At 70.8% G+C, this 113,975-nt stretch carries 99 protein-coding genes, 3 tRNA genes and 1 pseudogene (1 of these 103 only partly in view); 45 read left to right on the plus strand and 58 right to left on the minus strand.

All coding sequences use genetic code 11. The annotated features are described in order from the left end of the window. Window positions 1–65 precede the first annotated feature (65 nt). A complete protein-coding gene (locus ACFC96_RS06645) occupies window positions 66–3,029 on the minus strand; it encodes an SUKH-4 family immunity protein (RefSeq protein WP_376610642.1) in 2,964 nt (987 codons plus the stop codon). A gap of 7 nt (window positions 3,030–3,036) precedes the next feature. Then, window positions 3,037–4,062 (minus strand): SMI1/KNR4 family protein, encoded by a 1,026-nt coding sequence (locus ACFC96_RS06650; RefSeq protein WP_376262288.1) that lies wholly within the window; start codon window positions 4,060–4,062, stop codon window positions 3,037–3,039. A gap of 221 nt (window positions 4,063–4,283) precedes the next feature. Between ACFC96_RS06650 and ACFC96_RS06655 the strand changes: the two genes are divergently transcribed. After that, a complete protein-coding gene (locus ACFC96_RS06655; protein ID WP_376610644.1) occupies window positions 4,284–4,856 on the plus strand; it encodes a YwqJ-related putative deaminase in 573 nt (190 codons plus the stop codon). Between the two features lie 68 nt (window positions 4,857–4,924). After that, on the plus strand, window positions 4,925–5,407 hold the full coding sequence (locus tag ACFC96_RS06660; protein WP_376262282.1) for an SUKH-3 domain-containing protein: 483 nt from the start codon (window positions 4,925–4,927) through the stop codon (window positions 5,405–5,407). Window positions 5,408–5,693: 286 nt separating this feature from the next. On the opposite strand, the gene ACFC96_RS06665 is transcribed toward ACFC96_RS06660, so the two are convergent. Continuing rightward, entirely contained in the window at window positions 5,694–6,998 is a 1,305-nt protein-coding gene (locus tag ACFC96_RS06665; protein WP_376262279.1) for a sensor histidine kinase, read from the minus strand. 166 nt (window positions 6,999–7,164) lie between these two features. Here ACFC96_RS06665 and ACFC96_RS06670 point away from each other — a divergent pair, with 166 nt between their 5' ends. From ACFC96_RS06670 to ACFC96_RS06700, 7 genes are all read left to right on the plus strand, one after another. Beyond that, window positions 7,165–8,037 carry a hypothetical protein gene (locus ACFC96_RS06670; protein WP_376610646.1) on the plus strand — a complete coding sequence of 291 codons (873 nt, stop codon included), beginning with the start codon at window positions 7,165–7,167 and terminating at the stop codon, window positions 8,035–8,037. An 11-nt stretch (window positions 8,038–8,048) separates the two neighbouring features. Next, window positions 8,049–8,119 (plus strand) — tRNA-Gln (locus ACFC96_RS06675). 117 nt (window positions 8,120–8,236) lie between these two features. After that, on the plus strand, window positions 8,237–9,685 hold the full coding sequence (gene glmU / locus ACFC96_RS06680; RefSeq protein WP_376610648.1) for a bifunctional UDP-N-acetylglucosamine diphosphorylase/glucosamine-1-phosphate N-acetyltransferase GlmU: 1,449 nt from the start codon (window positions 8,237–8,239) through the stop codon (window positions 9,683–9,685). A 119-nt stretch (window positions 9,686–9,804) separates the two neighbouring features. Then, window positions 9,805–10,782, plus strand: a complete 978-nt coding sequence (locus ACFC96_RS06685; protein WP_116512553.1) for a ribose-phosphate diphosphokinase — start codon at window positions 9,805–9,807, stop codon at window positions 10,780–10,782. Between the two features lie 181 nt (window positions 10,783–10,963). Then, window positions 10,964–11,554, plus strand: coding sequence for a 50S ribosomal protein L25/general stress protein Ctc (locus ACFC96_RS06690; protein WP_376262270.1), 591 nt, complete (start codon window positions 10,964–10,966; stop codon window positions 11,552–11,554). A 100-nt stretch (window positions 11,555–11,654) separates the two neighbouring features. Beyond that, complete coding sequence (gene pth, locus ACFC96_RS06695) at window positions 11,655–12,251, plus strand: aminoacyl-tRNA hydrolase (RefSeq protein ID WP_376262267.1); 597 nt, start codon at window positions 11,655–11,657, stop codon at window positions 12,249–12,251. A gap of 94 nt (window positions 12,252–12,345) precedes the next feature. Then, window positions 12,346–12,801: a hypothetical protein gene (locus ACFC96_RS06700; protein WP_376262264.1), complete on the plus strand. Its 456-nt coding sequence runs from the start codon at window positions 12,346–12,348 to the stop codon at window positions 12,799–12,801. Window positions 12,802–12,832: 31 nt separating this feature from the next. Here ACFC96_RS06700 and ppc read toward each other — a convergent pair whose 3' ends face one another. Beyond that, a complete protein-coding gene (gene ppc, locus ACFC96_RS06705) occupies window positions 12,833–15,571 on the minus strand; it encodes a phosphoenolpyruvate carboxylase (RefSeq protein ID WP_376262261.1) in 2,739 nt (912 codons plus the stop codon). A 275-nt stretch (window positions 15,572–15,846) separates the two neighbouring features. Between ppc and ACFC96_RS06710 the strand changes: the two genes are divergently transcribed. Beyond that, entirely contained in the window at window positions 15,847–16,842 is a 996-nt protein-coding gene (locus ACFC96_RS06710; RefSeq protein WP_376262258.1) for an acyl-CoA desaturase, read from the plus strand. Further along, window positions 16,839–17,522, plus strand: a complete 684-nt coding sequence (locus ACFC96_RS06715) for a TetR family transcriptional regulator (protein WP_376262255.1) — start codon at window positions 16,839–16,841, stop codon at window positions 17,520–17,522. Before ACFC96_RS06710 ends, ACFC96_RS06715 begins: the two co-directional genes overlap by 4 nt. On the opposite strand, the gene ACFC96_RS06720 is transcribed toward ACFC96_RS06715, so the two are convergent. Both ACFC96_RS06720 and ACFC96_RS06725 read right to left on the minus strand, forming a co-directional pair. Beyond that, a complete protein-coding gene (locus ACFC96_RS06720; RefSeq protein ID WP_376262253.1) occupies window positions 17,519–17,893 on the minus strand; it encodes a VOC family protein in 375 nt (124 codons plus the stop codon). The genes ACFC96_RS06715 and ACFC96_RS06720 overlap by 4 nt on opposite strands. Continuing rightward, window positions 17,893–18,684 (minus strand): trans-aconitate 2-methyltransferase, encoded by a 792-nt coding sequence (locus tag ACFC96_RS06725; RefSeq protein WP_376610650.1) that lies wholly within the window; start codon window positions 18,682–18,684, stop codon window positions 17,893–17,895. Before ACFC96_RS06725 ends, ACFC96_RS06720 begins: the two co-directional genes overlap by 1 nt. Window positions 18,685–18,773: 89 nt before the next feature. On the opposite strand from ACFC96_RS06725, the gene ACFC96_RS06730 reads away from it, so the two are divergent. After that, window positions 18,774–19,271, plus strand: a complete 498-nt coding sequence (locus ACFC96_RS06730) for a MarR family winged helix-turn-helix transcriptional regulator (protein ID WP_376219666.1) — start codon at window positions 18,774–18,776, stop codon at window positions 19,269–19,271. Here ACFC96_RS06730 and ACFC96_RS06735 read toward each other — a convergent pair. Further along, a pseudogene (locus ACFC96_RS06735) lies at window positions 19,233–20,046 on the minus strand (LuxR C-terminal-related transcriptional regulator); the annotation flags it as partial. The gene ACFC96_RS06730 and the pseudogene ACFC96_RS06735 overlap by 39 nt on opposite strands. 265 nt (window positions 20,047–20,311) lie before the next feature. Here ACFC96_RS06735 and ACFC96_RS06740 point away from each other — a divergent pair. Beyond that, the gene (locus tag ACFC96_RS06740) at window positions 20,312–20,767 is read left to right on the plus strand and encodes a GNAT family N-acetyltransferase (RefSeq protein WP_376262247.1); all 456 of its coding nucleotides are present in this window, start codon (window positions 20,312–20,314) and stop codon (window positions 20,765–20,767) included. A gap of 30 nt (window positions 20,768–20,797) precedes the next feature. Here ACFC96_RS06740 and galK read toward each other — a convergent pair whose 3' ends face one another. Genes galK through galT form a run of 3 tightly spaced genes read right to left on the minus strand, consistent with a single transcriptional unit; the run spans window position 20,798 to window position 24,003 of the window. Further along, entirely contained in the window at window positions 20,798–21,976 is a 1,179-nt protein-coding gene (gene galK / locus ACFC96_RS06745) for a galactokinase (protein WP_376262244.1), read from the minus strand. A gap of 3 nt (window positions 21,977–21,979) precedes the next feature. Then, window positions 21,980–22,945, minus strand: a complete 966-nt coding sequence (gene galE / locus ACFC96_RS06750; RefSeq protein WP_266563293.1) for a UDP-glucose 4-epimerase GalE — start codon at window positions 22,943–22,945, stop codon at window positions 21,980–21,982. Further along, window positions 22,942–24,003 carry a galactose-1-phosphate uridylyltransferase gene (galT, locus tag ACFC96_RS06755; protein WP_376262241.1) on the minus strand — a complete coding sequence of 354 codons (1,062 nt, stop codon included), beginning with the start codon at window positions 24,001–24,003 and terminating at the stop codon, window positions 22,942–22,944. The genes galE and galT overlap by 4 nt, the downstream gene beginning before the upstream one ends. A 211-nt stretch (window positions 24,004–24,214) precedes the next feature. Here galT and ACFC96_RS06760 point away from each other — a divergent pair, with 211 nt between their 5' ends. Together ACFC96_RS06760 and ACFC96_RS06765 are read left to right on the plus strand one after the other, a co-directional pair. Continuing rightward, on the plus strand, window positions 24,215–25,897 hold the full coding sequence (locus ACFC96_RS06760) for a sodium:solute symporter family protein (RefSeq protein ID WP_376610652.1): 1,683 nt from the start codon (window positions 24,215–24,217) through the stop codon (window positions 25,895–25,897). An 18-nt stretch (window positions 25,898–25,915) separates the two neighbouring features. After that, complete coding sequence (locus ACFC96_RS06765; RefSeq protein ID WP_376610654.1) at window positions 25,916–26,194, plus strand: hypothetical protein; 279 nt, start codon at window positions 25,916–25,918, stop codon at window positions 26,192–26,194. A 22-nt stretch (window positions 26,195–26,216) separates the two neighbouring features. On the opposite strand, the gene ACFC96_RS06770 is transcribed toward ACFC96_RS06765, so the two are convergent. The 11 genes from ACFC96_RS06770 to rsmI all read right to left on the minus strand — a co-directional run bounded on the left by ACFC96_RS06770 (window position 26,217) and on the right by rsmI (window position 39,205). Continuing rightward, window positions 26,217–26,945, minus strand: coding sequence for a LuxR C-terminal-related transcriptional regulator (locus tag ACFC96_RS06770; protein ID WP_376262233.1), 729 nt, complete (start codon window positions 26,943–26,945; stop codon window positions 26,217–26,219). 246 nt (window positions 26,946–27,191) lie between these two features. Continuing rightward, on the minus strand, window positions 27,192–29,054 hold the full coding sequence (locus ACFC96_RS06775; protein WP_376610655.1) for a PQQ-binding-like beta-propeller repeat protein: 1,863 nt from the start codon (window positions 29,052–29,054) through the stop codon (window positions 27,192–27,194). Window positions 29,055–29,126: 72 nt separating this feature from the next. Next, complete coding sequence (locus ACFC96_RS06780; protein WP_376610657.1) at window positions 29,127–30,947, minus strand: PQQ-binding-like beta-propeller repeat protein; 1,821 nt, start codon at window positions 30,945–30,947, stop codon at window positions 29,127–29,129. Between the two features lie 181 nt (window positions 30,948–31,128). Next, window positions 31,129–32,949 (minus strand): ABC-F family ATP-binding cassette domain-containing protein, encoded by a 1,821-nt coding sequence (locus ACFC96_RS06785; RefSeq protein ID WP_376262225.1) that lies wholly within the window; start codon window positions 32,947–32,949, stop codon window positions 31,129–31,131. Between the two features lie 23 nt (window positions 32,950–32,972). Next, complete coding sequence (locus ACFC96_RS06790) at window positions 32,973–33,341, minus strand: hypothetical protein (protein WP_376610659.1); 369 nt, start codon at window positions 33,339–33,341, stop codon at window positions 32,973–32,975. 78 nt (window positions 33,342–33,419) lie between these two features. Continuing rightward, entirely contained in the window at window positions 33,420–34,319 is a 900-nt protein-coding gene (locus tag ACFC96_RS06795) for a 4-(cytidine 5'-diphospho)-2-C-methyl-D-erythritol kinase (protein ID WP_376610660.1), read from the minus strand. Then, on the minus strand, window positions 34,316–35,179 hold the full coding sequence (rsmA, locus tag ACFC96_RS06800; RefSeq protein WP_376262217.1) for a 16S rRNA (adenine(1518)-N(6)/adenine(1519)-N(6))-dimethyltransferase RsmA: 864 nt from the start codon (window positions 35,177–35,179) through the stop codon (window positions 34,316–34,318). Before rsmA ends, ACFC96_RS06795 begins: the two co-directional genes overlap by 4 nt. A 66-nt stretch (window positions 35,180–35,245) precedes the next feature. Then, entirely contained in the window at window positions 35,246–36,595 is a 1,350-nt protein-coding gene (locus ACFC96_RS06805) for a ubiquitin-like domain-containing protein (protein WP_376262214.1), read from the minus strand. 135 nt (window positions 36,596–36,730) lie between these two features. Continuing rightward, the gene (locus tag ACFC96_RS06810; RefSeq protein ID WP_376262211.1) at window positions 36,731–37,612 is read right to left on the minus strand and encodes a TatD family hydrolase; all 882 of its coding nucleotides are present in this window, start codon (window positions 37,610–37,612) and stop codon (window positions 36,731–36,733) included. Between the two features lie 76 nt (window positions 37,613–37,688). After that, window positions 37,689–38,114 (minus strand): hypothetical protein, encoded by a 426-nt coding sequence (locus ACFC96_RS06815; RefSeq protein WP_376262208.1) that lies wholly within the window; start codon window positions 38,112–38,114, stop codon window positions 37,689–37,691. Window positions 38,115–38,308: 194 nt separating this feature from the next. Then, window positions 38,309–39,205, minus strand: coding sequence for a 16S rRNA (cytidine(1402)-2'-O)-methyltransferase (gene rsmI, locus ACFC96_RS06820; protein WP_376262205.1), 897 nt, complete (start codon window positions 39,203–39,205; stop codon window positions 38,309–38,311). A 110-nt stretch (window positions 39,206–39,315) separates the two neighbouring features. Between rsmI and ACFC96_RS06825 the strand changes: the two genes are divergently transcribed. From ACFC96_RS06825 to ACFC96_RS06845, 5 genes are all read left to right on the plus strand, one after another. Then, window positions 39,316–41,079: a dolichyl-phosphate-mannose--protein mannosyltransferase gene (locus ACFC96_RS06825; protein WP_376610662.1), complete on the plus strand. Its 1,764-nt coding sequence runs from the start codon at window positions 39,316–39,318 to the stop codon at window positions 41,077–41,079. Window positions 41,080–41,209: 130 nt separating this feature from the next. After that, on the plus strand, window positions 41,210–42,847 hold the full coding sequence (locus ACFC96_RS06830) for a penicillin-binding transpeptidase domain-containing protein (RefSeq protein WP_376610664.1): 1,638 nt from the start codon (window positions 41,210–41,212) through the stop codon (window positions 42,845–42,847). 91 nt (window positions 42,848–42,938) lie between these two features. Beyond that, window positions 42,939–44,603, plus strand: a complete 1,665-nt coding sequence (locus ACFC96_RS06835; RefSeq protein WP_376262196.1) for a penicillin-binding transpeptidase domain-containing protein — start codon at window positions 42,939–42,941, stop codon at window positions 44,601–44,603. 55 nt (window positions 44,604–44,658) lie between these two features. Continuing rightward, on the plus strand, window positions 44,659–45,174 hold the full coding sequence (locus ACFC96_RS06840; RefSeq protein ID WP_376262193.1) for a YbaK/EbsC family protein: 516 nt from the start codon (window positions 44,659–44,661) through the stop codon (window positions 45,172–45,174). Then, on the plus strand, window positions 45,171–46,025 hold the full coding sequence (locus ACFC96_RS06845; RefSeq protein ID WP_376610666.1) for an EamA family transporter: 855 nt from the start codon (window positions 45,171–45,173) through the stop codon (window positions 46,023–46,025). The genes ACFC96_RS06840 and ACFC96_RS06845 overlap by 4 nt, the downstream gene beginning before the upstream one ends. An 8-nt stretch (window positions 46,026–46,033) precedes the next feature. Here ACFC96_RS06845 and ACFC96_RS06850 read toward each other — a convergent pair whose 3' ends face one another. From ACFC96_RS06850 to ACFC96_RS06870, 5 genes are read right to left on the minus strand one after another with little or no spacing between them, the layout of a single operon-like run. Continuing rightward, window positions 46,034–46,807, minus strand: coding sequence for an SDR family NAD(P)-dependent oxidoreductase (locus ACFC96_RS06850; RefSeq protein ID WP_376262187.1), 774 nt, complete (start codon window positions 46,805–46,807; stop codon window positions 46,034–46,036). A gap of 39 nt (window positions 46,808–46,846) precedes the next feature. Next, window positions 46,847–48,004, minus strand: a complete 1,158-nt coding sequence (locus ACFC96_RS06855; RefSeq protein WP_376262184.1) for a serine hydrolase domain-containing protein — start codon at window positions 48,002–48,004, stop codon at window positions 46,847–46,849. A gap of 52 nt (window positions 48,005–48,056) precedes the next feature. Then, window positions 48,057–48,833, minus strand: a complete 777-nt coding sequence (locus ACFC96_RS06860; RefSeq protein ID WP_376610668.1) for an energy-coupling factor ABC transporter ATP-binding protein — start codon at window positions 48,831–48,833, stop codon at window positions 48,057–48,059. Then, the gene (cbiQ, locus tag ACFC96_RS06865) at window positions 48,821–49,582 is read right to left on the minus strand and encodes a cobalt ECF transporter T component CbiQ (protein ID WP_376610670.1); all 762 of its coding nucleotides are present in this window, start codon (window positions 49,580–49,582) and stop codon (window positions 48,821–48,823) included. Before cbiQ ends, ACFC96_RS06860 begins: the two co-directional genes overlap by 13 nt. 1 nt (window position 49,583) lies before the next feature. Beyond that, on the minus strand, window positions 49,584–50,636 hold the full coding sequence (locus ACFC96_RS06870) for an energy-coupling factor ABC transporter permease (RefSeq protein WP_376262176.1): 1,053 nt from the start codon (window positions 50,634–50,636) through the stop codon (window positions 49,584–49,586). A 204-nt stretch (window positions 50,637–50,840) separates the two neighbouring features. Between ACFC96_RS06870 and ACFC96_RS06875 the strand changes: the two genes are divergently transcribed. Then, window positions 50,841–51,170: an SsgA family sporulation/cell division regulator gene (locus tag ACFC96_RS06875; protein WP_376610672.1), complete on the plus strand. Its 330-nt coding sequence runs from the start codon at window positions 50,841–50,843 to the stop codon at window positions 51,168–51,170. A 36-nt stretch (window positions 51,171–51,206) separates the two neighbouring features. On the opposite strand, the gene ACFC96_RS06880 is transcribed toward ACFC96_RS06875, so the two are convergent. Both ACFC96_RS06880 and ACFC96_RS06885 read right to left on the minus strand, forming a co-directional pair. Then, the gene (locus ACFC96_RS06880; protein ID WP_376610674.1) at window positions 51,207–53,414 is read right to left on the minus strand and encodes an MMPL family transporter; all 2,208 of its coding nucleotides are present in this window, start codon (window positions 53,412–53,414) and stop codon (window positions 51,207–51,209) included. 105 nt (window positions 53,415–53,519) lie between these two features. Further along, entirely contained in the window at window positions 53,520–54,110 is a 591-nt protein-coding gene (locus ACFC96_RS06885; protein ID WP_227295224.1) for a TetR/AcrR family transcriptional regulator, read from the minus strand. Between the two features lie 176 nt (window positions 54,111–54,286). Here ACFC96_RS06885 and ACFC96_RS06890 point away from each other — a divergent pair, with 176 nt between their 5' ends. Then, window positions 54,287–57,613 (plus strand): S41 family peptidase, encoded by a 3,327-nt coding sequence (locus ACFC96_RS06890; protein ID WP_376610676.1) that lies wholly within the window; start codon window positions 54,287–54,289, stop codon window positions 57,611–57,613. 283 nt (window positions 57,614–57,896) lie between these two features. On the opposite strand, the gene ACFC96_RS06895 is transcribed toward ACFC96_RS06890, so the two are convergent. From ACFC96_RS06895 to ACFC96_RS06910, 4 genes are all read right to left on the minus strand, one after another. Next, window positions 57,897–58,109: a hypothetical protein gene (locus tag ACFC96_RS06895; protein WP_376262166.1), complete on the minus strand. Its 213-nt coding sequence runs from the start codon at window positions 58,107–58,109 to the stop codon at window positions 57,897–57,899. A 135-nt stretch (window positions 58,110–58,244) separates the two neighbouring features. After that, window positions 58,245–59,120, minus strand: coding sequence for an SDR family oxidoreductase (locus tag ACFC96_RS06900; protein WP_376610678.1), 876 nt, complete (start codon window positions 59,118–59,120; stop codon window positions 58,245–58,247). Continuing rightward, complete coding sequence (locus ACFC96_RS06905) at window positions 59,117–60,061, minus strand: alpha/beta fold hydrolase (RefSeq protein WP_376610680.1); 945 nt, start codon at window positions 60,059–60,061, stop codon at window positions 59,117–59,119. The genes ACFC96_RS06900 and ACFC96_RS06905 overlap by 4 nt, the downstream gene beginning before the upstream one ends. After that, the gene (locus ACFC96_RS06910) at window positions 60,058–61,611 is read right to left on the minus strand and encodes a flavin-containing monooxygenase (RefSeq protein ID WP_376262157.1); all 1,554 of its coding nucleotides are present in this window, start codon (window positions 61,609–61,611) and stop codon (window positions 60,058–60,060) included. The genes ACFC96_RS06905 and ACFC96_RS06910 overlap by 4 nt, the downstream gene beginning before the upstream one ends. A 211-nt stretch (window positions 61,612–61,822) precedes the next feature. Here ACFC96_RS06910 and ACFC96_RS06915 point away from each other — a divergent pair, with 211 nt between their 5' ends. Continuing rightward, window positions 61,823–62,449, plus strand: a complete 627-nt coding sequence (locus ACFC96_RS06915) for a MerR family transcriptional regulator (protein ID WP_376262561.1) — start codon at window positions 61,823–61,825, stop codon at window positions 62,447–62,449. A gap of 13 nt (window positions 62,450–62,462) precedes the next feature. Here the strand turns inward: ACFC96_RS06915 and ACFC96_RS06920 are convergent, their stop codons facing one another. Both ACFC96_RS06920 and xth read right to left on the minus strand, forming a co-directional pair. After that, the gene (locus ACFC96_RS06920; protein WP_376610682.1) at window positions 62,463–63,473 is read right to left on the minus strand and encodes a DUF6528 family protein; all 1,011 of its coding nucleotides are present in this window, start codon (window positions 63,471–63,473) and stop codon (window positions 62,463–62,465) included. A 138-nt stretch (window positions 63,474–63,611) separates the two neighbouring features. Beyond that, on the minus strand, window positions 63,612–64,412 hold the full coding sequence (gene xth / locus ACFC96_RS06925; RefSeq protein ID WP_376262151.1) for an exodeoxyribonuclease III: 801 nt from the start codon (window positions 64,410–64,412) through the stop codon (window positions 63,612–63,614). Between the two features lie 67 nt (window positions 64,413–64,479). On the opposite strand from xth, the gene ACFC96_RS06930 reads away from it, so the two are divergent. Beyond that, window positions 64,480–64,977: a GNAT family N-acetyltransferase gene (locus tag ACFC96_RS06930; protein ID WP_376262148.1), complete on the plus strand. Its 498-nt coding sequence runs from the start codon at window positions 64,480–64,482 to the stop codon at window positions 64,975–64,977. Window positions 64,978–65,073: 96 nt separating this feature from the next. Here ACFC96_RS06930 and ACFC96_RS06935 read toward each other — a convergent pair. From ACFC96_RS06935 to galU, 7 genes are all read right to left on the minus strand, one after another. Beyond that, a tRNA-Ala gene (locus tag ACFC96_RS06935) sits at window positions 65,074–65,147 on the minus strand. Window positions 65,148–65,233: 86 nt separating this feature from the next. Then, window positions 65,234–66,592, minus strand: coding sequence for a gephyrin-like molybdotransferase receptor GlpR (glpR, locus tag ACFC96_RS06940; protein ID WP_376610684.1), 1,359 nt, complete (start codon window positions 66,590–66,592; stop codon window positions 65,234–65,236). A 171-nt stretch (window positions 66,593–66,763) separates the two neighbouring features. Continuing rightward, complete coding sequence (locus ACFC96_RS06945; protein ID WP_376262558.1) at window positions 66,764–67,435, minus strand: GNAT family N-acetyltransferase; 672 nt, start codon at window positions 67,433–67,435, stop codon at window positions 66,764–66,766. Continuing rightward, window positions 67,432–67,932: a molybdenum cofactor biosynthesis protein B gene (locus ACFC96_RS06950; RefSeq protein WP_376262143.1), complete on the minus strand. Its 501-nt coding sequence runs from the start codon at window positions 67,930–67,932 to the stop codon at window positions 67,432–67,434. Before ACFC96_RS06950 ends, ACFC96_RS06945 begins: the two co-directional genes overlap by 4 nt. Next, on the minus strand, window positions 67,929–68,423 hold the full coding sequence (gene moaC / locus ACFC96_RS06955; RefSeq protein WP_376262140.1) for a cyclic pyranopterin monophosphate synthase MoaC: 495 nt from the start codon (window positions 68,421–68,423) through the stop codon (window positions 67,929–67,931). Before moaC ends, ACFC96_RS06950 begins: the two co-directional genes overlap by 4 nt. An 85-nt stretch (window positions 68,424–68,508) precedes the next feature. Then, a complete protein-coding gene (gene glp, locus ACFC96_RS06960) occupies window positions 68,509–69,858 on the minus strand; it encodes a gephyrin-like molybdotransferase Glp (protein ID WP_376610686.1) in 1,350 nt (449 codons plus the stop codon). A gap of 4 nt (window positions 69,859–69,862) precedes the next feature. Next, entirely contained in the window at window positions 69,863–70,765 is a 903-nt protein-coding gene (gene galU, locus ACFC96_RS06965) for a UTP--glucose-1-phosphate uridylyltransferase GalU (RefSeq protein ID WP_376262134.1), read from the minus strand. Between the two features lie 90 nt (window positions 70,766–70,855). Between galU and ACFC96_RS06970 the strand changes: the two genes are divergently transcribed. Beyond that, a complete protein-coding gene (locus ACFC96_RS06970; RefSeq protein ID WP_376262131.1) occupies window positions 70,856–71,452 on the plus strand; it encodes a 5-formyltetrahydrofolate cyclo-ligase in 597 nt (198 codons plus the stop codon). A gap of 74 nt (window positions 71,453–71,526) precedes the next feature. Here ACFC96_RS06970 and ACFC96_RS06975 read toward each other — a convergent pair whose 3' ends face one another. Further along, complete coding sequence (locus ACFC96_RS06975) at window positions 71,527–74,331, minus strand: penicillin acylase family protein (protein ID WP_376262128.1); 2,805 nt, start codon at window positions 74,329–74,331, stop codon at window positions 71,527–71,529. A gap of 207 nt (window positions 74,332–74,538) precedes the next feature. Here ACFC96_RS06975 and ACFC96_RS06980 point away from each other — a divergent pair, with 207 nt between their 5' ends. From ACFC96_RS06980 to mscL, 6 genes are all read left to right on the plus strand, one after another. Beyond that, entirely contained in the window at window positions 74,539–76,122 is a 1,584-nt protein-coding gene (locus tag ACFC96_RS06980; protein WP_376262125.1) for a potassium/proton antiporter, read from the plus strand. A 453-nt stretch (window positions 76,123–76,575) separates the two neighbouring features. Next, complete coding sequence (locus tag ACFC96_RS06985) at window positions 76,576–77,862, plus strand: MFS transporter (protein ID WP_376262122.1); 1,287 nt, start codon at window positions 76,576–76,578, stop codon at window positions 77,860–77,862. Between the two features lie 67 nt (window positions 77,863–77,929). Further along, a complete protein-coding gene (locus ACFC96_RS06990; RefSeq protein ID WP_376262119.1) occupies window positions 77,930–78,271 on the plus strand; it encodes an FmdB family zinc ribbon protein in 342 nt (113 codons plus the stop codon). Window positions 78,272–78,364: 93 nt separating this feature from the next. Next, complete coding sequence (locus ACFC96_RS06995; protein WP_376262117.1) at window positions 78,365–79,240, plus strand: S-methyl-5'-thioadenosine phosphorylase; 876 nt, start codon at window positions 78,365–78,367, stop codon at window positions 79,238–79,240. 221 nt (window positions 79,241–79,461) lie between these two features. Continuing rightward, window positions 79,462–80,085 carry an RcpC/CpaB family pilus assembly protein gene (locus ACFC96_RS07000; protein ID WP_376228132.1) on the plus strand — a complete coding sequence of 208 codons (624 nt, stop codon included), beginning with the start codon at window positions 79,462–79,464 and terminating at the stop codon, window positions 80,083–80,085. Window positions 80,086–80,235: 150 nt separating this feature from the next. Then, a complete protein-coding gene (gene mscL / locus ACFC96_RS07005) occupies window positions 80,236–80,694 on the plus strand; it encodes a large conductance mechanosensitive channel protein MscL (protein WP_376262556.1) in 459 nt (152 codons plus the stop codon). Window positions 80,695–80,701: 7 nt separating this feature from the next. On the opposite strand, the gene ACFC96_RS07010 is transcribed toward mscL, so the two are convergent. Continuing rightward, window positions 80,702–80,881 (minus strand): hypothetical protein, encoded by a 180-nt coding sequence (locus tag ACFC96_RS07010; protein WP_376262114.1) that lies wholly within the window; start codon window positions 80,879–80,881, stop codon window positions 80,702–80,704. A gap of 320 nt (window positions 80,882–81,201) precedes the next feature. Here ACFC96_RS07010 and ACFC96_RS07015 point away from each other — a divergent pair, with 320 nt between their 5' ends. The 3 genes from ACFC96_RS07015 to ACFC96_RS07025 all read left to right on the plus strand — a co-directional run bounded on the left by ACFC96_RS07015 (window position 81,202) and on the right by ACFC96_RS07025 (window position 84,689). Then, window positions 81,202–82,293, plus strand: a complete 1,092-nt coding sequence (locus ACFC96_RS07015) for a P1 family peptidase (RefSeq protein ID WP_376262111.1) — start codon at window positions 81,202–81,204, stop codon at window positions 82,291–82,293. Window positions 82,294–82,509: 216 nt separating this feature from the next. Continuing rightward, complete coding sequence (locus tag ACFC96_RS07020) at window positions 82,510–83,793, plus strand: Ig-like domain-containing protein (protein ID WP_376262108.1); 1,284 nt, start codon at window positions 82,510–82,512, stop codon at window positions 83,791–83,793. A 134-nt stretch (window positions 83,794–83,927) separates the two neighbouring features. Then, window positions 83,928–84,689 (plus strand): DUF6227 family protein, encoded by a 762-nt coding sequence (locus tag ACFC96_RS07025; RefSeq protein ID WP_376610687.1) that lies wholly within the window; start codon window positions 83,928–83,930, stop codon window positions 84,687–84,689. Window positions 84,690–84,724: 35 nt separating this feature from the next. On the opposite strand, the gene ACFC96_RS07030 is transcribed toward ACFC96_RS07025, so the two are convergent. Both ACFC96_RS07030 and ACFC96_RS07035 read right to left on the minus strand, forming a co-directional pair. Continuing rightward, entirely contained in the window at window positions 84,725–84,958 is a 234-nt protein-coding gene (locus ACFC96_RS07030; RefSeq protein WP_326712530.1) for a hypothetical protein, read from the minus strand. 1,670 nt (window positions 84,959–86,628) lie between these two features. Next, entirely contained in the window at window positions 86,629–87,486 is an 858-nt protein-coding gene (locus tag ACFC96_RS07035) for a hypothetical protein (RefSeq protein ID WP_376610689.1), read from the minus strand. A 145-nt stretch (window positions 87,487–87,631) separates the two neighbouring features. Here ACFC96_RS07035 and ACFC96_RS07040 point away from each other — a divergent pair, with 145 nt between their 5' ends. Further along, window positions 87,632–88,132 (plus strand): hypothetical protein, encoded by a 501-nt coding sequence (locus ACFC96_RS07040; protein ID WP_376610691.1) that lies wholly within the window; start codon window positions 87,632–87,634, stop codon window positions 88,130–88,132. A 1,498-nt stretch (window positions 88,133–89,630) separates the two neighbouring features. On the opposite strand, the gene ACFC96_RS07045 is transcribed toward ACFC96_RS07040, so the two are convergent. Beyond that, entirely contained in the window at window positions 89,631–90,395 is a 765-nt protein-coding gene (locus ACFC96_RS07045) for an SDR family oxidoreductase (protein WP_376262096.1), read from the minus strand. A gap of 67 nt (window positions 90,396–90,462) precedes the next feature. Beyond that, complete coding sequence (locus ACFC96_RS07050; RefSeq protein WP_376610692.1) at window positions 90,463–91,107, minus strand: TetR family transcriptional regulator; 645 nt, start codon at window positions 91,105–91,107, stop codon at window positions 90,463–90,465. A 71-nt stretch (window positions 91,108–91,178) separates the two neighbouring features. Here ACFC96_RS07050 and ACFC96_RS07055 point away from each other — a divergent pair, with 71 nt between their 5' ends. After that, window positions 91,179–92,438, plus strand: a complete 1,260-nt coding sequence (locus ACFC96_RS07055) for an extracellular solute-binding protein (RefSeq protein WP_376610694.1) — start codon at window positions 91,179–91,181, stop codon at window positions 92,436–92,438. Window positions 92,439–92,596: 158 nt separating this feature from the next. Here ACFC96_RS07055 and ACFC96_RS07060 read toward each other — a convergent pair whose 3' ends face one another. Then, window positions 92,597–94,099: an MFS transporter gene (locus ACFC96_RS07060; protein WP_376610696.1), complete on the minus strand. Its 1,503-nt coding sequence runs from the start codon at window positions 94,097–94,099 to the stop codon at window positions 92,597–92,599. Window positions 94,100–94,252: 153 nt separating this feature from the next. Here ACFC96_RS07060 and ACFC96_RS07065 point away from each other — a divergent pair, with 153 nt between their 5' ends. Continuing rightward, complete coding sequence (locus tag ACFC96_RS07065) at window positions 94,253–95,248, plus strand: helix-turn-helix transcriptional regulator (RefSeq protein WP_376610698.1); 996 nt, start codon at window positions 94,253–94,255, stop codon at window positions 95,246–95,248. 42 nt (window positions 95,249–95,290) lie between these two features. Here ACFC96_RS07065 and ACFC96_RS07070 read toward each other — a convergent pair whose 3' ends face one another. Next, a complete protein-coding gene (locus ACFC96_RS07070; RefSeq protein ID WP_376262083.1) occupies window positions 95,291–96,292 on the minus strand; it encodes an RNA polymerase sigma factor RpoD/SigA in 1,002 nt (333 codons plus the stop codon). 156 nt (window positions 96,293–96,448) lie between these two features. On the opposite strand from ACFC96_RS07070, the gene ACFC96_RS07075 reads away from it, so the two are divergent. Further along, window positions 96,449–97,021 carry a GNAT family N-acetyltransferase gene (locus ACFC96_RS07075; protein ID WP_376610700.1) on the plus strand — a complete coding sequence of 191 codons (573 nt, stop codon included), beginning with the start codon at window positions 96,449–96,451 and terminating at the stop codon, window positions 97,019–97,021. A 46-nt stretch (window positions 97,022–97,067) separates the two neighbouring features. Here the strand turns inward: ACFC96_RS07075 and ACFC96_RS07080 are convergent, their stop codons facing one another. Then, window positions 97,068–97,829 (minus strand): dioxygenase, encoded by a 762-nt coding sequence (locus ACFC96_RS07080; RefSeq protein WP_376262553.1) that lies wholly within the window; start codon window positions 97,827–97,829, stop codon window positions 97,068–97,070. A gap of 114 nt (window positions 97,830–97,943) precedes the next feature. On the opposite strand from ACFC96_RS07080, the gene ACFC96_RS07085 reads away from it, so the two are divergent. Further along, entirely contained in the window at window positions 97,944–98,447 is a 504-nt protein-coding gene (locus tag ACFC96_RS07085) for a MarR family winged helix-turn-helix transcriptional regulator (RefSeq protein ID WP_116513600.1), read from the plus strand. A 21-nt stretch (window positions 98,448–98,468) separates the two neighbouring features. On the opposite strand, the gene ACFC96_RS07090 is transcribed toward ACFC96_RS07085, so the two are convergent. Next, window positions 98,469–99,953 carry an MFS transporter gene (locus tag ACFC96_RS07090; RefSeq protein ID WP_376262077.1) on the minus strand — a complete coding sequence of 495 codons (1,485 nt, stop codon included), beginning with the start codon at window positions 99,951–99,953 and terminating at the stop codon, window positions 98,469–98,471. A 154-nt stretch (window positions 99,954–100,107) separates the two neighbouring features. Then, window positions 100,108–100,779 (minus strand): TetR/AcrR family transcriptional regulator, encoded by a 672-nt coding sequence (locus ACFC96_RS07095; RefSeq protein ID WP_376610954.1) that lies wholly within the window; start codon window positions 100,777–100,779, stop codon window positions 100,108–100,110. A 261-nt stretch (window positions 100,780–101,040) separates the two neighbouring features. On the opposite strand from ACFC96_RS07095, the gene ACFC96_RS07100 reads away from it, so the two are divergent. After that, window positions 101,041–102,318: a M6 family metalloprotease domain-containing protein gene (locus ACFC96_RS07100; protein WP_376610702.1), complete on the plus strand. Its 1,278-nt coding sequence runs from the start codon at window positions 101,041–101,043 to the stop codon at window positions 102,316–102,318. 6 nt (window positions 102,319–102,324) lie between these two features. Here ACFC96_RS07100 and ACFC96_RS07105 read toward each other — a convergent pair whose 3' ends face one another. Further along, window positions 102,325–104,046, minus strand: coding sequence for a class I adenylate-forming enzyme family protein (locus ACFC96_RS07105; protein ID WP_376610704.1), 1,722 nt, complete (start codon window positions 104,044–104,046; stop codon window positions 102,325–102,327). Between the two features lie 228 nt (window positions 104,047–104,274). Here ACFC96_RS07105 and ACFC96_RS07110 point away from each other — a divergent pair. After that, window positions 104,275–104,350: transfer RNA gene (locus tag ACFC96_RS07110), tRNA-Arg, on the plus strand. A gap of 68 nt (window positions 104,351–104,418) precedes the next feature. Here ACFC96_RS07110 and ACFC96_RS07115 read toward each other — a convergent pair. The 3 genes from ACFC96_RS07115 to ACFC96_RS07125 are packed head-to-tail and all read right to left on the minus strand — an operon-like array spanning window position 104,419 to window position 106,768. Then, a complete protein-coding gene (locus ACFC96_RS07115) occupies window positions 104,419–105,573 on the minus strand; it encodes a tyrosine-type recombinase/integrase (RefSeq protein ID WP_376610706.1) in 1,155 nt (384 codons plus the stop codon). Beyond that, the gene (locus ACFC96_RS07120; RefSeq protein WP_376610708.1) at window positions 105,573–105,761 is read right to left on the minus strand and encodes a helix-turn-helix domain-containing protein; all 189 of its coding nucleotides are present in this window, start codon (window positions 105,759–105,761) and stop codon (window positions 105,573–105,575) included. Before ACFC96_RS07120 ends, ACFC96_RS07115 begins: the two co-directional genes overlap by 1 nt. After that, on the minus strand, window positions 105,758–106,768 hold the full coding sequence (locus ACFC96_RS07125) for a replication initiator (protein WP_376610710.1): 1,011 nt from the start codon (window positions 106,766–106,768) through the stop codon (window positions 105,758–105,760). Before ACFC96_RS07125 ends, ACFC96_RS07120 begins: the two co-directional genes overlap by 4 nt. A 146-nt stretch (window positions 106,769–106,914) precedes the next feature. On the opposite strand from ACFC96_RS07125, the gene ACFC96_RS07130 reads away from it, so the two are divergent. Further along, window positions 106,915–107,493 carry a YcxB family protein gene (locus ACFC96_RS07130; RefSeq protein ID WP_376610712.1) on the plus strand — a complete coding sequence of 193 codons (579 nt, stop codon included), beginning with the start codon at window positions 106,915–106,917 and terminating at the stop codon, window positions 107,491–107,493. A 219-nt stretch (window positions 107,494–107,712) separates the two neighbouring features. Here the strand turns inward: ACFC96_RS07130 and ACFC96_RS07135 are convergent, their stop codons facing one another. Next, a complete protein-coding gene (locus ACFC96_RS07135) occupies window positions 107,713–108,024 on the minus strand; it encodes a hypothetical protein (protein ID WP_376610713.1) in 312 nt (103 codons plus the stop codon). 620 nt (window positions 108,025–108,644) lie between these two features. Here ACFC96_RS07135 and ACFC96_RS07140 point away from each other — a divergent pair. Together ACFC96_RS07140 and ACFC96_RS07145 are read left to right on the plus strand one after the other, a co-directional pair. Beyond that, on the plus strand, window positions 108,645–109,229 hold the full coding sequence (locus ACFC96_RS07140) for a hypothetical protein (RefSeq protein ID WP_376610715.1): 585 nt from the start codon (window positions 108,645–108,647) through the stop codon (window positions 109,227–109,229). Between the two features lie 211 nt (window positions 109,230–109,440). Further along, on the plus strand, window positions 109,441–110,289 hold the full coding sequence (locus ACFC96_RS07145; RefSeq protein ID WP_376610717.1) for an alpha/beta fold hydrolase: 849 nt from the start codon (window positions 109,441–109,443) through the stop codon (window positions 110,287–110,289). Between the two features lie 337 nt (window positions 110,290–110,626). Here the strand turns inward: ACFC96_RS07145 and ACFC96_RS07150 are convergent, their stop codons facing one another. Beyond that, window positions 110,627–110,923, minus strand: coding sequence for a hypothetical protein (locus tag ACFC96_RS07150; protein ID WP_376610719.1), 297 nt, complete (start codon window positions 110,921–110,923; stop codon window positions 110,627–110,629). 240 nt (window positions 110,924–111,163) lie between these two features. On the opposite strand from ACFC96_RS07150, the gene ACFC96_RS07155 reads away from it, so the two are divergent. Beyond that, window positions 111,164–113,975, plus strand: the 5' portion of a protein-coding gene (locus ACFC96_RS07155) for a BTAD domain-containing putative transcriptional regulator (RefSeq protein WP_376610721.1). It continues 92 nt past the right edge of the window; only the first 2,812 of its 2,904 coding nucleotides appear in the window; its start codon is at window positions 111,164–111,166; the stop codon falls past the right edge of the window.

Consider the following 113,975-nt stretch of genomic DNA (forward strand, 5'->3'; position numbering starts at 1 on the left):
ACCGAATCGGTCGCGCGCCTCTCCCCTTCTTCTGCCGGCGCTTTCCCCGGCCCTTCCGTCAGCGGTTACAGCAGGCCGTCCCACATCTGCTCGAGCAGCACCGACCACCAGCCCTCCGGCGACGCGAGCGCCGCCGGGTCGACCGCGGCCAGCTGCGCCTGGAAGTCGACGGTCCAGCGGCCCGCCTGCTCCTGGTTGAGCCCGTACCGCAGCGGCCACATCCGGCCGAGCACCGCGAGACTGCGCGCGAACTCGGGCAGGCCCGTGTTCACGAACTGCGGCGGCACCGGCGCACCGCCGGGACCCGCCTCCACCGGCACGGCCACGATGTTCGCCGTTCCGTACTGGACGCAGATCGCCCGCCCGAAGTCACTTCCCATCACGAGATACGAACCCGCGTCCGGCGCGGGCTGCGCCCCCCGCTCCTGCGCCAGCTCGGCAAGCGTCGGCACCGGGCGGCCCGGCTGGGCCTGCGCCCAGAAGAACGGCCCGAAGTCGGCGGGCAGCCCCGCCACGACGAGGGTGTGCGCGACGAGGTCCGGCACACCCTGACGGGACACGGCCCGCTGGTCGAACCGGAACACCCCGGGGCCGAACGCCGCGGCCAGCTCCTGCCCGATCGCCTCCGGCGGAACCGGCGGCATCGGATGCGCGGGCGGCAGCGGCGCACGCACCGGCGCCGGCCGCGCCGGACCGTCCGCCACCTGGTGCAGCTCGCCCTGGTGCGCGATCAGCTGCTGCATGCCCTGCTGGCGCGACGCGTGGTCCCTGCCGTACGGGGCGATGGACGTGATCCGCGCCTGCGGCCACTGCTCACGGATCATGCGGGCGCAGTACGCACCCGGCAGCTCACAGGACTCCAGCTCCGTGTGCAGCTCCAGGACCTGGTCCGGCGGGATGTTCATGCCGCGCAGCTCATGGAAGATCTGCCACTCCGGGTGCGGCGTACCGGGCGCCGAGCGGCGGATGAGCTGCTGCTCGGACCCATCGGGCGCGCGGTAGCGCAGCACGGCCTGATAGCCGGGCCCGACGGTCGGCTGACCCGTGGGCTGCGGATACCCGTACGAGGCCGGGGGCGGACCACCCGGAACCTGCTGTCCGGGCATCGGCGGCGGCATCGGCACACCGCCCGGCGCCTGCGGCGGCCCGGGAGGAGGCATGCCGGGACCGACCTGACCGGGACCGGCCAGCATCGTCGCGGCGTGATGGACACCGCCACCGGGAGCCCCGGGCGTACCGGGCGCACCGGGTGCCGCCGGCGGGGGCGGCGTGCCGAGACCGGCCGGTCCCGGCTGGGCCAGCATGGTCGCGGCGTGGTGCACCCCACCGGGCGGCGTACCGCCGGGCGGACCGGGAGGCTGCGGCGCACCGGGGGCGCCGGGAGCGCCGGGCGGACCCGGAGGCTGCGGCGCACCGGGCGTTCCGGGGGCGCCCGGCGGCTTGGGCGCACCCGCACCGGGCGCGCCGGGCGGACCGGGCGGCTGGGGAGCGCCGGGGCCACCGAGGCTCGGGTCGGCCAGCATCGTCGCGGCGTGGTGCACACCGCCGGGCGGCGTACCACCCGGGGCGGGCGGGGCGTCGGGGCCGAGCTGCGAGACGAGCTGCGTCGGAACGTAGCCGCCCGCCGGGGTACCCGGAGCGCCGGGCCCCGAGGGACGCGCGCCGGGAGTGCCCGGGGCACCGGGCGGCGGCGGAGTCGTCGCGCCACCACCGCGCGCACCGCGGGGCGGCCCCTGCGCCTTGCTGGTCGCGGCGTCGGCGATGTCACCGGCCCCGGGCGCGCCCTGGCCGCCAGGCGGCGGAGTCTGCTGCGCGCCGGCGCCCTGCGGATAGCCGTACGCGTCGGGAGCACCCGGCGGCGGAGTCTGCTGCGCGCCGGGGCCCTGCGGGTACCCGTACGTGGGCGGCGGAGTCTGCGGCGCACCACCACTCCCGGTCGCCTGCGGCACGTTGACCGGGGGCGGAGTGCCAGGACCCTGCGGGTGACCGTGGCTCTGCGGGCCGCCGGGCGGCGGAGTCTGCTGCGCGCCGGGGCCCTGCGGGTACCCGTACGTGGGCGGCGGAGTCTGCGGCGCACCACCCTGCGAACTCCCGGTCGCCTGCGGCACGTTGACCGGGGGCGGAGTGCCAGGACCCTGCGGGTGACCGTGGCCCTGCGGGCCGCCGGGCGGCGGAGTCTGCTGCGCGCCGGCGCCCTGCGGATAGCCGTACGCGTCGGGAGCACCCGGCGGCGGGGTGCCCGGAGCGGCCGGAGCCGGCCCTTCGACCGCCGGGGCCACCGCCGTACGCGGAAGCCGGCTGCCGCCCGACATCAGCGCCGTCTTGGCCTCCGGCGCGGCGGTGGGCGCAGGCGCGTCACCCTCGTCGACCAGCGGCGGCGCGAACACCGTCGCCGGAGGCGCGACCGAGCGGTCCTCCTCCTCGTCCGCGTTCGTGTCCGTACCGGCCCACGGGGTCGCCCCGGAAGGCGTCGCGGGCGAGGCGGGCCACGGCGTCGCACCGCTGCCCGCGTCGGCACTCGCGGACGCGGGCGCGGGGGCGGCCGGCTCAGGCGCGGACGCACCCGAACTCGTACCGGAAGCAGAACCTGTACGAGACGCGGAACCCTCACCGGAAGACGCGCCGGCCGACGACGCATCCCCCCGCCGGTCCGGAATACCCAGCTTGTCCGCCGCCTCCTGGAGCCACTCCGGAGGGCTCAACAGGAACGACGTCTGGTTCAGGTCCACCCGCTCCGGCGGCGCGTCCGCCGGCTCCGGCGAAGCCTCCGGCAGCCCGTACTCCTCCTCGTACCGCCGGATCACCTCACCCACCGGCAGCCCCGGCCACAACGAGGCGTCCCCGCTGTCGCGCGCGATGACGAGCCGCTGCCGCCCGCCACCGGACACCGGACCGCCCTCGCGGTCCTCGGCCCACACCACGAACCCCAGCTCGAACTCCCGCACCCGCACCTCACGGTGCTGATAGGCGGGCACATCACCGTTGATCCACTCTTCGGCGCGCTCCTGCGCCTGCGCGAACGTCACCATCGGACACTCACCCCTCGTCCGGAACAGCCGAAGCAGCCGGCACGGCCACGCCCGAGGCGTCGACCGCACTCGCGAAACCGCCGTCCACCATCAGGTTCGCCACCGTCTCCAGCTCCGGCGGATTGCCCGCGAGCCGGGCCAGGAACGCGTCGAAGTCGTCACCGCACGGCAGCAGCAGACGCTCCACCCGCTCCGCGACCGACCAGCCCGCCGTGTCCCCGCTGTCCCGCGCGTCGTCGTACGCGCAGAACCACACCGAACCCGGCCGATCACCCTTGACCTTCACGGCGAGAATGCCGCCCTGCACGAACCCGACACCCAGATAGTCCTTGGTCAGGTGATCACGCAGGCACTTGTTCACGTACACCAGGTCGTTGACCGCGGCCTCGTCCCGCACCGTGAAGAACGGCTGATCCACCAGAAGCCCCAGCTCGGCGTCGAGCGCCGCGCCCACCGGAGCGCACCCGCCCGCCGCCTTCAGGAACGCCCGGTACGCACCCGGCAACCGGTACCCCAAGTCCTCCTCGACACCGAGGACCTGTTGCTCCGTCACCGCCACCGACGACTTCGGCAGCCCGAAGTGCGCCGGACGCGTCTCCTGCAACGGACGCGTCCCCCGCTTGCCGTGATCCACCGCCGCCGTCGCGAGACCGCCGTGATGCCGCAGCAACGCCTTCACCTCGACCGGGACCAGCTCCATACGACGACTGCCCGGCACGTGATGCCACGTCCAGCCGTGCGGCGTCGCCACCGGCACGATCGTGTCCCACAACTCATGCCCGGCGGCCGCCATCGCCGCGTTCGCCGACACATAGTCCGTCAGCCGCAGCTCATCGACCCCGAACCCCTGCGGGGGCTCGGCGATCTCCGCCGCGGCGCGCGCGTAGGCCGAGAAATCCGGATAGCCGTTCCCGTCGATCCGTACGCCCCTGGGATGGCGCGCCGCACGGACCGGGTCCGGGAAGTGCACGACCTGCCCGGCGTAGGCCGCGTTCGGCGGCGCGGCTTGCTGCCCGAGCCGACCTGTCGTCATGGCGGTTGCCCCCTGCGGCACTGTTATGGATCGCGGATAGCGACAGCCTATGCGGTTGTACGACACCGGTCACCGGCCCTCCGGTTCCATGACCAGCAGTCACCCCACCGTGACGATGAGCCCACGCTCCCGCGTGTCGCCGCGCCCCAGCTTCCGCACCACCGGCCGCATTTGGCAGTCTGTGCACGCAACCCGGGGGTTTGCAGGAGGGGAAGCACCACATGCAGAGCAGCACCGCACCGTCATCCGACACGGCCGTCGCGACCGACTCGGAGCCCGACACCGGGCACCCGGCCACCGCCGACGGCACCTCCGGCGACCCACGCGTCGGCTGGAGCAGCGCCGAGAACGCGCCCGCCCCGGCCCTGCGCCAGCGCCGCGACGGCATCCTGCCCACCGTCGCCGCCGCCCTCTCCGTACGCGGCACCACACTGACCAGCACCGCGGCCCGCGGCGAACACGCCCCCGCCCTGCACCCCCTCGTCCAGGACTTCCTCGACACCCTCACCAGCACCCAGCGCGACCGCTTCACCGGACGCTGTGCCGAAACGATCCTCATCTCCCGCCACCTCACGGCCGCCGACGAGGAACGCTCCAAACGCGCCCGCCGCAAACCCATGACCAACGGCGAAGCCCGCAAAGCACTCAAACACGCCAAACTCACCACCCGCCGCATCCGCGAGGACGGCGACCCCCTGCACGGCGGCTTCGCCCGCCCCTGCCGCGCCTGCGCCGCACTCACCGCCCACTTCGGCGTCAACGTCGTGGACCCGGCCGCCGACACCGCCGACTGACCGCAACCGGTGCACACCGCACCACCGCACCACCGCAGGCAGCAGCAGAACAGGACGAGCCACCCCACATGACCGCCGACCGCACCCGCTTCACCGCCCCCGTCGACGCAGCCCTGCGCGCCGCCGGCTGGCAGCCCGGACGCTGGGACATCAAACAGGCCGAATTCTGGGCCGACGCCCTGCGCACCCACGTGTCCCCCGCCGGCCACCGCCACACCGTCTTCCCCGCCGCCGTCGAGGCCTGGGCCGAATTCGGCGGCCTCCACCTCACCCCGCAGGGCCCCGGCCGCCAGATAGCCCCCGCCCAGCCCCACCTCGACCCGCTCCACGGCCTCCACATGGCCCGCACCCTCGGCGACCTCGGCCGCGCCCTCGACACCGAGGTCTGCCCCCTCGGCGCCGAATCCGGCTCCGAAGCCCTCCTCGCCATCGACACCGAAGGCCGCGTCTACGCCCTCGACCACAGCGGCGACTGGTACCTCGGCCCCGGCATCGACCCCGCCCTGGAAACCCTCGTCAACGGCACCCAGCCGACCCGCCTGACCGCGTAGAACACCCGCGCACAACGACATGCGGCCCCGCCCCCACCGGCCGCCACGCACAGACGAGGCGCGAGGGAGCGTGCCGGAACGCGCGCCGAGCCGCCGGCACCGCACACGGACGCCCCGGCCCGGTGACGACGACCGGCAGCACAGCAAGCCCGGACATCCCGGCGCGTCCCCGCCACACCGACACCCGGCGCGCACCACCACCGGCCCCGCTCCACCACAGACGCCAAGCCCACGCGGCCGAACCCCGAGCGCCGAGCACCCGCGGCCGAACGCCGAACGCCGAACGCTAAGCCGCAGGCAACACAGCCGACACCCGATACCCACCCGCGTCCGTCGGCCCGCACACGAACACCCCGCCCAGGCCCGTCACCCTCTCCTTCATGCCGACGAGCCCGTTCCCCCCACTCGGCAGCCGCACATCCGACGCCGGATCCGCGTCCGGCGGCGGCTCGTTCTCCACCTGCATCGCGATCTCCGACACCCGATGCGCCAACCGCACATACGTCTTCGCGCCCGCCGCATGCTTGTGCACGTTCGTCAGCGCCTCCTGCACCACCCGGTACGCGGTCTGCTCCACCGACGCGACATACGACCGCACATCACCCTCGACGAGCAGCTCCACCACCATGCCCGCGGCCCGCGACTGCCCCACCAGCTCATCGAGATCACCCAGACACGGCCCGTCCTCCTCGTCAACGGCACGCGACGCAGCAGCCGCAGCCGCCACCCCCACCGCCGCCAACGGCACCCCCGCACCCGGCTCACGCCCGCCACCACCGGACCGCATCACACCGAGCATCTCCCGCAACTCGGTCAACGCCTGCCGGCCCATGTCCCCGACCAGCGCAGCGTTCTTCACGGCCTTCTCCGGATCCTTACGGGCCACCGCCTGCAACGCCGCCGCATGCACCACCATCAGACTCACCCGGTGCGCGACCACGTCATGCATCTCCCGGGCGATCCGCGTCCGCTCCTCGCCCCGCGCCCACTCGGCCCGCTCCTCCGCGCGCTCCGCGAGCAACTGAAGCTCCCGCTCCAGCGAATCCGCCCGCTCCCGCAAACTCTCCATGAGCCGCCGCCGCGCACCGACATAGAGCCCCAGCAGCAAAGGCGGAGCGGTCACACCCAACGACGTCGTGACGGCGACGAACGGAACGAACCAGTCCCCCACCCGCACGAGATTCCCGTGCCCCATGTCCTGCTGCGCCCGCACCACCGACACGATCAGCGTCCCGACGAACGACATCCCCGCCAGGGCCCCGATGATCCGCCGCGGCATCTCGGACGCGGCCAGCGTGTAGAGGCCCACCACGCTCAGCAGCACGCCCATCCGGGCCGGAGTCACCGCGACCCCGATCAGCACCACCGCGATCGGCCACCGCCGCCGCAGCACCAGCATGGCCCCGGCAAGCACCCCGAAGACGACACCCACGGCCGCCGGCACCCCGGCGTCCCGCGCGAACCCGACCCCCTCCACCCCACACTCCACCGCCGACGCCACGGCCAGCCCGACATCGAGCGCGGCACTGCGCCACCGCTCCCACCACCACGGCCCCCCGGCCGCCCGGTGCATTTCCCCCGTCGTGGTCATGCCGTCCAGCCTACGGGCGCGGGCTGCCCGATTTCCGGTGAGTTTCCGCGCAGCCCTTCACCACAGACCGCCTTCGAACAGAAGCGAAACCAACCGGTATCCCTCGAACTGTTGGCCCATATGCAAATACGACCCACCCGAACCCGCCCCGGACGAGCCTGTGCCTATGACACAGACCACAGACAAGTACACAGACTTCGAGGGACTGCGGGAGCGGGCGGTCGCGCTGCGGCGGGAGGGGCTGAGCCGCCGCCAGATCCGCGACCGCCTCTTCATCGACAACAACGACATCCTCAACCGCCTCCTGGACGGAGAACCGGCACCGGAGTGGACGAAACGCCCGAACGCAAAGGACGACCTGCGGGACCGGGCACGAGAGCTACGGCTCCAGGGATGGACGTACGACCAGATCCAGGTCGAGCTCGGGTGCTCGAAGAGTTCGATCTCGCTCTGGGTACGGGATCTGCCGAAGCCGGAACGCAAGCGCACCCGCGAGGAAGCTTCGGCGATCGCAAGGCGCGGATGGGAAGCCACCCTCCAGCGCCGGGAGGAGGGGCGCCAGAAGACCAGGCAGGCAGCGACCGAAGAGATCGGCGCCCTGTCCGACCGCGAGCTGTTCCTGGTAGGAGTCGGGCTCTACTGGTCCGAGGGCTCGAAGGCGAAGGCCCATCGCCGCCAGGAACGAGTCGACTTCGTCAACAGCGATCCGGACATGATCCAGGTCTACCTGGAGTGGCTCCGCCTCCTTGGAGTCACCCCTGAGCGACTGAGGTTCCACGTGCAGATCCACGAGACCGCCGACATCGCGGCGGCCGAGATGTTCTGGGCCGCCCTGGTCGGCGCCGACCCCTCGCAGTTCGGCAAGACCTCACTCAAAAAGCACAACCCGAAGACCAACCGCAAGCGCGTGGGTGCGGACTATCACGGCTGCTTGCTCGTGCGCGTTCCCCAGGGGGCCGATCTGTACCGTCGCATTGAAGGCTGGTGGTACGGCATAGTGTTGTCCGCGCGCGGTACGGATCGTCAGATTCGGACCTAGCGGACGAACCATCCCGGGTCGTCTAATGGCAGGACAAATGGTTTTGGTCCATTGAATGAGGGTTCGATTCCTTCCCCGGGAGCACAGGTGAGGCGGGGCCCGACCACCAGGTCGGGCCCCGCCCCCATTTCGCGCCCGCAACGCCCCGGTATCCTGCGGATGTCCACCCCACACAGCATCCGAAGCCGAAGGGCCACCCGTGAGCGCCAATTGCCCGGCCGCCGTCGTCGTTCTTGCAGCGGGTGAGGGCACCCGTATGAAGTCGGCCACACCCAAAGTCCTGCATGAGATCAGCGGGCGCTCGCTCGTCGGGCATGTGCTCGCCGCCGCGCGGGAGTTGAGCCCCGAGAACCTGGTCGTCGTCGTGGGTCACGAGCGGGACCGGGTGCGTGAGCACCTCGCCGGGATCGATCCGGACGCCCGTACCGCCGTGCAGGAGCAGCAGAACGGCACGGGGCACGCCGTGCGCATGGGGCTCGAGGAGCTCGGTGGCGCTGTCGACGGCACGGTGATCGTGGTGTGCGGTGACACTCCGTTGCTGACCGGCGAGACGCTGAAGCACCTGTCGGCGACGCACACGGGTGACGGCAATGCGGTGACGGTCCTGACGGCCGAGGTTCCGGACGCGACCGGTTACGGCCGGATCGTGCGGGACGGTGCGTCGGGTGCGGTGACGGCGATCGTCGAGCACAAGGACGCGAGCGAGTCGCAGCATGCGATTCGTGAGATCAACTCGGGTGTGTTCGCGTTCGACGGTGCGCTGCTGGCGGACGCGCTGGGCAAGGTGCGTACGGACAACAGTCAGGGCGAGGAGTACCTGACGGATGTGCTGGGGATTCTGCGGGAGGCCGGGCACCGTGTGGGTGCTTCGGTGGCGGCGGATCACCGTGAGATCGCGGGTATCAACAACCGTGTGCAGTTGGCGCAGGCGCGTCGGACGCTGAACGATCGGCTGCTGGAGCAGGCGATGCTCGCGGGTGTGACGATCGTGGATCCGGCGTCGACGTGGGTCGATGTGACGGTGGGCTTCGAGCGGGACGCGATCGTGCATCCGGGTACGCAGCTGCTGGGTGAGTCGTGGCTGGGTGAGGGTGCCGAGGTGGGGCCGAACACGCGGCTGAGGGACACGAGGGTCGGTGCGGGGGCGCGGGTCGACAACACGGTGGCGGACGGTGCCGAGGTGGGCGAGGGGGCGTCGGTGGGTCCGTTCGCGTATCTGCGGCCGGGTTCGCGGCTGGGCGTGAGGTCCAAGATCGGTACGTACGTGGAGACGAAGAACTCGACGATCGGTGAGGGTACGAAGGTGCCGCATCTGTCGTATGTGGGGGACGCGACGATCGGTGACTTCACGAACATCGGTGCCGCGAGTGTGTTCGTGAACTACGACGGTGAGAGCAAGCACCACACGACGGTCGGGTCGCATTGCAAGACGGGTTCGGACAACATGTTTGTGGCGCCTGTCACGGTTGGGGACGGTGCGTACACCGCCGCGGGGTCGGTGATCACGAAGGATGTGCCGGCGGGTTCGCTGGCCGTGGCCCGTGGCCAGCAGCGGAATATCGAGGGTTGGGTGGCCCGTAAGCGTCCGGGGAGTGCGGCTGCGAAGGCGGCTGAGGAGGCGTCCCGGGAGGCCGGCGGCGAAGGCTGACCGGAAACAGGTGCGTCCGACACGGCGTACCGTGATAGGTGCACACGATTCGGCTGCCTCGCTGCTAATGGGACGAGCGGGCGCAGCGGCGGAAGAACGCGTCTGAGGAGACAAGTGCTGTGACCGGGATCAAGACGACCGGCGAGAAGAAGCTGATGCTCTTCTCCGGCCGCGCCCACCCCGAGCTTGCCGAGGAGGTCGCGCACCAGCTCGGTGTCGGGATCGTTCCGACCAAGGCCTTCGATTTCGCCAATGGCGAGATCTATGTCCGCTACCAGGAGTCCGCTCGCGGCGCCGACTGCTTTCTGATCCAGAGCCACACGGCTCCGATCAACAAGTGGATCATGGAGCAGCTCATCATGATCGACGCGCTGAAGCGTGCGTCGGCCCGCTCCATCACGGTGATCGTGCCGTTCTACGGTTACGCCCGTCAGGACAAGAAGCACCGTGGACGTGAACCGATTTCGGCGCGTCTGGTGGCGGACCTGATGAAGACGGCGGGTGCGGACCGCATTCTGACGGTGGATCTGCACACGGACCAGATCCAGGGCTTCTTCGACGGCCCGGTGGACCACCTGTTCGCGCTGCCGATCCTGGCGGACTACGTGGGGGCGAAGGTCGACCGCGACAAGCTCACGGTGGTGTCCCCGGACGCCGGCCGTGTGCGGGTGGCGGACCGTTGGTGCGACCGTCTGGGCGCGCCGCTGGCGATCGTGCACAAGCGTCGTGACAAGGACGTGGCGAACCAGGTCACCGTGCACGAGGTCGTCGGTGATGTGAAGGGCCGTGTCTGTGTCCTGGTGGACGACATGATCGACACGGGTGGCACGATCTGTGCCGCGGCGGACGCGTTGTTCGCGCACGGTGCGGAGGACGTCATCGTGACGGCGACGCACGGTGTGCTGTCGGGTCCGGCGGCGGACCGTCTGAAGAACTCGAAGGTGAGTGAGTTCGTGTTCACGGACACGCTGCCGACTCCGGGTGAGCTGGAGCTGGACAAGATCACGGTGCTGTCGATCGCGCCGACGATCGCGCGTGCGGTGCGTGAGGTCTTCGAGGACGGTTCGGTGACGAGCCTGTTCGAGGAGCAGGCGTAGTCGCGCCGAGGCTCTTCTAGATCGATTTTGGGGCGGCCTTCCCGCCGGGTAGACTCACGGAGTTGCTCGGCGAGGGAGGCCGCACTGTCATGTGCGGCGGTCCGTTATCGACGCGCTCTTCGTAGCAGGCCCGATTGTGGCCGGGTGACCACCTTCCCCATTTTTTCTACGAGGAGTGAACATGGCCGAGGTCAAGATCACCGCAGAGTCCCGCACCGAGTTCGGCAAGGGTGCCGCCCGCCGTCTGCGCCGCGAGGACAAGGTTCCCGGTGTTGTCTACGGTCACGGCACCCAGCCGGTCCACATCACGCTGCCGCACCACGACCTGCTGCTCGCGCTGCGTACGCCGAACGTCCTGCTGTCCCTGGACATCGACGGCAAGAACGAGCTGGCGATCCCGAAGGCCGTGCAGCGTGACGCTCTCCGTCAGGGCATCCTCGAGCACGTCGACCTGCTCCTCGTGAACCGTGGCGAGAAGGTCACGGTCGAGGTTGTCGTCGAGACCGAGGGCGACCTGGCGCCGGGCAGCTTCCTCGTCGAGAACGTGCTGAACACGCTCTCCGTCGAGGCCGAGGCCACGCACATCCCGACCTCCGTCACCGTGTCGATCGCGGGCCTGGAGGGCGGCGACGCCATCCACGCGAAGGACGTCACGCTGCCGTCCGGTACGACCCTGGTCACGGACCCCGAGGCCGTCGTCATCCAGATCCTGGCCGCGCAGGCCGAGGAGCCGGCTGCGGAGACCGCCGAGGACGAGGCCGCCGAGGCCTGAGCCGTACGCTCTGCTTGACGGGGTGGCGGGCCACTGCGGCCCGCCACCCCGTTTTTTCATGTTCGTGTCCGTCTGTTGTAGGTGAGGAGACGCGGTCCCTGTGACGACCGATGCCACTGCCCCCTGGCTGATCGTGGGTCTCGGGAACCCCGGGCCCGAGTACGCGATGAACCGGCACAACGTGGGCTTCATGGTGGCCGATCTGCTCGCGGAGCGGATCGGCGGCAAGTTCAAGCGGGCCGGCAAGGCTCAGGCGCAGGTGCTCGAGGGGCGGATCGGTGCGCCGGGTCCGCAGAACCGCCGGGTGATCCTGGCGAAGCCGATGTCGTTCATGAACGTGTCGGGTGGTCCGGTGACGGGTCTGCGGGACTTCTACAAGGTGCCGGTCGGCAACGTCGTGGCGATCCATGACGAGCTGGACATCGACTACGGGACGATGCGGCTGAAGCTGGGCGGTGGCGACAACGGGCACAACGGTCTGAAGTCGATCACGAAGTCGATGGGTGCGGACTATCACCGGGTGCGGTTCGGGATCGGGCGTCCGCCGGGGCGTATGCAGGTCGCGGACTTCGTTCTGAAGGACTTCTCGTCGACGGAGCGCAAGGAGCTGGACTACCTGGTGGACCGGGCGGCGGACTCGGTGGAGTGTCTGGTCACGGAGGGCCTGGAGCGGGCGCAGAGCGCGTACAACTCCTGAGTTCACCGGGCATCTCGACAGGTCACGGGCATCTCGCCCGGGGCCTGTCGGCTTTCCTTGACTCTTCGCGGGGCCATGGCCAAGGATCGCCGCCATGCTCTCGTACACCCGACGGGCCGCGATGGCGGTCGTGACCCTGCTGATCCTGATCGCGGGCGTCCGGGCGTCCTGGGCGTCGGCTCAGCACGTGATGCTCTCCAAGGGCCGTGAGCGCGGCACGATGACGGTGACGCGGTGCACCGAGGACACGTGCACCGGCCCGTACGCGCCCCTGTCGCCGGGTTCGCAGCCCCGCGACCGTGTCGTCATCGACCGGTCGATCGCGGAGAACAAGGGCGCGCGTGTCCCGGTGGTGGTGAAGCCCGGTACGGGCGAGGTGGTGCGCACGGGGGCCGCGGGGTTCTTCCACGCGTGGGTCCCGTTGGGCGGGGCGCTGCTGCTGGCCGCGGTGGTGATCGCGGGCGGGCTGCGTCTGACGCGCTGGGCATGGGTGACGGCAGCCACCGGGGTCGCGTTGCTGAGTGTCGCGTTCGCGACGCTCACCTGGTGAACTGCCGTCATCCTTCGGCCGGTCGGAGTGATCAGCCCGTGTTGCGCAGGCCCGCCGCCACTCCGTTCACGGTGAGCAGGAGCGCCCGCCCGAGCAGCGGGTCCGGCTCGGCGCCGGCGGCCGCGTCGTCACGCTGGCGCTTGAGCAGGGCCACCTGGAGGTACGAGATCGGGTCCAGGTAGGCGTCGCGGATCGAGAAGGTCTGCTGGAGCACCGGCTGCGTGTCCAGGAGTTCCTGGCCGCCGGTGATGCGCAGTACCTCTCGTACGGTCAGCTCGTGCTCGGCCTCGATGTCGGCGAAGACGTGCTTGAGCTCGTCGGGGACGAGCGTGTCGACGTAGTGCCGGGCGATCCGCAGGTCGGTCTTGGCGAGGGTCATCTCGACGTTCGACAGGAAGTTGCGGAAGAAGTGCCAGTGCTCGCTCATCTCGTCGAGCACGGTGCCGAGGCCCGCTTCGCGCAGTGCCTTGAGTCCGGAGCCGACGCCGAACCAGCCCGGCACGATCTGCCGCGACTGGGTCCAGCCGAACACCCACGGGATGGCGCGCAGGCCGTCGAGCGAGACGCCCGAGCCGGGGCGGCGGGAGGGCCGGGAGCCGAGGTGCAGGTCGGCGAGCTGGTCGACCGGCGTGGAGGCGAGGAAGTACGTCGGCAGGTCCGGGTCCTCGACCAGCTTGCGGTACGCGGCGTGCGCGGCGTCGGAGACGACGTCCATGGCCGCGTCCCAGCGGGCGAGGGCCTCGTCGGACTGGCGGGGCGCGGTGTGCAGGGCGGATGCCTGGAGGGTGGCGGCGACGGTCAGTTCGAGGTTCTCGCGGGCCAGGGACGGCACGAGGTACTTGTCGGAGATGACCTCGCCCTGCTCGGTCACCTTGATCTCGCCCTCGAGGGTGCCCCACGGCTGGGCGAGGATCGCGTCGTGCGAGGGGCCGCCGCCGCGGCCGACGGTGCCGCCGCGGCCGTGGAAGAGGCGCAGGCGCACGCCGTAGCGGTGGGCGACGTCGCGCAGCCGGCGCTGGGCGCGGTGGATCTCCCACTGGGAGGTGGTGATGCCGCCGAACTTGGAGGAGTCCGAGTAGCCGAGCATGACTTCTTGGACGTCGCCGCGCAGGGCGACGAGGCGCCGGTAGGACGGGTCGGCGAGCATCTCGTCGAGGATGACGTCGGCGGCGCGCAGCTCGTCGGTGGTCTCCAGGAGCGGCACGATGCCGATCTTGGCCCAGCCGCCGTGCAGGTCGACGAGTCCGGCCTCGCGGGCGAGGACGGCGGCGGCGAACACGTCGTCGGCGCCCTGGCACATCGAGATGATGTACGACTCGATGACTTCGGGTCCGAAGACGTCGAGGGCGCGCTTGACGGTGTGGAAGACGCCGAGGGTCTTCTCGCCGGCGGCGTCGAGGGGTGCGGGCGAGGGCGCGAGGGGCCTGCGGGACCTGAGTTCCTTGGCGAGGAGCTTCTGGCGGTACTCGCGGGGCATGTCGGCGTAGCGCCAGGACTCCTCGCCGAGCCGGTCGAAGAGCTGGCCGAGGGCGTGGTGGTGGGCGTCTGCGTGTTCGCGTACGTCCATGGTGGCGAGCTGGAGGCCGAACGCGGCGAGCGTGCGGATGGTGCGGTTCATCCGGCCGTCGGCGAACAGGGCGCCGCGGTGCTCGCGCAGGGACGTCTGGATGAGCGTGAGGTCCTGGAGGAGTTCGGCGGTGCCGAGGTAGTCGCGGCCGTCCACGTGCGCGGTGCCCCTGGCGAGGCGTTCCTTGGTGTTCTCCAGCTTCTGCCGGATGCAGGTGGCCTTGAGCCGGTAGGGCTCCTCGGCGTTGAGGCGCTTGTAGCGGGGGCTGATCTCCGGGAGGCGCTCCAGGTCGTTCCGGAGGGAGTCGAGGAGTTCCTCGGTGGCGCCTGTGTAGCGGATCGAGTTCGACAGGAAGCCGCGCAGCTCGTCGATGAGCTCCAGGGCGTCGTTGATGCCGTGTTCGTGCTGGAGGATCAGGACGTCCCAGGTGACGGCGGGGGTGACGTTCGGGTTGCCGTCGCGGTCGCCGCCGATCCAGGTGCCGAAGGTGAGGGGGCGGGTGGCGGCGGGCACGGTGACGCCGACGCGCTCCAGCTCGGCGGTGAGGTCCTCGAGGACGTCGCCGACGGCGCCGGCGTGCAGTTCGTCGAGGTAGTAGATCGCGTTGCGTGCCTCGTCGGTGGGCTCGGGCCGCACGACGCGCAGTTCGTCGGTCTGCCACACCAGGTCGATGTTCTCGGCGAGGCGGGTGTCGTAACGGCGGCGGTCGGCCTCGATGACGGGGGTCTCGAGGAGCTCGGCGACGCGGCGCAGCTTGTTCAGGACGGAGCGCCGGGCGGCCTCGGTCGGGTGGGCGGTGAACACCGGCCGTACGTTCAGGTTCCGGACCGTTTCGCGCAGGTGGTCGGCGTCGGCGTCCTTGAGCCGGTCGGCGGTGCGGGCGAGGAGGCCGCCCTCGGCGGCGCGGCGGGCGCGCAGTTCGCGGCCGCGGTGGACCTGCTCGGTCACGTTCGCCAGATGGAAGTACGTCGAGAAGGCGCGGACCAGCTTGGCCGCGGTCTCCAGTTCCGTCTCGCCGAGCAGGCGGGCGGCGGCCTCGCCGTCCTCCCGGGTCAGGCGGCGGACCTTCTCGACCAGTTCGAGGAGCTCGGGGCCCTCCTGGCGTACGAGCGTCTCGCCGAGGAGGTCGCCGAGTCGGCGGATATCGGCGCGCAGCTCGGCGCTGGAGGTGGCCTCACGGCTCTGGTCGTCGGCACTGCTCACAGGTGCGGCTCCTTGCAGTGTTGAAGCACGTCTGGGAGGGAAATCCCGGGAACCGGGTATGAGTCCCGGGTGGAGATACAGAGCGGACCGCGCTGTCCGACCGTTTCCAAGGATAGGTGTCCGCCCGGGAGGGCCGTTTCCGGGCCTCTTGCCGCTGGCCTGCGCGCTGCCATACTTACGACGCCGTAGGTTACGGACGCGTAGTAAAAGTTCGCGGTATCGCTCCCCGGCACCACATCCCCGTTCTCGACCCTCGACCCCACAGGGGACGCCCCATGACACCAAGCCCCGATCTGATCGACGACGCCCCGAAGGCGCCGTCGAGTGACTCGACCGGCGCTCCGCTGCCCTCCGCCACGCTCGGCGGTGAGCAGAAGCGTTCGCTGGAGCAGCTCGCGCTGCTGCTCTTCATCACCGTTCCGTTCCTGGCGCTGGTCGCGGCGGTGCCGCTGGCCTGGGGCTGGGGCGTGAGCTGGCTCGACCTCGGCCTCATGGTGTTCTTCTACTACCTGGGCTGCCACGGCATCACGATCGGTTTCCACCGGTATTTCACGCACGGTTCCTTCAAGGCCAAGCGACCGCTGCGGATCGCGCTGGCCGTCGCCGGCTCGATGGCGGTCGAGGGTCCTCTCGTGCGCTGGGTGGCGGATCACCGTAAGCACCACAAGTTCTCCGACGCGGAGGGTGACCCGCACTCGCCGTGGCGTTTCGGTGAGACGCTGCCCGCGCTGATGAAGGGTCTGTGGTGGGCGCACATCGGCTGGATGTTCGATGAGGAGCAGACGCCGCAGGAGAAGTACGCACCCGATCTGGTGAACGATCCCGCCATAAGGGCGATCTCGCGTCAGTTCATTTTCTGGACGATGCTCTCGCTGGCCCTGCCGGCGCTGATCGGCGGTCTGGCGACGATGTCGTGGTGGGGCGCGTTCACCGGGTTCTTCTGGGGCTCGCTGGTGCGGGTGGCGCTTCTGCACCACGTCACGTGGTCGATCAACTCGATCTGTCACGCGGTGGGCAAGCGTCCGTTCAAGTCGCGTGACAGGTCCGGCAACGTGTGGTGGCTGGCGGTCCTGTCGTGCGGCGAGTCGTGGCACAACCTGCACCACGCGGACCCGACGTCGGCGCGGCACGGTGTCATGCGCGGCCAGGTGGACTCGTCCGCGCGGCTGATCCGCTGGTTCGAGCAGCTGGGCTGGGCGCATGACGTGCGCTGGCCGTCGAAGGAGCGGATCGCCTCCCGCCGCAAACCGCAGGCCGCCGACGCGGCATGATGGAGCATGTGGCGACCGATCCGAGCAATGCGAGCCGAGCCGGCAACGACAAACCCCGGCGCGCGCGCCGCACCCGGATGACCGGTGCGGAACGCCGCCAGCAACTGCTCGAGATCGGTCGCACCCTCTTCGCCGCCAAGGGCTTCGAGGGCACGTCGGTGGAGGAGATCGCGGCGAAGGCCGGGGTGTCCAAGCCCGTGGTGTACGAGCACTTCGGCGGCAAGGAGGGCCTGTACGCGGTCGTCGTGGACCGTGAGATGCGCCAGCTCCTCGACATGGTGACCGGCTCGCTGACGGCCGGGCATCCGCGGGAACTGTGCGAACAGGCCGCCTTCGCGCTCCTCGACTACATCGAGGAGTACACGGACGGCTTCCGCATCCTGGTCCGCGACTCCCCCATCCCGCAGTCCACGGGCTCGTTCGCCTCGCTGATCTCCGACATCGCGACGCAGGTCGAGGACATCCTGGGCCGCGAGTTCAAGAACCGCGGCTTCGATCCGAAGCTGGCGCCGCTGTACGCGCAGGCGCTGGTCGGCATGGTCGCCCTGACGGGCCAGTGGTGGCTGGACGCCCGTAAGCCGGAGAAGGCAGAGGTCGCGGCGCACCTGGTGAATCTGGCGTGGCACGGCCTGGACGGCATGGAGGCCAACCCGCACCTGATCGGGCGGCGCAAGAACTAGGACGGGCCGGGGGTGAGCGGTTCGAGGAATTCGAGCCGGTTGCCCACCGGGTCGTCGGCGTAGAAGCGGCGGTGGCCCGGCAGGTCCCCGTCCCAGGTGATCCGCACACCGTGCGCCGCGAGCCGCGCCGCGTACGCCTCGATCCCCGTGACCCGCAGCCCCGGGTGGGCCTTGCGGGCCGGCCGGAAGTCCTGCTCGATCCCCAGGTGCAGCCGCACCTGACCCGCTTCGAACCAGCAGCCCCCGCGCGCCGCGAGCGCCGGGGGCTTCGGCGTCCGAGTCATGCCGAGCGCGTCCTCGTAGAACCGGCACAGCGCGTCCTCCGATCCCGCGGGGGCGGCGAGCTGTACGTGGTCCAGGGCCCGGAGCATCAGGCGCCGCCCGGCTTGCGGGCGACCGCGAAGAGGCGGCGGAAGGGGAAGACCGTGCCGTGGGGTGTCGCGGGGTAGGCGGTGCGGAGCAGGGCGCGGTAGGCGGTCAGGAATGCGTCGGTGGCCCCGGGGTCGTCCGCGAGGGCGGTCAGGACGGGGCGCAGGCCCGTGCCCTTGACCCAGTCGAGGACGGGGTCCTCGCCCTGGAGGAGGTGCAGGTACGTCGTCTCCCAGACGTCCGCGCGGCAGCCGAGCGCGGTGAGCTCGTTCAGGTACCGCTCCGGGGTGTGGACGGCGTCCGCGTGGCGCAGTGTGTCGCCGAGCCGGTCCCGCCAGCGCGCCGACTGCGCGAGTTCGCGCATCAGGACGTGGCTGGGGGCGTCGAAGTTGCCGGGGACCTGGAAGGCGAACGTGCCGCCGGGGGTGAGGCCGGCGAGCCACTCGGGGAAGCGGTCCGTGTGGCCGGGGACCCACTGGAGCAGGGCGTTGGAGACGATCAGGTCGAAGGGTTCGCCGGGCGTCCAGGTGGCCGCGTCGGCGGGGGCGAAGTCGAGCAGGTCGGTGGCGTGGGCGGCGGCCTTCTCCAGCATCTGCGGGGAGTTGTCGTAGCCGGTGATCCTGGCCTTCGGACAGCGCTCGGCGAGCAGGGCGGTGACGTTGCCGGCGCCGCAGCCGAGGTCCGCGATCCTCGCCGGGTCGCCCTGGACGCGGGCGAGGAGATCGAGGAAGGGGCGTGTGCGGTGGTCCGCGTGCCGGAGATACTGCTGGGGGTCCCAGGTGGGTGCGTTCATGACGGCCAGGATCCTCCCGGATTTATCTCGATGTCAAGATAGTTGAATTCAAGAGACTTCATGTCGAGGGACCCACTAGACTGATCGTCATGGAGGACGAGGTCGACCGGCTGGTCGCAGCGTGGCGCCGAGAGCGCCCTGACCTCGACGTGGAGCCCCTCGAGGTGCTCAGTCGGGTCAGCAGGCTGGCGCGTCATCTTGACCGGGCCCGGCGCCTGGCGTTCGCCGAGCACCAGCTGGAGCCGTGGGAGTTCGACGTACTGACGTCCCTGCGACGGGCCGGCGCCCCCTATCAGCTCTCCCCCGGACAGCTCCTCACACAGACCCTCGTCACCTCCGGCACGATGACGAACCGCATCGACCGGCTCGCCAAGAAGGGTCTCGTCGAGCGCCTCCCCGACCCGAGTGACCGGCGGGGCGTCCTCGTCCGGCTGACCACCGAGGGACAGGACCGCGCCGACCAGGCACTCGCCGGCCTCCTCGCGCAGGAGCGGGCGATCCTCGCGGAGCTGTCCCGCACCCAGCGCGCCGAACTGGCGGGCCTGCTGCGCCAGTTGACCGCGCCGTTCGACAACATCCCCGGCTAGGCCCCAGCCGTACGGGTTCCCGCTGCTACGACGCCGCTTCCAGGTCCGCGGGCCCGACCCCGGCCCTGCGCGCCAGGGCCACCGCCGCGAGCGTGGAGTGCACCCCGAGCTTGCCCAGCACGTTCTGCATGTGCGTACGGACCGTGTGCGGGGACAGGAAGAGACGCTCGGCGACCGCCTTGCGGCCGAGGCCCGCGACCATGCAGCGCAGCACCTCGCGCTCACGCGGCGTCAGGGACTCCACCAGGCGCTCCGAATCGGTGCGGTGCTTGCGGGCCGCGGTCAGCTCCCGCAGGACGCTCGTGAGCAGGGCGGGCGGCAGATGCGTCTCGTCGCGCAGGACGCCCCGGATGACCGTGAGCAGCCGCGAGAGCGAGCAGTCCTTGGCGACCCAGCCGGAGGCGCCCGCCTGGAGCGCGAGGGCCGCGCGGCGCGGGTCGTCCTTCTCGGCGAGGACCACCGTGCGGACGGTGGGCTGGCCCGAACGCACTCCCGCCACCAGGGAGATGCCGTCGACCAGGCCGTCCTGGCCGGGCGCCGCGTCGGGCACGGCCGTCGCCGGGCGCGGGCCGTGCAGGGCCGCCCCCAGGTCGGCGTCCACAAGGAGGACGTCGAACCGGCGCCCTTCCGCCGCCGCGCGGTCCATGCAGCGCAGCGCGGCGGGGCCGCTGCCGGCCGCGGACACGTCCACGTCGGGCTCGGCGGCGAGAGCCGCGGCGAGCGACTCGGCGAAGATGCGGTGGTCGTCGACGACCAGGACTCGGATGCGAACCACGTGTATAACCCCCTCCCCCGAGCTCCTCGCGGAGCAGGGGATTCCCCAGCGCCGGGAGGCTGTCCGGCGCGGGTACGGCGCCCGAAGAGGGAGGTCGTCACGGTCGCACGGCCGCCGCCGCGCTCGCACCGCTACCCCCACTCCGGGCGCGTACCCGGCTGTCTCGCCCCCTGATCAGCACCGGCCCCCACCGGTGCTGCCCTCAGAGTAGGGCCGCGGGCCGGAAGCGGAAGGCAATTTGCAGAACTGATTGGCCTGCGCGTTTATGGTGAGGCGTATGTTTCGTATGGAGACAGAAGTCGACAAACAACGGCGCGATCTTCTTCACTTCCGGCTGCGGGAGGCGAACACCGCGGCGTCGGCGGAGCTCAGGTCACTGCGCGGAACGCCCGAGGACCGCGACGTTCCGCTCCAGGTCTGGGCGTTGGACGAGAGCGGCGAGGTCGCCGGCGGCCTGGACGGACACACCTGGGCGACCTGGCTCCACGTGAACCTGCTCTGGGTGGACGACCGCCACCGCGCGAAGGGCCTGGGCTCCCGCCTGCTCGCGGAGGCGGAGCGCATCGCCCACGAGGACCGCGCCTGCCGCGGCGCCCGGGTGGAGACCTGGGACTTCCAGGCGCCGGGCTTCTACCGCCAGCACGGCTACGAACTCGTGTGCGTGATCCCCGACTACCCGCCGGGGATCAAGGAGTTCACGCTCACCAAGCGGCTCGGCTGATCCCCGGCCGGCGGCCGGGGATCGGGGAGCTCACGCGGACGAAGCGGCCGGGGTGAGCTTGCGGGCTCCCGCCGACGGGACCGCCGGAAAGACGCGCGGGGCCGTGCGGCCCGCAGCGGCGAACGCCTCCGTGATCGACTTCGCCACCGCGTCCGCGTCCGGCTCCTCCACCAGGACGATCGCCGAGCCGCCGAAGCCGCCGCCGGTCATCCGGGCGCCGAGCGCGCCCGCCGCGTTCGCGGTGTCGACGACCAGGTCCAGCTCGGCGCAGGAGATGCGCAGGTCGTCGCGGAGCGAGACATGGCCCTCCGTGAGGACCGGGCCGATCGCCCGCACGTCGCCGGCGTCGAGGAGTTCGATGACCCGCTCGACGCGGTGGTCGTCGCAGACGATGTGGCGGACATAGCGCACGATCCGCTCGTCGGTGAGGTCCGCCAACTTGGCCAGCGCCTGAGGCAGTTCGGCGTAGGACACATCACGCAGGTGGGAGACGCCGAGCGCGCGGGCGCCCTCTTCGCAGCCCGCGCGGCGCTCCGCGTACGCGCCGTCGCCGAGCTCGTGCTTGACGCGGGTGTCGACGACGAGGAGCTGGAGGCCCTGGGCGGCCAGGTCGAAGGGGACCTGACGGACGGACAGGTCGCGGCAGTCCAGGTGCAGGGCGTGGCCCTCGGTGGCGCACGCCGACGCCATCTGGTCCATGATCCCGCAGGGCACGCGCACGAAGTCGTTCTCCGCGCGCTGCGCGATCCGCGCCAGCTCGGGCCCGGTGAGCCCCAGTTCGAACAGGTCGTTGAGCGCGAGGGCCGTGACGACCTCGAGCGCGGCCGACGAGGACAGGCCCGCGCCGGTCGGCACGGTCGACGCGAGGTGGATGTCGGCGCCGGTGACGGTGTGCCCGGCCTCGCGCAGCGCCCATACGACGCCCGCCAGGTACGCGGCCCAGCCGCCCTGCCCGAACTCGGAGAGCGGCGTCAGCTCGTCGGCCCGCAGTTCGGCGATCGGCGCGTCGATGTCCGCGGAGTGCAGCCGCAGGACGCCGTCGGTGCGGCGCGCGACGGCGGCCACCGCTGTGTGCGGCAGCGCGAGCGGCATCACGAAGCCCTCGTTGAAGTCGGTGTACTCGCCGATGAGGTTCACGCGTCCGGGCGCGGCCCAGACCCCCTCGGGCTCGTATCCGTACAGATCGCTGAACTGCGAGGCGACGGACATGGTTTACCCCTCCTGGCGTGCCTGGGCGAAGGCCCAGGCGTCGGCGACGATTCCCGCGAGGTCCGCGCGGGACGGGTTCCAGCCGAGGCGCTCGCGCGCGGTGGCGGCCGAGGCGACGAGGACGGCGGGGTCGCCGCCGCGACGCGGTGCGGTGACCTCGGGGATCGGGTGGCCGGTCACCTGGCGGACGGTCTCGATGACCTCGCGCACGGAGAAGCCGTTGCCGTTGCCGAGGTTGCAGATGAGGTGCTCGGCGGGGCGGGCGGCGTCCAGGGCGAGCAGGTGGGCCTCGGCGAGGTCGGCGACGTGGATGTAGTCGCGCACGCAGGTGCCGTCGGGCGTCGGGTAGTCGTCGCCGTAGACGGAGATCGCGTCGCGCCGGCCCTGGGCGACCTGGAGGACGAGCGGGATGAGGTGCGACTCGGGGTCGTGGCGCTCGCCGCAGCTGCCGTAGGCGCCCGCCACGTTGAAGTAGCGCAGCGACACGGCGGCCAGTCCGTGCGCGGCCGCCTCCCCGGTGATCATGTGGTCGACGGCGAGCTTGGAGGCGCCGTACGGGGAGGTGGGGGCGGTGGGGTCCGACTCCGTGATGGGGGTGCTGACGGGCTCCCCGTACGTCGCCGCCGTGGAGGAGAAGACGAGCTTGCGGACGTCCGCCGAGCGCATCGCGGCGAGCAGCGCCATGGTGCCGCCGACGTTGTTGTCCCAGTACTTCTCGGGCTTCACGACGGACTCGCCGACCTGGGAGAACGCGGCGAAGTGCAGGACGGCGTCGAAGGACGGGTCGAGCCACTTGGCGGCGTCGCGGATGTCGCCCTCGACGAACGTCACCCCGGCGGGCACGCCCTCACGGAAGCCGGTCGAGAGGTTGTCGAGGACGGTGACGTCGTGCCCCGCCTCGACCAGGTGCTGCGCGACCACGCTGCCCACATATCCCGCGCCACCGGTGACCAGGTACTTCCCGCTCATGTACTCGCTACCTCTCGCAGTCTCTCGGCCGCGGTCTCCGGCGGCACGTCGTTGATGAACACGCTCATGCCGGATTCGGAACCCGCGAGAAACTTCAGCTTGCCGGAAGTGCGGCGGATGGTGAAAAGCTCGAGGTGAAGCGCGAAGTCCTCCCGCTGGACGCCGCAGAAGTCGTCCAGGGTGCCGAACGGCGCCTGGTGCCAGGCGGCGATGTACGGCGTCGGGGACTCCCCCGTTCCGAAGAGCCGGTCGAAGCGCCTCAAGAGTTCCAGATAGACCTGGGGGAACTCTGTGCGCGCGCCGTCGTCGAGGGCGAGCAGGTCGGGCACGCGGCGCTTGGGGTAGAGGTGCACCTCGTAGGGCCAGTGGGCCGCGTACGGGACGAAGGCCACCCAGTGGTCGCCCTCCAGGACGACCCGCTCGCCGGCGCGCTCCTCGGCGAGGACGTCGTCGAAGAGGTTGCGGCCGCCGGTCTGCTCCTTGTGCTCGGCGAGCGAGCGCAGCATGAGGGCGGTGCGCGGGGTGGTGAACGGGTAGCCGTAGATCTGGCCGTGCGGGTGGCCGAGGGTGACGCCGATCTCGGCGCCGCGGTTCTCGAAGCAGAACACCTGCTCCACGGAGTCCAGGTGGGACAGCTCGGCGGTGCGGTCGGTCCAGGCCTCCAGGACGAGCCCGGCCTGTTCCTCGGTGAGGTCGGCGAAGGACGACGTGTGGTCGGAGGTGAAGCAGACGACCTCGCAGCGGCCGGCGTCCCCGGCGAGCGAGGGGAAGCGGTTCTCGAAGACCGCCACGTCGTACGAGGAGTCGGGGATCTCGCTGAGCCGGTCGCCCTCGGACGGGCACAGGGGGCACTCGTCGGCCGGCGGGTGGTAGGTGCGGCCCTGGCGGTGCGAGGCGATCGCGACGCTGTCCCCGAGGAGGGGGTCGCGGCGGATCTGCGAGGAGGAGGCGACGGGGTCCAGCGGACGCCGGTCCACCGCGTCCCGCACGACGTCGTCACGCGAGTCGTAGTAGATGAGCTCGCGACCGTCGGCGAGCCGGGTCGACGTCTTCTTCACGTCCGATGCTCCTCATTCGCATCAACTCAACATAATCAAACATAACAAAGCACGCTTCAACGGGATGGTCAAGGCCGCGGACGCACCCTTCGGTGCGTGGCGTGTCACTCGCATCACAATCAAACAAAGAACCTCAGCAGAAGTGTTCATTTATTGAACATAGACGCGTAGGTTCCGGTCTGATCAGTTCGCGCAACGAAGCGAGTTCTCCATGCTGTCCCCCACACAAACCCTGGCCGCGGGGCTCCGGCTGCCCACCAACGGCCTCGACTACGCGATCCTGGCGATCTACTTCGCCGTGGTCCTCGGCATCGGGTTCGCCGCCCGGCGCTCGGTGAAGACCAGCCTCGACTTCTTCCTCTCGGGCCGCTCCCTGCCCGCCTGGGTGACCGGTCTGGCGTTCGTCGCGGCCAACCTGGGCGCCACCGAGATCCTCGGCATGGCGGCGACCGGCGCGCAGTACGGCGTCTCGGTCGTCCACTGGTACTGGATCGGCGCCATCCCCGCGATGGTCTTCCTGGGCCTCGTGATGATGCCCTTCTACTACCGCTCGAAGGTGCGCTCGGTCCCCGAGTACCTGCTCCAGCGGTTCGACAAGAGCGCGCACCTGCTGAGCTCCATACTCTTCGCCTTCGCGGCGATCCTGATCGCGGGCGTGAACCTGTACGCCCTGTCGATCGTCGTGGAGGCGCTGCTCGGCTGGCCGCAGTGGCTGGCGATCGTCGTCGCCGGTCTGTTCGTGCTCGCGTACATCACCATCGGCGGACTCTCCTCGGCGATCTACAACGAGGTCCTCCAGTTCTTCGTGATCCTCGCCGCGCTCATCCCCCTCTGCATCATCGGCCTCAAGCGGGTCGGCGGCTGGGGCGGCATGACCGACTCCCTGAAGAGCGCGCACGGCGACAACTTCCTCTCCGCCTGGGGCGGTACGGGCATCGGTGAGGCCAACCCGCTCGGCGCGAACTGGCTGACGATCATCCTCGGCCTGGGCTTCGTGCTCTCCTTCGGCTACTGGACGACGAACTTCGCCGAGGTGCAGCGCGCCCTGTCCGCGAAGAACCTCTCCGCCGCCCAGCGCACCCCGCTCATCGCCGCGTTCCCGAAGATCTTCATCGTCTTCCTGGTGATGATCCCGGGCATGGTCGCCGCCGTCCTCGTCCCGAAGATCGGCATGGCCGGCTCGGACCTGACGTACAACGACGCGATCCCCTACCTGATGCAGGAGCTGCTGCCCAACGGCGTGCTCGGCATCGCGGTGACCGGTCTGCTCGCCGCGTTCATGGCGGGCATGGCGGCCAACGTGTCGTCCTTCAACACCGTGTTCACGTACGACATCTGGGCCAAGTACGTGAAGACCGGCAAGCCCGACGCGTACTACCTGAAGTTCGGCCGCCTCATCACGGCCATCGGTGTCCTCGCGTCGATCGGCACGGCGTTCATCGCCTCGTCGTTCTCGAACATCATGGGCTACCTCCAGACGCTGTTCTCCTTCTTCAACGTCCCGATGTTCGTCGTCTTCATCATCGGCATGTTCTGGAAGCGCGCCTCGGTGAAGTCCGGCGTGTGGGGCCTGCTCGCGGGCACCACCGCCGCGATGGTCAACTACTTCTGGATCTACAAGCAGGGCGTCATCGACATCCCGACCGACCAGGGCGCCAACTTCGTGTCCGCGATCGTCGGCTTCGTCGCCGGTGCGGTCGTCATGGTCGTCGTCACCCTGTTCACCGCGCCCAAGCCGGAGGCCGAACTCGCCGGCCTCGTGTACGGGACGACGGCGCCCGGCCTGGAGGAGCCGCCCGCCGAGGGCGACGACGCCTGGTACCGCAAGCCCGCACTGCTCGGCTGGGGCGCGATCGTCCTCGCCGCACTGTGCTACGTCCCCTTCTCCCTCTGATCGGAGGCGCGATCAACCATGTCTGAACTCCACGACGAAGTCACCGAGTTGGAGCGCAAGTCCGCGACCGCGGCGCGGCTCTTCGACATCCGGCGCATCATCGGCGGCCTGTTCGCGGTCTACGGGGTCATCGTCACGATCGCCGGCATCACGGCGTCCGACGCGGACCTGAAGAAGGCCGAGAACATCAACATCAACCTGTGGACGGGCCTCGGCATGCTCGCCCTCGGGCTGTTCTTCCTGGTGTGGCTGAAGCTGCGGCCGACGGCCCCGCCGACGCCCGACGCCGCCGAGTAACCAGTACGCCAGGGGCCGGAGTTCACCGCACAGGTGGCTCCGGCCCCTGCGGCATGTCGGGGTGGCCGGGCCGGCTCGTCACCCGCACCGGCCCCGCCCGGTCGAGGAGCCCCGTGCGCGCGGCCAGAGCCGCCGCCTCCAGCCGCGAGCCGACCCCCAGCTTCATCAGGACCCGCTGCACATGCGTACGGGCCGTGCTCGAGGCGATGCCCATGCCGGCCGCGATCAGCCGGGTGTCCTCGCCGTCAGCGACCCGCACCAGGACCTCGACCTCACGCGGCGTCAGCATCTGCAGGAGCCGCTGCCCCTCGTCGTCGGGCTGCGCGGCCGGATTGAGCAGCTCGCTGAAGGCCCCTTGCAGCAGCTGCGGCGCCACGGCCGCCTCTCCCGCCCGCGCCTTCATCAGGGCGCGCTCGACCCCCTCGATCCGCTCGTCGTGCCGTACGTAGCCGGAGGCGCCGGCCGCGAACGCCGCCGCGATCCCGCGCGGTGACGGCACGGGCCCGAGGACGACCACCGCCACCTGCGGACGCTCCCGCTTGATGCGCACGATCGGGTCGAAGATGCCCGGCTCCGCGGGCGTCGCCGTGCCGATGAGACAGACCTCGGGCGCCCGCGAGATCACCAGCTCGGCCGCTCCCGCGGCGGGCGCCGCCGCCGCGAGCACCCGGTGCCCGCGCAGCTTGAGAGCCGAGGCGAGCGCCTCGGCGAGCAGTCGATGGTCGTCGACCACCATGAGCCGCACACCCATAGAGCAACCCCCCACATACCCCGGGATCCCGTGGGACCCCCAGAACCCCCTCGGTGCGGAAAGCCCCCCGACTCCCCGACCTCCTCCATCTCCCGGAAGCTACACGCTCGTTCGGCGTTGCGCTTCCCCTACTGGTGAGAAGTGACCCGCAATGCCGGATCTCCCGGCGGGCGGCGCACATGCCGACGGCCCCGCACCCTGTCCGGGTGCGGGGCCGTCGCGCGGCCGCGGTGAGCGGCCCAGGCGTCACTTCGCCGCGAAGACCACGGCCTCGTACTCCTTCTCGTCCGCCGAGTACGGCTTGGAGATCAGTTCCTTGCCCATGGCCAGCCTGCCGTTGGTGTAGAGCAGTTCGGACTGGGTGGGGGTCATGCTGCTGATGACGCTGGTCACGGTCTCCGTCGCCGGAGTGACCAGGAGCGTCTTCTGCTTCAGCGTCTTCGGGTCGATCGTGACGATCTCGGCACCCTTGTCGTAGGGGCCGTCCTTGTACGCCAGGATGTTCCCGCCGTCCATGCGGACCGGGAAGAGCGTGTACTCACCGCCGTCGACGCGGTCGCCGGTGAGCCGGCCGTTCGCCAGGGAGTACGAGACGATCTCGTTGGTCTGGCCGGACGTGCCGCCGCCGTCGTGCTCGCGGGTCGGCATGTAGACGCGGTCGTTGCCGACCGTGATGCCACGGCAGCCGTGCATCTCGCCGACCTCGCAGTCGAAGTCGTACCGGTCCTTCTCCAGCGAGACCTTGGCGCGCAGCTGGCCGGTGTCGTCGAGGGAGAACAGGTCCGACATCTCGACCTCCTCACCGGTGGCGATCACGAAGGTGACCGGCTTGGTGGAGACGATGGAGATGACGTTCACGTCGGCCGGGATCTTGTAGGTCCACTTCGGCTTGCCCGTGGCCGGGTCGAGGAGCTGCACCTGGTGCTTCTCGTCGCCGTAGTCACCGCACTTGCGCACGGCGACCAGCTGCTCGCCGCCGCGGTAGCCGACGTCCTCGCAGGAACCGGTCTGCGGCTGCCACAGGATCTTGCCCGACTTGATGTCGAAGGCCGCGCCGCCGTCGTAGCCGCCGCCGACCGCCAGCGTGGAGCCGGTGATCGACAGTTCCTTGAACGGGATGTCACGCCCGCCGCTGCCGACGCTCTTCGTCCACAGCTTCTTGCCCGTGTCGACGTTGAAGACCGTGATCTTGGTGCACGGCTGGTACTCGTAGTCCTTGGGCTTGCGCGGGGCCGCCTCGCTGATGACCGCGCTCAGGCCGTCCTGGGTGACCTCGGGCGCGCCGCCGCACGTCTGGCCGGACAGCGGGAGCGTCCAGGACTTCTTGCCGGTGTCCGCGGCGTAGCCGTTGATCTCGCCCACGCCCGCCTTGGCGTACGTCGTGTCCGTGAGCCAGGAGCCCTTGGTGCTGAACACCTCGTCCTTGGGCACCTCGTGCTGGGGCAGCTGGAAGAGGACCTGGGAGCTGGTGTTCCCCGGGACCTTCTCCTTGCTCTCGCCGCCGGTGGTGGTGCCACCGGAGCCGCCCTTGTCCCCGCCGCCGTCCTTGCCACCGGTGCCGCCGGTCGTGCCCGCGGTGCTGGTGTCGGTCTTGTCGTCACCGGACGACGCCGAGTACCAGACGCCGCCGCCGATGATCAGGGCGACCGCGACGACAGCGCCGATGATGATCATCATCTGGGAGCTGATCTTCTTGCCGGCGCCGCCGCCCGCCGCCTGCATGGGCGTGGTGACCGGCGGCGGGTAGGCGCCGTACTGCGGCGGCTGCTGGCCCGGGTAGCCGTAGCCCTGCGGGGGCGTCGGCGGCTGGCCGTGGGGGGCCTGCGGGTAGCCGTAGTTGGGGGCCGGGGGCTGCGGGTGGCCGTAGCCCCCGGGCTGGCCCTGCGGCGGCGTCGGCGGCTGTGCCGGGGGCGGCGTCTGGGGCGCCTGCGGGTAGCCGTAGCCGGGCTGCTGCGCGGGCGGAGGCGGCGGCGTGGGCGCGCCGAAGCCTCCGGGCGGCGGGTCCTGCGGGGCTCCGAACCCTCCGGGCGGCGGGTCCTGCGGCTTGCCGAAGCCCACCGGCGGCGGGCCCTGCGGCGGCTCGTTGGGCGGCTGGGGCGGCTGCGTCATGACGTCTGTACCTCGGGTGACGGGGAGAAGGAGCGGGCGGCGGTGCGGTGGGCGGTCACTGGGCTGCGGCGGTCACTTGCCGTAGGCCAGCATCAGTTTCTCCTCGCCCTTGGCGGTGCCGGACAGGCGCGTCGTGGAGATGTAGAAGCGCCCGTCGACGTAGTCGATCGCCTTGGAGTAGAAGCCGTTCTCGATCTGCGCGGTTCCCGCCGGGTTCTGCAGCAGGGTCTTCGGCGTGTGCGAGCCCGCCGTCGCGATCGACACGACCCGGCCTCCGGCGTCGTACGAGGCGTTGACGTAGGCGATCACCGCGCCGCTCTCGGTCTTCAGCGGCAGCATGTTCTGCGCCACCGGCGACTTCACGCGCCAGCGCTCCTTGCCGGTCTCCAGGCTGATCGCGACGACCTCGTTGGCGGTGCCGCTGGTGGCCTTGGTCGGCAGGTACAGGGTGTTGGTGTCCGCCGCGACGCCCGTGCAGCCCTGGAGGTCACGGTCGAGGATCGCCCAGCCGCACTCGGGGGCGAAGTCCTCGTCGACCGAGACCTCGGAACGCACCGCGCTGCTGCCGTTCTTCAGCGTGGTGATGTTCCACTGCTTCTTGTCCTCGTTGGTGAGGTAGAGGACGACCGGCGAGAGCGAGTAGGCGCGGGCGACCTTCCAGCCCTTGGGGAACGGCTTGGTCCACTTCGCCTTGCCCGTCGCCGGGTCCAGCTCCTGGACCTCGTCGTGCTCCTTGTCCGTGGAAGCACCGCAGGAGGAGACGGCAAGGAGGCGCTCGCCGCCGGCGAACGCGCCGGGGAAACAGGCCGCGCCGTACTTCTTCTTCTCGAAGAGCTGCTTGCCGTCGCTGACGCTCAGGCCGAGGCCGGACATCTGGCGGCCGACCATCAACGTGCTGCCCGCGTACGTGAGTTCGACGCCGGTACCGGTGCCGTCGAAGAGGTCCCCCTCGGGGATCTTCTTCTCCCAGTCCTTCTTGCCGGTCTTCAGGTCGATCTGCTGGACCTGGTTGCACTTGGCCCGGTCGGTGACACCGCTCATGTACGCGAGGGCGACCTTGTCGTCGTCCGACTTCTGCACGCTGGCACCGCAGATCTTCTGCGGCAGCTTGATCGTCGGCCAACTCGGCTTGCCGTCCGCAATGTTGTACGCGACGAGCTCGTTGTAGACCGCCTTCGCGGCGAGCGTGTCGGTGACCCACATGCCGGGCGCGTCCGCGCCGTCGCCGGGGGCCTTGGGCGCCGTCTTGTACCAGAGGACCTTCGACTCACCGGCCTGGCGGCCCGCGTTGAGGTCCTCCTTGCCGTCGCGTCCGTCACCGGAGCCGTCACCCGGGTCGACCGGCGCGGTGCCGGTGGGCTTGGGGTCCTGGCTCTTGTCGGCGACGGGATCCTTCTTCTTGTCGTCACCGCCGCCCACGACCGCCCACACCACGCCGCCGGCGATCACGACGACGGCCACCGCGGCGGCCACGATGATCCCCGTCCGGCCCTTGAAGGGGTTCTTGCCGCCGCCCGGGGCCGCGGGGCCACCGGGGAACGGGGGCTGCTGCTGCGGGTAGCCGTACTGGGGCTGCTGTCCGTAGGGGCCGGGCTGCTGCGCGCCGTACGGGCCGGGCTGCTGCGGAGGCTGACCGTAGGGTCCCGGCTGCTGCTGCGGCTGGCCGTAGGGACCCGGCTGCTGCGGCTGACCGTAGGGGCCGCCCTGCGGGGGCCGGCCGTACGGGCCCGACTGCTGCGGGTAGCCGTATCCGGGCTGCGGGGCCGGCGGCGTCTGCGGCGGCTGGGCCGGAGGCTGCTGCGGCTGAGCCGGCGGCGTCTGCGGTGGCGGCTGCTGCGGGTCCTGTGGTGCTCCGAAGCCGCCTTGCGGCGGCTGATTGGGCGGCTGAGTCATCAGCGCTCCCCCCGTCTTCACTGATGTGTCTGCTCGCCTGGTCGATTTCAGGACGTTCTCTGGTCGTTCTCAGGCAATTCCCAGAGTGCCCTTTCTATCACCCAGTGCAGTGGCACATCGGGCCGGTCGCTCCCCTGTTCCCAAGGGAGCACCGGCCCGTGATGGGTCTGTTACGGGAGCTTCACGCGTCCTCCGCGAGTTCGAGCCAGCGCATCTCCAACTCCTCGCGCTCGCCGATCAGTTCGCGCAGCTCGCTGTCCAGCTCGGCCACCTTCGCGAAGTCCGTCGCGTTGTCGGCGATCTGCGCGTGCAGCTTGGTCTCCTTCTCGGAGATCTTGTCCATCTGCCGCTCGATCTTCTGGAGTTCCTTCTTCGCGGCGCGGGCGTCCGCGGCGGACACCGTCTTGTGCGGCGTGCCCGCGGCGGGGGCCGGGGCGGCGGCCGTCATCGAGGCGGCGACGGCCTCCTCCATGCGACGGCGGCGCTCCAGGTACTCGTCGATGCCACGCGGCAGCATCCGCAACGTGGCGTCGCCGAGCAGCGCGAACACCCGGTCCGTGGTGCGCTCGATGAAGAACCGGTCGTGGGAGATCACGACCATGGAGCCGGGCCAGCCGTCGAGGAGGTCCTCCAGCTGCGTGAGGGTCTCGATGTCGAGGTCGTTCGTCGGCTCGTCGAGGAAGAGGACGTTCGGCTCGTCCATGAGGAGGCGCAGAAGCTGGAGGCGACGGCGTTCACCGCCGGACAGGTCACCGACGGGCGTCCACTGCTTCTCCTTGTTGAAGCCGAACGTCTCGCAGAGCTGGCCCGCGGTCATCTCGCGGCCCTTGCCGAGGTCGACGCGGTCACGGACCTGCTGCACGGCCTGGAGGACGCGCAGGTCGGGGTTGAGCTCGGCGACCTCCTGGGAGAGGTAGGCGAGCTTCACGGTCTTGCCGACGGCGACGCGGCCCGCCGCGGGCTGCTCCTCGCCGTCGGTGCGGGCGGCCTGCGCCATGGCGCGCAGCAGGGAGGTCTTGCCCGCGCCGTTCACACCGACGAGGCCGATGCGGTCGCCGGGGCCGAGCTGCCAGGTCAGGTGCTTGAGGAGCACCTTGGGCCCGGCCTGCACGGTGACGTCCTCGAGGTCGAAGACCGTCTTGCCGAGCCGGGAGCTGGCGAACTTCATCAGCTCGCTCTTGTCGCGCGGCTCCGGCACGTCGGCGATGAGCTCGTTGGCGGCCTCGATGCGGTAGCGGGGCTTGGAGGTGCGGGCCGGGGCGCCGCGGCGCAGCCAGGCGAGCTCCTTGCGCATCAGGTTCTGCCGCTTGGCCTCCTCGGTCGCCGCGATGCGCTCGCGCTCGGCGCGCGCGAAGACGTAGTCGCTGTAGCCGCCCTCGTACTCGAAGACGTCGCCCTTCTGCACGTCCCACATGCGGGTGCAGACCTGGTCGAGGAACCAGCGGTCGTGGGTCACGCAGACGAGGGCGGAGCGGCGGGCCTGGAGGTGGCTCGCCAGCCAGGAGATGCCCTCGACGTCGAGGTGGTTGGTGGGCTCGTCGAGGACGATCAGGTCGGGCTCGCCGATGAGGAGCTTCGCGAGGGCGATGCGGCGGCGCTCGCCGCCGGACAACGGCGCGATGACCGTGTCGAGGCCCTGCGGGAAGCCGGGCAGGTCGAGTCCGCCGAACAGCCCGGTGAGCACGTCACGGATCTTGGCGTTGCCCGCCCACTCGTGGTCGGCGAGGTCGCCGATGACCTCGTGCCGGACGGTCGCCTCGGGGTCGAGGGAGTCGTGCTGCGTGAGGACGCCGAGGCGCAGGCCGCCGCTGTGGGTGACGCGGCCGGTGTCGGCGTCCTCCAGCTTGGCGAGCATCCGGATGAGGGTGGTCTTGCCGTCGCCGTTGCGCCCGACGACACCGATCCTGTCCCCCTCGGACACGCCGAGCGATACGCCGTCGAGCAGGGCACGGGTGCCGTACACCTTGCTGACTGCCTCGACATTGACCAGGTTGACTGCCATTTCGCTCCTGACAAGGGGATGGATCAGTCTTCCAGCGTAGTCGCCGCGAGGGGTTCGACCGTCTGCGCCTTCGCCGCGACGGCGGATACGGGCGGGGAGCCGGGGAGGGATCGCGCGACGGCCGCGTTCCAGGGCCTTCGTGGGGCGCGCCGTCGAGCGGCACGGCCGCGGGGACGCGCCCCCGCCCGACCGAGCACGGCGGCGACCTCGCGCGGCCGCGCCACCCTGCCCTGCCAGCCGCCACCGGCGGGCGGGGGCAGGAGGTGGCCGCGGGTGGCGAGCGCGGAGTGCAGCCCGACGAGGGCGATCGCGCCGAGCGGTACGAGGACCTGCCCGCGGCCGATACGGCGTCTGCGGCGCCGGGATCGGGCGCTCGTGGTGTCGGTGGTCATGGGGGCCACGGTGCCGCGGGTCCCGCGGTGGCCGACAGCGCGGACGTACTCAGTCACCCGTGAGTACGTCCGGCCGTGTCAGCGCTGGACGACCGTGGCGCCCGGGGCCGGGGACGTCGTGACCCGGACGGAGCGGCAGGTGCCGGACGCCGTGAGGGCGGCGGCGACCGCCCGCGCCGACCTCTCGTCCGCGCAGAGGAACGCCGTGGTCGGGCCCGAGCCGGAGACCAGGCCCGCGAGGGCGCCCGCCGCCGTGCCCGCGTCGAGCGTGCCCTTCAGCGCGGGGAACAGGGAGAGCGCGGCAGGCTGGAGGTCGTTCGTGAGCGTCGCGGCCAGCGCGCTCGCGTCACCGCGGCACAGCGCGTAGAGCAGGGCGGGCGAGGCCTCCGGCTCGGGGATCGCGCGCCCCTGCGCGAGGCGGTCGAACTCGCCGTACACGGCGGGCGTCGACAGCCCTCCGTCGGCGGCGGCGAACACCCACGAGAACTCGCCGCCCACGTCCAGGAGCTGAAGCTTCTCGCCGCGGCCGGTGCCGAGCGCCGCCCCGCCGACCAGGCTGAACGGCACATCGCTGCCCAACTCGGCGCAGATGTCGAGGAGTTCGTCGCGGGTGGCGCCGGTTCCCCACAGCGCGTCGCAGGCCACGAGGGCGCCGGCGGCGTCCGCCGAGCCACCCGCCATGCCGCCGGCGACGGGGATGTCCTTGTCGATGTGGAGGTGGACACGGGGCTCGATCCCGTACCGCTCGCCCAGCGCGATCGCGGCGCGGGCCGCGAGGTTGGTGCGGTCCAGGGGGACCTGGTCCGCGCCGGGGCCCTCGCAGGTGAGGGTCAGCTCGTCGGCGGCCGTCGCCGTGACCTCGTCGTGGAGGCCGACGGCGAGGAAGACGTTGGCGAGGTCGTGGAATCCGTCGGGGCGGGCGGCGCCCACCGCGAGCTGGACGTTGACCTTGGCGGGGACCCGTACCGTCACGCTCACTGCTTGTTCTCCGCGATCCGTGCGAACTCCTCGACCGTGATGGCCTCGCCGCGTGCCTGCGGGGAGACACCGGCCGCGACCAGGGCGGCCTCGGCGGCGGCGGCCGATCCCGCCCAGCCGGACAGGGCGGCGCGCAGCGTCTTGCGGCGCTGGGCGAAGGCCGCGTCGACCACGGCGAAGACCTCGCGCTTGGAGGCGGTCGTCGCCACCGGCTCGGTGCGCCGGACCAGAGCCACGAGACCGCTGTCGACGTTCGGCGCGGGCCAGAAGACGTTCCGGCCGATGGAGCCGGCGCGCTTCACGTCCGCGTACCAGTTGGCCTTGACCGACGGGACGCCGTAGACCTTCGAGCCGGGGGCGGCCGCGAGGCGGTCGGCGACCTCGGCCTGCACCATGACGAGCGTGCGTTCGATGGTGGGGAACGTGTCGAGCATGTGGAGCAGGACCGGCACGGCGACGTTGTAGGGCAGGTTCGCGACGAGCGCCGTGGGCGCGGGGCCCGGCAGTTCGCGTACGTGCATCGCGTCGGAGTGGACGAGCGCGAAGGCGTCCTTCTTCTGCGGGAGGCGGGCCTCGATCGTCGCGGGCAGCGCGGCGGCGAGCACGTCGTCGATCTCGACGGCGGTGACATGGGCCGCCGCCTCCAGGAGCGCCAGGGTCAGCGAGCCGAGGCCGGGGCCGACCTCGACGACGTTGTCCTCGGGGGTGACCTGCGCGGTGCGGACGATGCGGCGGACCGTGTTGGCGTCGATGACGAAGTTCTGGCCGCGCTGTTTCGTGGGCCGCACGCCCAGGGCTGCCGCCAGTTCGCGGATGTCGGCGGGGCCAAGCAGGGGGCCCTGGGGGTCAGTGGTGCTCACGGTCTCAGGGTACGGGGCGCCGCGGCCGAGTCCCGTACCGGACCGCGGGCCCCCGCACCGCCCCGGCTAGCCGTGCAGGCGGCCACCGCAGTGCGGCCACGGGCTCGTGCCGCGCCGCACGTACAGCTTCTTCGCCCGGTACGTCTGCTCGGAGGCGGACGCGTCCTGGGGCCGGCCTCCGCCGCCCAGGCTGCGCCAGGTCTGGACGTCGAACTGGTAGAGGCCGCCGTAGGTGCCGGTGGCGTCGGTCGCGCCGGGCCGCCCGCCGGACTCGCACCGGGCGAGTGCGCTCCAGTGCAGGCCGTCGGCGCCGGCGACGGAGGACGGCGGGGGCTTGATGCCGACCTTCACGAGCCGGCTGCGGGGCTCGCGCACGACCTCGTCGCTCAGGCGACGCGGCTTCTGCCTGACGCCGTTGACGGTGCGCAGGGCGTAGGTGACGCGCCGGGCACCCGGGCGGCCCGCCCGTTCGACGACCTCGGTGCCGCGGAACAGGGTGGGGTCCTGGGTGCGCTCCACCTTGTACGCGATGACTTCCTCGCGCACCTCCCTGCTGCCCTTGATGCGCATGACGGTGATCGTCTGTCCGTCGCGCGGGAAGCTGTCCTGCGGCACGGACGTGGTGTCCTGGCCGTGCAGCGAGACGCCCGCCTCGTCGACGACGTCCCGGACGGTGGGGGCGTTGGTGCGGATGGTGCGCTCGCGGCCGTCGGCCATGACCGTGACGCTGCGTTCGGTGCGGATGTCGAGAGCGAGGCCGTCGTGGGCGATGCGGCGCGAGCGGGACGTGGAGACGTAGGCGCCCTCGGCACGGACGCCGAGCTGGTGCAGGGCGCCGTCGACGGTGCCCGCGGTGGTCCACACGCTGCGGCGCTCGCCGTCGAGGGTGAGGTGGACGAGCCTGCCGTAGCGCACGGCGACCTCGTCGCCGCTGGACAGGGCGGTCCCGGGGGCGGGCGCGACGACATCGTGCGGGCCGACGTCGACGCCCTCGTCGGCGAGCAGCTCGCTGACGTCGTCCGCGAAGGTGTGCACGGTGCGCGGCCTGCCGTCGACGCTGAGCTGGATCGCCTTGTCGGCGGCGACGAAGGCGGTGGTGCCCCCGGCGAGGAACGCGACGACGAGGGCCTGCGGCAGCAGGCGTCTGAGCGCATCGGGCCGTTCGGGCCGTTTCCTGCGCCGGGCCGCCCTGCGGGCCTCGGCGCGCCCCGCGGTCCGCGGGGCGGGGTCCTCGGCCGGTGCGGACGGCCGTGGCAGCAGCGCTTCGGGCACGGGCCAGGCGGGCTGGGTCTCCATCGACTCGTAGCCGGGGAGGTAGGTGTCCGCGTGCGGGTGCGGGCCGGGCGGTGGTTCGTGTGGCTCGAGCGCGACGAGCGTTTCCTGCGGCTCATACGTCCCGTACGGCGAATTGCTCACGACGACGCTCCTGGGTCCGGATCGGCGAGGAGAACCTAGCGGAGCGATCGTCACTCTCCAAAGCAGCACGGCTACGCTGTGTCGCGGCCCGTTCCCGGCTTTCCTTTCCCGGCGTCACCCCGGGGGCGCCGCCGGTCAGTAACCGAAGGCGCGGGCCGTGTTGACGGAGACGGCCGCCGCGAGGGTGTCCTCGTCGAGGCCCTTGACCGCGGCCATCGCGCGCAGCGTGACCGGAATGAGGTAAGGGGCGTTAGGCCGTCCGCGGTAGGGCGCGGGGGTCAGGAAGGGCGCGTCGGTCTCGACCAGGACGAGCTCGCGCGGGGCGGCCGCGAGTGCGTCGCGCAGGGGCTGCGCGTTCTTGAACGTGACGTTCCCGGCGAACGACATGAAGTAGCCGTTCTCGGCGCAGATCCGGGCCATTTCGGCATCTCCGGAGTAGCAGTGGAAGACGGTGCGCTCGGGGGCGCCCTCCTCCTTGAGGATGCGCAGCACGTCGTCGTGGGCGTCACGATCGTGAATCACGAGCGCCTTTCCGTGCCGCTTGGCGATCTCGATGTGGGCACGGAAGGAGTGCTCCTGCGCGGCGATGCCTTCAGGTCCCGTACGGAAGTGGTCGAGTCCGGTCTCGCCGACGCCCTTCACGTGCGGGAGGGCCGCGAGCCGGTCGATCTCCGCGAGCGCCTCGTCGAGGGCCGCGTCACCGCCGGCCGGGCGCTCGCCCTGGCGCGACCAGCCGTCGGGGTCACCCAGGACGATGCGGGGCGCTTCGTTCGGGTGCAGCGCGACGGTGGCGTGCACGCTCGGGTGGGCGGCCGCGGTGTCGGCGGCCCAGCGGGAACCGTTCACGTCGCAACCGACCTGGACGACGGTCGTCACACCCACCGACGCGGCCTTGGCGAGGCCCTCCTCCACCGTGCCCGACTGCATGTCGAGGTGGGTGTGCGAGTCGGCGACCGGCACCGCGAGGGGCGCGGGCAGCGGCGGCGGGGTGACGTCCTTCGAACGGTCAGAACTCATGCCCCGATCCTACGAAGCCGGGGTCGGTGGGGTCGTCGGGGTCCGCTCGCGGGTTCGGTGGGTGATCAGCCGGCGATCAGTCGGTCTTGCGGTTCTGGAAGGGATGCAGCAGGTCGGAGAAGTGCCAGTGGTGTTCCTTCGCGGGGTGCTCGTCGCCCTCGCCCTCGTCCGCCGGCATGATCCCCTCGCGTTGCATCACGCCGCGGATCGACGAGACCCTCCCCGCCCTCATGATCCGTACGACATGGCCGCCGCAGTTGAGGCACGTGGGCCGGGTCAGCGGCGACGGGACACGCTCGCCGCCCGCCACGTACATCACGAATTCCGCGCCGTCGCCGTCGATGTGGTGCTCGATCTCGAAACTCTGTTCCCAGCCATGACCGCACCGCATGCAGGCGAAGGCGTACGACTCGTGGGCGATGGCTGTGGCCGCGCTCCGGTTCGGTATCTGGGGTGCTGCAGCATCGGCCGGGGTCGGTACGGCGCCTGCGAACTCACTCATGCCTGCTCCTCTTGTCCTCTGGACAAGGCACTTCGGGGCGGGGCATTACATCCGCCCTGAAGCGTGGGACGGGTGCGTCCCTTCAACCAGTGGACGCTTCTCCCGGCGCGATCGCATCAGGCCTGTCGACTATTGGATCCGATTTGGCCTTTCCTTATCGGAAGCGGCCCGATGCGCGGCCTGCGCTTTGCCTTTCACGATAGTCCTTTGCCCTCCGATGGGGCGCCCCGAGCGGCATTCTTTGCCGCGACCACCGCATCGAAGACCTCACGCTTGGGTAGCCCGGCCTCGGCGGCCACGGCGGCGATGGCTTCCTTTCGCCGCTCCCCCGCCTCCTCGCGCACCTGCACCCTGCGTACCAGCTCGGAGGCGTCGAGTGACTCCGCTCCCTTTTCCGGGGCGCCCTCCACGACGACGGTGATTTCGCCGCGTACGCCTTCCGCGGCCCATTTCGCGAGTTCCCCGAGCGGGCCCCGCTTCACTTCCTCGTACGTCTTGGTGAGCTCGCGGCACACGGCCGCTCGGCGTTCGGCGCCGAATGCCTCCGCCATCGCGGCGAGAGTGTCGTCGAGGCGGTGCGGGGCCTCGAAATAGACGAGGGTGCGGCGTTCCTCCGCCACCTCCCGCAGCCGTCCCATGCGCTCGCCGGCCTTGCGGGGCAGGAAGCCCTCGAAGCAGAAACGGTCGACGGGCAGCCCGGACAGCGCGAGCGCGGTCAGCACGGCGGACGGCCCCGGCACGGCGGTGACCTTGATGTCCCGCTCGACGGCCGCCGCGACGAGCCGGTAGCCGGGGTCGGACACGGACGGCATCCCCGCGTCGGTCACGAGCAGCACCCGGGCCCCGCCCGCGAGCGCCTCGACCAGCTCGGGCGTGCGGGCGGACTCGTTCCCCTCGAAGTACGACACGACGCGCCCGCCCGGGGTCACCCCGAGCGCCTGCGTCAGGCGCCGCAGCCTGCGGGTGTCCTCGGCGGCGATGACGTCGGCGTCGGCCAGCTCCTTGCTGAGCCGGGGCGGCGCGTCCGACACGTCTCCGATGGGCGTGCCCGCGAGCACGAGCGTTCCGGGGGAATCTGGGCTTGATGTCACGGATCCATCCTCGCAGGGGCGGGGCGGGCCGACACGTCCCGCCCCGGGGCCGGCCGACTCGGCGGGGCCGCACACGGGACTCGCACAGTGACGTTCCCTACGATGGCGCGGTGACCAGTACTGCGTCCTCGCCGCACTCGCCCTCGACCAGCGCCCCGCCGGGCCAGAACCCCGGCGGAGCGCGGCAGCCGTCGACGTGGGAGCGCCGACTGCGGCGGTTCGGTCACGTGGCGCGGCCGAGGGGCGACGTGGGCACGCGGCTCGTGCCGCCGTACGCGCCGCCGTCGTCGCGGCTGTGGGCGGCCCTCGGTCTCTCCGACGGCCTCGCGCGGGGCCTGACCCGCTGGTCGGGCTGGCTCGGTCCGCTGCTCGTGACGCTGATCGCGGGCCTGATGCGGTTCTGGCATCTCGGCAGCCCCAAGGCCGTGATATTCGACGAGACGTACTACGCGAAGGACGCGTGGGCGCTGATCCACCGCGGCTTCGAGGTCAACTGGGACAAGAACGCCAACGACCTGATCCTGAAGACCGGCGGCCATGTGCCGCTCCCGCACGACGCCGCTTACGTCGTGCATCCGCCCGTCGGCAAGTACGTCATCGGGATCGGTGAGTGGCTGTTCGGTTTCGATCCGTTCGGCTGGCGGTTCATGACCGCGGTGCTCGGCACGCTGTGCGTGCTCCTCGTGTGCCGCATCGGGCGGCGGCTGTTCCGCTCGACGTTCCTCGGCTGTCTGGCCGGTCTGCTGCTCGCCGTGGACGGCCTCGCGTTCGTGATGAGCCGCACGGCGCTGCTCGACTCGGTCCTCGTGTTCTTCGTCGTCGCCGCGTTCGGCTGCCTGGTCGTGGACCGCGACAAGGCGCGCGGGAAGCTGGCCGCCGCCCTCCCGAGGGACGAGGATGGCGTGCCGCGCCCCGACGTGCACATCGCCGAGACGCTGCGTCTGGGCTGGCGCCCGTGGCGGCTGCTCGCCGGTCTGTGCCTGGGGCTCGCCGCGGGCACGAAGTGGAACGGCTTCATCTATCTGGCCGCGTTCGGCGTGCTCACGGTCCTGTGGGACGTCGGCGCGCGCCGCGTCGCCGGGGCCGGCCGGCCCTACGTCACCGTGCTCAAGCGGGACCTCGGCTGGGCGTTCCTGTCGACGGTGCCGGTCGCGGTCGCCACGTACGTCCTGTCCTGGCTCGGCTGGATCCTTTCTCCTGCCGACGGGACCGGCGGCTACTTCCGCAACTGGGCGGCGACCGACGGCCGGGGCGGCTCCTGGACCTGGCTGTTCCCCGACTGGGTGCGCAGCCTGTGGCACTACGAGCACGAGGTCTACAAGTTCAACGTCGGGCTCAGCTCCCCGCACATCTACCAGTCGAACCCGTGGAGCTGGCTCGTCGACGGCAGGCCGGTCTCGTACTTCTACGAGTCCCCGCTGCCCGGCAAGGACGGCTGCCCGGCCGGCGCCGGCGACAAGTGCGCCCGCGAGGTCCTCGCGCTCGGCACCCCGCTCCTGTGGTGGGCGGCGGCGTTCGCCGTGCTCTATCTGCTGTGGCGCTGGTTCTTCCGCCGCGACTGGCGGGCGGGCGCCATCGCGTGCGCCGTCGCCGCGGGCTATCTGCCCTGGTTCAACTACCAGGAACGCACGATCTTCTTCTTCTACGCGGTCGTTTTCGTGCCCTTCCTGTGCCTCGGTGTCGCGATGCTGGTCGGCGCGATCCTCGGGCCGCCGGGGTCAGGGGAGCGGCGCAGAATCGTGGGCGCGGCGGGCGCGGGCGTGCTCGTCCTGCTGATCGTGTGGAATTTCGTCTACTTCTGGCCGATCTATACCGGGCAGGCGATCCCCTTCAGCTCCTGGCAGTCCCGGATGTGGCTGGACTCCTGGGTCTGACCTCGGACGTCCCGACCCCTCGTCAGCAGTCTCCGTTCGGACAAGTTCGGACAACATCTGCGCACTCTCGCCACACCGGGCACGGCCGCCGCCTAGAGTTCCCCACCGGAACCTGGGGAGGGGACGCAGCATGCGCAAGGGGGCCAAGGCGGCTGTGATCGGCGGGGTGTTCGCCATCATGGTCGGGGGCGCGGGATACGGCGCGTACAACGTGGTCACGGCCGTGACCGGGTCGGGCGGATCGAGTACGGCGGGGGCACCCTCGCCCCGCAGGACCGGGCCGCCGACGGCGGACGAGGTCAAGGACGTGTCGCGGAAGTTCCTCGCGGCGTGGGCGAAGTCCGACCCGGACTCCGCGTCGGCGTACACGAACAACGCGGAGTCGGCGCTCTCGGCGCTGACCGGCTGGCACGACGACGCGCACATCACGCACACCACGCTGACGGCGGGGGCACCCTCGGGGGCCGAGGTGCCGTTCAAGGTGAAGGCCACGGTGTCGTACAAGGGGAAGAAGAAGACCCTCGCCTACGACTCCTCGCTCACCGTCGTACGGGGCCTCAACACCGGCCGCGCACTGGTCGACTGGCAGGCGGCCGTCGTGCATCCGGACCTGCGCAGGGGCGACACACTCGTCACGGGCGAGGCCTCCGCGCCGCCCATCGAGGCCGTGGACCGCTCGGGTCACGTCCTGACGAAGGAGAAGTACCCCTCGCTCGGGCCGATCCTGGACCAGCTGCGCGAGAAGTACGGCGACACGGCCGGCGGCCGCGCGGGGGTGGAGACGTACATCCAGCGCGAGAACGAGGACGCCGGCACCAAGACGCTGCTCACGCTGGTGAAGGGCAAGGCCGGCGAGCTGCACACGACGCTCAGCGCCACCGCGCAGGCGGCGGCCGAGCGGGCCGTGAAGAGCTTCGCCGAGTCGTCCGTGGTGGCCGTGCAGCCGAGCACGGGCCAGGTCCTCGCGGTCGCCAACCATCGCCAGGACGGCTTCAACGCCGCCTTCCAGGGCGAGCAGGCCCCCGGCTCCACGATGAAGGTCATCACCGCGGCGATGCTCATCGACAACGGTGTCGCCTCGGTCGGCAGCCCGGCGCCCTGCCCGGACACCGCGACCTGGCAGAGCCAGACCTTCCACAACCTGCCGGGCATGAAGGCCAACGAGGGCGCGAACCTCGCGGACAGCTTCGCCCGGTCCTGCAACACCGCGTTCGTGAAGCTCATCGACGAGAAGCCGCTGACGGACGAGTCGTTGACGCGCGAGGCGCAGGACCGTTTCGGTCTCGGCCAGGACAACTGGAAGACCGGCATCGCGTCGGCCGACGGCAAGATCCCGCCGTCCGGCGGCCCCGACCGCGCGGCCAACGCCATCGGACAGGGCCAGATCCAGATGAACCCGCTGAACATGGCGTCCGTCACGGCGACCGCGAAGACGGGCGTCTTCCGGCAGCCGGTGATCGTGCCGCGCTCCCTCGACGACCGGGAACTCGCCACCGCCCGCGGCCTCGCGCCCAACACCTCCGCGCAGCTGCGGCAGATGATGTACCGCACCGCCACGATCGGCACCGCCGCGCAGGTCATGAGCGGTCTCGGCCCCGACATCGGCGCCAAGACCGGCTCGGCGGAGGTCACCGGCCAGACCAAGTCGAACAGCTGGTTCACCGGCTACCGCGGGGACGTCGCGGCGGCCGCGGTCACCGAGGAGGGCGGCCACGGCGGCGACGCCGCGGGCCCCATCGTGGCGGCGGTGCTACGGGCGGGTAGCTGAGCCGCCTCGGGAGGGTTCACCCGGACGCCTTAGTCTGGGCCGTCCGCGAGGAACCCCGTGGACCGAGCAGACAGGCAACGACGGAGGACCGGTGGGCAGCAGAGGCAGACGACCCGAGCGCAAGAAGGCGAACGCGGCCGTGATCGGCGGCGTGGTCGCCGTCGTGGTGCTCGGCGCCGGGGTCAGCGCCTACGCCCTCTTCACCGGCGACTCGGACTCATCGGCCACCGCCGACGACAAGCCCCACGTCAAGACGGGCCCCGTCACCCCGGCCGAGGTCCGCACCGCGGCCGACCGGTTCCTGACCGCGTGGGCCGCGGGCGACACCGCGAAGGCGGCGGCCGCCACGGACGACGCCACCGCGGCGACGGCCGCCCTCACCTCGTACCGCAAGGACGCCCATGTGTCCGGGGTGAAGCTGACGCCCGGGAAGCGTGCCGGGGCCAGGATGCCGTTCGCGGTGTCGGCGACCGTCTCGTACGAGGGGAAGTCGAAGCCGTTCGCCTACGGCTCCGAACTGACCGTCGTGCGGCGGGTGAAGGACGGCAAGCCGCTCGTCGGGTGGCAGGCGTCCGTCGTGCACCCGGACCTCAAGGACGGCGACCGGCTCGTCACGGGCGCGGCCGGTGACCCCCCGATCAAGGCGACGGACCGCTTGGGGAACGAGCTGACCGCGGCCAAGTACCCCTCGCTCGGCACCGTCATCGACGGGCTGCGCGAGAAGTACGGCAAGAAGGCCGGCGGCACGGCGGGCATCGAACTGCGCGTCGTCCACAAGGACAGCGGCAAGGAGAGCGAGCACACGCCCGACAAGACGCTCGTCACCCTTTCCAAGGGCACGCCCGGCACGCTGCGCACGACGATCAGCCCGACGTCGCAGGCCGTCGCCGAACGCGAGGTCGCCAAGCGGGAGAAGGCCGCGGTCGTCGCCATCAAGCCGTCGACCGGGGAGATCCTCGCGGTCGCCAACTCCCGCCCGGAAGGCTTCAACACCGCCTTCCAGGGCTCCCTCGCGCCCGGCTCCACGATGAAGATCGTGACGTCGTCCATGCTCCTGGAGAAGAACCTCGCGGGCGTCGACAAGAAGCACCCGTGCCCCAAGTACGTGACGTACGGCGGCTGGAAGTTCCAGAACGACGACAAGTTCGAGATCAAGGACGGCACCTTCCGCGCCAGCTTCGCGCGCTCCTGCAACACGGCCTTCATCAGCCAGGCCAAGAAGCTGCACGACGGCGATCTGACGCAGCAGGCCCAGGAGGTCTTCGGGCTCGGCCGCGACAACTGGTCGATCGGCGTGCCCAGCTTCGACGGCGCGGTCCCGGTGCAGTCGCAGGCGCAGATGGCGGCGTCGCTGATCGGGCAGGGCGGGGTGCGGATGAATCCGCTCAACATGGCGTCGGTCGTCGCCACCGCCGAGACGGGCGAGTTCAAGCAGCCCTACCTCGTCTCGCCCGACGTCGACCACCGCACGCTCGCCACGGCCTCCCGCAAGCTGTCCTCGTCGACCGTGAGCGACCTGCGCGAGCTGCTGCACTACACGGCGGTCGCCGGTACGGCGGTCGAGCCGATGTCGGGGCTCGGCACCGACATGGGCGCGAAGACCGGCTCGGCGGAGGTCGACGGGCAGAAGAAGCCGAACGGCTGGTTCACGGCCTGGCGCGGCGACCTGGCCTCGGCGGCGGTCGTCCAGCAGGGCGGCCACGGCGGTGACTCGGCGGGTCCCGTGGTGCGGCAGATGCTGCTCGCCGGGGACTGACGGCGGGGCCGATACCTGTTCGCGTGGCGGGTACACCGAGCGCTACGGTGCCGCCATGAGCACCCCGGAAACCGCGGCATCCGCCGCCACCGCCGCGCACCCCCGTTTCGCCGCAGCCCTCACCGAGCTGGGCCTGCCCGACGTACTCCCGCTCGTCCGCCGCTTCCCGGAGGCGACCAGGACCGCGCAGGAGGCCGCGGCCGCGATCGGCTGCGAACTCAGCCAGATCTGCAAGTCGCTGATCTTCGCGGCGGACGGCGTTCCGGTGCTCGTCCTGATGGACGGTGCGTCGCGGGTGGACGTGGAGCTGGTCCGGCGCGAGCTGGGCGCCGAGAAGGTCACCCGCGCCAAGGCCGACGTCGTGCGCGCGGCGACCGGGTACGCGATCGGCGGCATCCCGCCCTTCGGACACGTCACCAGGACGCGGGTCCTCGCCGACCGTTCGCTCCTCGACCACGACACCGTGTGGGCCGCCGCCGGCACCCCGTACGCCGTGTTCCCCATGGATCCCAAGTCACTGATCGCACACGCCGGAGCGGCCCTCGTCGACGTGCGCGAGAGCGCTCAGTGACCCCTGTGGTCGCGGCGGCCGTGCTCCTCGCGGCCGTCACGCACGCCAGCTGGAACGCGATCGCCCACCACATCACGGACAAGCTGGTCGGCTTCACCCTGATCTCGGGCGGCGGCGCGCTGATCGGGCTCGTGTGCGCGCCCTTCGTGCCGTTCCCGCACGCCGCGGCCTGGCCTTTCCTGATCCTCTCCGCGCTCCTCCACGTCGCCTACTACGCCCTGCTCATGCGGTCGTTCAAGCTCGGCGACTTCGGCCAGGCGTACCCGATCGCGCGCGGCACGGCGCCGCTCGTGGTGACGGTGCTCGCGGCGGTGTTCGCGGGCGAGATCCCCGACGGCTGGCAGGCGGCGGGCGTCGCCGTCTCGTGCGCGGGCCTGACCGGGCTCGCCCTGTGGGGCATACGGGGCTCGGGGCGCAGGCCCGACTGGGCGGCGGTGGGGGCGGCGGTCGCGACGGGCGTGTCCATCGCCGCGTACACCGTGGTGGACGGCCTCGGCGTGCGGGCCTCCGGGAACTCGCTCGGCTACATCGCCTGGCTGATGATGCTCGGCTGCCTCGGCGTCCCGGTGTACGCGGCCTGGACGTGGCGCGGCGAACTGGCCGCCCGCCTGCGGCCGTTCGCCGCGGTCGGCCTGCTCGGAGCGGCGCTGTCCGTGTCCGCGTACGGGCTCGTCCTGTGGGCGCAGACGCGGGCGGACCTCGCCCCGATCTCGGCGCTGCGCGAATCGTCGATCATCGTGGGCGCGGCGATCGGGACGGTGTTCTTCAAGGAGCGGTTCGGTACGCCGCGGCTGGTGGCGGCGGGGCTGATGGTGGCGGGGATCGGGCTGATGCTGCACACCGCCGGCTGACCGGGGCGCTACTGGAGCTGGGCGCGGAATCCCCGGTTCGCCGAGGTCAGGCCGCCGTCGACCGGGAGTGTGACCCCGGTGATCCACGCCGCGTCCGGCGAGGCGAGGAACGTCACGGCCGCCGCGATGTCCTCCGGCTCGCCGACCCGCCCGAGCGGATAGAGGCCGGTGACGGCGTCCAGGGCGGCATCCCGGCCCGACCAGGCGGGGGTGCGCACCGTGCCCGGCGCGACGAGGTTGACGCGGACGCCGCGCGGGCCCGCGTGCCCGGCGAGGGTGCGGGTCAGCGAGCCGAGCCCCGCCTTCGCGGCGCTGTACGCGTGATTGCCGTAGTCCTGAAGGCCGTTGACGGATCCGACGCTCACGATCGCGCCGCGGCCCGACGCCACCAGGTGCGGGAGCGCCGCGCGGCAGCAGCGGTACGCGCCGGTGAGCGTGATGTCGAGGTCGCGGGCCCACACCTCGTCGGGCTCGTCCTCGAAGAGGGCGGCGTCCGGGGCGCACGCGTAGGCGTTGTTGACGAGCACGTCGAGGCGGCCGAACTCCACCACGGTGGCCGCGACCGCCGCCTCCACCGACTCGCGCGACCCGACGTCGCAGGTGAACGCCCTTGCCGCGCCGCCCTGTTCGCGGATCCCGGCGACCGCCTTCTCCGCTTCCCGCGGATCCACGTCGGTGACGGCTACGCGCGCTCCTTCGGCTGCGAACCTGCGCGCGGTGGCGGCGCCTATGCCGCGTGCCGCGCCCGTGACCATGACCCCGTACCCCTCGAAGCGCCTCATGCGCCGACGCTACCCGGCGCGTGCCCGGGCGACACGGGGCTATCGGGCGAGAGAGGAGCGCACGGCCCGCACCAGCGCCTGAGCGCGCGGGTCGGCGGTGACGTTCTTCAGCTGACCGTTCGTGACGTATCCGAAGGCGATCTTGGACTCGGGGTCCGCGAAGCCGAGCGCGCCGCCCCGCCCGGGGTGGCCGAAGGAGCCGGGGCCGAGGAGGGGGGAGGCGACGCCGTGGAGCATGTAGCCGAGTCCGAAGCGGGTCGGGACGACGAGGACCCGGTCGGCGCCCGAGGACGCCTCGGTGCGGGCCGCCTCCATGGTGGCGGGCGTGAACAGGCGGGCGCCGCCGTCGACGTCGCCGATCAGGGACGCGTAGAAGCGGGAGAGCCCCTCCGCCGTGGCGACGCCGTTCGAGGCGGGCAGCTCTGCCGCGCGGTAGGCCGGGTCGTTCTCGTCGGGCGTGGGGTGGATGGCGCCGAAGGCGCGGCGGGTCAGGGAGTCGGGGTCGGCGTACGCGTCGGCGACGTTCCGCTTGGGGCGGGTGCGCAGGCCGCCGGGCGCGGCCGGCGGTTCGACGGGGCCCACGAGACCGGCCCGGTGCGCCTCGGCGTCGGGCAGCCCGACCCACAGGTCGGCGCCGGCGGGGGCGGCTATGTGTTCGGCGATCCAGGCGCCGATGGTGCGGCCGGTCACGCGGCGCACGAGTTCGCCGGTGAGCCAGCTGTAGGTCTGCGCGTGATAGCCGTGGTCGGTGCCGGGTTCCCAGGCGGGGGCCTGGGCGGCGACGGCCGCGGCGCCGGTGTCGGGGTCGGCGGCCTCGGCCGGGGTCAGCGGGCGGTCGAGCGCGGGGACGCCCGCGCGGTGCGCGAGGACGTCGCGGACGCTGACGTGCTCCTTGCCGTGCTCCTTGAACTCGGGCCAGTAGGCGCCGACCGGCGCGTCCAGGTCGAGCTCTCCTCGCTGGTGCAGGAGGAGCAGCGCCGCGGCGGCCACGCCCTTGGTGGCGGAGCGCATGATCTGGGCGGTGTCGCGCTCCCAGGGGGCGCCGCCGCTCACGTCGCGGGTGCCGGCCCACAGGTCGACGACCTTGTGCCCGTCGCGGTGGACGACCACGCCCGCGCCGCGCTCGCCGAGTGCCTCGAAGTTGTGGGCGAAAGCTTCCCTGACCGCTTCGAACCCGGTGGCCACTGTGCCGTTCATGTCACTCACCTCGGGTGTAACAGCCATGGATCGCTGAGGATTCCTCGGCCGCTCAGACCTTCACGGACTTCGGATCGAAGCCGAAGGGGAGCTCCAGACGGTGTGCGCGCATGAGGTCCTCGTCGGCGAGGAGGTCGCCGGTCGTCCCGTCGGCCGCGATCACGCCCTCGCTGAGGATCACCGAGCGCGGGCAGAGTTCGAGCGCGTACGGCAGGTCGTGCGTGACCATCAGGACCGTGACGTCCAACGACCGCAGGATGTCGGCGAGCTCGCGGCGCGAGGCCGGGTCGAGGTTCGACGACGGCTCGTCCAGGACGAGGATCTCGGGCTCCATGACGAGGACGGTGGCGACCGCGACGCGGCGGCGCTGCCCGAAGGAGAGATGGTGCGGCGGCCGGTCGGCGAAGTCGGCCATGCCGACCCGGGCCAGGGCCTTGTGCACGCGGGCCTCGAGTTCGGGCCCCTTCACCCCGGCCGCGGCGGGCCCGAAGGCCACGTCCTCGCGGACGGTCGGCATGAAGAGCTGGTCGTCGGGGTCCTGGAAGACGATGCCGACCTTGCGCCGGATCTCGGCCATGTGCCGCTTGCCGACGGGCAGACCGGCGACGGTCACGGTGCCGGCGCCGCCCGTGAGGATGCCGTTGAGATGCAGCACGAGGGTCGTCTTGCCCGCGCCGTTGGGCCCGAGCAGGGCGACGCGTTCACCGCGGCCGATGGTCAGGTCGACGCCGAAGAGGGCCTGGTGCCCGTCGGGGTAGGCGTAGGCGAGACCACTGACCTCGAGCGAGGCAGGGGAGAGCGGGGCGGGGGGAACAGTCACAGCATCCATCCCAGCAGACAGACGACAAGGGCGGCACAGGGGAGGGTGAGCGCGTACGACCACTGCGCGCGGGACGCGCTCACGTCGTCGATGACGGGCATCGATCCGGCGTACCCGCGGCTGACCATGGCCAGATGCACGCGCTCGCCGCGCTCGTAGGAGCGGATGAAGAGGGCGCCCGCGGACTTGGCGAGGACGCCCCAGTGCCGCACGCCGCTCGCCTCGAAGCCGCGCGACTCCCGCGCGATCTTCATACGCCGCATCTCGTCGGTGATCACATCGCCGTAGCGGATCATGAACGACGCGATCTGGACGAGCAGCGGCGGCAGCTTGAGCCGTTGCAGGCCGAGCAGCAGCTCGCGCAGTTCGGTCGTGGAGGCGAGCAGGACGGACGCGGCGACGCCGAGGGTGCCCTTGGCGAGGACGTTCCAGGCGCCCCACAGTCCGTTGACACTGAGGGACATCCCGAGCACGTCGACGCGCTCGCCCTGCGCCACGAACGGCATGAGGACGGCGAAGGCGACGAAGGGGACCTCGATGAGGAGCCGCTCGAGGAGGAAGCCGGCCGGGACCCCGGCCCGGTAGGCGACGGCCGCGAGCAGGACCGCGTACAGGGCGAACGCCCACATCGCCTCGCGGGGCGTGGAGACGACCACGATCACGAAGCAGAAGACGGCGGCGAGTTTGGTGTGCGGCGGCAGGCCGTGCACGGGCGAGTGCCCGTGCCGGTAGAGCTTGTGCGCGTGCCCCGCACCCATGTCAGACGGTCTCCGTGATCTGGGTCGGGGAGGTGTCCGTGGTGCGGCGCCTGCGCAGCACCCAGAAGACGCCGCTGCCCGCGACGACGGTGACGCCGACGCCGATCACGCCGGCCAGGCCGCCGGAGAGCCGCGCGTCGCCGACGTCCTTGACGCCGTATCCGGCGAGCGGGGAGCCGTCGGAGGCGTGCTTCTCGGTCTTCTTGTCGATGCCCTTGTCGTGGGCGACCTTCTCCAGGCCGTCCGGGTCGGCGGAGGCGTAGAAGGAGACGAAGCCGGCGAGGACGAGGGAGGTGACGAGGCCGGTGATCCAGACCTTGCGGTGGGAGCCGCGGGCGGCGACGGGTGCGGGCGCGGTGTCCGGGGCGTCGACGAGTGCGCCGGCCACGCGGAGCTTGAGCGGCCGGTGCAGGCCGCGGGCGCCGTACACGAGGTCAGGGCGGACGGCGACGACGGCGCCGACGGTCAGCGCGGTGATGACGGCCTCGCCGATGCCGATGAGGACGTGCACGCCGACCATGGCGGTGGCGACCTTGCCGATCGAGACGTCGGTCGTGCCGCCGATCGCGTAGATCAGGGTGAAGACGACGGCCGCGGCCGGTACGGACAGGAGCGCCGCGACGAAGGAGGCGACGGTGACGGAGCGGCGCTTGCGCGGCAGCACCTTCACCAGGCCGCGGAAGACGAGGTAGGCGACGACGGTCGTGGTGATCGCCATGTCGGTGATGTTCACGCCGAGCGCGGTCAGACCGCCGTCGGCGAAGAGCACGCCCTGCATCAGGAGCACCACGGACACGCACAGGACACCGGTACAGGGGCCGACGAGGATCGCGGCCAGCGCGCCGCCGAGGAGGTGGCCGCTGGTGCCTGCCGCGACGGGGAAGTTCAGCATCTGCACGGCGAAGATGAACGCGGCGACGAGACCCGCCAGGGGGGCCGTGCGCTCGTCGAGTTCGCGCCGCGCGCCCCGGAGGCTGACGGCCACGGCGCCCGCGGCGACGACACCAGCGGCCGCCGAGACGGGGGCGTTGATGAATCCGTCGGGGACATGCATGTGTGAGGGCTCCGCTTCGGGGCACGCGAGAGGTTCGCGACGGGCTGGGTGACCGTCCGATGATAGTGCCTTGTTGCGAACCGCTTGCAAGAGCGCCGCAGACACAATTAAATCCCGAAGTAACTCCCCGGTACATAGCCGCACATATGACTTATATGGGACATTAGATGACAGAACGCACGACTAGACGGCGAGGAGTCCCCGATGTCTGACGTCGAGCAGTACGCACGTGCGCGTCTCGTCACGGACTCCCCCGACGAGGCACCGGCCGTCCCCGCGGTCCTGAGCTACGACGGACTCGTCCACCTCACCGTCCCCGAGAAGGGTGACTGGGACTTCCCCCGCGAGCTCCTGGAACAGGGACTGCGCGCCCCGACCACCGTGGGCGACATCCACATCTGGCCCTGCGGCCGCGTCCAGGCCGTCATGGAGTTCCACTCGCCGAAAGGGGTGGCGGTCGTGCAGTTCGAGAAGAAGGCGCTGGTGCGCTTCCTTCGCCGTACGTACACGACCGCCACCCCGGTGGCTCACTGAGAACCCTTCGAACTCCCGGTCAGGGACAGGCCCCGGTCACACGCGGGCCAGCTCCCGGTCGTCCTGCGCGGTGTCGTCGCCGGAGGCCGTCTTCAGGCCCTCGCCCTCCACGTCCACGTTCGGCAGGATCCGGTCCAGCCACTTCGGCAGCCACCACGCCCGCTTGCCGAGCAGCGCGAGCACGGCCGGCACGATCGTCATACGCACCAGGAACGCGTCGAAGAAGACCGCGATCGCGAGGCCGAAACCGATCATCTTGACCATCTGCTCACTGGAGCCGATGAAGCCCGCGAAGACGGCGATCATGATGACGGCCGCGGCCGTGACCACCCGGGCCCCGTGCCGGAAGCCGGTGACGATGGCCTGCGCGGGCCGCTCGCCGTGGACGTACGCCTCCCGCATGCGGGTCACGAGGAAGACCTCGTAGTCCATCGCGAGGCCGAAGACCACACCCACCATGAAGATCGGCATCATCGACATGATCGGCCCGGTCTGCTCCACGCCGAACAGCGAGCCGAGCCAGCCCCACTGGTAGACCGCGACGACGGCGCCGAGCGCGGCGACCACCGAGAGCAGGAAGCCGAGCGCCGCCTTCAGCGGGACCAGGACCGACCGGAAGACCACCATCAGGAGCAGGAAGGCCAGGCCGACGACGAGCGCCAGGTACGGCACGAGCGCGTCGTTCAGCTTCTGCGACACGTCGATGTTCATGGCGGTGGTACCGGTGACGAGCACCTCGGCGCGGGTGTCCGCCTTGATGTCCGCGCCCTTGTCGCGGATCGTGTGGACGACGTCCTCGGTCTGCGTGGAGCTGGGCTTGGACGACGGCACGACGGTGATCGTCGCCGTGTCACCGGCCTGGTTGAACGCGGGCGGGGTGACCGTCTTGACGCCGTCGGTCGCCGCGATGTCCTTGGAGACGCGGGCGACCGCGTCCTTCGGGTCCTGCGAGTGCTTCACGTCGACGACCGCCACCAGCGGCCCGTTGAAACCGGGCCCGAAGCCCTCGGAGAGCAGGTCGTACGCCTTGCGCTGCGTGGTGTCCGTCGGCTGGACCCCGTCGTCGGGCAGACCCAGCTCCAGCGAGGACACCGGCACGGCCATCACGCCGAGCCCGACCACCGCGGTGAGCAGCACGGCCACCGGCCGGCGCAGCACGAAGCGTGCCCAGCGCGTGCCCATGTTCGTCTTCGGCTCGGGCTTCTTCTGCGCGGCCAGGACCTTACGGGCCTTGCGGCCGTGGACCCGCTTGCCGGCGTAGCCGAGCAGCGCCGGGATGAGGGTGAGCGCGATGAGGACGGCGATGGCGACCGTGCCGGCGGCCGCGATGCCCATCTTCGTCAGCATCGGGATGTTGACGACGGCGAGCCCGACGAGCGCGATGACGACGGTCAGACCGGCGAAGACCACGGCGGACCCGGCCGTGCCGACGGCCCGTCCGGCCGCCTCCTCGCGGTCGCGGCCCTCGGCCAGCTCGGCGCGGAAGCGGGAGACGATGAACAGCGCGTAGTCGATGCCGACCGCGAGGCCGATCATCATGGCCAGCGTCGAGGTGGTGGTGCCCAGGTCGAGCGCGTTGGCAAGCGCGGTGATCGACGAGACGCCGATGCCGACGCCGATCAGGGCGGTGAGCAGCGGAAGCCCGGCCGCGACGAGCGAGCCGAAGGTGATCACGAGGACGACGGCGGCGATCGCCACACCGATGACCTCGGTGGCCCCGGTCTCCGGCATGGCCTGGAGCGCGTCACCGCCGACCTCGACGGTCAGCCCGGAGTCGCGCGCCTCGTCGACGGTCTTCTGGAGCGCGTCCCGGTCGGCGTCCGTCAGCTCCATCGAGGAGACCTTGTAGGAGACCGAGGAGTACGCGATCGTGCCGTCCTTGCTGACGGTCTTCGCGACGAACGGGTCGGCCGCCGCGGCGACCTCCTTCGAACCGCCCTTGAGCTCCGAGACGGTCTTGGTGACCTCGGCCTTGTTGGCCGCGGACGTGATCTTCTCGCCGTCGGGCGCCTGGAAGACGACGCGTGCGGTGGCACCGTCGGCACTGGAGCCCGGGAAGCGCTGGTCGAGCAGGTCGAAGGCCTTCTGGGCCTCCGTGCCCGGGATGGAGAAGGAACTGGAGGCCGCCGTGGGCGCGGAGGCGGCGCCCACCCCCGCGAGGGTGAGCAGCGCCACCCAGATCAGGGCGACGAAGTGTCGTCTGCGGAAGGCGAGCTTGCCGAGTTTGTAGAGGAACGTGGCCACGAGGGCGTACTCCCGGTCAGTCGTATGGGGGCAGGGGTGATCAGCCCGACGACGTGAGCGGTCGCGTCAGGTGCTCGGGTGGGACGGGTCGTGGGTGGAGAGGGGTCAGGCGCCGAGAGCGGGGAGGACCACGGCGTCGATGTACGAGGTGACGAACGCCTGGGTGGGCGGCTGTTCGTCGATGAGGGTCCGCGCCGTGAAGGCGCCGACGATCATATGGAGGACGTAGTCGAGTGCCGGGTTGTCCGCACGGATCTCGCCCCGGTCGACGGCGCGCCCCAGCACATGCCGGAGCTCCTCCATCTCGGGCTCGATCAGCAGCTCGCGGAAGGCGCGCAGCAGATCCGGGTTCTCGTGGACCGCCATGGCCAGGCCCCGCATCAGCGCGGATCCCTGGGCCATCTCGCAGTCGTCCTCACGCAGGACCAGTTCGTGGAAGTCGCCCCGCAGCGACCCGGTGTCGATCTCGCTCAGCCGCGACGGCTTCTGGTGCCGCAGCGCTTTCACGACCAGCTCGGCCTTGCTGCCCCACTGGCGGTAGAGCGTGGCCTTGCTCGACCGGGTGCGGGCGGCCACGGCGTCCATGGTCAGGGCGTCGTAACCGACCTCGCGGAGCAGTTCGAGCACGGCGCCGTACAGCTCGGCCTCGCGCTCGGGCGTGATCCGGCTGCGGCGCGTCGTCGCGGCTTCAGCCATGGGGCACCCCTGTTCCGGTCCGGACGGTGTGTACGAAACCGTTTCGTACACAAGTACTGTACGACCGCGCTTAACGAAACGAAACCGTTTCGTACGTGTCCTGCGCCACAAGCCGCGAGCGAGAACGGGGCAACCCACAAGTTGCCGGGGCCCGTGGAGCGGAAAAGCATGGGTGGGTGAGCGACAACGCGTACCTGCGGTTTCCCCATCTGCACGAGGACCGGCTCTGCTTCGAGACGGAGGACGACCTCTGGGTCGCCCCGCTCGACCGGCCGGGCCGGGCCTGGCGGGTCACGGTCGACCGGACCAAGGTGAGCAGCCCACGGTTCTCGCCCGACGGCCGCCACATCGCGTACACGACCTGGCGCAGCCTGGACCCCGAGATCCATCTCGCGCCGGTGGACGGCGGCCCCACCCGGCGGCTCACCTACTGGGGCAGCACGGACACCCAGGTCCGCGGCTGGACACCGCCCGACAAGGACGGGCGGACCGACATCCTCGCCGTGGCCTCGCACGGCCAGCCCTTCTCGTACTTCACCTGGGCCTACGACGTCCCCACCGACGGCTCCCCCGGCGGCAGGCTGCCCTGGGGCCCGGTCTCCGACATCGCGGTCGCCGAGTTCGACGGCGAGCGCAGGACCCTGCTCCTGACCGGCACCGCCCCGCACGAGCCGGCCGCCTGGAAGCGGTACCGGGGCGGCGCCCAGGGCCGCCTGTGGCTGCACGGCGAGCAGCTCGTCGCCGACCTGGACGGGCATCTGGAGGCACCGATGTTCGTGGCGGGACGCATCGCGTTCCTCTCCGACCACCAGGGCATCGGCAATGTGTACTCCTGCCTGCCCGACGGCTCCGACCTGCGCCGCCACTCCGACCACGACGCGTTCTACGCCCGCAACGCCTCCAGCGACGGAACCCGGATCGTCTACCAGTGCGCCGGCGACCTCTGGATCATCGACGACCTCTCCGCCGGCTCCGTGCCGCGCAAGCTGGACGTGCGCCTCGGCGGCCCGCGCGTCGGGCGCCGCCCCTACCAGGTGCCGGCCGCCCACCACGTCGACGGACTCTCCGTCGACGAGACGGGCCGGGCCAGCGCCGTCGTCGTACGCGGCAGCCTGTACTGGCTCACCCACCGCGACGGCCCCGCCCGGACCATCTCCGACACCCCGGGCGTGCGGGTCAGACTGCCCGAGATGCTCGGCTCCGGCGGGCAGGTCGCCTACGTCACCGACGCGGAGGGCGAGGACACGATCGAGATCTCCTACCTGCCGCGGGCGAGCGGTGAGCGCGAGCCGCGCCGCCTCGCGTCCGGGGAGCTCGGACGGGTCCTCGAAATGGTCAGCGACCCGGACGGCGAGCGCCTCGCCATCGCGTCGGACGACGGCCGCCTCCTCCTCATCGACACAGTCGAGGAAGAAGGGGAAGAAGAGGAGGGAGGGGGTGACGGAGGGAACGGAGAGGAAGAAGAAGGCGCGGAAAAAGGGGAAGCGGAACACACCGGCGGCGAGGTCACCGAGCTGATCCGGTCGATCAACGGCCCCGTGCGCGACCTGGCCTTCTCGCCGGACGGCGCCTGGCTCACCTGGTCCCACCCGGGCATCGGGCGCTCCCTGCGGCAGATCAAGATGGCCCGGATCAAGGACCGGACGATCATCGACGTCACCAACGGCCGCTTCGAGGACGAGAATCCGGTCTTCACGCGCGACGGCCGCTATCTCGCCTTCCTCTCCTGGCGCGGCTTCGACCCGGTGTACGACGTGCACACCGGCGACCTGTCCTTCCCCCTCGGCTGCCGCCCGTACCTCGTGCCGCTGTCGTCCGCGACGCCCTCCCCGTTCGCCCTGTCGCCGCACGGGCGCACGGCCGCGGGCGGGCTCGACCCGACCGAGGACTCGGTGGCCGACGGGGCGCCGACCGTGGAGATCGAGGGCCTGCCGGACCGAGTCGTGCCTTTCCCCGTCTCGGCGTCCAAGTACTCGGCGCTCCACCCCGTCTCGGGCGGCGGCCTCGTCTGGCTGCGCTGGCCGATCTCCGGCGCGCTCGGCGAGACGTTCGTGAACCCGGCCGACACCTCGGGCCGCCCCACCCTGGAGCACTTCAACCTCAGCAAGGGCAAGAAGACCGAACTGGTCACCCACCTCGACTGGTTCGCGGTCAGCGGCGACGGCACCCGCCTCGTCGTCGTCGACGAGGGCGAGCTGCGGGCCGTCCCCTCCACGGAGACCGGCGACAGCGATTCCACGGTCTGGATCGACCTGCGCCGCATCCTGCACGAGGTGGACCCGGCCGCCGAATGGCGCGGCGCGTACGAGGAGGCCGGACGCATCATCCGCGCCTACTACTGGGACCCGAAGATGTGCCACATCGACTGGGACGCGATCCTCGCCCAGTACCGGCCGCTCGTCGAACGGGTCGCGTCCCCCGACGAGTTCGCCGACCTGCTGCGCGAGGTGCTCGGCGAACTCTGCACCTCGCACGCCTACGTCTCCGCCGCCCGCCGCAACGAGGGCCCGCCCCACTACCAGCGCGCCCAGGGCCTCCTCGGCGCCAACTTCGTGCACCGCGACGAGGGCTGGCAGCTCGTCCGCATCCTGCCCGGCGACTCGTCGGACTCCAAGGCCCGCTCCCCGCTCGCCGGCAGCGGCATCCGTGAGGGCGCCGTCCTCACGCATGTCGACGGGCGCCCGGTCGACCCGGTGGCCGGCCCCTTCCCGCTGCTCGCGGGCTCGGGCGGCACGACGGTCGAGCTGACGTTCCGGCCCGCGGAGGGCGAGGGCCACCCCCGCCGCGTCGCGGTCGTCCCCCTCATCGACGAACGTCCGCTGCGCTACCAGGACTGGGTCGCCAAGCGCCGCGCGGTCGTACGGGAACTGAGCGGCGGCAAGTGCGGCTATCTGCACATCCCCGACATGGGTGGCTCCGGCTGGGCACAGTTCAACCGTGACGTGCGCATGGAGGTCTCCCGGCCCGCCCTGATCGTCGACGTACGCGGCAACGCGGGCGGCCACATCAGCGAGCTGGTCATCGAGAAGCTCACCCGCAAGATCCTCGGCTGGGACCTGACGCGCAACGCCCAGCCCGTCTCGTACGCGTCGAACGCCCCGCGCGGTCCGGTCGTCGCCCTCGCCGACGAGGCGACCTCGTCCGACGGCGACATGATCACCGCGGCGTTCAAGCTCCTCGGGCTCGGCCCGGTCGTGGGCCAGCGCACCTGGGGCGGCGTCGTCGGCATGACGGGCCGCCACACACTCGGCGACGGCACGGTCATCACCGTCCCGATGAACGCGGCCTGGTTCCCCGAGTACGGCTGGTCGATCGAGAACAAGGGCGTGGAACCGGACATCGAGGCCCTGCGCACCCCCCTGGACTGGGCGGAGGGCCGCCACGCCCAGCTCGACGACGCGGTCTATCTGGCCCTGGACCTCCTGGTGGCCTCCCCGGCCAAGACCCCCCCGGACTACACGCACACCCCGAACCACGCCCGCCCCGAACTCCCGCCCCGCTGACCCGCCACCGAGCTCCCGCACCACGGGCCCGCACAAGCCCAAGGCCGCCGCACCGACAGGGCCGCCCCGGGCGCCCCGCGACACCGACCGCGCAGCCCCGCGCCGCCGCACCGACCCGCCCCTGACTCCCGCCACGCCGACCCGCACAAGGCCGCCGCACCGACGCGCACAAGCCCGCCGCACCGACCCGCACAAGCCCGCCGACCAACTGGACCCGCACACGTACGAGGGCCACCCGGCGTCCCGGGTGGCCCTCGTACTACTGGCTCAGCGAAGCGAAGCGTCAGGCGTCGTACTCGTGCTCGAGCCTGTCCTGCGCTTCCTGCCGCCGCCGCTCGGAGTCCTCGGACTGCGAGCCACGCTCACGCAGGGTGTCCTGAGTCCGCGAAGCGCGCTGGCTCGCCTCGTCCCGGTGGTCCCGGCCTTGACCGGACCGCTTCTTGGCCTGGTCGGCGAGCTGCTCAGCCTTGTCCTGGAACTGGTCCTTCATGCCCATGCGATTTCACTCCCGTTTTTGGGTGAGGGGGTCGGGCCTCGACCAGAGTTACATGCCCGGACAGAGCGCGCATTTCGATCAGTAACGGACCGTACTCACCTCTCAAAACCGCAGGTCAGAGTAGTTGAGGGACCGTCAACCACCCCTCACCGACTCGTCGGCGGCGCCGCCCGCCCCGACCAGCCCCGTCGAGACACTGCCCAGGCGCGGCTCGAACCGCCGCATCTCGCGCTGCCCGACCGCCCCGATGATCCCGGGCAGATAGCCGCGGATGCCCTGCATGCCCCGCAGCCACCACTGCGCGTACACATGGCTGGAGCGCCGCTCGATGCCCGCGACGATCCGGTCGACGGCCGGGCCCAGCGGATACGTCTTGTTCGACGGCCACGGCAGCCGCTGCCGCAGCTCGCGCATCACCTCGTCCTGGTCGGCGCCGCGCACCATGTCGGTGTCGGTCCACGACAGGTACCCGACGCCGACCCGCACGCCCTTGTAGCCGACCTCGGCGCGCAAGCTGTGCGCGTACGCCTCGACGCCCGACTTCGACGCGCAGTACGCGGTCATCATGGGGGCCGGCGTGATCGCGGCGAGCGACGCGATCTGGAGCAGATACCCGCGGCTCTCCATGAGCACCGGCAGGAACGCCCGCGCCGTGACCGCAGATCCGATCAGGTTGACCTCGATGACACGGCGCCAGGCGACCGGGTCGGAGTCGAGGAACGGGCCGCCGTTGGCGACACCCGCGTTCGCGACGACGATGTCGACCTTCCCGAAGCGCTGCTTGACCTCCTCGGCGACCTGCGCCATCGCCACATGGTCGGTGACGTCGGCGTACCAGAAGTCGCTGTCGGTGTCGAGGCGTTGCGACACCGCCTTCAGCTCGTCCGGCTCCAGACCGACCAGCGCGATCTTTGCGCCGCGCGCCGCCAGCTTGCGGGCGAGCAGCTCCCCCACGCCGCGCGCGGCACCCGTGACGACCGCCACCTGTCCCTCGAGACTGACCCTGCTCATGCGGATGCCGCTCCCTTCAACTCGTCGTTCGTCTCGCCGTTCGTGACGTACCCGGCCAGTTCGCGGATGCGCTCGGTGACCAGGTCGGGCGCTTCGACGGGCGTCATGTGCCCGAGCCCGGTGAGTTCGGTGAGCCCCACGCACTCCGGCAGCGTCGCAGCCAGGCGCCGCGCGTGCACGACGGGCGTGAGCCGGTCGGCCGTACCGGCGATGACCGCCGTGGGCACCCGCAACTCGGCCACGCCCTCGTCGAGTTCGAGCTCGGCGAGGACGTGCGACCAGTGGTGGCGCACCTTGGTCGGGCAGGCGTGCACGATCCGCGCGCAGGCCTCGACCTTGTCCGGCGACGACCCCGCGCCCATGGTCGCGTAGCGCAGGACCTTCTTGCCGAGCGGCGTGACCGGCCCGAGCGGGGCCCGCGCGCCGAGCACGGCCGTCGTGATCCGGGTCCGCAGCCGCCCGGGCCGCAGCGGCAGCACGGTCGACTCGGCCACCAGCTGCGAACTGCCGGTGCTGCACAGCAGGACCGCGGCCGCGTGCTCACGGAACTTCGGCCGGCGCGAGGCGGCCATCATCGTCATGCCGCCCATGGAGTGCCCGGCGAGCACGGCCTTCTCACCCGGCGCGAGCGTCGCGCCGAGCACGGCCTCCAGGTCGTCGGCGAGCATCTGGGTCGAGTACGGGGCCTGCGCCGCGGGGCTGCGACCGTGGCCGCGCTGGTCGTACGCGACGACCCGGTGGTCAGCGGCAAGAGAACGTATCTGCGCGGCCCAGAACGCGGTCGAGCACGTCCACCCGTGGGCGAGCACCACGGCGGGCGCCCCTTCGGGGCCGTGCACCTCGACGTGCAGCCGGGCACCGTCGGCGGAGACCGCCGTCAGCTCACGCGCGGCCGCGGGCGGCGCGTAGGGACCGCTCACCACATGCATCAACCGGCTCATGCCGCTCCCGCCTCCACCTTGTCGTCCCGGCCCTTCTTCGTACGTCCCGCGGGTACCGCGGCCGGTTTCGCCGCCGGCGCCCTGACCACCTCGTACTCGCCGAGGTCGACCCGGCGCGTGGCGGTCCGGAACTCGGTCGTCGTGCCCGGCCACAGCGTGGTGTTCACGCCGCTCTCGTCGAGGTACCAGCTGCTGCAGCCGCCGGAGCTCCACACTGTGCGCTCCATCCGGTCCTGTACGCGGCGGTTCCACGCGTTCACCGCGGAGGGGCGCGGGTCGAGGGCGACACGACCGCCGAGCACGTCCAACTGGCGTACGTAGTCGGCCAGATAGTTCAGCTGGGACTCGATCATCAGGATCATCGAGGAGTTGCCGAGGCCGGTGTTCGGTCCGATGACGGTCATGAAGTTCGGGAACCCGGCCGCCGTCGCGCCGCGCAGCGCCTTCATGCCGTCCTTCCAGGACTCCATGAGCGTGTGCCCGTCGGCGCCCACGACCCGGTCGGCGATCGGCATGTCCGTGACGTGGAAGCCGGTACTGAAGACGATCGCGTCGACCTCGACCTCGCTGCCGTCGGCGGCGACCAGCGTGGAGCCGCGGATCTCGCTGAGCCCGGAGGCCACGACGTCGACATTCGGCTGCGCGAGCGCCGGGTAGTAGGTGTTGGACAGCAGGATGCGCTTGCAGCCGATGCGGTAGTCCGGCGTGAGCTTGGCGCGCAGGGCCGGGTCCTTGACGGACCGGTGGAGGTTGCGCTTGGCGAGCTGTTCGACGAGGCCCAGCTCATTGGGCCGCTTCGTGAACGCCTGCACCTGGAGTTCGCGGATGCCCCACAGCAGGCCGCGGCGGGCCTGCGTGGTGAACGGCAGCCGGCGGTGCAGCCAGCGCTCGGCGCCGGTGATGGCGCGGTCGGCGCGGGGCATGACCCACGGCGGGGTGCGCTGGAAGAGGGTCAGCTGCGCCACGTCGCGCTGGATGGCCGGCACGATCTGGATGGCGGAGGCGCCGGTGCCGATCACGGCGACGCGCTTGCCGCGCAGGTCGTAGTCGTGATCCCAGCGCGCGGAGTGGAAGACCTTGCCCGGGAAGGCGTCGAGGCCCTTGATGTCCGGCATCTTCGGGTCGGACAGCGGGCCGGTCGCCGAGACGACGACGTCGGCGGTGAGCGTCCCCTGCGACGTCTCGACCTCCCACCACAGCTTCTCGGTGTCCCAGCGCGCCCGCTTCACCTCGTGGTCGAAGCGGATGTGGGGGCGCAGCCGGAAGGTGTCGGCGACGCGCTCCAGGTACTTCCGGATGTGCTCCTGGCCGGAGAAGGTGCGCGGCCAGTCGGCGTTGGGCGCGAAGGAGAAGGAGTACAGGTGGGAGGGCACGTCGCACGCGCATCCCGGGTAGCTGTTGTCGCGCCAGGTGCCGCCCACGGCACCCGCCCGCTCCAGGACCACGAAGTCGGTGACGCCTTCGCGCCGCAGCCGGACCGCGGCCCCCAGACCACCGAACCCGGACCCGATCACCGCCACCCGTACGTGCTCATGCTCGTGCTCAGTCATCCCGGCGCCTCCCTAGCCGCACGACCATGCCAGTGAACACTGGCACAATGGGGAGAGTAGAGCAGCCGCGTACTGATGGGTAGGGGTCGGGACCACGAAAGTTACCGGCGGTACAACATAGGGTTCTCACGTGGCGAAGGAAGCGGCGGAAGCATCCGTGGAAGAAGCGGCGAAAGAGACGGCGAAAGGCACCGGCACCCGGGAGTTCCGCATGGAGGAGCTCGCGCGGGAAGCCGGCATCACCGTGCGCACCCTGCGCTTCTACCGCGAACGCAAGCTCATCCCGCCTCCGCGCCGCGAGGGCCGCATCGCCTGGTACGACGAGAGCCACCTGGCGCGCCTGCGCACCATCGCCGCCCTCCTGGAACGCGGCCACACCCTCAACGGCATCGCCGAACTCTCCGAGGCCTTCGACCGCGGCCGCGACGTCGGCGAACTCCTCGGCCTCGGCGAACCGTCCGAGGAGACCCCCGTCCGCCTCACCCCCGAGGAACTGGCCGACTACTTCGCGGGCCAGGTCACCCCGGACAACCTCGCAGCCGCGATGGACCTCGGCTACGTCGGCGTGGACGGCGAGGAGATCGTCCACGTCAGCCGGCGCCTGCTCGACGTCTCGGCCGCCCTGGTCCGCGAGGGCGTCCCGCTCGCCGACGTCCTCGCCGCCGCCAAACGCGTCCGCGCCCACGCGGAGGACCTGGCCGAACTCTTCACCGACCTGGTCCTCTCGCACGCCACGGAACACGACCTCCAGCGCCTGCGCCCGCTCGCCAAGAGCGTGGTCGAGGCGGAACTGTCCCTGGCCCTGGACCGCGCCCTGGCCAGGAAACCCGGAGAGTGAGCGGCCCCTCCGCCTACCTCGGCAACCACCAACGCGCCTTGTAGACACCACCGTCGACGAGGGTGTACGAGCCCGGCGGCCGGTGCACGGCGACCTTCGTCGTCCACCACGTCTCACCCAGGCCGTTCTCGGGCACCGTGCTGAGCACCCGCCCGGTCCGCGGATCGTCCCCCACCGCCTTCACCCCGGGCCGCACGATCTCGGCCGCACCGGCGAAGTCCTGCACGAAGACCCCGCCCGCGATGTCGTACTGGAACACGGAGGCGCTCGTGGTCACCCACAGCCGCCCCGGGCGCCCCGCCACCGGGAACAGGTCGTGCCCGCCGGGCGACTTCCCCGGCCTGGCGACCGGCAGGCCCACCGACGACAGCCGCGTCAGCGCGGGCCGCACCCGGCTGCCGCCCACCCGGTACGCGACCAACTCGTCATCGCCCTGTGCCCACAGCACGTCACGCCGGGCGTCCCAGTGCAGCCCGTGCGCACCCTTCAGCGTCACCTCGGCGAACCGCCGCGCGTGCGGGCCGAGCGACGCGGCGTAGAGCCTCACGAGCGCCCCCGTACTGCACGCGACGGCCACGTTCCCGTCCGGCAGGATCTCGATGCTGTGCGGGTTGAGGAGATCGTCGCCGGGCCCGAGCGTCGCACCCCAGTACCGCCGCCCCGAGGGATACGAGACGACGGCCGCGAACCCGAAGGACGCCGTGGTCAGCAGATACGTCCGCCCACGATGCACCCGGACCTTCGCCTCGGCCGGGTACACCCAGCTCTCGTCCGGCACGAGATCCCGATAGCGCGGGTCCCCGACGGGCGAGAACTGCCAGCGCACACAGGACGGATCGACCACCGGATCCCACACGGTCCGCCCCGGATCGAGCACGAGGATCCGTCTGCTCGCCTGCTCGGTGACCATGACCGCGGGCGCCCCGGAGGTCACCGCACGAGCTGCTCCCGGCGCCGCCACGGCCGCGACCCCGGCCCCCGCAGCCCCGAGCAGCACACGACGCCTGGAAGGAAGCACGGACATGAAGTCCCCCTGCACGGTTGACAGTTGACCACCCACGACGACCTGCCATGCACGCGCCCACAATCTGCCACGCCGCCCGGACGCGGGGACAGGCGTCCACCGGACTTTGTGAGGCGGGCCTGCCCGCGCCTCGAGGGTCTACTCGTAGACGACGGTCACCGGCGCGTGGTCCGACCACCGCTCGTCATGTGTGGCGGCCCGCTCGACGAAGCCCTTGACCGCCCGCCCGGCCAGTCCGGGCGTCGCGAGGTGGTAGTCGATCCTCCATCCTGCGTCGTTGTCGAAAGCCCGCCCCCGGTACGACCACCACGAGTACGGGCCCTCCTCGTCGGGGTGCAGGGAGCGCACCACGTCGACGTAGCCGCCGTCGGCCTCGTCGAGGACCTGTCCGAGCCAGTCGCGCTCCTCGGGGAGGAAACCGGAGTTCTTCTTGTTGGACTTCCAGTTCTTGAGGTCGGCCTCGCGGTGAGCGATGTTCCAGTCGCCGCACACGAGCACCTCGCGGCCCTCGGCGGCGGCTCGCTCGCGCAGGCCCTTCAGATAGGCCAGGAACTCGCCCATGAAGCGGATCTTCTCGTCCTGACGCTCGGTCCCGACCTCGCCGGAGGGCAGATAGAGGCTGGCGACGACGACGCCGGGGAGATCCACCTCGACGTACCGCCCGCTCCCGTCGAACTCCTCGGACCCGAAGCCGATCTGTACGCGTTCGGGCTCACGGCGTGTGTAGAGCGACACACCGGCCCGCCCCTTCGCACCGGCGGGGGCGTGCACGACGTGCCACCCCTCGGGCTCGCGCACCTCGTCGGGCAGCTGCTGCGGCTCCGCCCGCACCTCCTGGAGGCACAGGACGTCCGCGGAGGTCCCGGCCAGCCACTCCACGAAGCCCTTCTTTGCGGCGGCCCGCAGCCCGTTCACGTTGACACTCGTCACAGTCAGCACCGGGGCACCATACCGGCACACTGGAAGGGACAGCCGCATGCGACAGCATAGAGATACGATACTCAGCATGACTATTCAGCCCATGGCGCCCACCCTCCAGCGCGTCTCCTTCGGACACCCTGACGCGATCAAGCTGAACGACCGCGTCCAGCTCGAATACGCCGAGCGCTACGGCGACGACGGCGACGTCACCCCGCTCGACCCGACGATGTTCGACGCCCCGCGCGGCCTCTACCTGATCGCGTACGACGACGGGGGTACCCCGCTCGCCACCGGCGGCTGGCGGACCCAGGACCAGAACGACGAGGGATATTCGGACGGCGACGCCGAACTGAAGAGGATGTACGTCACGCCCGAGGCCCGGGGGCTGGGTCTGGCCCGTCGCATACTCGCGGCCCTGGAGGACGACGCCCGCGCCGCCGGCCGTTCCCGCATGGTCCTGGAGACGGGCCTCAAGCAGCCGGAGGCCATCGCCCTCTACGCGTCGAGCGGCTACACGCCCTGCACCAAGTTCGGCCACTACCGCTTCGAGGAACTGAGCCGCTGCTTCGCCAAGGCACTGTGACGCGCGCAACATCGCGGAACGGGCGCCACGGGGGAGGGGGCGAGCAGGCAAGGCAAGAGCCCCACCGGACGAATCCGGTGGGGCTCTTAATTGCGGTGGACCTGTGGGGATTTGAACCCCAGACCCCCTCGATGCGAACGAGGTGCGCTACCAGACTGCGCCACAGGCCCTTGCAACGAGTGAAACTCTAGCATCCCGATCGGGGTGCTTGGAAATCCGTTCCTGGCTGGTCAGCCAGGGTGGCTCCGGACGGGTCTCACTCGTTGGCCGCGCGGGGACGGCCGCCGTCGTCGTACTGGTCGAAGAGCGGGGTGCGGCCGCGCTCGCGCGAGCGGCGCGCGGAGGCGGCCCGGCGGGCGTCACTGCGCTCGTCCCCGATCCCGTCCGCGCCCTCGCACTCCTCGGACGCCGCCGCCGGCTCCTCGCCGCTGCGCCCGTCCGACTCCTGCTGCGCCGCGCCCGCCGTGCTGGAGCGGGCCGAGCTCCACGCGTCGGGGGCGCCGAGGTCGACGCTGCCCGCGGCGCGCGGGGCGACCGGGGCGGTCACATACGTCGGCAGGGGCACCGGGACCGGGTCCCAGCTGTCGCCGTGGCCGGGGCCGCGCTGCCGCTCGCGCTGCTGGTCGACCCACTCGGCGTGGTCGGTCTGTTCGACGAGCGCGCGCCGGTCGGCCGCGAGCGCCTCGAGGCCGGGGTCGGTCTCCACCTCTGGCGCAGGCCCCTCTTCGGCCTCCTCGGCGGCGGCCCGGCCCGCGGCCGGCTGGCGCCTGCGGGGCTGCCGCTCGCGCAGGCGCTGCGCCGCGACCTCCGCCTGACGCCGGTCCATCGTGTACGCGAAGCGGCGCCGCTCCTGGGCTCGCAGATAGAAGATGTACGAGCTGAGCAGCACGGCGGGCACCGCGGGCGCCCACAGGAACGCGAGCCCGCCGACGGCGGCGACGACGGCACCGGCCGTGAAGGCGAGGAAGAGCATGACGGTCGTACGGCGCCTGCGCGCGAGCACCTTGGAGCGGCGGGCGCGGGCGGCGGCGTCCGCCGAGGCGGCCTGTCGCTCGACCGCGGACCGCTCGGACGCGGACCGCTCGGACGCGGACCGCTCGGACGGCTGGCGGTCGGGGCCCTGGCGTCCGGTTGCCGACCTGCCGTCCGTGTGCGGGTCGCCGGCGGGCCGGTCGTGGTTCGGCCGGTCGTGCGCCTGCTGGTCGTGGGGGGCCCGGGCGGAGACCTGACGGTCGGGTGCCTGCCGGGCGGGCGAGGTCCTGGGCCGGGGCTCGGGGCGGGGTTCGGGTCCGGAGTGCCGCTCGTGGCGGGCGTCCCGGTTCTCGTTCCTGCGCTCCCCGCGGACCGGAGGCGCGGCGAAGGCCCGGACGTCCACCGAGTCGGTGACGTCGTCCGGGTCGCTGCGCTGCTCCTCCCCTTCGGGCGAGCGCGTCTGCAGGTCCTTGGCGTATCGGCGCTCCATGCCCGCCCGTCCGGACAGCAGCCGGATGGCGGTGCTGAAGCGTTCCGTCGGACGGGCCTCGTTCAGCTCGTCCTGCCTACGGAGCCACATCGGCACCAAGTAGGCGGCCCAGGCCCCGACGATGACTGCGTAGATGAGGCCGCTGCTGCTCACGCCTCACACGGTAGAGGGGTTTGCGTGGGGGCATCCGCCAATTGAGCCGGTGTGTCGCACGATCTGGCTGATATTTCGAGCTTTTTTTCCGACTGAGGCATCAACGCGCCACCCGTCGAGCGAATTTAATGCCCGCGGCGGACGATCCCCGATCAATTTCGAACACTTATTTTATTTTGGCGATGTGCCCGGTCGCCCCGCGGTGTTCGGACCACCCGGACCAGCGGCGTTGCCGCCCCGCTTGTGACGCCAGCGGCTCAGGAGGCCTTCCGGGACCTCCTCCGCCGTGAGCGCGAAGACGAGATGGTCACGCCACCCGCCGTCGATGTGGAGATAGCGGGGCCGCAGCCCTTCCTCACGGAATCCGAGTTTTTCGACGACCCGGCGGCTCGGCCCGTTCTCCGGGCGAATGCAGACCTCGATGCGGTGCAGGCCCACCGTGCGGAAGCAGTGGTCGACCGCCAGCGCCACCGCCGTCGGCATCACGCCGCGCCCGGCCACCGACTCGTCGACCCAGTAACCGACATGGCCCGAACACATGGAGCCCCAGGTGATCCCCGCCACCGTCAACTGCCCGACCAGGCGCCCCTGGTACTCGATGACGAAGGGCAGCATGCGCCCCGCGCTCGCCTCGGCGCGCAGATGGCGGACCATCTGACGGTAGGTCGGACGGTGGGCGACGGGGCCGCTGGGCGTGGGCGGCGGGATGGTCGCTTCCCAGGGGCGCAGCCAGTCGCGGTTGCGGCGGTTGACCTCGCGCCAGGCCCGTTGGTCGCGCAGTTTTATCGGGCGCAGGCAGACGTCACCGTCCGTCAGCTCGACCGGCCAGGATGGGCTGTTCAGCTCGCACCCCCGTCAGGTCTGGGGTGGTCGCCGCCGCGCAGCTGGTCGACGGCGTGGGTGAGCAGGGGGCCGAGTACGGCGAGGCCGTCCTTGACGCCGCCGGACGACCCGGGCAGGTTCACGATCAGGGTGCGTCCCGCGACGCCGGCGAGACCCCGGGAGAGGGCGGCCGTGGGCACTTTCTCGCGTCCGAACGCGCGGATGGCCTCGGGGATGCCGGGCACCTCGTGGTCGAGCACGCTGCGGGTGGCCTCGGGGGTCCGGTCGGTGGGCGAGATGCCGGTGCCGCCGGTGGTGAGGATGACGTCGTACCCGGCGCCGACACCGGCCACCAGCGCCTCGGCCACCGGGTCCCCGTCGGGCACGACCTGCGGTCCGTCGACCTGAAAGCCCAGGGCTTCGAGGCCCTTCACGATCCGGGGGCCGCCCGTGTCGGCGTAGACCCCGGCGGCGGCGCGGTTGGAGGCGGTGACGACCAGGGCGCGGTAGGGGCTCATTCCCCGGCCTCCGTGCGGGTCCAGTGGCCCGACTTGCCGCCCGTCTTCTCCTCGACGCGTACGTCCGTGATGACGGCGCCCTTGTCGACGGCCTTCACCATGTCGATCACCGTGAGCGCGGCCACCGAGACGGCCGTCAGGGCCTCCATCTCGACGCCCGTGCGGTCGGTGGTCTTCACCGTGGCGAGGATCTCGACCGCGTCGTCGGCGACGGACAGGTCCAGTTTCACTCCGGACACCGACAGCGGGTGGCAGAGCGGGATGAGGTCGGGCGTGCGTTTGGCACCCATGATTCCGGCGATGCGCGCCGTGGCGAGGGCGTCGCCCTTGGGCACTCCCTCGCCGCGCAGCAGCTCCACCACGCGGGGCGATACGAGGACGCGGCCGCTGGCACGGGCGGTGCGCGCGGTCACGTCCTTGGCGGACACGTCGACCATGCGGGCCGCGCCCGCCTCGTCGATGTGCGTCAGTCGGTCCTGCGAACTGCTCATGCTGCTCCGGCGCTCCCGGTCCGTGGGCCGCGCGGTGCGGCGCGCGGCCTGTTGTGCGCGACACGGTATCGCGCGGACCGGGCGCTCAGCCGAGGAGGACCACGTCCACTTCCGTTCCGGGCTCGGCCGACGTGGTCTTCTCGGGCAGGACGATCAGCGCGTCCGCGTGGGCGAGCGCGGCGACGAGGTGGGATCCGGAGCCGCCCACAGGGGCGACGGTCCCGGCCTCGGCGTCGTACGTCCCGCGCAGGAACTGGCGTCGTCCCGCGGGTGAACTGAGCGCCTTGGCCGACTTCAGGACCGCGCGGGCCGACGGGCGGTGGACGTCCGCCGCGGGCAGGCCCATGAGGGTGCGCACCGCGGGGCGTACGAACAGCTCGAAGGAGACGTACGAGGAGACGGGGTTGCCCGGCAGAGCGAGGAGCGGGGTGTGCTCGGGGCCGATGGTGCCGAAGCCCTGGGGCTTGCCCGGCTGCATGGCGAGCTTGCGGAACTCGACGCCGCTGCCGGCTCCGATGCCGGTCTCGTCCTCGGAGTCGCCCACGGAGGTCAGCGCCTCCTTCACGACGTCGTACGCGCCGACGCTGACGCCGCCCGTGGTGACGATGAGGTCGGCGCGGATCAGCTGGTCCTCGATGGTGGAGCGCAGTGTCTCCGCGTCGTCGGCGACCGCGCCGACGCGGTAGGCGATCGCTCCGGCGTCGCGGGCGGCGGCGGTGAGGGCGAAGCTGTTGGAGTCGTAGATCTGGCCCTCGGCCAACTCCTCGCCCGGCTGGACGAGTTCGCTGCCGGTGGACATGACGACCACGCGCGGGCGCGGGCGTACGCGTACGGTGCCGCGGCCGATCGCGGCGAGGAGGGCGATCTGGGGCGGGCCGAGGACCGTACCTGCCTCCAGGGCGCGGTCGCCCGTCTTCACGTCGCTGCCCTTGGCGCGCACGTGCGCGCGTGCCTCGGCGGGGCGGTGCACACGGACCTCGCCGGAGGCGCCCTCGGGGGCGGCGCTGTGGGCGCGCATCCCGGAGACCGGGCCTTCCCCCAGGCCGCCGTCGGTCCACTCGACGGGGACGACGGCCTCGGCGCCGGGCGGGAGCGGGGCGCCGGTCATGATGCGGGCGGCCTGGCCGGCCCCGACGCGGAGCAGCCCGGCCTGGCCCGCGGCGACGTCCCCCACGACCGTGAGCACCGCGGGGAAGTCCTCGCTGGCGCCCGCCACGTCGGCGGCCCTGACCGCGTACCCGTCCATCGAGCTGTTGTCGAAGGGGGGCAGCGAGAGGGGCACCGAGATGTCCTCGACGAGGACGCAGCCCTGCGCGTCGAGGAGCTGGAGCTCGATGGGCTCCAGCGGGCGGACCGTGGCGAGGATGTCCTCCAGGTGCTCCGCCACCGACCAGACGTGCTGCTGACCGGTGGCGTGCGTGGTCGTGCTGCTCAAGGTGCTACATCTCCTCGGTGACGTAACTGCGAAGCCAGGCGCGGAAGTCCGGGCCCAGGTCCTCACGTTCGCACGCGAGTCTGACAATGGCACGCAGATAGTCGCCACGGTCTCCGGTGTCATACCGGCGGCCCTTGAAGACGACGCCGTGGACGGGGCCACCGGCCTTCTCGTCGTCGGCGAGCTGCTGGAGGGCGTCGGTGAGCTGGATCTCGCCGCCGCGGCCCGGCTCGGTCCGGCGGAGTATCTCGAAGATCGCGGGGTCGAGGACATAGCGGCCGATGATCGCGTAGTTCGACGGAGCGTCCGCGGGGTCCGGCTTCTCGACCAGGCCGGTGATCTTGACGAGGTCGCTGTCCTCGGTCGCCTCGACGGCGGCGCAGCCGTAGAGGTGGATCTGCGAGGGCTCGACCTCCATGAGGGCGATGACGCTGCCGCCGCGCTGCTCCTGGACGTCGACCATGCGGGCGAGCAGGGGGTCGCGCGGGTCGATCAGGTCGTCGCCGAGGAGGACCGCGAAGGGCTCCTGGCCGACGTGGGGAGCCGCGCACAGGACGGCGTGACCGAGGCCCTTGGGGTCGCCCTGGCGGACGTAGTGCATGGTCGCGAGGTCGCTGGATTGCTGGACCTTGGCGAGGCGGCCGGCGTCGCCCTTCTTCTGGAGAGCCGACTCGAGCTCGTAGTTGCGGTCGAAGTGGTCCTCCAGGGGCCGCTTGTTGCGGCCTGTGATCATGAGCACGTCGTCGAGGCCGGCGGACACGGCCTCCTCGACGACGTACTGGATCGCCGGCTTGTCGACGACCGGCAGCATCTCCTTGGGCGTCGCCTTGGTGGCCGGCAGGAACCGGGTGCCGAGGCCTGCGGCGGGGATGACAGCCTTACTGATCCTGGGGTGCGACTCAGTCATGCGGTGAACCATATCCGTAGCGTCTGGGCGGAAGATTTGCTTCCAGTTAAGTTGGTGCCTATATGAGGGGTTTGTGAGCTGGCTATGTGTTTGTCAAAGACTGACAAGAACGCGTTGCGGGCAGAACTCCTCCAGGTGAGATCGGGGTTGCCCGCCGGTGACGTCGGGGCGGCGGCCGGGGCGCTCGCCCGTCGGGCGCTCGAACTTCCCGAGCTGGCACAGGCGCGGACCGTCGCCGCGTACGTCTCGGTCGGCCGGGAACCGGGCACCCGCGCGCTGCTCGACGCGCTCCACGCGCGCGGGGTACGCGTCCTGCTTCCCGTACTCCTCGAGGACAACGACCTGGACTGGGGCGCCTACGACGGACAGGGGTCCCTCGCCCGCGTGCAACATGCGGGGAAGATGGCCCTGTTGGAGCCCTCCGGGGAGCCGCTCGGCACCGAGGCCGTCGTGGAGGCCGACGCGGTGCTGCTGCCGGGCCTCGCGGTCGACGGGCGCGGCATGCGGCTCGGGCGCGGCGGCGGCTCGTACGACCGGGTCCTCGCGCGCCTCGAGCGCGCGGACGCTGATCCGGCCCTCGTGGTGCTCCTGTACGACGGCGAGGTCGTGGAGCGCGTCCCCGAGGAGCCGCACGACCGTCCCGTGCACGCCGTGGTGACGCCTTCGGGAGTGCGCCGCTTCCGGTGAACCGTGTGCCCCGGTGATGCGAAAGGGCCCTCCACGCGTGCGTGGAGGGCCCTTTCATGCGGTGTCGCCCCTCGTCAGGGCCGCAGCACCAGGGTGTCCTTCGTGTTCGCGCCGACCGCCTTCTCCGAGGAGACCCACGGAAGGAGTTCGCCCTTGGACCACTTCTCGGTCTGGTCGGTGTAGTGCGCGCTGAACGCGTGCCCCGAGGCTCCGGTGAGGTTGATCCACTTGGACTTGTCGAGGTCCGCGAGGTTGACCACCATGCGCATCGACGGGACCCAGATGACGCCGTAGCCGCCGGCCGCGTTCCAGCCGGTCGCGTCCACGGCCGCCTCGCCGCCGCCGAGCTTCCACGGGCCGCGGTTGAGCGTGTACTGGAGCCAGCCGGGCCCGTTCGTGCCGAGGGTCTGGTTCTTCAGGCTCAGCTGGTGCAGCCGGCCCCAGCTCCAGGTGTCGACATCCTTGCCGAGCTTGGCCGTGACGTCCCAGCGCGCGTCCTCCATGGCCCGCGCGAACAGCTGGTCGCGGGTCTTGGTCTCGGCGTCGGTGCGGGTGGCCGGGGCCTTCCACCAGTCGTTGTTCTCATCATTGATGATCTTGCGGACGACCTCGAACCAGCGGTCGCCGCCGTCCGGCTGCGCCGAGTCCGCGTCGCGCTCGCCGCACTCGCGCACCCGGCGGTCCTCGTCCGCCGGGCCGGTGTCACCGGCCGGCTCGACGCTCAGGCACTGGCCCTTGACCCGCAGCTCCTTGGGGAGCTTGTTGCCGAAGGACAGCTTGAGGATGTTGCGCCAGACCGAGTTGAAGTACGCGGCGGCCGCCGAGTCCGGGTTCTGGGTGTAGTCCCAGTTCTCCAGGAGCTTCTGCGCCTCACGGACGTACTTGTCCGAGACGTCGATCTTGAGCAGCTTGGGCACGAGCAGCTTGGCGATCTCGCTGCTGTTGTCCATCTGCATGGTGCGCATGTCGTCGGTGGAGATCTTGCCGCCGCCGGCGATCTTCGACTCGATCAGATCGGTGATGCGCTGGCTGCGCGTGCCGTAACCCCAGTCGGAGGTGAGGTGGTACGGGTACTTGTCCTTGTCGATGACGGCCTGGTTGGCGGTCACGATGTAGCCGCGCTTGGGGTTGTACTCGTACGGCAGCGCGGACTGCGGGATGTAGCTCTTCCAGCGGTACGCGGGGTCCCAGCCGGGGGCGGGCAGCGAGCCGTCGCCCTTGCCGCGGACCGGGATCTTGCCGGGCGCCTGGTAGCCGATGTTGCCCTTGGTGTCGGCGTAGATCAGGTTCTGCGAGGGCACCTCGAAGTCGGCGGCGGCCTTGCGGAACTGCGTCCAGTCCTTCGCCTTGTTCAGCTCGAACACGGCGTCCATGGACTTGCCGGGGGTCAGCGCGGTCCAGCGCAGCGAGACCCCGTAGCCGTCGCCCCGGTCGGGGGCGGCCGTGTCGACCTTCGCCTTCCTGCCGACCTTGACCAGCTCGTCGTCCCGGTCGGAGATCAGCGGACCGTTGTTGGTCTCGCGGACGGTGATGGTCTTGTCGTCGCCGCCGGCGACCTTGATGGTCTCCTTGCGGGTCTTGAACGGGACCGTCTTGCCGTCGTACTGGTAACCGCCGCCGCTGTTCAGCTTCTCCAGGTACAGGTCGGTGACGTCGGCGCCGAGGTTGGTCATGCCCCAGGAGATGTCCTGGTTGTGGCCGATGATCACGCCGGGCATCCCGGAGAACGTGTATCCCGTGACGTCGTACTGGCACGAGGCCGACAGGCTCCGGCAGTGCAGGCCCATCTGGTACCAGACCGACGGGAGCTGCGGCGACAGGTGCGGGTCGTTGGCGAGCAGCGGCTTCCCGGTGATGGTGTGCGCTCCGGACACCACCCACGAGTTGGAGCCGATGCCGTTGCCGTTCGGGCCGACGGCCGCGGGGACCTGGTCCAGGGCGTCGGAGAGCCCGGTCAGCTGGCTCTGGAGGCCGTCGGGGGCCTCGGTGTCGCCGGCGAGACCGGTGCCTGCGGCGCTCTCGGTGCCGGTACCGGTGGAGGTACCCGTTCCGGTGCTCGTACCCGTGCCCGTGCCGGTTTGATTTCCGGACCCGCCGGAGCCCGCCCCGTAGGAGCCGGTCGCGCTGTCGTAGGAACCCGACTGGACGATCGCCTTGTTCCGGTCGTACGGGTAGTCCGGGTACAGGTCCGCGATCTGCTGCGGGCCGAGGCGGCTCGTCATCAGGGAGCGGTCGATCTCTTCCTGCATGTTGCCGCGCAGGTCCCACGCCATCGCCTTGAGCCAGGCCACGGAGTCGGCCGGCGTCCACTTCTGCGGCGCGTAGTCGTTGGTGAACCCGAGCGCCGCGTACTCGACGGAGATGTCCCCGCCGTCCTTGCCGGCGAGGTAGGCGTTGACTCCCTTGGAGTACGCCCGGAGGTACTTCTTCGTCTCGGGCGAGAGCTTGGTGTCGTACTCCTTCTGGGCCACCCGGTGCCAGCCGAGCGTCCGCAGGAACTCATCGGTCTTGACCTGGCTCTTGCCGAACATCTCGGAGAGTCGGCCGGAGGTCATATGGCGGCGGACGTCCATCTCCCAGAAGCGGTCCTGCGCCTGCACATAGCCCTGGGCCATGAACAGGTCCTCGTCGGACGAGGCATAGACCTGAGGGATCCCGTAGGAGTCCCGCTTCACATCCACGGGACCGGAGAGCCCGTCGAGCTTGATCGAGCCCTTCGTCTGCGGGAAGGAGGCACGCACGGTACTGACGCTCCAGTACGTGCCGTAGCCGATGCCCGCGACAATGGCCAGGACCAGCACGATCACGATCAGTCGGGCTCTGCGCCCCTTCTTCTTGCCGGACGAATGGCCGGAAGAGGCGTTGGTGTTCGAGGGCATCGCTGTCCTTGCTGTCCTTCGCGAGCGGCAGAGCGGGCTGCAGGCGGGCTGTGGGGTCACGGAGCGCTGGAGCAACCATAGGCGCAGGGCACGGCGGCCTCGGACGCGGTGTCAAGAACCCGGGGCCCCAAACCGCCCGAGGTCGACCCGGACGGCGTCAAGAAAGCGTTAACGATTAGGTAAGGTAACGAAGTACCTGGTCGTTCCGTGGCGTCCCGTGCATCCGTACGGGCCCTCTCCCGTACGACCTTCGGAGGAAGGAAACAGCCCCTGACTGTCCACCACCTCAACCAGCTCCTGCTCGTCTGTTCGCTGGTCCTGCTGATCGCCGTGGCGGCCGTGCGCATCTCCTCGCGCAGCGGTCTGCCGAGCCTGCTCCTCTACCTCGGCATCGGGGTGGCGATGGGTCAGGACGGCATCGGCAACGTGTCGTTCAGCAACGCCGAGCTGACGCAGGTCATCGGCTACGCGGCCCTCGTCGTGATCCTGGCCGAGGGCGGCCTCGGCACGAAGTGGAAAGAGATCGAACCGGCGCTGCCGGCCGCCGTCATGCTGTCGCTGGTCGGCGTCGCCGTCAGCGTGGGTGTGACGGCCGCCGGGGCGCACTACGTCGTGGGCCTGGAGTGGCGGCAGGCGCTCATCATCGGCGCGGTGGTGTCCTCGACGGACGCCGCGGCCGTCTTCTCCGTGCTGCGCAGGGTGCCCCTGCCGTCCCGCGTGACGGGCGTCCTGGAGGCCGAGTCCGGCTTCAACGACGCCCCTGTGGTGATCCTTGTGGTGGCCTTCTCCACGGCCGGACCCGTCGAGCACTGGTACGCCCTCATCGGCGAGATCACCCTCGAACTCGCGATCGGCGCCGCGATCGGGATCGCGGTGGGCTGGCTCGGCTCCTTCGGTCTGCGGCACGTCGCGCTGCCCGCCTCCGGCCTCTACCCGATCGCCGTCATGGCCATCGCGGTCAGCGCGTACGCCGCCGGAGCCATGGCCCACGGCAGCGGATTCCTCGCCGTCTACCTCGCCTCGATGGTCCTCGGCAACGCGAAACTGCCGCACTGGCCCGCCACGCGCGGCTTCGCCGAAGGGCTCGGCTGGATCGCGCAGATCGGCATGTTCGTCCTGCTCGGCCTGCTCGTCACCCCGCACGACCTCGTGGACGACGCGTGGCCCGCGATCGTCATCGGCCTCGTCCTGACGATGGTGGCGCGCCCCCTCAGCGTCGTCCTGAGCCTTCTGCCGTTCCGGATGCCCTGGCAGGAGAAGGCCCTCATGTCCTGGGCCGGACTGCGCGGCGCGGTGCCCATCATCCTGGCGACCATCCCGATGGTGAACGGCGTCGACGACAGCACCCGGATCTTCAACATCGTCTTCGTCCTCGTGGTCGTCTACACGCTCGTCCAGGGACCGACGCTGCCCTGGCTCGCCCGGAAGCTGCGGCTCGGCAGCGACTCCGCGTCCGCCGCCGACCTCGGCATCGAATCGGCGCCCCTGGAGCGGCTGCGCGGACATCTGCTGTCCGTGACGATCCCCGAGGGGTCCCGGATGCACGGCGTCGAGGTCAGCGAGCTGCGCATGCCCTCGGGCGCCGCCGTCACGCTCGTCGTGCGCGAGAAGCAGTCCTTCGTGCCGCTGCCGACGACCGTCCTGCGGCACGGCGACGAACTGCTCGTGGTGGCGACGGACCAGGTGCGGGACGAGGCCGAGGCCCGGCTGCGCGCCGTGGCACAGGGCGGCAAGCTCGCCGGATGGCTCTCGGGGAACGGGTCCCCGGGGCGCGGACGGCGGGCCCACTAGGGCCCGGCGCAGACGGCGGGCCCACTAGGGCCTTTCGTCCGGATCGGGGCGGACCAGGGAGCGGGTGCTCAGGGCGCGGGCACCCCAAGTTTTCCGACCCGGCGCCCCAGGTCCCGCCCCGGCGCCCTCGCTCCCGTCCGGGCACCGAAGCCGGGGCACCTCGCGGAGCCGGCGGGTGGATGGCGGGCCGCTTGCCGGTGGATGAAGTTCCGCTACGCGGAAGAAAGAGGCCCGTCCGGCCGTTAGCATGGGCGGTACACACTTGAAGTTCCACCGACTCTGCCTGATGTAGAGCCGGCGCGACCGCAAAGCGGCCGCGGTTCCCTTGCATACCCTGCATGGCCCAGGCCCTCCTGGCGCGAACCCCGGTATCACTCGGTTCCCGGCGCATGAGGACGGCTCTCGGCGCACCCCACCGGGTAAGCGCTACCAGGCGGCAGAAAGGCAAGGGCCGTGCCAGAGAATTACACGGCCACGGTCACCGACAAGCGCCCCGGATACGGACAGCTGCTGCGCACCCGCGGCGCCTGGACGTTCCTGATCCCAGGCTTCGCCGCCCGGCAGCCGTTCGCGATGCTCACCATCTCGACGGTCCTGCTCGTGCAGCACACCACCGGCTCGTACGGCACCGCCGGCGCCGTCTCCGCCACCACCGGCGTCTCCATGGCGCTGTTCGCCCCCTTCACCGGCAAGCTCGCCGACCGCTTCGGGCAGCGCGCCGTCCTCGTGCCCGGCGTCCTGCTGCACACGGCGTCCGTGCTCCTGCTGACGCTGCTCGCGCTCAGCGACGCCCCCCTGTGGGCCCTGTTCGCCGCGGCGGTCCCGACCGGCGCCTCCACCCCGCAGATCGGGCCCATGGTGCGGGCCCGCTGGGGCGTCAAGCTTCAGGGCTCACCGCTCATGACCACGGCCGCCGCCTTCGAGTCGGTCACGGACGAGTTCACCTTCGTGCTCGGCCCGCTCTTCGCGACCGCCCTGTGCACCGGCGTTCACCCCGCCGCCGGTCTCGTCACCGAGGCGTCCCTGACACTCGTGGGCGGACTCCTGTTCGCCGCCCAGCGCGGCACGCAGCCCCGGCCCTCTCGGTCCACCGATGACATCCACGCGCGCGTGGAGCACGTTTCCGCGCTGCGCGTCCCCGGAGTGCGCGTCCTGATCGTGGCGTTCCTCGGCATCGGCTCCGTCTTCGGCGGCATGCAGGTCGCCCTGGCCGCCTTCACCGAGTCGATCGGCGAGCCCGGCCTGAACGGTGTCCTGTACGGGACGTTCGCCGCGGGCAACATGCTCTCCGGCATCGCCTGCGGAGCCGTCGCCTGGAAGATCGCGCCCCAGCGTCGCCTCCTGCTCGCCTACACCGCCCTCGCCGTGACCGCCTCCGGCCTCTGGGCCGCGCAGTCCGTGCTCCTGCTCGCCGGGATCGGCCTGCTGGTGGGCACGTGCATCGCCCCGGCCCTGATCACCGGGTACACGCTCGTCGAGAAGCTGGTCCCCCCGACCGCCCGGACCGAGGCCTTCACCTGGCTCACGGGCGCGGTCGCGCTCGGCCAGGCGGCGGCCGTGACGGTCGCCGGCCAGCTGGAGGACCGCCTCTGGGACGGCGCCGGATTCCTCGTCCCGATGGGCGGCACCGTGCTCGCCCTGCTGCTCCTGGCGACCCTGCGGTCCCGCCTCGTCCCGCCGTCGACGGGCCTGACCGTGGCGCGTGGCGTCGGTCACCGAGTGCCCGTGTCAGTGGACTGATCTCGCGGAATACGTCACTATGGATTGTCGTTAGCACTCATCGAGTGAGAGTGCCAGGAGGAAGCAAGTGCCGACGTACCAGTACCAGTGCACCGAATGCGGCGAGGGCCTCGAGGCCGTGCAGAAGTTCACCGATGACGCCCTGACCGTGTGCCCCAGCTGTGACGGACGCCTCAAGAAGGTGTTCTCGGCGGTCGGCATCGTCTTCAAGGGATCGGGCTTCTACCGCAACGACAGCCGCGGCTCCTCGTCGAGCAGCTCGCCGGCGTCGTCGGCGGCGAAGCCGACCTCGGACACGAAGTCTTCGTCCTCGGACTCCAAGTCGTCCGGGTCGTCCTCCACGTCGACGTCCTCGGCCTCCGCTTCGTCTTCCTCTTCGAGCTCGTCCTCGAGTTCTTCCGCCGCGTAAGGCCGCTCGGCCGCTGCGGCCGAGTTCTTACGGAACCCTGTCGTCCTCGGACGACGGGGTTTTCGGCGTTCCCGGGCGGATACTGTGCCGGACATGGCGAATACAGTTCCGGGCACGGCTCACACGGCGAACACACGGGTCACGGCCGAGATCGGCGTCATCGGCGGCTCCGGCTTCTACTCGTTCCTGGACGACGTGACCGAGGTCCGGGTCGACACCCCGTACGGAGCGCCGAGCGACTCGCTCTTCCTGGGCGAGATCGCGGGCCGCAAGGTCGCCTTCCTGCCCCGCCACGGCCGCGGCCACCATCTGCCGCCGCACCGCATCAACTACCGCGCCAACCTCTGGGCCCTGCGCTCCGTGGGCGTCCGGCAGGTCCTCGGCCCGTGCGCCGTGGGCGGCCTTCGGCCCGAGTTCGGACCGGGGACGCTCCTGGTGCCGGACCAGTTCGTGGACCGGACGAAGGCCCGCGCGCAGACGTACTTCGACGGGGAGCCGCTGGCGGACGGGACCGTGCCGAACGTGGTGCACGTGTCGCCCGCCGACCCCTACTGCCCGGCCGGGCGCCGGGCCGCCGTGAAGGCGGCACGCGACCATGACTGGGAGCCGGTGGACGGCGGGACGCTCGTCGTGGTCGAGGGGCCGCGGTTCTCGACCCGCGCCGAGTCCCGCTGGCATGCCGCCCAGGGCTGGTCGGTGGTCGGCATGACCGGGCACCCCGAGGCGATGCTCGCGCGTGAACTCGAGCTCTGCTACACGTCGTTGACCCTGGTCACCGACCTCGACGCGGGCGCCGATTCGGGCGAGGGCGTGTCGCACGACGAGGTTCTCCAGGTCTTCGCCGCCAATGTCGACCGGCTGCGGACGGTGCTCTTCGACGCGGTGGCGGGGCTGCCGGCGGAGAGCGAGCGGGACTGCCTGTGCGCGAGGGCGCTCGGGGGGATGGATCCGGGGATCGTGCTGCCGTAGCGGCGCGCCGACCGGTGGTGAGGGGTGCCGGCCGGTGCTGACGGGGTGCCGGCCGGTGGTGACGGGTGGTGGCGCGCGCTGGCCAGTGCTGAACTTCGCCTTCGGGTGAGGCAGTTGTCCACAACCGGCGAGTTGTGCACGGGGTTCAGCGGGAATCGACGCCGGCCTGGATCGTGGAGCGCGAGGCGAGCTTCCGAGCTTGCGCGTTCCGAGGCATTTCGATGTTGTCCGATGCCTCTCGATCCAGGTGGTGGTCGCCCGTGTCCCCGTTCAGCACTCCCCCGACATGCGAGGTCCCGCATTTCGCGCCGCTGCGGGTACGCGGTGGGCGGTGGCGGCCACGGCGTGCGGGCCGGCACCGGCGGCGGGCGGTCGCTGCGGGGCTCGCCGTGACGGCGGCTGTACTGGTGGCCGCGGGGCCGTCGGGAGCGGGGTCCACAGGTTCCGGCGCCACCGGTTCCGGAACCTCCGGCACGGACTCCTCAGGCTCCGAGTCCTCGGGCTCCGGGCGGGAGCGCGCACGGCGGTCGGTCGTGACGGTGTCCGCGCCGGTGCGCATCGCGGACGCGGCGGCGGTGCGGCTGCTGCGGCCCGGTGACCGGGTCGACGTGGTGGCGGCGGGCGCGGGAGCCGGCGACGGGCAGGGATCCGGGGGCCAGGGCGGCAGGGTCGTCGCGGCGGGGGCGCTCGTCAGTTCCGTGCCGGATTCCGCGGAGTCTTCCGCGTCGGCCGGCGAAGTCGCCGCGGAGGGCGGCGCTCTGGTCGTCCTCTCCGTGCCTCGGCAGACGGCGGCTCGGCTCGCCGGGGCCGGTGCCACCTCGCGGCTGGCGGTGACCCTGTGGTGACCCTTTTCGGACGCCCGAAGGGGCCTGTCGGCACGGTTTCGAGGGCAAGTCCCTCGTTCGTGTCAGCGCATTGGACAGATCGGCCAGGCGCTGTCGTAGGTTGCGGAACTGTTTGCTCCACATCCTGCACAAGTGAAGAGAGGCCTTCTGGTGAGCGAGAAGAAGAAGCCGAGTCTGTGGGAGGGCTTCAAGGCCTTCCTGATGCGCGGCAATGTGATCGACCTGGCGGTCGCCGTCGTCATCGGAGCCGCGTTCACCAACATCGTGAACTCCGTCGTGAAGGGCGTCATCAACCCCCTGGTCGGCGCGTTCGGCACGAAGGACCTGAGCGGCTACAAGTCCTGCCTGAAGGGCACCTGCCCGGGCCCCGACGGCATCGAGATCCTGTGGGGCTCGGTGCTCAGCGCCACACTCACGTTCCTGATCACGGCCGCGGTCGTGTACTTCCTGATGGTGCTGCCGATGGCCAAGTACCTCGCCAAGAAGGCGAACCGGGACGCCGCGAAGGAAGGCGCCGCGGAGGTCGTGGAGCTGTCCGAGCTGGAGGTCCTGAAGGAGATCCGCGACGCCCTGGTGGCGCAGCGCGGCTCCGGGCACAGCGAGCAGTAGCCGCGGCTCAGAGGTGGTGGGGCGGCTTCTCGTCGAGGAAGCGTGCCAGGTCGGCGGCACTGTCGCCGCCGGCGGGCCGCTCGCCCCACCCTCGGTCCGTGTCGTCCGAGGACTGCGTGCTCAGCGGATCGTCGAAGACCAGCGCGCTCTTCGGATCGCGCGGTTCGGGGTCAGGGGTGGTGCTCATGCCCCCAGCGTACGTCCGTCGAGGGGCGGGGCGCCGGGAGCGGGGTGAAGGGGCGCCGGGCGCAGGGGCGCGGGCCGGTCGGGTCGCGGGGGCGGCTGGGGCATTCGGCGCCCCTGCGGGCGCGGAACCATCAGCAGGCGCCGATGCACGTGACATAGACGCCCACGAAGCCCCGGCGGGTGACTGCTCACGGCGATGTGCGCGCCTGTCGCCGGCCGGCATCGTGGCCGCGCTCACCGTCGCCGTGGGTGTGAACGTCACGCCCGCACGGCGTGCGCGGAGGCGGCCCCGGGGCCCAACTCACGTGATACGGATGCCGTATGACGACGCCCACGCGCAATGCCCTGACCGATGTCGCCGGCCTGCGGGTCGGTCATGCCACCCGCGTCGGCGAGGGCGGCTGGCTGACCGGGACGACGGTGGTGCTCGCGCCCGAGGGCGGGATGACCGCCGCTGTGGACGTGCGAGGCGGCGGCCCGGGCACGAAGGAGACGGACGCGCTCGACCCGCGCAATGTGGTCCGGCGGATCGACGCCGTGACCCTGACGGGCGGCAGCGCCTACGGCCTGGACGCCGCGTCGGGTGTCATGGCGTGGCTGGAGGAGCAGGGCCGGGGCGTGCGGGTGGGTGCCGGGCCGCGCGAGGTGGTGCCCGTCGTCCCCGCCGCGTGCGTCTTCGATCTCGGGCGCGGCGGGGAGTTCCGGGCCAGGCCCGACGCGGCGACGGGCCGCGCGGCGGTGGAGGCGGCGGCCGCTTCCGCGCCGGGCTCGCCTGTCACGGAGGGCTCGGTGGGCGCGGGCACGGGCGCGGTGATCGGCGGGCTGAAGGGCGGGGTGGGCACGGCGAGCACGGTGCTCGACTCGGGGGTGACGGTCGCGGCGCTGGTCGTGGCCAACGCGGTGGGCTCCGCGGTCGATCCGGCGACGGGCGCGCTCTACGGGCGACTCTTCGCCCCGGCCCCGGTCGACGCGCGGGACGGCGGACCCCGCCACCCGCAGTCGCACCCGTATCCGTACCCCTCACCGGAGGCGCACGCGGCGGCGCAGGAACGGCTCGCGCAAACAAGGAGGGAGGCCGCAGGGCAGGCGCCACCGATGAACACCACGCTCGCCGTCGTCGCCACGGACGCGGTGCTCACCCGCTCCCAGGCGCACAAGCTCGCGGGCACCTCGCACGACGGCATCGCGCGCGCCGTCCGTCCGGTGCACCTCCTCAACGACGGGGACACCGTCTTCGCCGTCGCGACCGGCACGCGCCCGCTCGACGAGGCCGACCCCCTCGCGCTGAACGACATCCTCGCGGCGGGCGCGGACATGGTGACGCGGGCGATCGTGCGGGCGGTGCTCGCGGCGGAGTCGGTGCGGGGGCCGGGCGGGACGTTCCTCTCGTACGGGGACCTGTACGGGAGTTGAGGCGTGGGGCTCCCGCGTCCGGGGGCGCGCCGAGGACGCGGAACACGGGCCGCAGAGCACGTCGCGCGCGGAAATCACGCCTCACGAAGCCCAAGATGCATGTAGCGCCCGGCCCGCCCGGTTCCTGGCGTGACCTGTGTCTCCGTTCACACCTACCCCAAGGAACCTTTACGGTCAGTTCGCCCTCTCTACACACACTGGAGTAACTGACGAATCATGGAGTATCTCGTGACAACCCCGGACACAGTCGCGCACCGGCAACACCCCCGGCAGCCCGAGCAGGGCCGCAGGCGTACCGCGCGGCGGGTCCTGGCGGCGGCGGCCGTGGTCACCTTCGGAGCGCTCGCCCTCACCGCCTGCGGCGGCAGCGCCGACGCGGAGAACGGCGACGGCAAGAACGGCGACGGCAAGGGCAAGGGCACGTCCGCCGCGCAGATCACGATCTCGGCCAAGGACGGTTCGACAGGGGCGTCCATCAACGCGACGGGCGTGAAGGTCACGTCCGGCAAGCTCACCGACGTGAAGATGACGGAGCCCGACAGCGGGAAGACCGTGCCGGGCGCCCTCACCGCCAACGGCTCGGCGTGGAAGCCCAAGGAACAGCTCGAGCGCGGAACGAAGTACCGTATCTCGGCCACCGCCAAGGATTCCGACGGCCGTACCGCCGCGGCCAACTCGATCTTCACCACGGTCACCACGTCGGGCAGCTTCATCGGCACGTACACGCCGGACGGCGGCACCACCGTCGGCGTCGGCATGCCGGTCTCGTTCACCTTCGACAAGGCGATCACGAACAAGAAGGCCGTGCAGTCGCACATCACGGTCTCCTCCAGCAGCGGCCAGCGGATCGTGGGCCACTGGTTCGGCGCGCAGCGGCTCGACTTCCGCCCCGAGGAGTACTGGAAGGCCGGCTCCAAGGTCACGATGAAGATCGACCTGGACGGCGTGCGGGGCGCGAACGGCGTGACGGGCGTCCAGAACAAGACGGTCAGCTTCACCGTGGGCCGCTCCCAGGTCTCCACGGTCGACGTCAACACTCAGACGATGACGGTCGTGCGGGACGGCAAGACCATCAAGACGATCCCGATCTCGGCCGGCAGCGCGCAGCACACCACGTACAACGGGCAGATGGTGATCTCCGAGAAGTTCGTGCAGACCCGGATGAACGGGTCGACGGTCGGCTTCGGCGGCGAGTACGACATCCCCGATGTCCCGCACGCGATGCGGCTGTCCTCGTCCGGCACGTTCATCCACGGCAACTACTGGTACCCGAAGGGCAATCCGCCCTTCGGCCGCTCCGGCACCAGCCACGGCTGCATCGGCCTCGCGGACGTCCAGGGCGCGGGCGGCGCGACGATCGCCAAGTGGTTCTACGACAGCTCGCTCGTCGGCGACGTGGTGACCGTCAAGCACTCCCCCGACACCACCGTCGCGCCCGACAACGGCCTCAACGGCTGGAACATGTCGTGGAGCCGGTGGACGGCGGGCAGCGCCCTCTGACGCGCTCATCAGAACGGGCCGCGCGGGAACTTCCTCGCGCGGCCCGTTCGTTTCTGATTTCGAGGACATGATGTCCGACCTAGGGGCTACGGTATGCACCCACAAGGTGACATGTAGCAACGCCGGGAGATGCCTTGAGCGTTCCGTACGACACCGCAGCGTACGAGCCACCCGAGTCGCACCAGCCGGACGGCCCGCACCAGCCGGATGAGCACCTCGGGCGCCTGTTGGGCCGGGCCCTGAATTCCTTCGAGCTGCCCGACGAGGCCCTCGCCCGCCTCGACTGCGCGCTCGCGTACGACAGTTCGCTGCACTCCGCCCACCACAGCGCGGGCCTGCACCGCGAGACATACCGGCACACGTGGCTGCTCGCGGACGGCAGCGCGCTCACCCTGTGGGAGCTCGTCCACAACACGCTGCCCGAGCGGGGACCCCAGCACGAGGTGTACACCTCGGAGGAGGACCTCCACCTGGCGACGGACCGCCTCCCGCTGCCCCGCGAGGCCGCCCCCGACTTCGAGCTGCCGATCCCGCTCCCGCTCCCGTCGTTCCCCGAGCCGCGCCGCAGTTACGCTGCCGACGACTCGGCGGACCACGCCCGTCGCCTGCTGCGCCGCGCGGAGAACGAGGACCGCCCGGGACCCGACACGGCCCGGCTCCTGCACACCGCGTACGCGCACCAGATCACGCAGGCGTTCGGCCGCCCGCGCCTCGGCTTCACGCTGTACGAGCACGCGTTCCTGCTGCACGACGGCAGCGAGGTCAGTCTCTGGGAGATCGAGCACACGGCGACGCCGGACGGCCGTCACATGTGCGAGGTGTACGCCACACAGGACGAGGCCCGCGCGGCGATGCAGCGCCGCACCAACGACCGCTCCCGCCCCAGCTGCGGCTAGGGCCACAAGCACCGGCCGCCGACCGCGGCCGGCGACTAACGGCGGCTGAACTGTCGCACCAGGCCCGCGAACGCGTCGCGCTCGTCCGGCGTCAGCGGCACGGACTCCTGGGCAGGCGGACCGCCCTGGACCGGCAGCGAGGCGAGGGGCTGCTCGGCACCCCAGCCCACATGGCGCACCAGCCGGACGAGACCGACCACCCACACCACGGTGGCGGCCGCGAGGAACGCCACGCCTATCTGCTGGAAGTACGACAGGTGCTCAGGCATGGGCCCAGTCAACACCACGGTCCTGGACTTTGGCCCCGGACCGTGACGTATCTCGCATGACCGGACAGTTCCGAACTGTCAGGCGGCAACCGGTGTCTTCGACTCCTCCTTCCTTCTCGGCGATCACGATGAATCGGGGAAACGGGGCACCGGTCGACGGACCCCTAAGAGTCCGCCGCGCAGGGCACGCCGGGTGCGGCCGAAGGTCATCGACAGGGCACCGCCTGCCGCGCCGCCCACCGTCGAAGCGGGGGACGCGCAGGGGTCCCGTCACGGCGAACGGATCGCACCCTCGGCGATGAACAAGGACCCTGGAAAACTCCAGCGGTGGCCTTTACGAGCTCTGGAGTCCCGAATCCATTCGACAACGCTCATTCGAATAATTCTCTCGAAGGGCTTTCGGAGACACGCACAAATGCGATCTCACCAAAATGCGGGTAACCTGTGCGCGCTTCTGCCCTGAGGCCGTCCAGGCGTTTCGAAGGGCGCGCCCTTCGAAGTGTTCCTCCGAAGTGACTCTTCGAAGTGGTGCAGAGAACCGGACCACTTCAGCCTGGGGCCTCTCACGTCGGGGCGAGCAAGCCCGGCGCAGGACGCGCTCCAGGCCTCCCTCGGAAGCCGGACCCGTGCCTTCGGCAGCTCACCAGGCCGGTCGTCGCCGCGACCTGTGGAGTCACAGCCTGTGTATCCACCGTTTCAGGGACGAGACCCCCCACCGACCTGCGGAATCGCATCGAGGAGAGGCAGCGGCGTGCGCTGCCGTTGCGGTGCTCGGACGCCGGAACTTCCCTCATGCATAGGGCGGAGCATGCCGCAAGCTGCGTAGGCGTCACGCCGGGATTAATGTGAGGGTATGGCCAACGCCATGGCCGACAGGGGCAGGGCCGGCGTCGGGTAAGCGACCGCCGCGGCTCCCCCGTCCCGGGGAGATCCCTGTCCTCGTGCGGCCAAATGCCATGGCGGTGACAGCGGATGAAGCCATCTGCATTCATCCGACGCGACAAATCCAACCGAGTAGGCAGCGGATGTCGTACGGGATTCACCCTCAAGGTCACTCGAGTGGTCGAGCCGCAATCTCTGGACTAAGCTTCAGAGGTGAGTGGCAGTCATAAGAACGCCTGGAGTGGAATGCTCCTGAGGATGTGATTCCACATATTGGAGAATCACTTTCTCTGCGGCACCCCACTTGATGACCGGCTCCGAGTAGGACCCGCAAGCCGTGGTCGGGGCTCGCAGACGCGTACTGCACGCCATCGGCTGCTTGTGTGCCATAGCGCTGCGCGCCACAACGGCAGCGCCGGCCGGCGCGGACAATCCCCTGGCCCAGAGCGTGGTTGTGCATACCGAATGGCATAGCGCAGCCATCCACCCAAGGCCCATATACGGCACCCTCGCCAACTCCTCCGGGAAGTGGTAATCCGTTTTGAACCTCTTAGCGTCGAATATTCACCGAGCGAATATTCGGGCATTCAATTGTTAGGCGAAATGCCAGCCGCCCAGAGGGACGGTTCACCTGGTTGGAAACCGAGGGCGAGGTCTCCCATGTTCACTGCTCGAAACAGGCTCGCGCGCATCGCAGGAGCCTCCTGCGCTGCAGTGCTGCTCTCTGCATCAGTTGGCGTAGCCGGCGCAGAGGCCGCATCCACGACCCAGAGCACTGCGGGTGTCCATCAACAGAACACACCCAACACCCCCAACACCCCGAACACACCGGGTGGCGGTGGCGGAGCCAACACACCCAACACCCCGAACACCCCCAACACCCCGAACACACCGGGTGGCGGTGGCGGAGCCAACACCCCCAATACTCCGAACACCCCGAACACCCCCAACACCCCGGGTCGCGGAGTCAACACTCCGAACACCCCCAACACGCCCAACACCCCCAACACACCGGGCGGCAGGGGTGTAGTCAACACTCCGAATACGCCTAACACCCCGAACACCCCGGGCTTCAGGAGCAGGAGCAGGGTCAACACACCCAACACCCCGAACACCCCGAACACCCCGGGCTTCAGGAGCAGGAGCAGGGTCAACACACCCAACACTCCCAACACCCCGAACACCCCGGGCTTCAGGAGCAGGGGCAGGGTGAACACACCCAACACTCCGAACACGCCCAACACACCGAACACTCCGGGCGGCGGAGTCAACACACCCAACACCCCGAACACTCCGAACACCCCGAACACCCCGGGCGGCAGGGGCGCCAACACCCCGAACACGCCCAACACACCCAACACCCCCAACACAACGGGCGGCGGAGCCAACACACCCAACACGCCCAACACGCCCAACACCCCGAACACAACGGGTGGCGGAGCCAACACTCCGAACACTCCGAATACGCCCAACACGCCCAACACGACGGGTGGCGGAGCCAACACACCCAACACCCCGAACACGCCCAACACCCCGAACACAACGGGTGGCGGAGCCAACACTCCGAACACTCCGAACACGCCCAACACGCCCAACACAACGGGCGGCGGAGCCAACACTCCGAACACTCCGAACACGCCCAACACGCCCAACACGATGGGCTGACGTCACTGAAGAAATAAAGATGAGGCAGCGCAACAACCGCTTGCGCTGCCTCATCTTTATGGCGTCAGGTCTCAGAGCAGCCCCCCAGGCCGCAGCTGCGCGATGAGCGCCTTTACGAGGCCCGGCTTGTTCGGGGTGTTCGGGGTGTTCGGGGTGTTCGGGGTGTTCGGCGTGTTGGGGGTGTTCGGCGTGTTCGGCGTGTTCGGGGTGTTCGGCGTGTTCGGGGTGTTCGGCGTGTTCGGGGTGTTCGGGGTGTTCGGCGTGTTCGGGGTGTTCGGGGTGTTCGGCGTGTTCGGGGTGTTCGGCGTCTTCGATGCCTTCGACGTCTTCGACGTCTTCGACGTCTTCGACGTCTTCACGGTGTTCGGGGTGTTCGGCGTGTTCGGCGTGTTGGGGGTGTTCGGCGTGTTCGGGGTATTCGGGGTGTTCGGTGTCTTCGGCGTCTCCGGCGTCTTCGGGGTCTCCGGCGTCTTCGGCGTCTCCGACGTCTTCAGGGTCTTCGGGGTCTCCGGCGTCTTCGGGGTCTCCGGCGTCTTCGGCGTGCCATTTGCTTCATTGCCGGTGCCCCCAGATGGAGCATCCAGCCGCGTACTTCCAGCCGCCTGCTGCGCGAGCCGCGGCGCCTGAGGAGCCTGCGGTGCCTGAGGAGCCTGCGGCGCCTGAGGGGTTTGAGGCGTCTGAGGGGTCTGGGGTGTCTGGCCTCCCAGCAAACTAATAAAGTTGAAGTCGTAGGACGGGCCGTTGTAGCTGTTCGAGGTGGTGTCTGCATGGGCGACACCCATGCCTGCAACAGCGAAGCTCCCCGCTGCGGCGACGGTGATCAGAACGTGCTGGAATTTACGCAAGGTTCTTCCCCTCGGACTCTGAGCTGTGCAAGCTCAAATATCGATGCAGGGCTGCATGTTAGATAAAGACTCACATGCCGGAGGCCGGACCCCACCCAGGCGATCGGTGTCGTCGAGAACATCACCCATTTATCACTTCGGAGTCGAACCCGGCGTCCGGTCGGGGAAGTTGTCGGCGTCGGACGGAGTGTCGGTCGGCCATCACATGTGAAGTGATTACTAGAATCCTCAGTCGCGTGTCCGGGCAGCACCGGCGAGTGGGGGGATCAGGCCGCCCGCACAGTCGGTGACGGACCGGTTGTTCACTCGGTGCCGTCCGGCCCTGCCGGAGTTTTTCCTGTTCACGTTCGCCGACGCATCGCACCCGGCGATACGGCGGAACAGACACCCAACGAGGCTTCCAGCGAGATCAGTTGAGGCCTCGCACAGCTCGCGCCACCCGAACATCTCGCCCGCGACCCACCCTCGGCTCTCACCCGATCGGTGTCGGACTCCGAAGATCCATATTGAAGGTCGTGCAATCCGAGAACGAGAAGGGACTGTCGGCATCAGATGTCGGCGGTTCCGGGAGTCCCACGCAGCGGGGGAAAAATAAAATCGAAGTCCTTGACCGCATTTCAGTGCGACGGACCCGAAGCGCCTCGCGCGTCGCTTGCCTGCATGCGACGATGGAACGACTCAGTTCACTCGCAGATTTCGGGGTGATGAGGATGAAGAAGGCAGCACTGCGGAGTGCCGGAATGGTAGCTGCGGCCTCCTGCTGTTTGACGCTCGGCCAATGGGGCGCGTCAGCGAGTGAACCAGGCGTCCTGTCACAGGAATCGCAGGCTGCGCCGGTGAAGTCGGAGCTTCGCTGCTATGCGACACGCAGCAGTCCGAACACGGTCGTGTGTTACCGGTTCTCGGCGAAGGCCGAGTTCAGGCACGGCGACATCGTGTATGTGCCCATGCTCATTCAGGTGCCCGCACCTGCACGGCCACCATCCGTGACCATCGTCAACAGCTTGAATGACGTTCGGCCCGGATAACACGGTCCGGGTGACGGACCCAGCAGCGAAACGCGGGAGTGCCGGGTCCGGTGCCGGAGGTGTCGGACGCGGGGCGAGGGCTCAAGCGTGGCCCACGGCCCGGCGGGCGGCGGAGACGCCCGCGCACTTCACGACGGCGGCCCGGCGAGGGAGGACCCTACAGCTCCGGTGCGCACCTGGCCGTACAGGCAGAAGGCCCGTCCTCCTCGCGGAGACCGGGCCTTCGGGGAGTACCTACCGTGCCTGCGCCCCCTACTGACCCATCACGTACTTGACCGTCGGGCCCGTGGTCCAGCCGCCGTCCACGGCGAGCTCGGCGCCGGTGACGTACGAGGAGTCGTCCGAGAGCAGGAAAACGACCGCCTTGGCGATCTCGTCCGCCTCGCCGACGCGGCCCATCGGGGTGTTCGGGTAGCCGCCGTCGCCCTGCTGGATGCCGAGCTGGGCCGTCATCGGGGTGTAGATCATGCCGGGGTGCACGGAGTTCACGCGGATCTTCGCCGTGCCCTGCTCGACCGCGGCGAGCTTGGTCAGGCCGCGCACGCCCCACTTGGAGGCGCCGTAGGAACCGGTGAGGGCGAGGCCCATGAGGCCGGCGGCGGAGGAGATGTTGACGATGGAGCCGCCGCCGTTGTCCTTCATCGCGTTGATGGCCGTCTTCATGCCGATGAAAACGCCGGTGAGGTTGATGTCGAGGACCTTGCGGAAGTGCTCGACGGTCTCCGTCTCCAGGGGCTGGCCCGTGGAGATGCCCGCGTTGTTGACCAGGCCGTCGATCCCGCCGAACTCGGCGGTGGCGAACGCGGCGACGGCCGTCCAGTCCTCCTCCGACGTCACGTCGTGCCGCATGAAGCGGGCGCGCGCGCCGAGCTCGGCGGCAAGGGCCTTGCCCTCGTCCTCCAGGACGTCGGTGACGACGACGTGGGCACCGGCCTCGACGGCGCGGCGCGCTGTCTCGGCGCCGATGCCGCGGGCTCCGCCGGTGACGAGGACGGTCTTGCCGGTGAGATTGTTCATGGGTGCTCCAGAAGAAGTCGAGGGTGGAACAGGGGAGTTCAAGGGGTGGCGCGGGCGCGGACAGGCCCTAGGCCGCCCACGGGAAGTCGCCGAGCGACGCGAGGCACCGTGCGGCGAGCGCCGCAGGCCCGAGCTCGCCGCCGGGCGGGGCGTCACTCGCGGCCCAGGTCTCCACGCCTACGCGAATGGCCGTGCAGGCGACCCCGGCGGCCATGCGCAGGGCGAGCGACGGGGGTTCCCCCGTGTCACCCCCGCCCCCCGACCGCTCCTCGAGGGCCGCCAGCAGGGTGGCTTCCGACGCGTGGCATGCGGTGCCCCACACCGCTTGCAGCGCCGGACTCTCCGCCGCCATGCGCAGCAGGGATCTGACCCACTCCAGGGATTCCACGTTCGCCGCGTCGTCCGCGGTGAGCGAGCGGGCGACCGCGTGCCGCAGCGCCTCGGGCACGGAGAGCTCGGCCGGGGCGTCACGGACGGCTTCCGCCCATTGCTGGGCTCCCGTGGCGAAGAGCGGGGCGACCGCTTCTTCCTTGGTCGCGAAGTAGCGGTAGAAGGTGCGCGGGGCGACCCCCGCGGCGCGGGCGATGTCCTCGGCGCGGGTGGCGCGCAGGCCGTCTTCCACGAAGAGCGCCGCCGCCGTACGGGCGATGTCCAGGCGGGTGGCGGCCTTGCGGCGTTCCGTCAGCGTCTCAGTCGTAGAGCTACCGGGCATGAAGTCATGATATGCCTATGTGGCAGAATCTGCCACCGACCTGGCGTGCAACCAAGGGGTGGGCGAGAGCAGTGCGGCGGCGACGTTTCCTTCTTCAGACGGCCGGGCTCGCCGGCGCCGCGGCCTACGGGCTCAGCGGCTGCGGTTCCGGCTCGTCGAAGTCCTCCCTCAACCTGATGGTGGCCAGCTACGACCAGAGCGTCGGCTCCTCGATCGGCGACCAGTGGGACCAGGTCGTCAAGGCGTACAAGAAGGTGAAGCCGGACGTCAGGGTGCAGGTCGAGCGGATCCCGTTCGCCAGGCTGGACCGGACCCTCGCCCAGCGGGTGAAGGACGGCAAGGCGCCCGACATCGCGCAGTCCAACGTCTTCGCGACGTTCGCCGACCAGCGCAAGCTCTACCCGGTGTCGGAACTCTTCGACATCCCCACCCAGGCCGACTTCACGCAGTCGTTCGCCCAGGCGGGCACGGCGCACTACGTCCAGTACGGCATCCCCTTCATGGCGAGCACCCCGCGCCTCTTCTACAACACGGCGCTCTTCGAGCGCGCGGGCGTCTCCGCGCCCCGTTCGTGGGACGAACTGCACTCCGCCGCGAAGGCGTTGAAGGCCACCGGCGTGAAGACGCCGTACGGGCTCCAGCTCGGACCCGAGGCCGCCGAGGACGAGGCGCTCGCGTGGCTGCTCGCCGGCGGTGGCACCTACGCGGGCGTCACCGGCTACGACTTCGCGACCACCGGCAACATCGCGACGCTTACCTGGCTGCGCGACCGTCTCGTCGGTGAGGGCCTGGCCGGCGCCGCGCCCCAGCTCCTCGACCGGACTGCCGCGTACGAGCAGTTCCTGCGCGGGCAGATCGGCATGATGATCGCCCACCCGGTCTTGATGAACGCGGCCGACCGGGCGAAGGTCCCGTACGCCCACGCGGCGTTCCCGCAGCGGGACGGGGGCGCGGCGGCGCCGGTCGGGCTGAGCGACTGGCTGCTCGCGTTCGAGCAGAACGGCCGCAAGGCCGAGTGCAGCGAATTCCTGACGTACCTCTACAGCCGGAAGTCGGCCCGGACGTACGGCGGCGGCCAGGCGGCGCTGCCCGTGACGGCGTCCGCGTCGGACGCCCTGCGCTCCGACCCGGCGCAGCGCCCGCTGTGGAAGTTCATCGACCAGATGCCGCGGGCGGAGTTCCAGCCGGTGAACCAGGCGTCCTGGCCCGAGGTGCGGGCCGCGATCCGCGAGGACATCGGCTCGGCGGTCGTCCGGGGCGGCAACCCGCGCGCGGTGCTCCAGGCCCTGGACACGAAGGCGAGCCGCGCGGAGATCCGCTCGGCCGGCTGAACGGCGAGCCGGAACGAGGAGTGGGCGGGCCCCCGCGCCGTCGCGCGAGGGCCCGCCCACTCGAAGTCCCGCGGGAACCAGGGTCTCTCGGGTGGATCGTGCCGGGCGCACGGGGCCTGGCCCCGCTCCCTGGTCCGGCCCGACCCGAACGCGAGGCCCTAGACCAGTTCCGGCGCCTTCTCCACCGGCCCGGCCTCCGGGTCCGCGTCCTGCGCGCCGCCTTCGACGTGCTGCGCGGGCCGCCCCGGCAGCGCGAACATCAGCAGGAAGATCACGGCGAGCACGCCGACGACGTACCACAGGGAGTTGCTGAACGCGTCGGTGAACTCCTGCCCGACCTCGGTCGGCGCGAGGTGGTCGCCGATCGTCCCGAAGAACACCACGGAGACGAGGCCGAGCCCGAGCGCCGTACCCATCTGCTGCGTGGTGTTGATCAGCCCGGACGCAGAACCGGCGTGCTCGCGCGGCACGTCGGAGAGCACCGCGTCGGTCAGCGGGGCGACGATGAGGCCCATGCCGACGCCCATCACGACGAGCGGCAGCGCCATCTGCCAGGACGTGATCCCGGCGCCGTAACGCCCGGCCTCCCAGATGTAGATCAGCAGTCCGGCGATCATCGCCAGCGCGCCGGTCTGGAGCACCTTGCGCCCGAACCTCGGCACGAGCTTCTGCACGGAGATCCCGGCCGCCGCCGACACGGCGATGGAGAACGGCACCCCGGTCAGGCCCGCGTGCAGCGCCGTCCACCCGAGGCCGACCTGCATGTACATCGTCCACACCAGGAAGAACACGCCGAGCGCGACACCGAAGACGATCTGCACGGCGATACCGGCCGCGAAGCTCTTCACCTTGAACAGCGACAGCTCGACCAGCGGCGAACCGTCGCGCCGCGTCTTGTACTTCTCGTACGCGACGAGCGCGCCGAAGACGAGGACGCTGGAGCCCATCACGACGTGGCCCCACACGGGCCAGCCCAGCTCGCGGCCGCGCGTCAGCGGGTAGATCAGCATGAGCAGGCCGAGCGTGACCAGCACGACGCCGACGAGGTCTAGCTTGAGGGCGCGGGGCGCCTTGGACTCACTGATGAAACGGCGGCCGAGAAGCAGTCCGGCGATGCCGACCGGCAGGTTGATCAGGAAGATCGGGCGCCATTCGAGACCGAACAGGTTCCACTCGGTGAGCAGCGCGCCGAGCAGCGGGCCCGAGACCGCGCCCAGGCCGACGATCATGCCGAAGAGGCCGAAGACCTTGCCGCGCTCCTCCGCGGGGAACGTGGCGTGCACGATCGACAGGACCTGCGGCACCATCATCGCGGCCATGCCGCCCTGGAGGATGCGCGAGGCGACCAGCATCTCGGGGTTCGCGGCGAAGCCGCAGAGCGCCGAGGCGAGCGTGAAGCCGGCGATCCCTGTCAGGAAGAGCCGCTTGCGGCCGTAGATGTCGCCGAGCCGCCCGCCGGTGATCAGGCCCGCGGCGAACGCCAGCGCGTATCCGGCGGTGATCCACTGGATCTGGCTCACGGTGGCGCCCGCGTCGCGCTGGATGGACGGGATCGCGATGTTGACGATCGTGACGTCGACCAGGTCCATGAAGGCCGCGGTCATCACGATGGCCAGGGCGAACCAGCGTCGCCTGTCGGGGGTGGTCACGGGTGAAGTCATACGGGGAGACTAGGAGGCATGTAGGTCACATGGTGTCCTACATGTCGCGCACCCTGGAATCTCCCGATAACGAATGCGCCGCGAAAGCCACACGCGAGGGCGCCGCGAGCGGGACGGACACGATGACGGGACGCCAACGAGAGGGGACGCACCATGACCACCGACACCCCGGCCCGGCTGCTTCAACTGCTCTCCCTGCTCCAGACCCCGCGCGAGTGGCCCGGCGGCGAGCTCGCCGCGCGCCTGAACGTCTCCCGTCGCACGGTGCGCCGGGACGTGGACCGGCTGCGTGATCTCGGCTATCCGGTGCAGGCGTCGATGGGCGCGGAGGGCGGCTACCGGCTGGTCGCGGGCAAGGCGTTGCCCCCGCTGGTCCTCGACGACGAGGAGGCGGTGGCGATCGCGGTCGGCCTGCGGGCCGGGGCGGGGCACGCCGTCGAGGGAGTGGAGGAGGCGTCCGTACGGGCCCTCGCCAAGCTGGAGCAGGTGCTGCCCTCGCGCCTGCGGCACCGGGTCTCCACGCTCCAGGCCGCCACGATGCCGCTGACCGGCGGGGACGGGGCGTCCATCGCGACGGAGACGCTCACGGTCCTCGCGTCGGCGACGGCGGGGCAGGAGCGGCTGCGGTTCCGCTACCGCTCGGGCGACGGCACGGAGTCACGCCGTCTGACGGAGCCGTACCGGATGGTGTCGACGGGGCGGCGCTGGTACCTGGTGGCGTACGACATCGACCGGGACGACTGGCGCACCTTCCGTGTGGACCGGGTCGAGGAACCGTTCGCCACGGGGGCGCGGTTCGCTCCGCGGGAGCTGCCGACGGGGGACGCGGCGGAGTATCTGCGGCGGTCCATGGCGGGACGCGGCCGGCCCTCGTACGACATCGACGTGACGTTCGAGGCACCGGCGGACTTCGTGGTGGCGCGGCTGCCGTCGGCGCTGGGCGCGCCCGAGGCGCAGCCCGACGGGACCTGCCGGCTGCGCGCGACGGCGACCGACTCGGTGGAGTGGCTGGCGCTGCGGCTCGCGCTGGTGGACTGCGAGTTCACCGTGCACGGGCCGGATGAACTGGCGGACTATCTCAGAGAGTTGAGCAGCCGTCTGGCCCGCGCCACGGACGGGCCGGTGACATCCGGCCCGTCCGTCGCTTGAGGACAGGTGACGCGGGGTTCCGCAGGCGCCGCCTCCGGAACCTCACGCGGCGGCATCGAACCCGGTGTCCCGGGCCAGCTTCTTCAGCTCCAGAAGAGCGTGCTTCTCGATCTGCCGGATCCGCTCGCGGGTCAGCCCGTGCTCCTTGCCGACCTCCGTGAGCGTGCGCTCACGGCCGTCGTCGATCCCGTACCGCATCTTGATGATGGACGCCGTGCGCTGGTCGAGGCGTCCGATGAGGTCGTCCAGCTCCTCGCTGCGCAGCAGCGTGAGGACCGACTGCTCGGGCGACACGGCGGACGTGTCCTCCAGGAGGTCGCCGAACTGGGTCTCGCCCTCGTCGTCCACCGGCATGTTCAGCGAGACCGGGTCGCGGGCCCAGTCCAGGACGTCGACGACGCGCTCGGGCTTGGAATCGAGCTCGGCGGCGATCTCCTCGGGCTCGGGGTCCCGCCCGTTCTTCCGGTTGAACTCGCGCTGCACGCGCCGGATGCGGCCCAGCTCTTCCACCAGGTGGACGGGGAGCCGGATCGTGCGCGACTGGTCGGCTATCGAGCGCGTGATGGCCTGCCGGATCCACCACGTCGCGTACGTGGAGAACTTGAAGCCCTTGCGGTAGTCGAACTTCTCGACCGCGCGCACCAGGCCCGCGTTCCCCTCCTGGATGAGGTCGAGGAGCGGGAGACCGCTCCTCGGGTAACGACGCGCGACGGCCACGACCAAGCGCAGATTGGACTTGATGAAGACGTCCTTGGCCCGCTCACTCGCGGCGACGAGCGCTTCGAGCTCCTCGCGGGACGCCTTGCCCGCGGCTTCGCTCTCCGCCTCGCCGTCGAGGATCTGCCGGGCGTACACGCCCGCCTCGATGGTCTGGGAAAGTTCGACTTCCTTGGCGGCGTCGAGCAGCGGTGTACGCGCGATCTCGTCGAGGTACATGCCGACCAGGTCGCGGTCGGCGATCTCGCCGCCTACGGCGCGAACACTGCGTGCGCCGTCGGTCTCGCCGGCGGCGGACTTACGACGGGCGACGGCACGGGTTGCCATGCGTGCTCCCTTGCGATGGTGGGCGGGGGCCTGCGGTGGACAGGTCCTGTGGTCCTGTTGGCTGCCAGGCACACCCTCCCGGGTGCCCTGCATCCGATGGAAACAACGACTGGAATCCGGACAGAATTCCCAAGGCGGCCATCGATTTTCGTGATCATGCAGTACCCTGTGCCGCCACCGGCCGGATACGGGGAGGTCCACAGCGTGACGGAGTCCACAGAAGTGCTGGTCAGGCCAGGCGACGAAGCGGATCTCGACGCTCTCACCGACCTCTACAACCACTATGTGCGTGAGACGCCGATCACCTTCGACACGGCCGTCTTCACTCCGCAGGAGCGCCGTCCCTGGCTGCTCTCCCACCTTGAAGACGGCCGGCACCTGCTGCTGGTTGCCCAGGAGCGCGATTCCGGCCGCATCCTCGGCTACGCGACCTCGGGCCCCTTCCGCGCGAAGGCGGCCTACGACACCTCGGTGGAGGTCAGCGTCTACTGCGCGCCCGACGCGGGCGGCCTCGGCATCGGCACCCTGCTCTACGGCGCGCTCTTCGAGGCGCTCGCGGGCCAGGACGTCCACCGCGCGTACGCGGGCATCACCCAGCCGAACGAGGCCTCGGCCCGCCTGCACGCCCGATTCGGCTTCACCCACGTCGGCACGTATCGCGAGGTCGGCCGCAAGTTCGACCGCTACTGGGACGTGGCCTGGTACGAGAAGCCGCTGAACGGGTACTGAGGGGACCGCGCGACCGGCCCCCGCAGCCCCGCCCCTCGGCCACTCGCTATCCGAACTGCACCGAACGCTTCGCCAGCCCCATCCAGAACCCGTCGATCACGCTCCGCTGCGTGTCCAGCTCACCGGACCGGTCCGCCGCCCCCATCGCCACGAACAGCGGCGCGAAGTGTTCGGTCCGGGGGTGCGCCAGAGCGCCCGCCGGGGACTTGCGGGTGAAGTCGAGCAGGCCGTCCACGTCGCCGCTCTCCAGGGCTCGGTGCCCCCAGTCGTCGAACTCCGCCGACCAGGCCGGGATCCCGCCCTGCCGCAGCGCGGCGAGGTTGTGCGTGAAGAAACCCGAACCGACGATCAGGACCCCCTCGTCACGCAGCGGCGCGAGCTTGCGACCGATGTCCATCAGCTTCTGCGGGTCGAGCGTCGGCATGGAGATCTGCAGGACCGGGATGTCGGCTCCGGGGTACATCTCGACGAGCGGGACGTACGCGCCGTGGTCGAGGCCGCGGTCCGGGATGTCCTGGACGGGGGTGCCGGGCCCGCGCAGCAGCTTCCTTACGGAATCGGCCAGTTCGGGGGCGCCGGGGGCCTCGTACCGCACCTGGTAGTAGTGCTCGGGGAAGCCCCAGAAGTCGTACACGAGCGGCACGGTCTCGGTGGCGCCGAGGGCGAGCGGAGCCTCCTCCCAGTGCGCGGAGACCATCAGGATCGCCCTGGGGCGCGGGAGTTCGGCCGACCACGCGGCGAGCTGGCCGGTCCACAGGTCGTCGTCGGCGAGCGGCGGCGCGCCGTGGCTGAGATAGAGGGCGGGCATACGCATGGCGACACTCCTGGATGACATGACCCCGGATTACTTGAAGTCTCAAGCTATGCCAGGATAGCGCCGGGTTGTTTAATGTTCAAGAAGGAGGTACGTACAGTGGAACCCATGACGACGGCACCCACCCAAGCCCCTCGCTGGCTCTCGGACGAGGAACAGCGCACCTGGCAGGCGTACCTCCATGCGACCACGCTGCTGGAGGACCACCTCGACCGCCAGCTCCAGCGGGACGCGGGCATGCCGCACATCTACTACGGGCTGCTCGTCCAGCTCTCCGAGGCGCCGCGCCGGCGTCTGCGCATGACCGAGCTGGCCATGAACGCGAAGATCACCCGCTCCCGCCTCTCCCACGCCGTCGCACGTCTGGAGAAGAACGGCTGGGTGCGCCGCGAGGACTGCCCCTCCGACAAGCGCGGCCAGCTGGCGTGCCTCACCGACGAGGGGTACGAGGTCCTGACACGGACGGCGCCCGGTCATGTCACCGCCGTCCGGCAGGCGCTCTTCGACCGGCTCTCCCCGGAACAGCAGAAGTCCCTCGGCGAGATCATGAGGATCGTCGCCGAGGGACTTCAGCCGAAAGAGGCGGGGGCGGATCTCCCCTGGCTCCGGTAGCGCGTCGCGCGCCCTACGGGGTCAGTGCGCGATCACCGGGATCTGCACCTCGTCCTGGGCGCCCTCCGTGGAACCGGAGGCCTTCGGGGCGGCGCTGCCCGGGACACCCGTGTTGATGAGGGTGAGGGCGATCGTCGCCGCCGCGGCCAGGATGCCGACGGCCCACCAGATGGCGTGGGTGTAGCCGTTCACCATGGCCTGCGCCTGGAGGAGCTTGGGGTTGGTGGCGCCGGCCGCGTGCGCGGCGACGTAGGCGGTGGTCGCCGACGCGGCGATCGTGTTCAGCAGGGCCGTGCCGATCGCGCCGCCGACCTGCTGCGAGGTGTTGACCATCGCGGAGGCGACACCGGCGTCACGCGGCTCGACACCGTGCGTGGCCAGGGACATGGCGGGCATGAACGCCGTACCCATGCCGAGGCCGAGCAGCAGCTGCGCCGGCAGGATCAGGAACGGGTACGAGGAGTCGATCTCCAGCTGCGTCAGGATCAGCATGCCGAGCGCGGCGACCAGGAAGCCGGGGCCCATGAGCAGCCGCGGGCGGACCCGGGTCATCAGCCGGGCGCCGATCTGCGTGGAGCCCGTGATCATGCCGACGATCATCGGCAGGAACGCGAAGCCTGTGGTCACCGGCGAGTAGCCGCGCACGACCTGGAGGTAGTACGTCAGGAAGAGGAACAGGCCGAACATCGAGATGACGGCGAGACCGAGCGACATGTAGACGCCGCCGCGGTTGCGGTCGAGCAGGACGCGCAGCGGCAGGAGCGGCGAGCGGACCTTGGACTCGGTGAGGACGAACGCGAGCAGCAGCACGGCGGAGCCCACGAACATGCCGACCGTCACGGCGTCGGACCAGCCGTCGGACTCGGCGCGCGTGAAGCCGTACACCAGGGAGACCAGACCGAGGGTCGACAGGACGACGCCCGGGATGTCGAGCGACGAGCGGTTACGGGAACCGGCCGGCTCACGGATGACGAAGTAGGCACCGGCGGCCGCGATGATCGCGAACGGGATGTTCACGAAGAACGTCCAGCGCCAGTCCAGGTACTCGGTGAGGAAGCCGCCGAGGATCAGGCCGACGGCGCCGCCGCCACCGGCGATCGCGCCGTAGATGCCGAACGCCTTGGCGCGCTCCTTGGCGTCGGTGAACATCACCGCGAGCAGGGAGAGCGCGGCGGGCGCGAGCAGCGCGCCGAACACGCCCTGGAGGGCGCGGGCGCCGAGCATCATGGCCTCGCCCTGGGCCGCGCCGCCCAGCGCGGACGCGAAGGCGAAGCCGAGCAGGCCGGTGACGAAGGTCCGCTTACGGCCCCACAGGTCGGCGATGCGGCCGCCGAACAGGAGCAGTCCGCCGAAGGCGAGCGCGTAGGCCGTGATGACCCACTGCTTGTTCCCGTCGGAGATGCCGAGGTCCTGCTGGGCCCAAGGCAGCGCGATGTTCACGATGGTCGCGTCGAGCACGACCATCAGCTGGGCGAGTGCGATGAAGACGAGCGCCTTCCAGCGCATGGGGTCTGCCTTGGGCAGATCTGTTTTTGGCAAGGGGGTAGCCACGACGGCACTCCAAGTCTCAAATAAGCGTGAAATATCGGGCGTTACGGAAGCTGCTGAGGATGCTGGTGGGCTCCGCCGCCGAGCCGGCGACGGCGGAGCACGGGGTGGATCAGGCCTGCCGGAGGTCCTCCAGAGTCGCGGGCGCACCCGGAAGCTCCGAGCGGGCCGGTGCCATCAGACCGTCGAGGAACAGCTGCAGATGACGGTGGACGAAGCGGTCGATGTCCAGGCAGGCGATGCCGGGCAGCGGCCGGGTGAGCTGGGAGAGGGCGACCATCAGATCTCCGACGGCGATGTCGGTGCGCAGCTGACCGGCCGCGCGGGTCCGCTCCATGAGGCCCTCGGTGCCGGCCTCGAGCCGGTCGCGGGCGGCCAGCAGATCGGGGTGGTCCTTGTCGAAGCCGGCCGTGAGCATCGGGCACAGGGCGCCGATCCGCTCGTCGGCGGCGGCGTGCACGAACGTGCGCAGGGCATCGAAGGAGGCGTCCGGGTCGGCGTCCGCGACGGCGAGCGCACGTTCGGCGTGTTCGGTGACGCTGTCCATGACGGACAGGACGACGTGCCGCAGGAGGTCGGCGCGGTCCGCGAAGTGCCGGTAGACCGTGGCGTTGCCGACGCCCGCGCGGCGGGCGATCTCGTCGATCGGCACCTCGGCGCCGAACTCGACGACCATCTCGCGCGCGGCGGCGACGATCCGCTCCCGGTTGCGCAGGGCGTCGGCACGCGGCTTGGGCACGCGCTTACCCGTCGCGGGTGCGGTGGTGGCTGCGGCGCTCACGATTCTGGCTCCTTCCGGCGGACGTCGCGGTCATTCTCCGTTGCCCGACCGTTCCGGGGAGTCACTCCCCGTTTCGTGCGGACGTAGAGCCAAACGGGGAAGGTGTCCCCGGTTATTTCCCGCCATTCGTGTGACCTGCGTCACCCCTTCGGAAAACCCCACGATCGGCGCACCCAGCGAGCGGCCCGGCACACCCCGTCACAGGGTGAGCGAAGGCGCAGCCCGCTCCCGGAGCTGCCGGGGACCGAGGGCGAGGCGATCTCATTGCGGCACCGCATACGCAGGGCCCGGCGCAGCGCGGGGCTCGCGGGGCTCATCGCCGTGGCCCTCGCCGTCACCACCTCTGCGAGTACGGGCCGCTTCATGGAACAGTCACCGTCCCCGTCCGGCTCGGGCTCCACGTCCCGGTCCCGGCCGGCCGCACTGACCCCCTGCATGATCGAGGGCGCACTGGGCGTACAGATGTCGGAGGGCGTGCCCACACAGCCGGGATACGCCCGCTCCACGGGCACCGTCCACGCCCTGAACCTCATGGTCGACTTCCCCGACGCCCGCGGCGAGGGCAGCGCGCTCGACCGCCTCGGCGAATTCTTCCCGCAGACCCAGGAATGGTTCCGCACCGCGTCGTACGGGAAGCTCGACTACCGCCCGGAAACGCCGATCAAGCACTGGCTGACCATGCCGAGGACGTTCGCCGCGTACGGGATAGAAAGAGGCGCGCCCTTCGACCCCGGCTACCGCGACCTCATCGACGACATCGTGGCCAAGGCCGACCCGGACGTGGACTTCCGCGACTACGACCTGGTCAACATCCTGGTCACCCCCAACGCCGGCCCCTCGGCCCTGGACACGGTGCTGTCCGTGACGTTCGCCGGCAACCACGACGCGCCGATCGCCGACGGCGTCCCGATCGCCAACGCGTCGTTCGTCTACAGCCGCCAGGACGACGGCTCCGGTTCGTACGCCGAGACCGGCTACCGCGTACTCCCCCACGAGAACGGCCACACCTTCGGCCTGCCCGACCTCTACACCCAGGACGGCGGCGGGGCCGTCGGCCACTGGGACATCATGAGCGAGGACTGGGGGGCCGACAACGACCTCCTCGGCTGGCACAAGTGGAAGCTCGGCTGGCTCGGGGACGACCAGATCAGCTGCGCGTCGGCGCACGGCACGAGCGAGCACGTCCTCTCCCCGCTGGGCCGCCGCGGCGGCCTGAAGCTCACCTTCGTACCGCTCACCGCCAAGTCCGGGTACGCGATCGAGGTCCGCACGCACGCGGGCAACGACGAGGCCGTGTGCCGGCCCGGCGTCCTCATCTACCGGGTCGACGCCGGAGTCGACACCGGCCACGGCCCGGTCACCGTCGAGGACGCCACCAAGGACAGCGGCGGCTGCACCCGCAGCCCGAACGTCCACGCGGAACTCTCCGACGCCGCCTTCACCCCCGGCGAGACCTACAAGGACCCCGAGTCAGGGGTGAAGATCAAGGTCGCGGAGGCGGATCCGAAGGGGGACTACCGGGTGCTGGTGACGCGGAAGTGACCTGACTCAGGCGGGGTCGGCCCGGGTACCGGGCGCCGGGCGGACGGCCTCCCCCACCGGCCCGCGCAGCTCCCGCTTCAGAAGCTTGCCCGTGGCGTTGCGCGGAAGCGGGTCGTCCCGCAGGAGCACGTGCGCCGGGACCTTGAACGCCGCGAGCGACTTGGCGACGTGCGCCCTGACCGCGTCGGCGTCCAGCTCCGACCCGGGCCGCACCTGTACGACCGCGGCGACCTCCTCGCCGAGCACGGGGTGCGGCACACCGAGCACCGCCGCGTCGAGGACGTCCGGATGGTCGTGCAGGACGGCCTCCACCTCCACGCAGTACACGTTCTCGCCGCCCCGGATCACCATGTCCTTGATCCGGTCGACCACGCTGACCCGCCCGTCCCGCAACGTCGCCAGATCCCCCGTCCTGAACCAGCCGCCCGGCGCGAACGCCGCGGCCGTCGCCGCCTCGTCGCGCCAGTATCCGCGGATCACCGACTGCCCGCGCAGCCACAGCTCCCCCACCTCGCCGTCGGCGACGGCCTCGCCGCCGGGTCCGGCGACCCGCACCTCCACGGCGGGCGCGGGCCTGCCCACGCTCTCCGGGTGGGCCCGGTACTCCGCACCGAAGTTGGCGGTGACCCCGCCGAGCGTCTCCGTGAGCCCGTATCCGTTACGGGGCTCCACGCGCTCCCCGAACCGGGCGGTGAGACGGGCCACCAGGTCGGGCGGCGCGGCGGCGCCCCCGGTGTTGAACATGGTGAGCGTCGGCATCTCGTCGCCCGCGGCCTCGGCGGCTTCGAGCAGTTGCAGCGCCGTCGCGGGCACACCGCCGTAGTTGGTGATCCCGTGCTCCCGGATCGCCTGGAGCGCCTTGGCCGCGTCCCACTTGCGCAGCAGGACGAGCGTGCCGCCCGCCGCCATCGCCGCGTAGAACCCGGTGAACGCGGCGACATGGAAGAAGGGGAAGGTGAGCAGGGCGACGGGCGCGGGCCCCTGGCCGGGAATCTGCCCACGCCGCAGGGCCGAAAGGGCGGCGAAATAGCGGGGGTTGGCGATGGCGCCGACATGCGCGCGGTGGGTGGCGACAGCGCCCTTGGGCCGCCCCGTGGTCCCGGAGGTGTAGATGATGGTGGCGTCGTCGTCGGGCTGTACGTCGACGTCGGGCGGCCCGAGCGCCGGATCGGCGGCGGGCAGGTCCTCGTACCGCTCGACGCGGTCGCCGCGGAGGTCGCCGTCGTGATGGCAGACCAGGGTCCAGGGCCGCCCCTCCCCCTTCCTCCCGTCCAGCCAGGACTGGACGCGCTCCAGCCGCTCGCCGTCGACGAGGAGCACGCCCGGCTCACAGTCGTCGAGGGCGTACGTGAACTCGCCGGCGGTCCACCAGGCATTCAGCGGAACGGCGACCAGACCCGCCAACTGGGCGGCCCAGAAGGCGATCTGCCACTCGGGGTGGTTGCGCATGGCGACCACGGCGCGGTCGCCTGGCCGCAGCCCGTACACGTCCACGAACCGGCGGGCGAGCGCGGACGCCTCGGCGAAGAACTTCCCGTAGGTGAGCCGCCCGCTCCCGGCGATCAGGAACGGCGTGTCCCCGTAGACCCAGGTCGTCTCGACGAACTCGCGCAGGGTCCGCGGCCCGTCGGCGTACTCGGGCCCACCGTTCTCGCCGCGTACGACGGCGAAGGGCGCACCGGGCGAGGTGAGCAGGTCGACAGCGGGGTCGGCGGGTTGCGGCTCCATGGACAAGGCCCCTTTCCAACTGGCCGGACACGGTCTGCAGGCGTTCACGATCCACAGGCGTTACGGACGCTACGTCGCCGGTGCCGCGCGCCACAGGGGGGATCCCGAGATTTCCCCGAGACCTCCTGCATCGACCACCTCGACACGCCCCGGAACCCTCCTCGCCCCGGACCGCGAAACACGAGCGAGCCCCGGCGATCGCATCCGCTACCCTGTCAGTGGTCGCACGCCTTCGTAGCTCAGGGGATAGAGCACCGCTCTCCTAAAGCGGGTGTCGCAGGTTCGAATCCTGCCGGGGGCACCAGCCAAAAGGCCACCTACCGATCTTGGTAGGTGGCCTTTGACATCTACGTCTGACATCAACGGGGGCGGTCACTGACGACCGGGACGCCTCCTGAGCAGCCGGTCCATGTGACTCATGGCCTCGCGCTGGGTGTCCTGGACGACGTGCGTATAGACGTCCATGGTGATGCTGATCTGTGAATGCCCGAGGATCTCCATCACGACGCGGGGTGCGACTCCGGCCGCCGTAAGAAGGGTGGCGGTGCCGTGGCGGGCGTCGTGGAGACGGATGACCCGGATGCCGGCCGACTGGGCGACGCGCGTGAACGAGCGGTACACGTTGCGCGGCTCGACCGGGCGGCCAGTGCGAGTGGTGAAGACGTAGTCCGACCCGGTCGCCCAGGTCTCCCCCGCCTTGGCGCGAGCAGCTGCTTGCCGCATCCGATGCCAGCGCAGCGGCGCGATGCAGAGGCCCGGCAGCGGGACGACGCGACGACGACGGCTCTTGGGATCGTCGTCGTACAGGACGCCACGACGGCGCTGCGTCTGCTGGCGCACGTAGAGGACGCGGTTGTCGAGGTCGAGGTCCGACCAGCGAAGGCCGACGATCTCTCCCCGGCGGAGACCCATCCCGATGGCAAGGACGAAGGCCGCGTAGAGCGGGTCTTTCCGCGACGCGGCGAGGAAGTCGAGCGTCTCGTCCAGCGTCCAGGGGTGCAGCTCGCGTGCGTCGGCGCGGGGCGGTTCGACGAGCTTGGCGACGTTGCGCGTGATCAGCTCCTCATTGCACGCAGAGGAGAGCGCCGAGCGCAGCACACGGTGCGACTCTTTGGCCGTCGCAGCAGTGGTCTGGTTCTCCAGTCGGACGAGGAATCGGCGCACATCGGCGACGCCCAGGGATTCGAGCCGCTTCGCACCGAGCATCGGCGACAGGTAGATCCGCACGTGTGCCTCGTACTTGTCGTACGTACTGAGCTTCCGCCGGGGCTTGATGACGTTGTCCAGCCAGTACGGCAGCCACTCGGAGAGCCGGGCGGAGCGAGTGGGCACGGGCACGCCCTGGTCGACCTTGTCGAGGAGCTCCCGGCGCTTGGTGTCGCACTCGGTCCAAGACTTGCCGTAGGCGAACTTCCGGGCACGGGTCCCGTCCGGCTGGAGGACGTACACGGCGCACTGGTAGCGGCCGTCCTTGCGCTTGGTGATCGTGCCCGCGCCGTTCGGATTGCGCTTGCGCTGTCCGGCCATCAGGCAGCCTCCTCGATCTGACCGAGGACGAAATCCTGCACGGCGACGGCGGGGATCCGTCGAGCGCCGTCAATCTTGATCGAGACCAGGCGGCGGGAGCGGATCAGGTCGTAGACCTTGGAACGTCCGAGCTTGAGCCGCGTCATGACCTCGGGCACGGTCAGCAGCTCTGCGGTGGCGGTGGTCATGCTGCGGCTCCTTCCATGATGAGTTGGTCTTTCAGGGCTTCGCGGGCGGTGTCGCGGTTGAGTTGGAGGCCGCGGGCGATGGTGGCGGCGAGGGCGGATTCGCCGGGGGTGTGGCCGTGGCCGGCGTATTGCCAGTCGGCCAGGACCAGGACGGTGTCCGGCTCGAAGTCGGGTGTGCCGAGGGCTTCGCGTTCTTGGGCGGCGCGGAAGTCGGCGCGGGCCTGGCGGAGTTCGCCGAGGGTGGTCGAGTAGCGGCGGGACTTCGAGGAGAAGTGGCCGCGGAAGCCGAGCATGTGAGCCCAGGCCCAGAGGCGACGGTCCGGGTAGAGCGGGTCGAGGTGCTTGCAGGCCTCGATCAGGCGGCGGGTGTGGTCGGGGACCTGGTGGCGGTCGAGTTCGGAGAGTTCGCCGATGCGGCGGTCGAGGGTGCCGGTGTTCTCGGCGGCCTTGGTGGCGTACTTGGCGACGTAGGAGGCGACGGCCTGTTCGGTGATGTTGGAGCCGTCTCCGAAGGCCTTGACGGGGCGTACGTCGAGTTGGGTGCCCCAGCGGAAGGTTCGGGCCAGTTGGTCGGCGGCGGCCGGGACGGACACCGATGTGTAGCTGTGCGAGGCAGCTGCGTGGATCGCGTCGGTGACGAGCGTGACCGTGGCCCAGGACGGCGGCGCTGTTACTTCATCAAGGCCCGCGCACGGCGCGGGCGCGCGCCGCCTCTGCGGCGCGGCCTGCCTCCTGTCTTCGCCCCGGCTGGCCGCGCCCGGCGGCGCGCTGCGTGCATGCGGGCAAGGGCGGGATGTCCTCCGCGAGTCAAAGACGATGCCTCCGGCGGGGGATCGGCCGGCAGCGGGTGGGAGGGGGCGCTGTTTCCGGCCGCGGGCACATCGTGGCGAGGGTTGTGGGCTTCCATCCCGTCCACCATCGACCCAGGCAAAGCCGAGCAGACGCGGCCCAGGGGCGTCAAGGTCGTTCGTACAGTGGTGCGCTCCACCTTGACGCCCCTGAACCACGCCCGCTCCACGGCGTGTGGGTCGACGGCGGACGGGATGGAAGCTAGGGAGTGTGGTGGCAAGGAAGGGGGCACGTGCGGCTGCTCAATGGCCAGCGCCACCCTATGATCCGTACCTCACACTATTGGGATCACTAAGGCGAGGGCATGCAAGCGCTGACGCTGAGCTATGTGCCGGAGAGCGACGACATCGCGGAAATGGCCGCCAGGTCCCCCACGCGGCGCCGCGCACGTAAGAGAGCTCTGGCGAACTCAGGCGTAAGCCTCGTGCTAACGGTGATCTTGGGCGCGCCCGGGACAATCCCCGTCGATCTGCCGGACACCTCGGTCATCACGTTGTTCTGTGCGGCGATGTTCGTTGGCTACAGCTACCGCGTATTCATCCTCTCCTCCCGCTGGGGCCTCCGTCGCAGCGCACGCAAGGTCTGGAACCGTTCTCCTGGCCTTCAGCGACATTACGAGGAGGTGATAACCGAGGAAGCGCTGACCGTGAGGACAGAAGGCGTTACGCACACTTACGCCTGGTCGAGGTTCAGTGAGCTGGTGGAGTACGACCGCCAGTTCGTCCTGATGGACCGCTCAGGCAAACCCTCTGTCGCGATACCCAAGCGTGGGCTATCGGACCCGTCACTCGTTCCAGTGTGCCGCCGCGTCCTCAGCAACTGCCTCGCCACTGCCGTGGATCAGCCCCCGGCCGACCGGCGGCAGAAGCCATCGACCGACTGACCAGCAGGACAGACATCAGGGACCGCCCGCCCGTAGTTCGTATCGAGCGGCCCAAGGCGCGGTCCCCGGACCGTGCCACTCTCGTGCCAGAACGGACAGGGATTCACGGGGACCCGGGGTTCGCAGCGGTGAGTTCGACCCGCCCTGCCCAGGGTAGGGAATCCACTGGTCACACACGTGATCGCCCAACCTCGCTCCTAAAGAGGTTGTCCAGCACCCTCACCGGCTCCACACCCGCTGGAAATCTCCGGCTGAGATGGCCTCCAGCGGATCCTCTTCAGGGTCGATCGCTTGGTCTGTCAGAAAGCCGTGCTCGTCCTCGAGGTGCTCCCAGCTGTACCGGTGGAGTTGGCCGGCCGAAGTCAGCTCGGCTTGCTTGAGGACGATCCACTCGCCACGGTCGGGGACCGCCTCGATGTACCAGCGGCCACCCTCCTCGTCCTCGTGGCAGAAGTAGCGCCGTAGGGCGGCGCACTCGTCGAGTGCTCGGTAGTACGCCACGATCTCCGCGATGCGCTCCAGGTCAGCCACGGAACCATCGTGCCAGCGTGCGACACACGGTTGCGCCGTTCTGACATCTACGAGTGACATCAACGGCGCCGGACGCCAGCACTCCTAGGCGGTGCAGCATGAACGGCGTGGCTGGGTGGTCACCCGGCAGGGCCGAGCAGTGATCGAACTCCTAAAGCGGGTGTCGCAGGTTCGAATCCTGCCGGGGGCACCGACAGAAGGGCCGGTTCGGAGGGTTGATCCTCTCGGACCGGCCCTTCGCCTTGATCGCGGCCGTGCCGCACACGTCCGACGACCTCGCCATGAGTCCGCGTCACCTTCTCCGTGCACGCGGCGAGCAGGATGAACAGGACGACCAGAGCGAGCAGGCGGTACCGCGGGGCGATCGCGTCCGCGAGGGGATGTTCGACGCGCCGGTGGTTCGAGGGGACGTGATCACCCGCGTCGAAGCAACTCCCGGCCAAAGTCGCTCCACCGGCCGTGCGGCCGGAGCGAAGCAGCCCCGGGAGTCCCGCGACGGCGTGTTGCCATAACCCAGGGAGTCGCACTCATATAGTGTCATTCAGGCTGAATACACCTCTCAGAACTCGACAAAAAGAAGATGCCATCCTATTGACTCCATATTGAATTGGCGGAATTCAATGGCACGCGGAGAGAGTCGCGATCCGGACTCGAAAAATAAGCGCCACCTACCCGAAATCCACTCGGTTCTGCGGGCCACGGCGACCGCCGCGGCGGCTGGAACTCTGGTCATCTGGTGGCCCGCTTTCACGTTCGGCGCGTACAACGCCATCTTCTTCGACAATGTACTGGCCTTGTGGGCGGTGGCCACGGCCGTGCTGCTCTCAGGCCTGGTGCTGCACAGAAGAGTGACCGTGCCGTGGCGCAACTGGATCGCCTTGCTCATCCCTTCCGCCTGGATCGTTCTGGGCATGACCGCACCCCGAAGCAGAGGTTTCCATTACCTCCATTACATCGAGGTCGCAATTACCATTCTGGGCGCGCCTTACCTGACCTGGCTGCTGTCGAAAATCCTCATGTCCGACTACGATGAACTTCCTGCGGCGGAGCGCTACGGGGCTGTCGGCATCACGGTGGCCATCGGGATCATCGCTTTCCTTCTCGGCAAGTTCAACGATCTTTTTCTTACCTGCGCGGACTTCGACGTGAGCGGCAATAACAATCCCCCCGGCTGCGCCCCGGGGCCACCTTTCCATCTGCGCTGAATGCTCTTGCGGCAGGTGACTCGGCAGGCGGTGCCGTTCACCGAGAACCGCAGACGTCGGCAGTACGTGAACCCCGCGTCCGGCGGCTACGAAACACCGCGAGACGCCCCTGCGCCACCGGCCGTCAGTGGCTCCTCAGTGGCACACCCGTGGTGCACCACTGGTGCAGAAAACCCGGACGCGACCGGACCCACCCGCCAGACTCACCGATATGGACGAGACGGTGCTGACGGAAGACGGGGTCCGGCTCTGGGCGGTCCGCAGTGGTGCGGGCGCACCCGTGGTGTTCTGCCATGGCGGGCCAGGGTTGTGGGACACCCTCGGGGAGGTGGCCGCGCTGTTGTCGGACGGGGTCACGGCCCACCGCTGGGATCAGCGCGGATGTGGCCGGTCGGAACGACGTGGGCCCTATGCGGTTCCGCGTTCCGTAGCCGACCTCGATGCCGTCCGCCGGCATTTCGGACTGGCGCGGATGGCGCTGCTGGGGCACTCGTGGGGCGCCCAACTGGCCTTGCAGTACGCGCTGGAGCATCCAGGCCGCGTGAGCAAGCTGGTCTATGTGTCCGGCACCGGAATCGATCAGGACTCCACCTGGCACGCGGCGTACAAGCAGAACCAGCGCGCCAGTCTCGGTGCCCACCTGGGTCGTTGGGAAGCGTTGAAGGGCCGGGGAGAGCGTTCCGACGCGGAGGACCGTGAGTACTCGGTGCTCCAGTGGTCGGCGGACTTCAGTGAACGGGAACGTGCGATCGAGCACGCCGAGCGCATGGCCACGCCCTGGCTCGGCGTGAACTTCGCGTGCAACGCCGCCATCAACGCCGAGACCAGGCGCACTTGGGGCACGGCGGCTCTGCGCGCGGCATGCGAGGGGCTCGACGTCCCGGTGCTGATCGTGGACGGGGCGGAGGACATCCGGCCGCGCCGGGCCGTGGACTCGCTGGAGCAGGCCCTGCCTCGGGTGTCGCGGAAGGTGCTGCGGGGCGCCGGGCATCTTCCGTGGGTCGAGGCACCGGACGGCTTCCGGACCGCGGTCGGCGGCTTCCTCGCCGACCGGCTGTAGCGGTCAGGCCCATGTGGCCCGATTCTGCCCATCTCTACGCCGGTCCTCGAGGCGCGCCGCTCGCCGTCGGCCCGTGAAACGGCTCATGGCCGAGCAGGCGGGCCCGCCCGAGAGGGGATCGGCAGAATTCGGCCATCGCCGCGGCCCGACGAGCGGCGCTTCCCACGTGCGAGGACCGCGTCTTCGCGCACAACGAGGCCTCGCTCGCCTCTCGGCGGCGGCTCGGGTTCGCCGGGGAGGGGCGGCTTCGCGATCACGATCTCGTTCTGCTGCTGGGGATGCCGGGGCGGGAGTTCGTTCGCCCCCAGTCATCCGCGGTGAGGCGGTTGCCTTCGCTTCACGCGGTCAGGACGTCCTCGTAGCGCGCGTGGGCGACCACCGCGCGTAGCGCTTCGTCGACGCTCTCCAGGCCCGAGGAGATCTCGTCCGTGCTGAAGATCCGGCCGGGTCGGACCCGCGCGTAGGCGCTCCAGGTTCCCGTGCGGGACGAGATGACGTAGCCGACCGGATAGCCGCCGGGAAGGCCGTCGTCGACGCAGACGTACACCACCTCGGCGGCGTCGCTCCGCTCCACGCTGAGGAAGAGCCCGCGTCCTTTCAGCATGCGCTCCACAGGGCTGCTCGCTGCTTGCATGTTCCGCTCCTTCCGCAGGGGCGGCGGCCGCTCCCCCGTCACGGCCGCCGCCGGTCCAGCGCGCCGCGGTCACCGGTGAACTTCCGGGTTCCGCAGGGCACTTGCCAACCATCGCGGCACACGCTGCAATGCCAATGAAATTCTGATGATGCGCGGATCGGGCGCTCGGTGGGCGTGGAGCGGAGGCTGCGGGTGGGCGACGGCTCTCGTCGGGCGGTTCGGCTCGCGGTGCTCGGGCCGGTGCGTGCCTGGCGGGGCGGTACGCCGCTGCCGCTCGGCCCGGTCCGGCGGCAGGCCGTCCTGGCGGCGCTGGCCCTGCGGCCCGGATTCCTCGTCAGCCACGAGCAGTTGCTCGACGGTGTCTGGGGCGTCAGTCCCCCGAACTCCGGTCGCAAGGTACTGCCCAGTTACGTCTACGCGCTACGCCAGGCCCTCGACGCCGAGAGCGCCGGCCCCGCGCGGTCTTTGATCCGCGGGGAGCCGGGCGGTTACCGCCTCCTCGAGGGCGAGGTCCGGCTCGACGCCGCGGACCTCGGCGAACACGTCGACGCCGCCCGGCGCGCGCAGGCGTCCGGCGATGCGGACACCGCCGTGGAACACCTCTCGGCCGCACTCACCCTGTTCGACGGTGAACCGCTGGCCGGGCTGCCCGGACCGTTCGCCGACATGGAGCGGCAGCGGTTCCTGGAGCGGCTGCGCACCGTGCGGAGGGAACGCCTCGAGTGCCTCGTCCTGCTCGGCAGATTCGCCGAGGCCCTCGACGGTCTCGCCGCCCTGTCGGGGTCCGTCCCGTACGACGAGTCGCTCGCGGCGCTGCGCATGCGCGCCCTGTACGGCAGCGAACGGCCCGTGGACGCGCTCGGCGTCTACCGCGACATGTGCGCGCTCCTGCGCGACGAACTCGGGGTCGAGCCCGGTGAGGAACTCCGCCGCGTGCACGAGGCGGTGCTGCGCCGGGACGACGCGCGCCTCCTCGGGGCGGCCCCCGAACGCTCCGGATCCTCGGGCGCCTCCGGAGGACCCGGAAACCCCGCCGCGGGCGGGCCGCCGAGGATCCGCCCCCGCCGCGCCGTCAACGAACTGCCCGGCGACGCCGGCCGCCTGGTCGGGCGGGACGCCGAGCTGGCGCAGCTGACCGCACCTTCCGCACCCGGATCGGTGTCGGTCGTGACGGTGGACGGTACGGCCGGCGTCGGCAAGACCGCCCTCGTCGTCCGCGCGGCCCGCGAGCTCAGCGACCGGCACCCGGACGGCTGCCTGTACGTGGACCTGCGCGCGCACAGCACGCGCAGGCGCCAGTCGCCGGAACAGGCGCTCCAGCGGCTGCTGCGTTCGCTCGGCGCGGCCACCGGTGAGCTGCCCGGCGACCTCGACGAGCTCACCGCCGTCTGGCGTGCCGCGACCAGCCCGCTGCGGCTGCTCCTCGTCCTCGACGACGCCCTGGACGCCGACCAGATACGGCCGCTGCTGCCCGCCGGGGCCGGGAGCCGCGTGCTGGTGGCGGGCCGGCGGCGCCTCGCCGGACTCGACGCCGACCGGCGCGTCGCCCTGGCGCCCCTGGCGAGCGACGCCTCGGTGTCGCTGCTGACGCACATCATCGGGCAGGAGCGCGCGGCCCGGGAGCCCCGGGCGGCGCAGCGCCTCGCGGAGCTGTGCGACGGGCTGCCGCTCGCCCTGCGCATCGCCGGATCACGGCTGCAGAACCGGGACACGTGGACGGTGGAGCACCTGGTGGACCGCATGGCGGGCGACGACCACCGGCTCGGTGAGCTGAGCGTCGGTGACCGCAGCGTGGAGGCGGCCTTCCGCCTGTCGTACGACCAGCTCGCCGCGGAGCAGCAGCGCGGGTTCCGCGCCCTCGGCCTCGCTCCGACGGTCGAGTTCGACGTCCGGGCGTCGGCGGCGCTGCTCGACCGGCCCGCCGTCGACACCGAGCGGATCCTGGAGAGCCTGGTCGACACGAGCCTGGTGCAGGAGCCGCGTCCGGGCCGCTACCGGCTGCACGACCTGGTCCGCGTGCACGCCCGGCGCCTCGCGGACGCCCTGCCCGACGAGGCCGGGGCCGCGCGCAGGGCCGCACTGGGCCTCTTCCTGGACGCGGCCCGCACCGCCAGCGACTGGGGTCCCGCCGCTTTCCCCACCGGACCCCCGCTCACCGCATCGCACTTCCCGGACTGGCAGGAAGCGGAGGCCTGGCTGGACGCGGCCGGCGGAGAGCTCGTCGACGTCGTCGGTCACGCCGCGGCCCTCGGTGAGGCCGACCACGCCTGCTGGATCGCCGAGGCGCTGTGCGACTACTTCATGCGCCGGGGCCGCTACCACGAGTCCCAGACCGCTCTGGAGATCGCGCTCGCGCACGAGGGCGAGGCCACCGACCGGCGGATGGCCGCCGCAGTGCGGAACTGCCTGATGTACACCGCCGGGCATCAGCGCAACTTCGAAGTCGCCCTCACCTACGCGACCGAGGCCCTGGACCTCGGCCGGCGGCTCTGCGCACCGGGCGAGGAGGCGCGGGCCCTCGCCGGTCTGGGTACGGTCCACCTGCGTCGCGGCGACGGCGACGGGGCGCTGCCCCATCTCCTGGCGGCGGTGGACCTGTCCCGGCAGTTGCGCAACGACTGGCTCACGTGGATCACGCTCCTCTTCCTGGGTCTCGCACACCAGTTGGAGGGACGGGACACAAAGGCCCTGGCCTGCTTCGACGACGCCTGCACCCACGCCGAGAAGGCCGCCAGACCGCACATGCTCGGCAGGGCCCTGAGCTGCGCCGCCGACGCCCACCTCCACTTCGGCCACTACGGCGAGGCCAAGCGGCTGCTGCGCCGGGCGATCGACCAGGTGCTGCACACCGGGGACGCCTTCCTCTGCGCCCGCAGCCTGACCCGGCTCGGCACGGCCGAGGAGGCCGAGGGAGACCCGCAGACGGCCATCGCCGTGCACCACCAGGCCCTTCTCCTCCAGCGCCGTCTGATGTCCCCGCTCACCGAACCCAACTACGACTGGCTGGAGATGGACATCCGCAGCCGGCTCGGCAGCGCCTACGCGGCGGCGG

The sequence above is a fragment of the Streptomyces sp. NPDC055955 genome, assembly GCF_042270245.1.
Classification (GTDB): Bacteria; Actinomycetota; Actinomycetes; order Streptomycetales; family Streptomycetaceae; genus Streptomyces.

Coding starts and splice junctions, on each gene's coding strand:
- ACFC96_RS06645 (WP_376610642.1), bottom strand. CDS start 3,029: ATGGTGACGTTCGCGCAGGCGCAGGAGCGCGCCGAAGAGTGGATCAAC.
- ACFC96_RS06650 (WP_376262288.1), bottom strand. CDS start 4,062: ATGACGACAGGTCGGCTCGGGCAGCAAGCCGCGCCGCCGAACGCGGCC.
- ACFC96_RS06655 (WP_376610644.1), top strand. CDS start 4,284: ATGCAGAGCAGCACCGCACCGTCATCCGACACGGCCGTCGCGACCGAC.
- ACFC96_RS06660 (WP_376262282.1), top strand. CDS start 4,925: ATGACCGCCGACCGCACCCGCTTCACCGCCCCCGTCGACGCAGCCCTG.
- ACFC96_RS06665 (WP_376262279.1), bottom strand. CDS start 6,998: ATGACCACGACGGGGGAAATGCACCGGGCGGCCGGGGGGCCGTGGTGG.
- ACFC96_RS06670 (WP_376610646.1), top strand. CDS start 7,165: ATGACACAGACCACAGACAAGTACACAGACTTCGAGGGACTGCGGGAG.
- ACFC96_RS06690 (WP_376262270.1), top strand. CDS start 10,964: ATGGCCGAGGTCAAGATCACCGCAGAGTCCCGCACCGAGTTCGGCAAG.
- ACFC96_RS06700 (WP_376262264.1), top strand. CDS start 12,346: ATGCTCTCGTACACCCGACGGGCCGCGATGGCGGTCGTGACCCTGCTG.
- ACFC96_RS06710 (WP_376262258.1), top strand. CDS start 15,847: ATGACACCAAGCCCCGATCTGATCGACGACGCCCCGAAGGCGCCGTCG.
- ACFC96_RS06715 (WP_376262255.1), top strand. CDS start 16,839: ATGATGGAGCATGTGGCGACCGATCCGAGCAATGCGAGCCGAGCCGGC.
- ACFC96_RS06720 (WP_376262253.1), bottom strand. CDS start 17,893: ATGCTCCGGGCCCTGGACCACGTACAGCTCGCCGCCCCCGCGGGATCG.
- ACFC96_RS06725 (WP_376610650.1), bottom strand. CDS start 18,684: ATGAACGCACCCACCTGGGACCCCCAGCAGTATCTCCGGCACGCGGAC.
- ACFC96_RS06730 (WP_376219666.1), top strand. CDS start 18,774: ATGGAGGACGAGGTCGACCGGCTGGTCGCAGCGTGGCGCCGAGAGCGC.
- ACFC96_RS06740 (WP_376262247.1), top strand. CDS start 20,312: ATGGTGAGGCGTATGTTTCGTATGGAGACAGAAGTCGACAAACAACGG.
- galK (WP_376262244.1), bottom strand. CDS start 21,976: ATGTCCGTCGCCTCGCAGTTCAGCGATCTGTACGGATACGAGCCCGAG.
- galE (WP_266563293.1), bottom strand. CDS start 22,945: ATGAGCGGGAAGTACCTGGTCACCGGTGGCGCGGGATATGTGGGCAGC.
- ACFC96_RS06760 (WP_376610652.1), top strand. CDS start 24,215: ATGCTGTCCCCCACACAAACCCTGGCCGCGGGGCTCCGGCTGCCCACC.
- ACFC96_RS06765 (WP_376610654.1), top strand. CDS start 25,916: ATGTCTGAACTCCACGACGAAGTCACCGAGTTGGAGCGCAAGTCCGCG.
- ACFC96_RS06770 (WP_376262233.1), bottom strand. CDS start 26,945: ATGGGTGTGCGGCTCATGGTGGTCGACGACCATCGACTGCTCGCCGAG.
- ACFC96_RS06775 (WP_376610655.1), bottom strand. CDS start 29,054: ATGACGCAGCCGCCCCAGCCGCCCAACGAGCCGCCGCAGGGCCCGCCG.
- ACFC96_RS06780 (WP_376610657.1), bottom strand. CDS start 30,947: ATGACTCAGCCGCCCAATCAGCCGCCGCAAGGCGGCTTCGGAGCACCA.
- ACFC96_RS06785 (WP_376262225.1), bottom strand. CDS start 32,949: ATGGCAGTCAACCTGGTCAATGTCGAGGCAGTCAGCAAGGTGTACGGC.
- ACFC96_RS06790 (WP_376610659.1), bottom strand. CDS start 33,341: ATGACCACCGACACCACGAGCGCCCGATCCCGGCGCCGCAGACGCCGT.
- ACFC96_RS06810 (WP_376262211.1), bottom strand. CDS start 37,612: ATGAGTTCTGACCGTTCGAAGGACGTCACCCCGCCGCCGCTGCCCGCG.
- ACFC96_RS06815 (WP_376262208.1), bottom strand. CDS start 38,114: ATGAGTGAGTTCGCAGGCGCCGTACCGACCCCGGCCGATGCTGCAGCA.
- ACFC96_RS06830 (WP_376610664.1), top strand. CDS start 41,210: ATGCGCAAGGGGGCCAAGGCGGCTGTGATCGGCGGGGTGTTCGCCATC.
- ACFC96_RS06840 (WP_376262193.1), top strand. CDS start 44,659: ATGAGCACCCCGGAAACCGCGGCATCCGCCGCCACCGCCGCGCACCCC.
- ACFC96_RS06850 (WP_376262187.1), bottom strand. CDS start 46,807: ATGAGGCGCTTCGAGGGGTACGGGGTCATGGTCACGGGCGCGGCACGC.
- ACFC96_RS06855 (WP_376262184.1), bottom strand. CDS start 48,004: ATGAACGGCACAGTGGCCACCGGGTTCGAAGCGGTCAGGGAAGCTTTC.
- ACFC96_RS06860 (WP_376610668.1), bottom strand. CDS start 48,833: ATGGATGCTGTGACTGTTCCCCCCGCCCCGCTCTCCCCTGCCTCGCTC.
- cbiQ (WP_376610670.1), bottom strand. CDS start 49,582: ATGGGTGCGGGGCACGCGCACAAGCTCTACCGGCACGGGCACTCGCCC.
- ACFC96_RS06870 (WP_376262176.1), bottom strand. CDS start 50,636: ATGCATGTCCCCGACGGATTCATCAACGCCCCCGTCTCGGCGGCCGCT.
- ACFC96_RS06875 (WP_376610672.1), top strand. CDS start 50,841: ATGTCTGACGTCGAGCAGTACGCACGTGCGCGTCTCGTCACGGACTCC.
- ACFC96_RS06885 (WP_227295224.1), bottom strand. CDS start 54,110: ATGGCTGAAGCCGCGACGACGCGCCGCAGCCGGATCACGCCCGAGCGC.
- ACFC96_RS06895 (WP_376262166.1), bottom strand. CDS start 58,109: ATGGGCATGAAGGACCAGTTCCAGGACAAGGCTGAGCAGCTCGCCGAC.
- ACFC96_RS06900 (WP_376610678.1), bottom strand. CDS start 59,120: ATGAGCAGGGTCAGTCTCGAGGGACAGGTGGCGGTCGTCACGGGTGCC.
- ACFC96_RS06905 (WP_376610680.1), bottom strand. CDS start 60,061: ATGAGCCGGTTGATGCATGTGGTGAGCGGTCCCTACGCGCCGCCCGCG.
- ACFC96_RS06910 (WP_376262157.1), bottom strand. CDS start 61,611: ATGACTGAGCACGAGCATGAGCACGTACGGGTGGCGGTGATCGGGTCC.
- ACFC96_RS06915 (WP_376262561.1), top strand. CDS start 61,823: ATGGAGGAGCTCGCGCGGGAAGCCGGCATCACCGTGCGCACCCTGCGC.
- ACFC96_RS06920 (WP_376610682.1), bottom strand. CDS start 63,473: ATGTCCGTGCTTCCTTCCAGGCGTCGTGTGCTGCTCGGGGCTGCGGGG.
- ACFC96_RS06930 (WP_376262148.1), top strand. CDS start 64,480: ATGACTATTCAGCCCATGGCGCCCACCCTCCAGCGCGTCTCCTTCGGA.
- ACFC96_RS06950 (WP_376262143.1), bottom strand. CDS start 67,932: ATGAGCCCCTACCGCGCCCTGGTCGTCACCGCCTCCAACCGCGCCGCC.
- moaC (WP_376262140.1), bottom strand. CDS start 68,423: ATGAGCAGTTCGCAGGACCGACTGACGCACATCGACGAGGCGGGCGCG.
- galU (WP_376262134.1), bottom strand. CDS start 70,765: ATGACTGAGTCGCACCCCAGGATCAGTAAGGCTGTCATCCCCGCCGCA.
- ACFC96_RS06975 (WP_376262128.1), bottom strand. CDS start 74,331: ATGCCCTCGAACACCAACGCCTCTTCCGGCCATTCGTCCGGCAAGAAG.
- ACFC96_RS06995 (WP_376262117.1), top strand. CDS start 78,365: ATGGCGAATACAGTTCCGGGCACGGCTCACACGGCGAACACACGGGTC.
- ACFC96_RS07000 (WP_376228132.1), top strand. CDS start 79,462: ATGTTGTCCGATGCCTCTCGATCCAGGTGGTGGTCGCCCGTGTCCCCG.
- ACFC96_RS07010 (WP_376262114.1), bottom strand. CDS start 80,881: ATGAGCACCACCCCTGACCCCGAACCGCGCGATCCGAAGAGCGCGCTG.
- ACFC96_RS07015 (WP_376262111.1), top strand. CDS start 81,202: ATGACGACGCCCACGCGCAATGCCCTGACCGATGTCGCCGGCCTGCGG.
- ACFC96_RS07020 (WP_376262108.1), top strand. CDS start 82,510: ATGGAGTATCTCGTGACAACCCCGGACACAGTCGCGCACCGGCAACAC.
- ACFC96_RS07030 (WP_326712530.1), bottom strand. CDS start 84,958: ATGCCTGAGCACCTGTCGTACTTCCAGCAGATAGGCGTGGCGTTCCTC.
- ACFC96_RS07045 (WP_376262096.1), bottom strand. CDS start 90,395: ATGAACAATCTCACCGGCAAGACCGTCCTCGTCACCGGCGGAGCCCGC.
- ACFC96_RS07050 (WP_376610692.1), bottom strand. CDS start 91,107: ATGCCCGGTAGCTCTACGACTGAGACGCTGACGGAACGCCGCAAGGCC.
- ACFC96_RS07060 (WP_376610696.1), bottom strand. CDS start 94,099: ATGACTTCACCCGTGACCACCCCCGACAGGCGACGCTGGTTCGCCCTG.
- ACFC96_RS07065 (WP_376610698.1), top strand. CDS start 94,253: ATGACCACCGACACCCCGGCCCGGCTGCTTCAACTGCTCTCCCTGCTC.
- ACFC96_RS07070 (WP_376262083.1), bottom strand. CDS start 96,292: ATGGCAACCCGTGCCGTCGCCCGTCGTAAGTCCGCCGCCGGCGAGACC.
- ACFC96_RS07075 (WP_376610700.1), top strand. CDS start 96,449: ATGCAGTACCCTGTGCCGCCACCGGCCGGATACGGGGAGGTCCACAGC.
- ACFC96_RS07080 (WP_376262553.1), bottom strand. CDS start 97,829: ATGCCCGCCCTCTATCTCAGCCACGGCGCGCCGCCGCTCGCCGACGAC.
- ACFC96_RS07085 (WP_116513600.1), top strand. CDS start 97,944: ATGACGACGGCACCCACCCAAGCCCCTCGCTGGCTCTCGGACGAGGAA.
- ACFC96_RS07090 (WP_376262077.1), bottom strand. CDS start 99,953: ATGCGCTGGAAGGCGCTCGTCTTCATCGCACTCGCCCAGCTGATGGTC.
- ACFC96_RS07105 (WP_376610704.1), bottom strand. CDS start 104,046: ATGGAGCCGCAACCCGCCGACCCCGCTGTCGACCTGCTCACCTCGCCC.
- ACFC96_RS07115 (WP_376610706.1), bottom strand. CDS start 105,573: ATGGCCGGACAGCGCAAGCGCAATCCGAACGGCGCGGGCACGATCACC.
- ACFC96_RS07120 (WP_376610708.1), bottom strand. CDS start 105,761: ATGACCACCGCCACCGCAGAGCTGCTGACCGTGCCCGAGGTCATGACG.
- ACFC96_RS07130 (WP_376610712.1), top strand. CDS start 106,915: ATGCAAGCGCTGACGCTGAGCTATGTGCCGGAGAGCGACGACATCGCG.
- ACFC96_RS07140 (WP_376610715.1), top strand. CDS start 108,645: ATGGCACGCGGAGAGAGTCGCGATCCGGACTCGAAAAATAAGCGCCAC.
- ACFC96_RS07145 (WP_376610717.1), top strand. CDS start 109,441: ATGGACGAGACGGTGCTGACGGAAGACGGGGTCCGGCTCTGGGCGGTC.
- ACFC96_RS07150 (WP_376610719.1), bottom strand. CDS start 110,923: ATGCAAGCAGCGAGCAGCCCTGTGGAGCGCATGCTGAAAGGACGCGGG.